We start from the raw sequence: 115,343 nt of genomic DNA, 5'->3' as shown, positions 1-115,343 counted from the left end.
GTGGTAAACCTCTATGCGCAAAGAGTTGCTTCATTACCAATTTATCCATTGAACTTGAGGCAGCTAAAACGCCATTACCAACATACGGTATATCTAAAACTTCAAATAAACCTTGGATTGTGCCATCTTCACCATTAGGCCCATGTAATAATGGAAATACTGCACTATATGCATTTCCTGTACTTCCTTGACTTAATAATTTTGAAATTTCACCCGCTTCAACATCTATTAAGCGTAATGAGTCGATATCGTTAATCGTATCTACAATGTTTTCTTTCTTTTTCCAAGCACCATCATTTGTTATGTAAATAATGTCAATTTGATACTGTTCCTTATCAATTGCGTTCAAGACATTTTGTGCTGTTAATATTGAAACATCGTGTTCTGCACTTTTTCCTCCGTATACGATACATACATTTTCTTTAGCCATTTTTTAGCCTCCATATACAATTCTCAAACTACATCATATCACGATTTAATATTTTTTTGCATTTGTTAAGTGGTATAAAAAGCATTTATTTTTTGTTCTCTTTTATCATTCGCAAAGACATATCATAAAACTTCATATTTATAATTTTTTAAATCGACACCCTACTTCTAGCAAAATATGTTAAAGTTCGGTAAAATCTATATATAATACTAAAGATAGAGAAATCTAGCTGTTTAAAGGAGTAAGAAATGAGTACTTCACGTCAATTAAAAAATAATCATTGGATACGGCGGATTGACTGGGTTTTAATAGGCATCCTCGTATTATTAGCATTCGTAAGCGTCACGATTATCAATTCAGCTATGGGTGGCGGCCAATATAGCGCTAACTTTAGCATCAGACAAATTTTATATTATGTTTTGGGCGGTGCCATTGCATTACTCATTATGCTGGTTTCACCTAAAAAGCTCATGAAATATACATATTTATTATATTTTATCTTATGTATTGGACTGTTCATATTAATTATTATCCCTGAAACACCAATCACACCAATTATTAATGGTGCTAAAAGCTGGTATAAACTAGGGCCTATCAGTGTACAGCCTTCAGAATTTATGAAGATTGTGTTGATACTAGCACTCGCAAAATTGATTTCTAGACATAATCAATTCACGTTCAATAAATCATTAGAAACCGATTTTAAATTATTACTAAAAATTGTAGGTATTTCGATTGTACCTATGGGATTAATTTTATTACAAAATGACCTTGGTACTACACTAGTTATTTGCGCTATTATTGCTGGTGTCATGATTGTTAGTGGTATTTCATGGAAAATATTAGCACCGCTTTTTATTGCGGGTATCGTAATAGGTTCAACTTTAATATTGTCTATTATTTATAAACCTTCACTTATAGAAAACACATTGGGAATTAAAACATATCAACTAGGTAGAATTAATTCTTGGTTAGATCCTTATACGTACAGTAGTGGTGATGGTTACCATTTAACAGAATCCCTTAAAGCAATCGGTTCTGGTCAGCTATTTGGTAAAGGATTTAATCACGGTGAAGTATACATCCCAGAAAATCATACCGATTTTATTTTTTCAGTTATTGGTGAAGAATTTGGTTTTATTGGCTCAGTAATTCTAATATTAATTTTCTTAGCCTTTATATTCCATCTCGTACGCTTAGCAACTAAAATTGAATTACCTTTTAGTAAATTATTCATAATTGGATATGCTTCACTCATTTTATTCCACGTATTACAAAATATTGGAATGACTGTCCAATTACTACCTATCACTGGTATTCCACTACCATTTATTAGTTATGGCGGTAGTTCATTATGGAGTCTCATGTGTGGTATTGGTGTACTTTTATCTATTTACTATCATCAGCCCAAACAATACTCTGGTGATAAACAACAATTACGTACAACAGAATAATGTATGATGACCTGTCATACTAAAAAAGCTGGGACATCGATGTCCCAGCTTTTTATATGTATACTATATAATTAAACAAATTAATCTATATCCTATGCGTTTTAAACATTTATAAAAGTTTATACTACACTTACACTAATATCTTACCCTTAAAAATTATTTTAATTTTTAAATGTGTATCATTATCTAATGTACCTTATACATTGGCTTTGACCTTTTTTATAAACTATTATAAGGCAAAATAAAAAGTGACCAGAACAATGGGCTCTAATCACTTGATTGGGTAACTTGACTATTTCAATTCGTTAGCGGCTTTCACAGTCGTTGGTAAAGTGTGCATAACTTCTAATCTTGATTTGGTTTTCTTTATGTTTACCCCTAATGATGATAATAGTTTAACTACATTTTGAATTTTTTCGTTATCCTTACTCATATCATCACTCCTAATCTATTGCTTCTATTACATATTACCCTATTTAAATGTAAAATACCACATTATATTCAATTTTTTTATTTTAATTCAAAAAAAACAGAGTTTTTAATGTGAAATTTCACTAATTATAAACTATCCTTTGTAATGTTATATATAAAGAATTAATTCATTACATTTTATATAGTCCTACAATATATATACCCTTTAGATAGATTAATAAATTATTTTATAACCTAAATCGTACACTTCTTTTTCTAAATTATTCAAATTTGCAGGCGTTTCAAAATCTACAAAGATTGCGCCTTCTTCTATATCTATACTAACTTTAAACACACCATAAAGTTTCATTAATCTTTCTTCAATTTGTAATTTTTGCTTCTCATTATAAAGTTCAGCAATATAAATAACTTTTGATTGCATATGTTTCACCTTACTTAATCCTTCATCAATTTTTGAAAAGTTACAAGTAGTTCTTCCATCGCTTCTTGTTCATGACCCTGTTCAACTTTATCCATAATACAACTTTTCATATGATGATCTAATAATTTAGTAGCGACACTATTTAATGCGGATCGCGTAGCTCTTATTTGTGTAAGCACATCGTCACAGTACACATCTTCCTCTACCATACGATTTATGGCTTTAACTTGACCTTCGATTCTATTAAGTCTTGATTTTAAATTTGCTTTTATTTCTTCTGAATGATGCGCTTTTTGTATTTCAGTCATTTCTCAAACGCCTCCTATTCTATACCCATCATATAATATACCCCTGTTAGGTATTAGTCAAGTGATAAAACATGTTCTCCATGTTACAATAGTGGAGACTTTTACATTATTTAATTACTGTGCTATTTGTTGGAGGTTTAATATGATAGATATCTTTTCAATTATGTTTAATCACACGAACGTCATCATTAATATTATATTAATTGGCGCGTTTATATTAAACCTAATCTTTGCTTTTACAATTATTTTTATGGAACGTAGATCTGCTGGTTCAATTTGGGCATGGCTACTAGTACTTGTGCTGATACCAATTTTAGGATTTATCATTTACTTATTCATTGGCAGACAAATTCAGCGGGACCATATATTTTCCTTAAATGATGAAGATAAAATTGGCATTGAAATGATTGTTAATGAGCAATTAGAAGCTTTAAAAAATGATGATTTTTCAAAAGGCAATCATCAAATTGTGAAATTTAAAGATATGGTACAAATGTTGTTATACAATAATGCTGCGTTCTTAACAACAGATAATGAAATTAGTATCTATACAGATGGCAAAGAAAAATTTGATGCACTGCTAAATGATATTAATAATGCAACAGACTATATTCATATCCAATATTATATATTTAGAAATGATAATCTCGGGAAAAAGATACTATCTGCACTTGAGCAGAAACTCGAAGAAGGCATTGAAGTGAAAATGCTATACGACGATATGGGGTCTAGGGGTTTATCTCTAAAACATTTTAAGAACTTTAGAAAAAAAGGTGGCCATGTTGAAGCATTTTTCCCTTCTAAATTGCCTTTAATTAATCTGAGAATGAATAATCGGAACCACCGTAAAATCGTGGTTATCGATGGTCATATTGGTTACGTAGGTGGATTCAATGTGGGTGATGAGTATTTAGGTCTTAAGAAAAAATTTGGTTACTGGAGAGACACACATCTAAGAATTGTTGGAGATGCTGTGAATGCCTTACAATTACGTTTTATGCTTGATTGGAATTCACAATCAACACGTGATCGCTTATCTTATGCTGAACGTTATTTCCCTGATGTTGATTCAGGTGGTACAACCGGTGTGCAAATCGCTTCAAGTGGTCCCGATGAAACCTGGGAACAAATTAAATACGGTTATTTAAAAATGATTGCTTCAGCAAAAAAATCTATTTATATTCAATCGCCCTATTTCATACCTGATCAAGCATTTCTTGATGCAGTCAAAATAGCTGCACTGGGTGGTGTTGACGTAAATATTATGATTCCAAACAAGCCTGATCACCCTTTTGTTTATTGGGCGACTTATAATAATGTAGCTTCCCTTTTAGATGCAGGTGTCAATATCTTCCATTATAACAATGGCTTCCTACATTCTAAGACACTCGTTATAGATGATGAAGTAGCAAGTGTAGGTACAACTAATATGGATCATCGTAGTTTCACATTAAATTTTGAAATTAATGCATTTATCTATGATACATACATCTCAAAAGCATTAAGATCCGCTTTTGAAAGTGATTTACATGTATCTTATCAATTAACAAAAGAAATTTATGAACAAAGAAGTTTATGGATTAAATTTAAAGAAGGTATTTCACGACTATTGTCACCGATTTTATAAAAAATCAGGTCTAACGTAACAATTTCCCTACTGTTGCTTAGACCTTTTATTTTATGAATTTATTTAATATGACTAAACTGAGAGGTGTAGCTAATTTGAAAGAAACTGAAATACTAAACCGTGCATATAATTACATGTGTACATATCATAAAGATGACGCGACTGGCCATGATATTGCACATATTAATCGTGTATTGCGTTTAGCAACTTATATAGCTGAACAAGAACAATCGCAACACATGTTAACAATTCAACTAGCAAGTTTATTACATGACACTGTAGATAGTAAATTAACCAATCATAAAAAAGCGTTAACTAAGTTAAAAAGCTTTTTGAAAGACTTACAATTACCTAAAGAACAGCAACAACATATATTACATATAATTAAACATATAAGTTATAGACATGGTCAAAATAATGAAGTTTCATTAACACTTGAAGGACAAATTGTACGTGATGCAGATAGACTAGACGCAATAGGAGCGATTGGTATTGCACGCACTTTCCAATTTGCGGGTCATTTTAATGAACCCATGTGGGTTGAGCATTCAACAAAGCATATAACAGAGACGGATGACGCACATTATGATCAATGGTCGCCATCAGCAATCAAACATTTTTATGAAAAGCTTTTGAAATTAAAGTCATTAATGCATACAGAAACAGCAAAACAATTAGCAGCGCAAAGACATCAATATATGGAAAATTTTATCAATCAATTTTTCGAAGAATGGTATTTTTAGATAAAACATTGTAATCATACAAAAAAGCACAACCTACTGAGTAGATTGTGCTTTTTTAGTTCTTAAAAATAGTTTAACTTATTATTTCTTTTTATTTTTCTTAGAAACAACTTGCGTATTTTTACCTTTACCTGATGCTTCAGCTTTATTTTTCTCCATAGCTTCAATCATCGGTGCAACTTCTCTTTGTGCAAGTTTAGAGTAGTACATATTCGCTACTTGCGTTTGTACAATCAAGAATGCGGCACTGACTGACCAATATAGACCTAATGCTGAAACAGATGAGAATGAAATCCACACAATCATAATTGGTGAAATGACCATCATCATGTAACCCATTTGACGTTGTTCTGCTGGCATACTCTTACTTGATACGTATGCTTGTAAGAAGTATAAGATACCTGCAATAATTGTAATCCAAATGTCTGGTTTCGCTAGGTTAAACCATAAGAAATAAGGATGTTCTGTAAATCCACCGCTTGATGGATATTTCAATACGAAGAATAGTCCCATAATGATTGGCATTTGAATAAGGATTGGTAAACATCCTAACATGCTCTTCATCGGATTCATATCGTATTTTTTATAAACTTCCATCATTTCTGAGTTTGCTGCCATTTTTTCTTCTTGTGTACGCGAACGCTTAACCTTCTCTTGAATTGCATCAATATCCGGTTTTGCAACTTTCATTTTTTCACGCATCATATGACTATTTTTATAGTTTGATAACATGAATGGTAACAATACGATACGTATTACTAACACAAGTACTACGATTGCTAAACCATAGTCATTATTAAAACTAGTTCCCAACCAATGTATTACATTATCCATTGGCACATAAAACGTATTATAGAAGAAACCGTCTCTATTTTCAGGTTTAGAATAGTCACAGCCTGCTAAAAAGACCATTACACCTAATAATAAAGGTAGTAGTGCTTTCTTTTTCATTTTTCCACCTCTAATGATATATTCACATAGAATTTATTTTATCATACTCAAAGGGAAGTAGAAAACAAAAAAAGAAATATTTATACTTTATTCAACATTTTGTAAGAATTGACTAATTGTATTTGAAATATTTTCACTCTTTGTAATAGCTGAAATAATGGATATACCGTCTGCACCAGCTTGCATAACTTCCCTCGTATTTTCAACATTTATACCACCGATTGCTACGATTGGAAAATGATTAACATGCGCTCTTAATTTCGTTATCATTTCTGGCCCTACTGGTAAATTTGCATCATCTTTAGATGTCGTTGCGTACATTGGCCCAACGCCAATATAGTCCACATGTGCTAAATTAGATGTTTTATATTCATCTATATTACTAATGCTTAAACCAATAATTTTTCCTTTAAATTGTTCAGCAAATACTTTAACATCCATATCATCCTGACCAACATGAATCCCATCCGCACCAATCTTATTGGCTAAGGCAACATCATCATTAACGATAAATGGTACTGCATAATCATGACACAAAGCTAATAATTTCCGTGCTAAGTCCTCTTTTTCATCTCCAATTAATGCACCGTTACCTTTTTCTCTAAATTGGAACATGGTTATTCCAGATTCAAGTGCTTCAGTCACAACATCTATAATAGTTGTCTTACTTTCAATATCTTGCGTGCCACAAATAAAATACAGTTTCAAATTATTTTTATCAAACATTACTGCACCTCTTGTATATCACTTTGATTTGAATAATCATCATAAGTCACTTGATATAGTGCATCTAATAATAACGTCATAAATGTACCAGGACCTTTGTCTTCCGCAAGTTGCTCTGCCTTTTCCGCAGCGATATTATAAATTGAAGTGGCTTCAACTAACTGGCTGATTGAAGTTGTTTCATCTGTCGGTAAAAAACTAGCTATGACAGCACCTAATAAACAGCCTGCACCCGTTACTTTGGCCAACAAAGCCGATCCATTATTCAGTTGATATATTTGATTGTCTTGAATCACAACATCCTCTTTGCCAGTGATGATTATCGCACTATTTAATCGTTTATGCGCTTCTTTGGCAATTTCTATCGCATTTAAATTATCATCACTGTCCGTTCCTTTCATCTTAGCATCATTATTTATCAACGCTAAAATTTCAGATGCATTCCCTTTTATAACTGCTACATCTACAGTATTTAAAAAAGTTTTACAAAAATCCTTGCGATATTGGGATGCACCGACAGCAACTGGATCAAATACAATTGGCGTGCCTACTTCATTAGCTGTTTTAGCAATTTCTAAAATGTCCTGCTCTCTATCTTTAGTTAAAGTACCAATATTAATGAGCAGTGCATTAGCAGGTGTTAACATATCTATCGCTTCTTCAGGTGCTTGACTCATTGCTGGGCTTGCACCCAAACTTAAAAGTCCGTTTGCCGTAAAGTTCTTTACGACATCGTTTGTGTAACAAATAACGAGTGGATTATTCGTTCTTAAATTATTTAAACTATTCATCATCTAGACCTACCTTTTTCATATATGCAAAGTGATTTACAGGTCCTCTACCTTGACCAATTTCTGGCGTATATTTAATGCTTAATGAAATAAATTTTTTAGCTTTTTTCACTGCGTCATAAATCGTTCTACCTTTTGCCAGTTCAGCTGTAATTACTGCTGAAAAAGTACAACCTGTACCATGGGTATGCTGCGTATCATAACGAGGTTCTTCAAACGTATAGACCTCATCTTTAGTAAATAAATAATCTTTAGCAGTTTCTAAATCTTCAGCATGTCCGCCTTTAATAACAACACCCTTACTCCCAATTTCATTAATAAATATGTTGCCTGCTTTATATATCGCTGCCTCATTATCAATCTTTAATCCAGTTATTTCTTCAGCTTCTGGTAAGTTTGGAGTCGCTACTGTTGCATAGGGTAACAATATATTTTGTAAATCTGCTTTCGCGTCATCATCCATCAATGAATCACCACTTTTAGCTAACATAACTGGATCAATAACATATGGTATCTCAGGATATTTCACTAAGTATTCTTGAATTAATTGCATCATTTCCTTTGAAGCAATCATACCAGTTTTAATGGCATGTGGTAATTCGTCATCAAACACACTTGCCAGTTGTTCAGATAACCACTGTGGCTCAAGATTGTGAATATGTTGTACACCTTTAGTGTTTTGCGCAACAATGCTTGTAACAGCCGCCATACCATATACGCCACAAGCATGAAAAGATTTCAAATCTGCCATTACACCAGCACCTCCTGTTGGATCAGTACCAGCAATTGTCAATGCAATATTGGGTTTATTCATTTTTCATACCTCCATATGACCATGATTCTTCATTAAATGACATATTAAAAAAGTTTCTTTCATGTACTGTACTTTGTAAAAAGCATTGTTTTATCTCATTTTTTTCTTTTTCACTACAATGCTTCGTCAATTTATCCATTAAATTATCAAATACAATAACTAATTCATCCATTTCAGTACTATAAAATTCAAACCATTTAGCTAAAATAGAATCTTTATTTAATTCTTTATCCCTTAATGCTTCTTGAGCAATGACTTGATAAACATAAGGACAAGGTGCCATTGCAGCAATCGTATAAGCAGCATTTTCTTTAGCATACGCATTGAAATACATATGTTTAATATAATGATCGCCACTCGGTGGCCAAACTTTCTCTTGTACGATTTCATTATAACTTTCTTGGACATAATCCGCTAAAATTTCATGTGCTTCCACTTCACCATCTACTATAAATTGAATTTGTTCAACCAAAAATCGAACATCATTTAAGTTCCCCATTTTTGGAATTAACAGTGCGTATATATTCGCAAATTCATTTAAATAAGAAGCATCTGCTCTTAAATAGAATTTGGTTGCTTCAGTCGGTAAATTCCCATGTAACATACCTTGTATAAATGGATCGTGGTAGATTTGATTAATAATTGGTTTAGCTTCTTTTTTTAACTGTTCTGAAAATAACACAAAAATCCTCCTATAAATAAAAAAACTACATTCCCGACAGAAACGTAGTTAATTAATAGCGAGGATTTATACCCCAACTTTAGATTAAACTACTTTCCTACGTTGGTATTAACCAAATCAGGTTGTAAGGGTCTGAATTTAATCATCTCAGCCAACTGGCTCCCCTAGTAGCGTTTTTATATTTTATTTAATTAAAAGATAACAAAATACTGACAAATTTGCAAAATAACTGACTATAAAAAAAGCTGAGACATATATGTCTCAGCTTTAAATATTTATCTTAAGTTCATTACTACACTTAATTTTTTATGCAGTAACCCATTGTGAAGCGCCTGCTGTGTTGTAAAGTTTAACAGCTGCTGCGTCTTGTACTGCTTCAGGTGCTTCTGTTGGTGATACACCTTGATATTCAGATGGTGCTACTGAATCCCATGTGCTTTGTAAGAATTGATATTTACCTGCTGCACCTGATGATGGGTTAACAGCTTTAAGGTCGCCGCCTGATTCACGTTGCGCGATTGCTTGTAAATGAGAGTTAACATTTACTGATGAACCTTCTGAAGCTTCACTTGAACTAGATTCATTTGAAGTTGATTCATTTGAGCTTGAAGTAGTTTGTGTAGTTGCTTCTTGTTGTGGTTGTTGTGTTTCTTCAGTTTGTGGTGCAGCTTCTTCTGCTGGTTGTTCAGTTGAAGCTTGCTCAGTTTGTTGTGGTTGTTCAACTTGTTGTGGTTGCTCAGCAGTTTCTTGTGCTGGTGCATTAGTTGAACCTTGTCCATAGCTCCAAGTCCAATATTGACCGTCTGATTGGAAGCTATAATCAGTATTATTGTAATTAAAGTTTATATTATAAGCACCGTCTTGTACTGACGCTTCATTTAATGATTCTGGATTAGTTTGAACTTGTTGAGCTAATTGGGCTTTGTCAACGCCTTGTTCTGAAGCGTCTGCTGAATTTCCTGCTGCGAATCCTGTTACGCCAAGTCCAACTGCTAATGTTGATGCTACTACTGTTTTTTTCATTGTAAAAAAGTCCTCCTATAAGGTAATTAAGTTTATTTTTATTTATGATTAATTTGCAAATACAACTATAACATTCAAAAAATCGTTGTAGGTTACAGTGAAATAAAAAAAATCGGCTTTTTTTACAATGAAATTACATTTAATTTATCTTTGAATATAATTTTTTATCCCCTTAAAAACTTCTGTGATAGTTTTTAAAAGCTATGAAAAGTAAAATTTCACGTAATATGATTGTAATATATCAGATTATTCAGTTTTATTTAAATTACTTATTAGCGATTTGATTGCTGATTCTATATTAAATAAGCTATCCCTCTTATAGGGATATTTTAAGAGGGATAGCCAATAGAAGTATAATTGATAGTAGGATTTAAATGTATATTAAAGTGGATGATTAGATTAGGGGTAGATTTAGGGTGGGTGGTTTATACAATTTCATATATATCATTATTTTGTACGTTAATGTCTTTAAATGCATTTTGGGAATGCTCTAGCGGGAATGGTTCAAAAAGTAAATCATTTTTATCTTTGTTTTGTGGAGACATGAATTTAATTGATTCAATAAGTATTTCTGATACAAAATGCGTCTGACCTTCTTTTTCATATTTATGTGATTGCATTTGGCCTGTTATACCTACAAGTGAGCCTTGCTTCGTATATTTCTCAATGTTTGTTGCCATTTTTCCAAATGCTTTACAAAATAAATAATCACATACCGGGGTTTGATTCTTATCTTTATAGTTCCTTGATACAGCTACACAAAATGTAGCTAATTTTTTCTCCTCCTTATCATATATTTTAGGGTCCTTAGTTAGTCGCCCTACGATAACAATGTTATTAATCATATGTCACCTCCTTTATAACTATATTCTATGAATTTTACACAATACCGTCAAAGTACAATAACACAGAATTCAAAAGATGTTTTAATACTAAATTCTACAAATTTTACCTTTCTCTTTTAAAATTACGTTATAATGATTGTATAATTCGAATAATTGTAGAAGTTAAATTTATTAATTGGATGTGAGGACGATGAAATCATTTAAAGCTGTTCGATTTCAAATCGTATCAGATAGTGGTGGCGTTACAGAATATGAAATAGAAGATGGCGTTATTATCAATAAAGAAAATAGTGGAACTGGTTGGTTATTAGAAATTGTTATTTCAGATTATCATTATGAAACAATGAAACAATATATGGATGATGAAACTTTATTAGATATACGCGTAGTGATTACACGTCCAGCAAATGATCCGGCTCTTTTTGATGCGACGATTAAAAACATAAAAAAACTGGAAAGTACAATCTCCATCGTTTTTGAATGTCATATTTATACATTAAGACAAGTATATGCAGAAAGTTTATTAGAACAACTTATTGATGAAGGTTTAACAGGAGACGAACTTAAAAAATCTTTCAATCGTATGATGCAATCTAAACCAAGATTAAAAGATGAAAAAATAGAAAAATAATTACTATAAAAAAGACCTCAAACCGTTGTATTTACAACTGAGCTTGAGGTCTTTTATTTACTTTGCTTGAATTGCAAACGTTAATTCACAACTACATGCTACTTCACCATCGACGGTAGCTTTTGCGTTACCTTTACCGATTGGCCCACGCATTTTTGTTATTTCAACTTCTAATTTTAAAGTATCTCCAGGAGTAACTTGTTTTTTGAAGCGACATTTATCAATTCCAGCAAAAAATGCAAGTTTCCCTTTATTTTCTTCACTATTTAAAATCGCTACTGCACCTGTTTGAGCAAGCGCTTCTGTAATTAAAACACCAGGCATAACTGCATATTCCGGAAAATGACCTTGGAAAAACGGTTCATTACCTGATACTTGTTTAATAGCCACACAACGTGTACCTACTTCATATTCAACAACACGATCAATTAATAAAAATGGTTGTCTATGCGGTATGATTTCTTTAATTTGGTTATAATCAAAAATTGTTTCCATTGTTTACTTCCTCCATCTTGTTCTTGAATCGCCACTTCAATTGCGAATCATGTATTAAGCTTGTGTTCGTTTTATATCTGCACCTAGTGCTTCTAATTTACCGTGTAAGTCAACATAACCTCTGTCTAAATGCTTTAATTCTGTTACTTGCGTCGTTCCATCAGCTACAAGTCCGGCTAATATAAGTGCTGCTGCTGCACGTAAGTCAGTAGCTTTTACTTGTGCACCTTGTAGTTCACTCTTACCTTCAATCTTAGCACTTCTGCCTTCGACAGAAATCTTAGCGTTCATACGTTTAAATTCAGCTACATGCATAAATCTATTTTCAAATACAGTTTCAGTTACTACTTTATGTCCTTCAGCTGTTAGTAATAATGCCATCATTTGTGATTGCATATCCGTAGGGAATCCTGGATGTGGTAATGTTTTAATATCTACGGGTTTTAATTCATCTTCTACTCTTACGCGAATTGCGTCATCTTGATAATCTAGATTCACACCCATTTCTTCCAATTTGTAAACAAGGCTTGTCATATGTTCTTTTATAGCACCATTTACAAGTACATCACCACGTGTAATCGCACCAGCAATCAGGAGTGTACCTGCTTCAATTCTATCAGGAATAATCGCGTGTTCCACACCGTGAAGTGTTTCTACACCATGGATAATGATCGTATCCGTGCCAGCTCCAGAAACGTTACCTCCCATTTCGTTAATATAATTTGCTAAATCAACGATTTCTGGTTCTCTTGCAACATTTTCTAATACTGTTTTACCTTCTGCTAGTGAAGCTGCCATGATAATATTTTGCGTTGCGCCAACACTTGGGAAGTCTAAATGAATGGTTGTACCTTTTAATCCATTTTCAGTACTTGCATAAATAAAACCACCATCCATATGAATATCAGCACCAAGTTCTTCGAAACCTTTGATGTGCTGTTCAATTGGTCTTGAACCAATTGCGCAACCACCTGGCAATGCGACTTTAGCATGACCTAAGCGGGCTAATAATGGACCCATAACAAGAATACTGGCTCTCATTTTACTTACATATTCATATGGTGCCTCTTCATTTAATTCTTTCGTTGCATCTACAGTTACTGATTCTTCGTCTTTATCGTATGAAACTTCTGCATTTAATGTTGAAATCACATTATTAATCGTTTCTACATCACTTAATGCAGGTACATTCATAAGTTTACTGACACCTTCTGATGCTAAAAGTGAAGCAGTTAATACTGGTAATACAGCATTCTTGGCACCTGACACTTTAACCTCACCAGTTAATCTATTTCCACCATTAATTTCTATCATATCCATCTTAAATCCTCCACTTTGCTACTTATATATTTCATTTTAATTAAACTATTTTATGTACTTCTAAATTATTATATCTATAACTCAAAAAGATATACAAGTATTTGAATTATTGTGCTAAATATTTTATTTGCGTTGAGTATTGTAACAAATCCACAATAAAATTACTAACAGCTGTTCCAAGTAATATTGCTAAAAAAATCATACAAATTTGAACTTGTAAGGGATACCCCTTTTTAAAAAACTGCTCTAATCTCACTGCATTTAATGCCCAATAAGCAATACAAATACAAACCACATGTAAGATAAGATGTACAATTGAAAATTGTCCTAGATACTCCATACAATAACTCCTCACTTTAGACTGTCAATTTATTTTACACGAAATAATCATTAAAAGATACTTAAGAACTGCAGAATTTAATTAACTATAATGCTTTTGTTGTTTGAGCACTTCACTTTTTATTTTTGTGTCTACTTTACTATACGAACTTACGTCTCTAAAAAAAGAGTCTAAGACATTTTTCATGTCTTAGACTCTTTTTGGAGTGAGTAGTAGATGCCTAAATGGAAAAAGTAACATCCCACTCACCAATGATATAATTTATTGTAAGTTCGCGACGCGAATGCGGTTATTCGCTCTTTCTAAAGCACGTTTAGCTCTATTAACGTCGCTGTTATCTTCTTCATTATTCAAATGAGATTCTGCTCTAGATTTTGCTAATTCAGCTCTAGCAACATCTATTTCATTCGCAGGTTCTGCAGTTTGTACAATAATTGATAATTTATCTTGTCTAACCTCAACAAAACCTTCACTCACTGCAATATATTCTGAACCACCGTCAAAATTTATTTTGACATAGCCAATTTCAAGTGCTGCAACTGTTGGAATATGTCCATACATAACACCGATTTCTCCTGCAGTAGTTTGTAATACTGCAAGATTAACATCTTCTCGGTCGTAAACAGAACCATTAGGAGTGACAATATTTAGGCTTAATGTGTTCATTATCTTTACCTCCTAATTTTTAAACTTCAACACCCATATCTTTAGCTTTTGCGATTACTTCTTCCATACTACCTACAAGACGGAATGCATCTTCAGGAATATGATCATATTCGCCATCTAAAATTGCTTTGAAGCCTTCTACCGTTTTTTGAACAGGTACATATGAACCTTTTTGACCAGTAAATTGTTCAGCTACGTGGAAGTTTTGTGATAAGAAGAACTGGATACGACGTGCACGTTCAACAGTTTGTTTATCTTCTTCTGATAATTCATCCATACCTAAAATAGCAATAATATCTTGTAATTCTCTATATTTTTGTAATGTAGATTGTACATCACGAGCTATTTCATAATGATCTTGACCAACGATTGTAGGGTCTAATGCCCTAGAAGTAGATGCAAGCGGATCAACGGCAGGATAAATACCCATTTCCGTTAATTTACGTTCAAGGTTAGTTGTAGCATCTAAGTGAGCAAAGACAGCTGCTGGTGCTGGGTCAGTATAATCATCGGCAGGTACGAAAACTGCTTGGATTGACGTTACAGATCCTTTAGTTGTTGATGTAATACGTTCTTGTAATTGACCCATTTCAGTAGCAAGGGTAGGTTGATAACCAACGGCTGATGGCATACGACCTAATAGTGCTGATACTTCTGAACCAGCTTGCGTAAATCTGAATATGTTATCAATAAATAGTAAAACATCTTGTCCTTGTACATCACGGAAGTGTTCAGCCATTGTTAAGCCTGATAAAGCAACACGCATACGCGCACCAGGTGGCTCATTCATTTGTCCGAAGACCATAGCTGTTTTCTTAATAACACCACTATCACTCATTTCGTAGTATAAGTCATTACCTTCACGCGTACGTTCACCTACGCCGGCAAATACTGAAATACCACCATGTTCTTGAGCTATATTATTAATTAATTCTTGAATTAATACTGTTTTACCTACACCAGCGCCACCGAATAAACCGATTTTACCACCTTTAATATATGGTGCAAGTAAATCAATTACTTTAATACCTGTTTCTAAGATTTCAACTTTTGTTGATAATTGATCGAATGCAGGTGCTTCTCTATGAATTGGATCACGTTTGACAGAAGTATCAAGCTTCTCGTCTAAGTCAATTGTATCACCAAGAACATTAAACACACGTCCTAACGTAGCATCACCAACTGGAACACTGATGCTATCTCCGCTATCTCGAACTTCTGTACCACGTTTAACACCATCAGTAGAATCCATTGCAATTGTACGTACGACATCATCGCCAAGTTGTAATGCCACTTCTAATGTAAGAGATACTGTACCTTCATCTCTTTCAACGTCTACGACTAAGGCATTGTTAATTTCTGGAACTTCATTGTGCTCAAAGCGAACATCAATTACTGGACCCATAACTTGAGTTACACGGCCTAATCCCATGTTTTTTTCCTCCTTTAATAATTATTCAAGCGCAACTGAGCCACCGACAATTTCAGTGATTTGTTGAGTAATTGCTGCTTGTCTTGCTCTGTTATATTGAATAGATAAGTCATCAATAATTTCTGACGCATTATCTGATGCATTTTTCATTGCAGTCATACGCGTAGCATGTTCACTTGCTTTTGCATCTAAAATCGTTCCATATATTAAACTTTCAACATATTGAGGTAAAATGACGCTCAATATTGCCTCTTTGTCTGGTTCGAACTCATATGATGACATTTGACCATGTCCTAAGCTAGAGTCCTCAGGAGACAATGGAAGCACAGTTTTGGTAGAAGGTGTATTTTCTAATACACTTACGAAATGACTAAAATAAATTTTCACCTCATCAACTTCTCCTTCACTATACAAACCTATAGCTTTTTTAGCTATTGCTTGTACTTCTTTAAAAGAAGGTTGATCTGGTACATCTATAAGTGAATCATGTATGTCATAACCTTTATTTTTAAGGAAATCCACACCAGTTTGACCTAATACTACAATTGAATAATCATCTTTACTTGCATGTTTTTCTTCAATATCTTTTATAAGGTGTTTTAATACGTTTGCATTGTAAGCACCTGCAAGACCTTTATCACTTGCAATCACTAGGTAGGCACTTTTCTTCACTTCCCGTTGTTGTAACATTGGGTGACGTGAATTTTTATCTGAACCTGCAACTGCAGTAATTGCATCTTGCATTTTTTCCATATATGGTCTGAACTGTTTCGCGTTGCTTTCCGCACGGCGCAATTTAGAACTTGATACCATGTTCATTGCTTTCGTAATTTGCTTCATTTTTTTGGTTGATTTTATACGTGTATCAATCTCTTTAAGAGATCCCATTATCTCACCACCTTTTATTTAAGATTAACTATTATGCTTCTGATTTGCTAAAGCTTTTTTTGAATTCTGTAATTGCTGATTCAAATGCTTCATCTTTTGGTAATGCACCTGAAGTTTTAATTTCATTTAATAGTTCAGTCGCATTAGACTTAGCCCAAAGATTTAATTCTTCCTCGAAACGAGTAATATCTTCTACTGGGATGTCATCTAAATAACCTTTAGTCAATGCATAAATAATTAATACTTGATTTTCGACAGGTAGTGGTTTGTTTTTATCTTGTTTTAAGATTTCAACCGTACGTTTACCACGTTCTAATTTTTTAGCTGTAAACTCATCTAAATCTGAACCAAATTGTGCAAATGACTCTAATTCACGATAAGAAGCTAAATCTAAACGTAACGTACCAGCAACTTTTTTCATTGCTTTTATCTGTGCAGAACCACCAACACGTGATACAGATTGACCAGCATTAATGGCAGGTCTTACACCTGAGAAGAATAAATCAGATTGTAAGAAGATTTGTCCATCTGTAATTGAAATAACGTTAGTTGGTACATAAGCTGCGATATCGCCTGCTTGTGTTTCTATAATTGGTAAGGCAGTAATAGAGCCTCCACCTAAATCATCATTTAACTTCGCTGCTCTTTCAAGTAATCTACTATGTAAGTAGAACACATCACCTGGGTATGCTTCACGGCCTGGTGGTCTACGTAATAATAGTGATAACTCACGGTAAGCTGCAGCTTGTTTCGTTAAATCATCATAAACAATTAAAACGTCTTTACCAGCAAACATGAATTCTTCAGCCATAGCTACACCTGAATATGGTGCAATATAAAGCATTGGAGCTGGGTCAGCTGCTGAAGCAGAAACAACAATTGTGTAATCTAACGCGCCTTCTTGGCGTAGCTTTTCAACATTAGCACGAACAGTTGAATCTTTTTGTCCAATAGCAACATAAATACAAATTGTATCTTGATCAGCTTGGTTTAAAATTGTATCAATAGCAACCGTAGTTTTACCTGTTTGACGGTCACCAATGATTAATTCACGTTGACCACGACCAATTGGTACAAGTGCATCAATGGCTTTAATACCAGTTTGTAATGGTTCATCAACTGATTTACGGTCCATTACACCTGTTGCTTTTTTCTCTACAGGTCTTGTGCTTGTTGTATTAACTGGACCTTGTCCATCAATAGGTTGTCCAAGTGGGTTCACAACACGACCAATAAGTTCGTTACCTACAGGAACTTCCATAATACGTCCAGTACGTTTTACTTCGTCCCCTTCTTTGATATCAGCGTATGGTCCTAAAATAACTACACCGACATTTGATTCTTCTAAGTTTTGTGCTAAGCCTAGAACGCCACTTTTGAATTCTATTAGCTCACCAGCCATAACATCGTTTAATCCGTGGATTAATGCGATACCGTCACCAATTTGTAGTACTGTACCTACATCAGTAACTGCCATTTCCGACTCATAATTTTCGATTTGTGAGCGAAGTAATGCACTGATTTCTTCAGCTTTAATGGCCATCTATGTCACTCCTTCAAATTTTATTTCACTCTAATAAATTGTCTTTCTAATTGCGCAAGATCATTTTTAATACTTGCGTCCATCACTTTCGTACCAACTTTAACTCTGATACCACCGATAAGTTCAGGATTGATTTTGTTAGTAATCATTATTTTAGAAAGTTTAGTTCGTGCTTTAATAATTTCTTCTATACTTGATAATTCTTCTTCTGACAATTGATATACGGATTCGATTACGGCATAGTCTTGATTATGCTCTTCATTATATAATGTTTCAAACGCGATATATATTTCATGAATGTGTCCTAAATGACGATTGCTAGCAAGTATTGTCAGCATATTCTGCAAGTATTGGTTCGTTTGTCCAAATACAATGCTTACGAAGCGACGACGTTGCTCAACATCTTTTTGTGGATCTGCATCCAATGCTTGTAGCTTTTTATTTTCAGATTGAACTGCTTCATTAATTGTTGAAAATTCATCGTACATGTCGTCAAGTATGTCTGCATCTTTAGCAGTATCAAATAATGCTTTGGCATATTTTTTTGCTATGTTTGCCATTACTTATCGCCTGCCTCTTTTATGTACTTTTCAACTAAAGCTTTTTGATCTTTATCTGAGATTTCTTTTTGCAGTACTTTAGAAGCGATTAAAACAGAAAGCTCAGAAACTTGGTTGTTAATATCTGCAATTGCACGTTCTTTTTCACTGTTGATTTCATTCTGTGCAGTTTCAATCATGCCATTAGCTCTGATATTTGCTTCATGAATAATTTCTTCATGTTGTTTTCGTGCTTGAACTTTAGATTCTTCTAAAATCTTTTGAACCTCATCTTGTGTTTCTTTTAGTGTTTGTTTATTTTGTTCTTCTAACTTTTGTGCATTTAATTTAGCTTGTTCAGCATCATCAATGTCTTTATTAATATCGTGTTCACGTTTATCCATTACATCTTTTAATGGACCCCATGCGAACTTTTTCAATAAAGCTAATAAGATAAGAAAAGTTACAAGCGTAACGATTATTGTCCCCCATTGAACGCCGCTAGTTCCAGCTGCACCAAGTACAAACATATTTGTCGTAGCAGTCACTTACATAGACACTCCTTTCATACATTATAATCATAAGACATTATTGATAAAAACGAACGGCGAAAGTCTTTCAGACTTCGCCATAATAATTAGTTGAATTATAGTGACATGAAAGCGATAACTACACCAATGATAGGTAATGCTTCAACTAAACCGATACCGATGAACATAATACCCATTAATTGTCCACGTGCTTCTGGTTGACGAGCGACACCTTCTACTGTTCTTGAAACGATAAGACCATTACCAATACCTGCACCTAATGCTGATAAGCCGATTGCGATTGCTGCTGCGATTAAATTCATTTATAAAATCCTCCTAGTTTTTCTTTAAAATTTAATTAATTAATGACTGTCCTGAACTTTATGGGACATGTAAACCATTGAAAGCATAACGAAAATATATGCTTGAATTGTACCGATGAAAATTGAAAACCCTTGCCAAACAACTAAACCAGGTAAACCGATTATCCAACCCCATGCTCTAGTTGAATCACCTGTTACTAATCCTGCCAATAATCCTAATAGCAATTCACCTGCGAAAATATTACCGTAGAGTCGAAGACCTAACGTTAAAGTTGAAGTGAATTCTTCAAAGATATTAATTGGTAATAAAAAGATTGGTTTTGTATAGTTTTGGAAATAACCTTTTGTACCTTTCATTCTAACACCATAAAAATGTGTTAATAGAATGATGAGTGTTGACAGTGTTAAAGTAACTGTCGCATCAGCTGTTGGTGATTTCCACCACAACGTATGCCCTGAAATTAATTGAAATGGAAGTCCTAGCATATTACTCACAAATATAAAGAATATAAGTGTTACTGCCAAGAAATGGAATTGCCCACCTTTTGACCATGCCATGTTACTTTCAATAATACCTCTTACAAAGTCAAAAACCCACTCTATGAAATTTTGTTTACCAGTTGGTCGTTTTTTGAGGTTGCGTGTACAAATAATAGCTATGACAAAAACAATAACTGCTGTAATAATCAACATCATAATTGATGAAAGATTAAACACGACGTCTAGACCAAATACATTCCAGCTGACTAGAGGGTCTTTATGATTCATGCTTTCTCACCTCTTTCGTTTTAAAATTTATTTCTTGTGTAAAAATGGTTTGAAAACAATTAAAACATATGAAATCATTAAACCAATAACCACACCAATGATATTAATTTCATCCTTATAAAAATACCAAATACAACATGCTAGAACCACTATTAAATATCTCCAAACGTTGCCCGTTGAAATATGTATGTTATCTTTTTCTTTTGCCTTTGCTAAATAATATTCGAAAGTAAAAGTATTAAAAAGTGATCCAATTGTACCTATTATAAGTCCTAATATAAATGGTGAGTATGTGAAAATAAACACAATTAATAGTACAACTATACCATATAAATAGTATTGAATGTATCTATTAAAAATGATGTTGAAACGTTCCATGACTATGCCTCGCTTCATCTTTTTCATGCAATAATGAGAACCATTTCAATCATACAGTTTTAATAATAATATAGGGGTAGTTAACGTGTCAATTCTATACAAAATGTAGTTTAATTTTTTCTCAAATTGTCACAGAACCGACACATTCCCCCTTTTTAATTATTTGAATGATTCTGGCTTTTTGGAAATTATATGAAAATAATATTTGATATTCTCACAAATTCGTAAAGCGGCATTTCCATCTCCATAAGGATTTCGTGCATGGCTCATTTTGTCATATAACATTTTGTCATCTAATAATTGTTTCGTAGAATCAAATATGTTTTTCTCGTGGGTGCCTACTATTTTAAGCGTACCAGCATTCACACCTTCGGGTCTTTCTGTAGCATCTCTTAACACAAGTACAGGTTTACCTAATGAAGGCGCTTCTTCTTGCACACCTCCAGAATCTGTTAATATCAAGTATGATTGATGGGCAAAATTATGAAAATCCACGACTTCCAATGGTTCCACCAATTCAATTCGCTCGTGATTTGATAAATAAGTTTCTGCAATTTCCCTAACTTTAGGATTTTTATGCACTGGGTAAACCACAACGACATCTTCAAATGCTTCGACAATATCTCTAACAGCTTTAAATATATGCACCATAGGTTCACCAATATTTTCACGTCGGTGCGCAGTTAACAAAATGATACGTTTATCTTTATGCTTTGCTATAATCTCAGAATGATAGTAATCATGTATTGTCGTCTTCATAGCATCTATAGCCGTATTACCTGTCACAACGATTGATTCCTCTGGTTTGTTTTCTGCTAAAAGATTGTGAGCAGCATTATTGGTAGGGGCAAAATTCAAATCTGCCATTACCCCTACCATTTGTCTATTCATTTCTTCAGGAAATGGAGCATATTTATCCCATGTTCTTAAGCCAGCCTCGACATGACCTATAGGAATCTGATTATATAATGCTGCTAAACTACCAGCAAACGTCGTCATTGTGTCACCATGAACGAGTATCATATCTGGTTGTTCTTTCTTTATAACATCCTCTAGTCTCGATAAAATACGTGACGTAATTTCAGACAGTGACTGGCCTTGTTTCATGATATCCAAATCATAATCTGGTGTGATGTGGAAGCTAGTCAGAACTGAATCAAGCATTTCTCTATGTTGAGCCGTAACAACTACGATAGGTTCTAGCGCATCGTCATGTTTCAACGCTTGAATTAGAGGTGCCATTTTTACTGCTTCTGGACGTGTGCCGAAGACAGTCATTATTTTTTTCATTTTACTCCACTCCTGGGCGAAACTATTTTGTACCGAATAAACGGTCACCTGCATCACCTAAACCTGGTGTGATATATGCATGATCATCAAGCTTTTCATCTAATGCAGCGATAAATATATCCACATCTTCATGAGCTGCTTGTAATTTTTCTACACCTTCAGGGGCAGCGATTAAACACATAAAACGAATATTTTTAGCACCACGTTTTTTTAATGAATTAATAGCTTCTATAGCTGAAGCACCTGTTGCTAACATTGGGTCTACAACTACAATTTCTCTTTCTTCAATATCTTGTGGTAATTTCACAAAATATTCAATGGCTTCTAGTGTTTCAGGATCTCTATAAAGACCCACATGACCTATTCTAGCTGCAGGTACTAATGTTAAAATACCTTGTGTCATCCCTAATCCTGCTCTTAAGATTGGTACAAACGCTAATTTTTTACCTGTTAATCTTTTAGCAATCATTTTTGTTACTGGTGTTTCTATTTCCACATCCTGTAATTCTAAATCTCTTGTAACTTCATATGCCATTAACATACCTACTTCATCTACTAGCTCTCTAAATTCTTTAGTCCCAGTATGTACGTCACGGATATAACTTAATTTGTGTTGAATAAGTGGGTGATCAAAAACATGTACTTTGCCCATAAATTTATTTCCTCCAATTTTTAATTATATAAAGGATGTTTTGAAGTTAAAGTATTAACTCTTTCTTTCCCTTCGGCTAATGCTTTTTCATTTTCTGGGTCTTTTAAAACTAAACTAATGATTTTCGCAACTTCTTCAAAAGCAGTTTCATCAAAACCACGTGTTGTTGCAGCTGGGGTACCTAAACGAATACCACTCGTTACGAAAGGTTTCTCTTGATCAAAAGGAATTGTATTTTTATTACAAGTTATTCCAATTGCATCTAGTGTTTCTTCAGCAACTTTACCTGTAATACCCACAGAACCTTTGACGTCTACTGCGACGAGGTGATTATCCGTGCCTCCAGATACAACTCTAAATCCTTCGTCAGTCAATGTGTTAGCCAATGTTTTAGCATTTTGAAGCACTTGTTGTTGATAAACTTTAAAGTCATCTTGTAATGCCTCACCAAATGCAACTGCTTTAGCAGCAATCACATGCTCTAATGGGCCACCTTGGATACCTGGGAATATCGTTTTATCAATTTGTTTTTTATATTCTTCTTTACATAAAATCATGCCACCACGAGGTCCGCGTAATGTTTTATGTGTAGTTGTCGTTACAAAATCTGCATATTCCACAGGATTTGGATGTAAACCAACTGCGACTAAACCAGCGATATGTGCCATATCAACCATTAATTTTGCGCCAACTTCATCAGCAATTTCTTTGAATCGTTTGAAATCGATTGTTCTTGAATAAGCTGATGCACCAGCAACAATTAATTTAGGTTTATGTTCTTTAGCAACTTTTAATACTTCATCATAATCAATTTGCTCATTTTCTTGGTCTACACCATATTCCACAAAGTTATAAAATTGACCACTAAAGTTCACAGGTGCACCATGTGTTAAATGGCCACCGTGGCTTAAATTCATACCTAATACAGTATCACCGTGTTCTAATGCTACGAGATAAACAGCCATATTGGCCTGAGATCCTGAGTGTGGTTGAACATTAACATGTTCTGCGCCAAATAATTTTTTAGCACGATCAATAGCTAATGTTTCTGACACATCTACGTATTCACAACCGCCATAATATCTTCTATTAGGATAGCCTTCAGCATACTTGTTCGTTAACACTGATCCTTGGGCTTCCATAACTGCTTCTGAAACAAAGTTCTCTGAAGCAATGAGCTCGATATTGTTATTTTGACGGTTAAATTCATTTTGAATCACTTCATATATTTCTTTATCTTGCTTTTGAATAAATGACATTGGTAATTCCCTCGTTTCTGTATTAGTTATATTTTGCTCTTTCGCCACCAATTTTCTTAGGTCTTGAAGAAGCGATGGTTACAATTGCTTCACCAATTTGCTTAACACTTGTACGTTCTGGAATAGCGACATGCTTGATGTGCATTCCAATAAGGGTTTGACCAATATCAATACCTTTAGGTACCGATATATGTTCAACAACTATTGGTTCATCCATATGCTTGTATGCATAAGTGGCAAGACTTCCGCCAGCATGAACATCTGGTACAACCGTAACTTCTTCCATCGTGAGGGGATTGAATTGTGCTCTTTCTATTGTTACCGCTCTGTTTATATGTTCACAACCTTGATATACAAAAGAAACGCCCGTTTCATTTTCGATTACTTTCAATGAATTAAATATTTCTTTAGCTACTTCCATAGAACCTACACTACCAATGCGTTCACCAATGACTTCTGATGTTGAACAACCGATAATGCATAATTCATTAGCCTTGAAAAAAGATTGTGATTTTAATTCATCTAACAATAACTTCAAATCTTCCATTCTTGCACCCCTTTTTATTAATGACATAAAAAGTAATTGAATCTCAAACCGCTTTAAAACATACAAAATTGACTGATAGCAAATTTGCTACACGTTTTTATTATAACGTATTTACTAACGTACTTATACTAATTTCACTAATTTATTAGTTTAATATTTTATTTTTTAAACTATCTATCAGTAAATTTAATTCATTATATATTTCAAGATATGCAGATTTACTCCCACCAAACGGATCGGAAACCTCTCCTATCTTGTCTACATACTCATTTAAAGTAAATACGTGATCGGTGTTATCATACAATTCCTTAATTATGCGCTTATGAGATGAACCCATCGTCAATATTAAATCTGCATTTATATCTGAAGCAGTAAAAGACTGGGCTTGGTATGGCACATTTAAATGACGCTCAAGTAAAATTTCCTTAGTATGATCTGATATCGGTTGACCATCTATAGCATACATACCACGTGACACAATTGTATGGTTAGGTAATTTGGACTGAGCGATACTTTCAGCCATAGGACTCCTACAAGTATTTCCTGTACAAACAAAAATGATTTTCATAAATCTGCTCCTTCAATAATAGATTGATTAGCCGCTTTCATCATTCTATTCATAATTGCCGTAGTGTTATCATTCAAATCAAATCCATAAATAAAGGCATGTTGAATTTGATCGTCTTGGTCTAACTGGTGCAATATTTGATAAAGATTATGATTAGCCCCTTTAATATCATTTTCATCTTCGCATAAAGGTATAAATTTCGCAGCTTCTGGTATTAACGCTTGTTTGCTACGAGGTACGATAAACGCTGTTTGTGTCCAATTTGAAGTCGATGTAGGTAACGCATTAAAAGACTTCAATATTTTTACTGGTGTATCAGGTGAATAATGTTTATATTTCATACCTGGAGCAATTGGTTTTTCAGAATCTAATGTACCTATTGTTGTCACACTGTCTGGAATAACCGCTTCTATCATAGATTTTGTGATAGAACCGGGTCTAGCGATTTTAAATGGAAATTGTGTACAATCGAGCACAGTACTTTCTAACCCCTCTTCACTTTGGTCTCCATTCACAATACCATCGATACGCCCGTCCAAATCACGATAAACATGTTCAAATGTAGTCGGTGAGGGTCTGCCACTCAAATTTGCACTGGGTGCCGCAATTGGCATATCAACATATTTTAGTATTTGTCTTCCGATTGGATGACTTGGCATACGCACTGCAATGGAATCTAACCCACCACTAACACTTTCACATAAATAGCCTTTTTTTAATGGAACAATAAATGAAATCGGTCCAGGCCAAAATTCATTCATTAACATTTCAACTTCTTTTGACAGCTTATCTGTAAAAGCTTGTATTTGTTCAACTTTATAGATATGAACAATTAAAGGATTGTCAGATGGTCTACCTTTCGCACTATAAATGTGTTTAATTGCTGCTTCATTACGTGCATCTGCACCCAATCCGTATACAGTTTCAGTTGGTATAGCAATTAAACCGCCATTTTCAAAAATTACTTTTATATCATTCAGTTCATTATCTGTATTCAATTGATTATTAGATTGGCGTAAATCCCATATTTTTGTATTCACTTAGACACACCCTTTCATCTTGTTATCTATTTTAAAACAAAATAAAAAGTTATGCACTCTCATGATTAATCATGTTTAGCACATAACTTATGATCACCAAACAAATGAAATTATTCGGTCGTTATTATTTATATCTTTAATGATTTGCACATCTAAACTTGGATATTTCTCAATAATACGTTGTTTCAATGTTTGTCCTTGATTAAATCCAATTTCAAACACAACTTTCGCATTTGGCAATAATACTTCGCGTAACTGATCTATAATTTTATCATAGATATCATAGCCATTGTTTTTTGCAAAAAGCGCAGTATGTGGTTCATAGTTTAACACTGTATTATCCATAATTAATGCATCATTATCATCAATATATGGCGGATTAGAAATAAGTCCATTTACTTTGATGCCGTGCTCAATCAGTGGCATTAATGTATCACCAAGTAGAAATCTAATTTCTACTTGGTGCATCTTAGCGTTAGCCTTAGCGACAGATAACGCTGAAGTATATAAATCTGTAGCATAAACTTCTAATGAAGGGTCCAATTTTTTTAATGAAATCGGTATATTCCCACTCCCCGTGCCTATATCTACAACACAATCTCCTGAATGAAGTTGATTATAAAAATGAAGCATTACTTCTTCTGTTTCAGGTCTTGGAATAAGACAATGCTTATTCACTTTAAAAACTTCACCATAGAATGTTTGTTTACCTAGGATATATTGTATTGGTTCATCATTTAGCATTCTTTGTGTTGCGTCATCAAATAAGTTTTTATGTTGAAGTGTTACTTCATCATCCATATGCATTAAGTAATTGGCTTTAGACCAATTAAACAAATCCAACATTAACCATTCGGCACGCGTTGATTCAATACCTTGTTCATTGCATTTCACTTTAGCTTGATTTAATAATGTTTTATAATTCACCATTATTTAATTCTTTCAATTTATCAGTTTGTTCCGCTAAAGTTAAAGCATCAATAATTTCATCCAACTTACCTTCCATAATTTGGTCTAATTTTTGTAAAGTTAAACCAATACGATGATCTGTTACACGGCTTTGCGGATAGTTATAGGTTCTGATACGTTCTGAACGATCTCCTGTACCCACTGCTGATTTACGTTGGGCAGCATATTTTTGTTGCTCTTCTTGTAATTTCATATCAAATAAGCGTGCTTTTAATACTTTTAGTGCTTTTTCACGGTTTTGGATTTGCGATTTTTCTGAAGAAGTCGCAATAACACCGGTTGGAATATGTGTAATACGCACAGCTGAATCTGTTGTATTAACGTGCTGACCACCTGCACCACTTGAACGGTATGTGTCAATTTTCAAATCTTCGTTGCGAACTTCTATTTCAACATCTTCTACCTCAGGAAGTACTGCAACTGTAGCTGTTGATGTATGGATACGTCCGCCTGATTCAGTTTCAGGTACACGCTGTACACGGTGTGCACCATTCTCATATTTTAATTTACTAAAAGCACCATTACCAGAAACAGAAAAACTTATTTCTTTATAACCACCATGATCACTTTCGGTAACTTCTACAATATCTGTCTTATAATTTAACGTTTCAGCATATTTGGAATACATTCTAAATAGATCACCAGCAAAAATTGCCGCCTCATCTCCACCTGCTGCTGCACGAATTTCTACAATAACGTCTTTGTCATCATTAGGATCTTTAGGGATCAATAAGAACTTAAGTTCTTCTTCTAACTTAGGTACTTTATTTTGAAGTGTTTGATGTTCCTCTTTCAACATTTCAATTTCATCATTATCTTTTGTATCACGTAACATTTCTTCTACTTCAGAAATATCTTCTTTTGTTTGTTTATAATCGCGATAAACGTCCACTGTTTTTTGTAATTCTGCCTGCTCTTTAGAATATTTACGTAAATTATCTGGATTATTTACGACATCAGGATCACTTAACATTTCATTTAATTGTTCATATCTTTCTTCTACTATGTCTAATTGATCAAACACTACATTTCCTCCTTCTCAGTATTGCTAGGCGCTACTATATGATGCGCTCTGCATCTGGGTTCATAGCTTTCATTAGCACCAACTAAAATGACTGGGTCGTCGATTTTTGCTGGGTTACCATCAATTAATCTTTGCGTACGACTTGACGATGCACCGCAAACCGCACAAACTGCTTGAAGTTTAGTTACATCCTCACTCACAGCCATCAATTGTGGCATTGGCTCGAAAGGTTGTGCTCTAAAGTCCATATCTAGACCAGCAGTAATGACTCTATGTCCTTTTTCAGCTAACTGTTCAGCTATATGTACAATACCATTTTCAAAAAATTGCACTTCGTCTATTCCAATTACATCTACTTCTGATAAATCGTGCTTTAATATCTCAGCTGCTGTCGAAATATTAATTGCTTCTATAGCATTGCCATTGTGAGAAACAATCTTATCTTTATGATAGCGGTCATCTATAGCTGGTTTAAATACAACTACTTTTTGTTTAGCATAAAGCCCTCGTCTTAATCGACGAATAAGCTCTTCAGATTTGCCACTAAACATACTTCCAGTAATACATTCAATCCACCCGGAATGATAAGTTTCATACATTATGCGTTCCACCTTTTTTCAAAACATAATCGATTCATTATATCATATTTTCCACTACAAAATAGGATATATTTTCAAGTTACTGCGTTAATTTTATGTAACAATTTGGGATATATAAATAGAACTATCGTTAAATTCTCATTGAACTGCCTACTAACAAAACTGATCCATTTTGTTTCAACATTGTATACAAACTTAAATTTAATGGTATACTTGCAGCCAGTATCGTTACTCATAAAATAAAGGAATTTCAACATTGTTTATGATATCTATTTGTGATTAGGAAGTGCTTTTTAACATAAAAAGGCATTCTCATAAAATGAGAATGCCTTATACCAACAATTATTCGTTGCTTGATTTGAATCCGAATTTTTTGTTGAAACGTTCCACACGACCATCCGCCGCAGCGAATTTTTGACGTCCTGTGTAGAATGGATGTGAATCAGATGAAATGTCTAAACGAATAACTGGGTATTCATTACCATCTTCCCATTCCATTGTCTCTGATGATGTTTTAGTTGAACCACTTAAGAATTTAAAATCTGTAGTAGTATCTAAAAAGATAACATTGTGATATTCAGGATGAATATTTTGTCTCATTATTTTCAGCTCCTTTGCCCTGAACCATCTGGAACAGAGTTTTTTGTGAGTTTTTTACCCAATACTTGATAATTATAATGTCTATAAATATAAAACGCAACCCTAAATCTCATATTGGTATTATATCTATGAATCATTTAGTAATTAAATGATTGGTTTACCCGTTTTTGTGCTTTCTTTAGCAGCTTTTTGTAACTGTTCAAAGAATTCTTGGTTATTGTCTGTTCGTTTGAGTTTACGAACAAATCTTTCTGTAAAGTCCGTTGAATCTGTAAACATATTGCGTAATTGCCATAATGAATCCAGTTCTTTGGGATCAATGAGCAATTCTTCTTTACGTGTTGAACTGCGTCCAATATCAATTGCTGGAAATACTCGACGTTCTGCTAATTTACGATCTAAATGTAACTCCATGTTTCCAGTACCTTTAAATTCTTCGTAAATCATGTCATCCATACGCGAACCAGTTTCAACTAAAGCTGTAGCTAATATAGTCATACTGCCACCCGCTTCAATATTTCTTGCTGCACCAAAGAATGCTTTTGGTTTGTGTAAAGATGCTGGATCTAACCCACCAGATAACGTACGACCACTTGGCGGAATAACAAGGTTATAAGCACGTGCCAATCTTGTTATAGAATCCATTAGTATAATGACATCCTTACCAATTTCAACTAAGCGTTTCGCACGTTCTAATAATAATTCTGCAACTTTGACATGGTGTTGAGGTGGCTCATCAAATGTAGAATGAACTACTTCTGCAGTTTCTACAGATCTTTCTATATCAGTAACCTCTTCTGGTCGTTCTCCTACTAATAATACAAATAATTCTGCATCAGGTTTATTCTTTGCAATTGCATTTGCAATTTCTTTTAATAAAGAGGTTTTCCCTGCTTTAGGCGGTGCAACGATAAGTCCACGTTGTCCTAATCCAATTGGCGTGATTAAATCCATGATTCGAGTTGAAAAATTCTGCTTTGTAGTTTCTAACACAATTCTTTCTTCTGGATATAACGGCGTTAACGCCTGGAAATGAGGACGTTTTTTTACTTCTTCTGCATTCTCATCATTAACAAAGTCAACCTGTAATAAACCATAATACTTTTCATTATCCTTTGGCTTTCTAACCTTACCAGTCACTTTATCTCCTCGTTTAATTTCAAAACGACGAATTTGACTAGCTGAGATATAGATATCTTTTTCTCCCTTAGAATAATTAACTGTTCTTAAAAAGCCATAACCATCTTGTTGGATATCATCTAGAATGCCTTCCATATAATAGTTACCATCTTTTTCCATTTGCGCTTCCATAATCGCGAGAACAAGTTCTTTTTTATTCAATTTACTATAGTTTGTTAGCTTAAGAGATTTTGCTTTTTGAGTGAGATCTTTTGTAGTGTAATTTTTGTATAACTCGTGGAACGATTCATACTGAGGTGATGTTCGTACTTTTTCAGGCATTATCTTGCACCCATTTCATAAATAAGTTTTTTAAATAACATAGTAACTACGCTACTACTTTTATAACTATAGCAAATTTCCTATTTAATTACAAAATGTATTTCGATATATAAATTATAAAAAGAGAGTAGAACAGAAATCTAATTTCTCTTAAAAAGATTTCATTGTTCTACTCTCATATAGATTCACATTACCTATTAAATTAACTTATTAATTGTAGTAACCTGCAATTGATTTAACTTCTAAGAATTCTTCGATTCCGTAGTCGCCCCATTCACGGCCTAAACCAGATTGTTTATAACCACCGAATGGTAAATCAGGTTTACGTCCAGCTTCGTTAATTTCAACTGTACCTGCTTCAATTGAACGTGCTACTTTATGAAGTGTATCTTTATCACTACCATAAACGTAACCAGCTAAACCATATTTTGTATCATTTGCAATTTTGATTGCTTCATCTAAATCATTATATGTGATCACAGACATTACTGGTCCAAATATTTCTTCTTGGGCAATTGTCATGCTGTTATCTACATTATTAAAAATAGTTGGTCTTGCAAAGTAACCTTTGTCTAATCCTTCAGGTTTACCAGGGCCACCATATAATAATTCGGCACCTTCTTCAATACCTTTGTCAATATAGGCTTGTACTTGGTCAAATTGTTTTTTGCTTATAATTGGTCCAACTTGTGTACCTTCTTCTCTAGGGTTACCTACTTTTACTTGACTGAATTTTTCTTTTACAGCTGTTAAAAAGTCTTCTTTTATACTTGCTGGAACGATTGTTCTTGTACCTGCAGTACAAACTTGCCCTGTGTTGAACACTACTTTATTAGCAGCTGCACTTGCTGCACCATCGATATCAGCATCATCTAAAATAATATAAGGTGATTTACCACCTAGTTCAAGTGATACTTTTTTGAAATCTTCTGCAGCTTTTTTCATAATACTTGAACCTGTTGGGCCAGAACCAGTAAATGACATCATTCTTACTTTTGGATGTTCACTTAATGGATTACCTACACCTTGTCCATCACCATTGACTAAGTTAAATACACCTTTAGGTACACCCACTTTATCAAAAATTTCTGCTAATATAATAGCTGCAAATGGTGTTTCTTCTGAAGGTTTAAATACTACCGGACTACCAGCAGCAAAAGCAGCAGCTAATTTCAATGACGTTTGATTTGTTGGGAAGTTCCATGGTGTAATAAGTCCTGAAACACCGATTGCTTCTTTGACAACTAAATCATCGCCTCGACGTTCTTCAAATTGGAAATCATTTAATGCATCACGTGCTGCTTCAAAATGATCTAAGCCCATTTGATAGTGTACATTTTCCGCTACAGATAGAGGTGCACCTAATTCGTCTGTAATTGCTTGAATTAAGTCTTCTTTTCTATTTTTATATTCTTGTACTATTTGATCTAATAAATCTTGTCTTTCTTTAACTGAAGTGTGTCTGAATTCTAAATATACGTTATCTGCTGCTTCTACAGCTTTTTCCACGTCTTCTTTATTACCTTTAGCAATCGTACCAGCAACTTCTTCTGTTGCAGGATTAATTACTTCAAGTGTTTCTCCACTTGTACTTTCAACCCATTCTCCGTTGATATATTGTTTAGTGAAATTTCTCATCAATAATTCACTCCTTAACTTTTGTTGATAATACCATTTTAACCGAGATTTCATTTTTTTAAACATAAGTGCTCACGCCAAATCGTAGCAAACGTTGTTATAAAGCGTTTTCCATTCATTTTACACAATTTTTTAACCCATTAAATTTCAGCGCCATTTTGTTATTCAGTGAATAACTACATGTACACTCCAATTCATATACAAAATGAGACCAAGACATCGATTTATGTCTTGGTCTCTTTAAAAATTCAGAGCAATCGAAAATGATTAAATTATACTTCCACTTTAATACGCTACTTTCCAATCACAACTAATAGAATTGATTGTCTTTAGAAATACCTAATTAAGACTGTGTGCTCCATTCTCTTTTAGTAATATTTTGAATTTCGCTTTTACTTTAGAATTTAATTACTATTTATTTTCGAGTTCAATATAATCTTGAGCCCATTTTTCCATTGGCACTAATGCTGCTGCTAAAGCATCACCTTTATCTGTCAGTTGGTAAAGAATATTCATTGGACTGGTAGAAACCACTTTCTTTTCAACTAGTCCCCATTCACTAAGATCCGTTAACTTTATGCTAAGTGCACGTGGTGTAATTGTCTTTAAATCACGTTTCATATCTGAAAAGTGTGCAGACTTTTCCGTACATCTAGATAAATAATTAATAATAAGACCATTCCAACTTCTACCTACTATTTTAAAGGTTTCTTCTAGATAAGGGCAAACCTTCATGGTCATCACCTCAATATCGATTTATTCTATTATCATTTAAACTAAGTACACTTTGGTTACTAAGTATATTTATTATACCACATTTTCTATACTTCTTCAGTCCAAATGTCTGCACCTAAAGATTTTAAAGTACTAACGATATTAGTATAACCACGATAAATATGCTTCACATTATAAATTGTTGTAACACCTTCAGCTAATAAACCAGCTACAATAAGGCAAGCACCTGCACGTAAATCACTAGCATAAACTTCTGCGCCAGTAAGTTTAGATGGCTTAATTGTTGCTGTACCATTATCTGCCGAAATATCTGCACCCATGTTTTTCAATTCATCTACATGTCTAAAACGTGCTGGATAAATCGTTTCGGTAACAAATGATACACCATCAGCCATAAACAATAATGGGGTAATAGGTTGTTGAAGATCGGTAGCAAATCCAGGATATACAAGTGTTTTAATATCAACACTAGCATATGGTGTACTACGTTGGATTACGGCGCTATCATCACCAACTTGAATATCAACACCAAGCTCTTTTAATTTCACTGTTAATGGTTCTACATGCGTTGGAATAATATTATTAATTGTTATATCTTCACCACATGCTGCGGCAATACACATATATGTACCAGCTTCAATTCTATCTGGAATGACCTGATGATGTGAACCGTGTAAATGTTCTACGCCATTAATCTTAATCGTACTTGTGCCAGCGCCTTTGATATCTGCACCTAAGCTTGTTAAGAAATTAGCTACGTCAACTACTTCTGGCTCTTTTGCAGCATTCTCAATGACAGTTTGACCTTCAGCACGAACTGCTGCAAGCATAATATTGATTGTTGCACCAACACTTACAATATCTAAAAAGATATTCGCACCTGTTAATTTGTCAGCCTCTATCTTCATTGATGTAGAACTTGATTCATCAATTTTAGCACCTAAAGCTTTGAAACCTTTAATGTGTTGATCAATGGGTCTCGGTCCTAAAGGACAACCACCTGGTAATCCAATCACACATTTTTTAAACCTACCTAACATAGCGCCCATCATATAATATGAAGCACGTAACGATTCTACTTTATTATTAGGTAATGGTGCATTTTCAATTTCATTTGGATCAACATTTAATGTCATACCATCTAATTCAGTCTTAATATTTAAATCTCCAAGTAAACTTACTAAAGTTTCTACATCAGAGATTTCTGGAAGGCCTTCAATTGTTACTTTGTCTTCAGCCAAAATTGCGGCTGGAATAATTGCTACTGCACTATTTTTAGCACCGTGGTTGTTCACTTCACCTTTTAGTGTTTGACCACCTCTAATTTTAATCACTTCTTGAGCCATTCGTATGTTCTCCTTTGCCTTTCAATCAATATTTCTCTTCCATAACATCATTTGCATTATAAATTAATTTATTACAGTTTGCAAAGCACATCAGTTTATTAAAATTTATTTCATATAAAATAAAGTGTTTTCTCTTGTATATAATTTTTTTTACTATTGTTTCAATTCCCATTATTTACCAATTCAAATCATAATTATAAGGATTTATTATTAAAATTTTATGTTATCCGTGCTTTCCTGATTGCTTTTTTACACAAACCTAACAAATTATAACATAAAAAAGAGAGCGAAGCAGAAATCAAAAAAATGAATTTGATTTCGACGTCTCGCCCTCATAAATCGATACAACATATATAAAGTATCAAAAGTTATTCGTTAACTTATTTTGCTTGGTTAGATGTACCAAACTCTTTAATTTTACCAATAACAGTAGCTTTAATCGCTTCACGTGCAGGTCCTAAATATTTACGAGGATCATACATTTCTTTATCATTGTCTAAAGCTTCACGAACAGCTTTAGCTGAAGCAATTTGGTTTTCTGTATTTACATTGATTTTAGCAGTACCAAAAGGAATTGCTTTTTGGATATCTTTCGTTGGGATCCCTGTACCACCGTGTAATACTAATGGTAATCCTGTAGAAGCACCAATTTCTTCCATTTCTTTAAATCCTAATTTTGGTTCACCTTTATAAGGTCCGTGTACTGAACCTAATGCTGGCGCTAATGTATCGATACCTGTTTTTTCAACAAGTTCTTGACATTCTTTAGGATCTGCATAGATTACGCCGTCAGCAACTACATCATCTTCTTGTCCACCAACAGTACCTAATTCTGCTTCAACTGAAACACCATGTTCATGAGCATATTCTACAACTTTTGAAGTGATTTCAACATTGTCTTCGAATGAACCATGTGAAGCATCAATCATTACTGATGTAAATCCAGCGTCAATTGCTTCTTTACATTTTTCAAAGCTTGAACCGTGGTCTAAGTGAATTGCAACTGGTACAGTAATTTCTTTGTCATGCATTAAACCTTCAACCATTTTAACAACTGTATAGAAACCACCCATGTAACGAGCAGCACCTTCAGATACACCTAAAATTACAGGAGCGTTCTCTTCTTGAGAAGCTTCTAAAATTGCTTGAGTGAATTCTAAGTTATTAAGGTTATATTGACCTACTGCGTAACCATTTTCTTTTGCATCTATTAACATTTCTTTCATTGAAACTAAAGGCATGAAAGTTCCTCCTTGGTGCTTTAAGCACATATTTTTACAATCTAATTATATCAAAGTCATATACCTTTTGCATTCTTCAATATATTTGTAAGCGTTTTTATTTTATATTTTTATTCTAGATGTATAAAAATCGCCTAAATTTCAAATTTTAATAATCGTTTATACCCCATTTTTATATACATACATTTGAACGAAGCACTAAATAAAAAAAGACACACATCTCGACGTAATAGTTCGAGTATGTGTGTCTTAACATATTATTTAGATTGCTGATGGTTCAATGATGCTTCTATAAATGCTTTGAAAATCGGTTGAGGGCGATTAGGTCTTGATAAAAATTCTGGATGGAATTGACATGCAACGAAAAAGTCATTGCTTGGAATTTCTACCATTTCTACTAAACGACCATCTGGACTTGTTCCAGAAAACACCATTCCGTTTGCTTCGAGTTGTTCTCTATATTCATTATTAAATTCATAACGATGACGGTGTCTTTCTTCAATTTCAGTTTCATTATAAATTGAATTTGCTAATGTACCTTCTTTGATATGACAAGGGTATAAACCTAAGCGTAGTGTACCGCCTAAATCTTCGATATCTTTCTGTTCTGGTAATAAGTCGATTATAGGATGTGGTGTATTAGGATCTAATTCTGCTGAATGCGCGTCATCTAGTCCAATGACATTTCGAGCAAACTCAACAGTTGCTAATTGCATACCTAAACAAATACCGAAATATGGCACATTATTTTCACGTGCATATTTAATAGCTGATATCTTACCTTCACTTGCACGGAATCCAAATCCACCAGGTACTAATATACCATCAACTTCTGCTAATATTTCAGCAACGTTTTCATCGGTAACTTCACTTGAATCAATCCATTTCACTTCGATATCTTTTTTGAATGGATAGCCAGCATGTTTTAATGACTCGACAACTGACAAATATGCATCTTGTAAGCTTACATATTTACCTACTAAACCAATTGTTATCTTGCCATCTAAACTGTTAACCGTATCTAATAAATATTGCCACTCATCTAATTGCGTTTCGTATTTTGGATTTAATTCTAAACGCTTAATCACAATATCGTCCATATCTTGTTTACTTAATTGTAAAGGTATCTCATATAATGAATCAGCATCACGACATTCTATAACGCTTGCTTTATCAATATCACAGAATAGCGCAATTTTATCTTTTAAATCTTGAGTAAGTTCATATTCTGTTCTAACAACAATTAAATCTGGTTGGATACCAAGACCTCTTAATTCTTTCACACTATGTTGTGTTGGTTTTGTCTTCATTTCTCCAGCAGCTTTGATATATGGTAACAAAGTACAGTGAACATACATTACATTTTCGCGTCCTAAATCACTACGGATTTGTCTAATTGCTTCAATAAATGGCAATGACTCTATATCCCCTGTTGTACCACCAATTTCAGTAATAACTACATCTGCATTTGTACTTTCCCCAGCTAATAATAAACGCTCTTTTATTTCATTCGTAATGTGCGGGATAACTTGAACTGTACCACCTAAATAATCACCACGACGCTCTTTTTTTAAGACATGAGAATAAACTTTCCCAGCCGTTACATTTGAATATTTATTTAAATTTATATCAATAAATCTCTCATAATGTCCTAAGTCTAAGTCAGTTTCAGCACCATCGTCTGTCACAAAAACTTCACCATGTTGATATGGACTCATTGTGCCTGGGTCAACATTTAAGTATGGATCAAATTTTTGAATCGTGACTTTTAATCCTCTATCTTTTAATAATCTTCCTAAAGATGCTGCCGTGATACCTTTACCCAATGAAGAAACAACTCCACCAGTTACAAAAATGAATTTTGTCATGTTCTGCCTCCTATGATTAAAACCGTATTTTCTTACAATACGTTTTGATTCGTATCAAATTTCCAAATTAGTTGCTAAATTTTGTGATACAACATTTACATATTTAAATGCTTCATCATTATATGTATTAATTGTCGTAACAAGTACTTTCAAAATATAAAATACTATAAAACTGATATATTATTTAAAACAAAAAAATCGCTCCCTCTCACATGGTTGTAAGGGGGAGCGTATAATATTTATACACGTCGTCCTAATTAAAGGAGCCCGAATAAAATTTTATCATGTTCACGAAAAAAGTCAATTAAATCTCAAAGAATTATTCTTCTGTTTCTTCTTCGTCTTCAAATTCTTCTTCTTCTTCATCTTCTTCGTCTAAATCTTCATCATCTTCATCGATAACGATATCTGTTTCATTAAGATCTTCATCAACATCGTCATCTTCTGGATCTTCTGGATCATTCAAAGTCTCTTGGTCATCTGTAACTGCTGGAATATCATCATCATCATCAGCCTCATCTTCACCAAGTAATTTTAAGTTTTTATCTTCTTCATCATCGTCGTCCAGAATATCAAATTTTTGAATCGTAGGCGCAATTTTTTCTTCAATATCTGCAACTGAATACCAATCACGTAATCCCCAAATATTTTCACCAACATTTAAAAAACGACCATCTGTGTTTAAATCTGTATAGAATTGAACAATTCTATTTTCGATTTCGTCGTCTTCATAATGTCCAAGTGCTTTAAATTCATCAATAATATCATATAAGTTCATTGTGTCATTTTTTTCATTTAATAACGTATATGCCATATCGATAAATGATTTCTCATCAACCATTTCTTTTGTGTAATCTTGAATTCTCATTATTTATTCTTCCTTTCAAAGGCGTTTATCCAAATCAGTACTAAGTTTAACATAAGTAATAATAACAAATGTAAATTATAAATGACAATTCCTGATTTCGCAATCGCATTTAGTAATTTATATATTTTTCAAAGACAATATAATCATCTGCGGCATCTATTTCAACAAAATTACTGTTTATACATAACGGTTTTAATTCATTATTTTCACCATACAAAGTGATTGTCAATAACTTTACATTATCAAAATGTTTACGTACATATGTAGATAATTGTCTCAATGCGCTTTCAGCAATACCATGGTGCCGTTCTTCTTTGTTAACTTCAACCGAAGAGATATTCATTCGATCTTCATGTCTTTCAATAGCAATAAATCCCACTTTATTATCATCTTTAATTAAATCAATGATATGAATATTGAATGGTTGTTCTTCTGTGTTCGGTTTTAATTTTAAAGAAGAGACATGTTTAGAATCTAGATCAAGGTAATATAACCTTTCTTTTCCAATAGGTCCTTCTTCTTTTGTAGCTGCATGCATAAAGCCCGCACGTTCATAAACATTCCAAGCGCCTTTATTTTCAGCGTCGACCACTAAATATAAATGGTTAAAATTTGGAAAAAGTGTCTGTACATACCTAGGCAGATACATCATCATTTTCGTACCATAGCCATAACCTTGAAAATCTTCATTGACTGATAAGGATCTCACATATATAACTTGATTTGGCGTGTCATATCCTTCATGTTGATAATACTGATGCAGTACAAAGAAGCCAACAACTTCACCTTCATCATTTAGTGCAATATTTGGAATTCTATCTTCATCATTGATCGCATCATCCAATACATCTTTAGGTAATGATGAATAAATTTGCTGTCTTTCACTTAATTTGAAATCATATAAAGATTGTCTATATTTTTCTTCATAAACTTGTACCGTAATATTTTCAAAATTTTCCTTTATAAACATGTTTTAATCCCCTATTAAAAACGTAGTCGTTATTTATTCATACCACTTCTGAATCAAATCAACCTATAAATTTACATATAATTTAGAAACATACCTAATTAATTAACAGCCTTAATTGTGAACTATTCTATCAATCCTATTAAATCCATATTTGATTTTCCTTCATTTTATTATACTATAAGTTATAATGGAAATTTTTATTAGGGGGAATACAGATGAAGATAGGTGTCGATGCTGGTGGCACGCTCATTAAAATTGTTCAAGAAAAAAACGGTGAACGAACATACAGCACAAGATTAACTACTGAAATTGAGGAAGTCATTCAATGGTTAAATCAACAAGATTGTAACAACATTAATCTGACGGGTGGGCAAGCTGCCATAATTAATGAACAACTCAATTGTGAATCTCGTGTATTTGTTGAATTTGATGCTGCAGCTAAAGGGCTAGAAATTCTATTAGAAGAACAAGGTCATTTCTTAGATGATTATATTTTCACTAATGTTGGTACTGGTACTTCACTTCATTTTTCAAATGGCAAAGCGCAAAAGCGTGTAGGCGGAATAGGCACCGGTGGCGGTATGATACAAGGCCTTGGATACCTACTCACAGGTATCAGTAACTATAAACAGTTAACTGATACAGCTCAAAATGGTAACCGTGATATTATAGATTTAAAGGTAAAACATATATATAAAGATAGTGAGCCTCCTATTTCTGGCGATTTAACTGCAGCTAACTTTGGTAATGTGCTACATCATTTAGATGAATCATTTACAGATGCAGATAAATTGGCTTCTGTAATTGCAGTCGTCGGTGAAGTCATTACGACAATGTCAATTACTGTCGCAAGAGAACATAATACAAAAAATGTTGCCTATATCGGTTCTTCCTTCCACAATAACGATTTATTAAAGGATGTCGTCAAAGACTATACTGTTTTACGTGGGTGTGAACCTTATTATATTGAGCATGGTGCATTTTCTGGTGCTCTAGGTTCTATACATTTATAATGCTTATATTCATTAAATTATATAATGTATAGACTGCTCATTAAGCACGTTTATCTGCCACAATATGACATATTAAAAACAGGACATTATATGAGTTATCTAAATGAAAAATGATTTTATAGGATTTTTACAATCATACTGAATGGGTATAAACAAAAAACTGTAATTTCTAGTTTAAAACACTAGAAATTACTGTTTTATTTATAAATATGAAATTGAATAATACAGATACTAATCATGTAACTGTTTAAAATAAGCAGTTGGACTTTACACCAATTGTTTAAATTGACAAAAAGCCTAGACGCCTAATTATGTTCCAGACTTTTTGACATTATCTATTTATGACTCAATCTCTTTATTTCAACTAGTTATTACTCCAAACAAATCTATAACTATTTCGATACGATAAAATTTGTGCTCTAAATTATAAATATTATAAATACATAACTCATAAACAGCTATATTGTTGATAACCTTTAATTAAAATGTTAACTGGTCAATTACTTTTTGAGCAGGCACAACTGTTCCGACTACGCCTGGCTTCAAGTCTATTGCAACTGCATGGTCATCATCACGTAACGTATCTAACCATTCAGCAAATACTTCCCCTTCAATCTCAATAATTTCACATTCTTCAAAATCTTGATTTCTCACCTTTTCAGCTCTGTTTTTAATACTCCATACAGGCATAATATGTGGTTTTTGGTGTGCTTCATCACTGATCATGATAAATTGTTTTTCATTCTTATTAGTTAATCCAAACACAGCATCTTCTTTAGCAACATCTTTAACAAATTCTTTCAATCTAATACTATCCAAATCAGACATCAATTCATTTGAAGCTGCAACGATACGAACGCGTTCACCATCTTTATGTGAAGTTGGGTTCATCAATACCTCATCATCTTCATCAAAAATATCGTCAATTTCATAAGTTACAAAACGATCAATATCAACCGTTTTTACTTTGTCATATTCAATTTGCTCTTTATTTAAATAACTTTCTGCTGTTGCTTTATCTGTCCAAGCACATACTACATTTTGTTCAGATATTTCTTGTCTAATCAAATGCTTTGATTTAGTTGCGACATAAAAAACTTCATTTATTAAAATATCTTGAAAAAATGAACTTTCTTTGTAAGACATATTTTCACCTTCAATTCATTTATAATAATTACTTATATTTAAAATATAAATGACTGTATGTTTCTAGTCAATCAACGAATGTTCCTTATAAATTTAGAAAGTATTAACAGGAATCAAATTTTTCAATAAAAATTAAAGAATAAAAGTCATTCTCTTCCTTGGCTAATATTCTAATCGTATACATAACCACTACGCATTCGCATAAAATATATCAATAGTACTTTGGATCGCTGGTAGTAGTTCACATCTATTGTCCAATTAAAAAATCTGAGACACCTATTTATGTCCCAGACACTTTACATTTTTAGCTTTTAAATTATTATCTACTGAGTAGAACCACTAATTTTAATTCCACATTTTATTTTTCTTGAATCTCTTTTAGAAATTGTTGCTCCAATGTATCAACCGTAGCTTTGTTTTCAGCATGCCATATACAACCAAATCTAGATTGCACCGTATCATTTTCAAACCATTCACCATCATAATAAGAAAGTGGAAATAATACGCCCAGTCGCACATATTTCAAAATTGTCGCAAAAAATTGTTCGTTATCACCAGGCGAAATATAACTATAAAATTTATGATAGCCTTGTTGAAGTAAAGGCTCTAACAACAACATACTTGTCGAACCATTTTGTCTAAAATTCAAATCAATCGCATATACATCATTTTTGTCGTCTAATAACAAGTCAAAGCCCGCTACGCCAAAGTAACCTTTAGATACCCCAATTTCCATGATTTCTCTACCAGCTTCTATCACGTGTTTAGGTACATCCGGCGCATTTTCATTTCCACTATAATAGCCGTAAGCATCTGTGAGTTGAGCTGAAGTACCTATATATCGTATGCCTCCATTTTCAGAATATGCAAATTGTACACAATAATTAGCAATCGCTTCTATCTTTTGCTCTATAATCATTGTGTCTGTTTCTGATTGAGCTTGAGCAATTCGTGTTTTTGCTTTTGTTAAATCTTCTTCTGAATAACAAATCATTACACCATACCCGCCAGCAGTTGGTAAGTCATCCCCAGGTTTTAATACAAATGGGAACGACCATTCAGACACCGCCGCCTCAAAATCTTCAATGTTTACAACTTCTCGACGGGGAAGGAATTGATTGTTCGTCCATTCAGGAATTCTTGCTTTATTATTTAATGCAACAAAGATATCTTTATCTAGTGCATAATGCGCTTTAGTTAATATATCTTCACCATGAATATATTGAAAATAAATTTTCTTATTCTCTTCTTGCGCTAACACTTTTAAAGTTTGTTCATAACTTTGTTGATCGTTGAATTGAATGATATTTGTAGGCATTGTTTTCCCTACCGCTTCAAATAACTGCTTTAATTTATCAGTGACGCTCGCTTCATGAACGATTACTGGCATATGATTAGCTATTATCAGCTCTCTACCTGTTAAAAAATTCGATTGGTGTTCTTCAGGTTCCAGCCATGGATTTGAAATATAAGACGGTCTAGAAGTATAGACAACGCTAGAATCGTAAAGGTCACTAAGTGTTAATTTGGGTCTATGAGAGCGTTCTTTAGTCATTTTTTATGCCCCTTTATAAATTGATGTTGTTCAATAATCTCATCAAACAACGCTTGATTCGTTAATAATTCTAATCCCATAAGCGAGAGAATCTTAGCACCTCTAATTAACGCTTGGTCCCCATGGGTACTTGCTGCAGCCTCTCTAAATCTATGCGTATGACCTACTAAATTACGTGATCCAATTTTAATATGTGGATGTATCGTTGGTACAACATGACTCACATTTCCCGTGTCAGTAGAGCCATAACCAAAATCATCATCAATGACAGCTTCACCCATTTCTGTTGCATATTTAGCAAATAAATCATCTAGTTTTGAAGATTTTATAAACTCGTTCACGCCATTTTGTATAGGTCCAAATTCATAATCACATCCAGTTTGCAATGCCGCACCTTTAGCTATTTGACCAACTCGTTCAGTTAAAATGTCTAACTCATGGCGACTTGTTGCTCTAGTATAGAATCTCGCATGTGTAAAATCAGGTATAATATTCGCTGCTTGTCCACCATCCAATATAACGCCATGGACACGTTGACTACTTTTTATATGCTGACGTAATTGCGCAACCCCATTAAAATATGAAATCATTGCATCAAGTGCATTTTTCGCTTCATCTGCATTTTCAGATGCATGCGCACTTTTACCAAAAAATTTAACATCTAGTACATCTACAGCCAAAGTATTGATTGTTCTGTATGTTTCATTACCAGGATGCACCATTAAGGCGATATCTAAATCATCAATAATACCTTCTTTAACATAAGTCGCTTTAGCACTACCGTTTTCTCCACCTTCTTCTGCAGGACAGCCTAATACAATTACTTTTCCGCCGACTTTATCAATCACTTGCTTTAAGGCTATACCCGCAAATGTACTAGCGGTACCAATAATATTATGACCACACGCGTGACCTAACCCTGGCAATGCATCATATTCGGCCAAGTAACCTATAGTTGGTCCCGTTTGTCCTGAATCATAACTTGCTATAAAGCCAGTCGCATGTCCTGCTATATTTGTTTCGACTTCAAAACCATGTTGCGTTAACGTTTCCGTTAACGTTCTAGATGCAAATATCTCCTCATTACCTAATTCAGGTCTTTGATGGATTTGATGGCTCATTTCTAAATATTTATACTTTTCATTTTCTATATAGTCCAATACAATTTGTTTATTTTCCATAATTCAACACTGCCTCCTAAATTACTTGGCATTATGTTTATACTCAATTTATAAAATAAATCAAATGCAATAAGTAATTTATTAAATAACACAACATATGATTCATAATGCACAAAACATGATTTAATTATTACTTATTCTATCGGGTTTATTGAATTCTGTCATTCATTTTCTGAAATTTATAAAAATAACTTTCATACCCCTTTATACCACATTTCAAAAATTGTAAATCCTCTTTTAACTTGTTACAATTAATTTAAGTTATATATGAGGAGGATACACCATGCCAAAAATGAACGTAGAAAGTTTTAATTTAGATCATACAATCGTTGTAGCACCTTTTGTGAGATTAGCAGGGAAAATGGAAGGCGCTAACGGTGATGTAATTCATAAATATGATATCCGCTTTAAACAACCAAACAAAGAGCATATGGATATGCCTGGATTACATTCATTAGAACATTTAATGGCAGAAAATATTAGAAATCATTCAGATAAAGTCGTTGATATTAGTCCAATGGGTTGCCAAACAGGATTTTACGTTTCATTTATCAATCATGATGACTATGAAGATGTGTTAAATATTATCGAAGCAACAATTAAAGATGTATTAAATGCTACAGAAGTGCCAGCATGTAATGAAGTTCAATGTGGTTGGGCTGCTAGCCATTCATTAGAAGGCGCCAAAGAAATAGCCCAAACATTCTTAGACAAAAAAGCTGAATGGCATGATATCTATGGTGAAGCACAATAATTTATAATGTGAGTTAGCATTTTATAAATATATAAAATAAGAGAGCACAGCGTCATTTCAAACGCATGTGCTCTCTTATTTTAGTTTAGTAAGTTATAATTTTTTGATTAATTTCATCATCACAAATTGCAATGGAATACGTCCGTATAAAGCCCATTTCGGAAGTTGTTGACCAGCAATTGGAATTTGTTTGCGCGCCATATAAATATTCGCTGGTAAGACCGCCCATAAAAACGCTATGAGTGCATTTTTTTGACCCTTAGTAGGTTGTTTCATTAATAATATGACACCAAACACGATTTCCATAATGCCTGTGATTAACACAGCTGCTTTTCGAAATGGTAAGTACGCTGGTACAATACATCTAAATTGTTCTTCATCTTTAAAATGGAGTACCCCTGCAACACTAAAGACAATTCCAAATAGCATTCTTAAAATATGCATTACTTTTCAACACCCATTTCTTTCAAATAGCTTTTGCCAAATTCAGGTAATTTCACACCAAAATTATCAGCAATCGTTGCACCTAAAGAACTAAATGTGCTGTCTATCGTTAGCTCATGATAGTCAGTCATTTTAGGACTAAACATAAGTACAGGAATGTATTCTCTAGTATGATCCGTACCATCTGCAGTTGGATCATTACCATGGTCTGCTGTAATAATAACTAAATCTTCTTCTTGTAAGTGATTCATAAGTTCAGGTAAACGTTCATCAAAATCTTTAATCGCTTGTGCATATCCAGGTTTATCACGACGATGGCCATAAAGGGCATCGAAATCAACAAGATTTAAAAAGCTTAACCCATTAAAGTCACGTTGCACAGTTTCAATTAATTTATCAATACCATCCATGTTATCTTTGGTACGTATCGATTCAGTCACACCTTCACCGTCAAATATATCATTAATTTTACCAAGGGCAATGACATCATAACCATTATCTTTTAATTCATTCATTACTGTTCTACCAAATGGTTTTAATGCATAGTCATGTCTATTAGAAGTTCGTTTAAATGAACCTGGCTCTCCAATATAAGGTCTAGCAATGATTCTGCCTATTAAATATTTAGGATCCTTGGTTAATTCTCTTACTTTTTCACAGATGTCATATAGTTCCTCTAAGGGAATAATATCTTCATGAGCTGCAATTTGAAGTACTGGGTCTGCAGAAGTATAGACAATTAGATCACCCGTCTTCATCTGATGTTCGCCCCATTCATCTATGATTTGCGTACCGGATGCAGGACGATTGGCTACAACTTTACGTCCTGTTAACGTTTCGATTTCATTAACCAGTTCTTCTGGAAATCCTTCTGGATAGACCTTAAATGGTTGCATGATATTTAGCCCCATAATCTCCCAATGGCCAGTCATGGTATCTTTGCCGACTGAAGCTTCACTCATTTTTGTGTAAAAAGCTTGTGGTTCCGCTTCTTTATCAATAACCGGAAGAGGTTCAATATTACCTAAACCTAATTTTTGTAAGTTAGGTAATGACTGTTCAAATCCTTCGAGCGTATGCTTTAAAGTGTGACTGCCTTCATCATCAAAAGCTTTTGCATCAGGTCCTTCTCCAATACCAACAGAGTCCATGACAATTAAATGAACTCGTTTAAATGGTGTAGTCATAATATTCCTCTCCTATTCAGTAATTATTTTATGAATCAATGTTGGTTCATTACCAGTGTCACTAATCGTAATACTTTGCAATAGTTTATCTTTTACGTTATCAATTTGTTCTTGATTGCTGTGGATTGTTAACAAAGCCTCTCCTTTGTTGACGCTATCTCCAACCTTTTTATGCAATACGAGACCCACACTTAAATCTATTTCGTCTTCTTTAGTTTGTCTGCCTGCACCTAACATCATAGAAGCTACACCGACTTCATTTGCAATAATTTCAGTTACAATGCCTTCACTTTGTGCGGGTAGTTCAATTTGATATTTGGCTTGTGGTAATTTTGATACATCGTCTACAACAGAACCATCGCCATCTTGGTTTTCTAAAAATGTTCTGAAACTTTCTAACGCTGAACCATCTTGAATTGCTTGTTCTAACATTTTACGTGCTTCATCAAGATTTTGAGCTTTTCCACCGACGACTACCATCTGTGAACCTAGCGTCATAACTAACTCTGTTAAGTCTTCTGGTCCATTACCTTGCAACGTTTCAATCGCTTCTTTAACTTCTAAAGCATTACCTATTGCATTGCCAAGTGGTTGGCCCATATCCGAAATAATTGCCATTGTATTTCTACCTACATTATTACCGATACGAACCATGGCATGCGCTAACGCTTCTGCATCTTCTAACGTTTTCATAAATGCGCCATTACCGGTTTTAACATCTAATACAATTGCATCCGCGCCAGCAGCAATTTTTTTACTCATTATAGACGATGCAATCAGTGGAATTGAATTCACCGTACCGGTAACATCACGAAGTCCATATAGTTTTTTATCAGCGGGTGTTAAATTCCCAGTTTGACCAATGACTGCAACTTTCGCCTCATTAACCAATTTAACAAATTGTTCTTCGCTAATTTCAACATGGAAACCTTCAACTGATTCTAATTTATCAATGGTACCACCAGTATGGCCTAGTCCGCGACCACTCATTTTCGCTACTGGCACACCTACCGCAGCCACTAATGGTGCAAGTACTAGTGTCGTCGTATCACCAACACCACCCGTTGAGTGCTTATCCACTTTAACCCCATTAATATTAGATAAATCAATGACATCACCTGAATTAACCATCGCCATCGTCAAGGCAGCTCGTTCATCATCATTCATATCTTGAAAATAAATCGCCATCGCTAAACTAGAAGCTTGATAGTCAGGAATATCTCCATTTGTATATCCATCAATAAAGTATTCAATTTCTTGTTTCGTTAGCGCTTGACCATCACGTTTTTTTTCAATAATATCTACCATTCTCATATGAGTTGGCCTCCCCTATTTTTCAAGTCAATACATAACTGTATTCAGACAAGATTTCAGTTATTTATTAATAATCTGAGTCACTTTCTAAACCTTGTACAATTTCAACGCCTGCACTAGCGCCAATACGTGTGGCACCTGCTTCAAGCATATGATTGAAGTCTTCAAGATTTCTAACGCCACCAGAAGCTTTTACTTCTAAATCATCGCCCACTGTATCTTTCATTAACTTAACATCTTCAGGTGTAGCACCACCACCAGCAAATCCTGTTGATGTTTTAACAAAATCAGCACCAGCTACCTTGCTTAATTCGCTTGCTTTGACTTTTTCCTCATCAGTTAATAAGCATGTTTCAATAATAACTTTAACTGTTTTACCGTTCGCTGCACCTACGACACCTTCGATATCTTTTTGAACGTCTTCAAAGCGTCCATCTTTTAAAGCACCAATATTAATTACCATATCTACTTCTGATGCACCTTTATTAATAGCATCTTCTGTTTCAAATATTTTTGTTTCAGTTGTTGATGCTCCTAATGGAAAACCTATAACTGTACATACTAATACATCTGAACCCTTAAGTTGTTCAGCAGCATATTTTACATGTGTTGGATTAATACAAATCGATTTAAAATTAAACGCTTTCGCTTCCTCGATAATTTTATCTATTTGATTTCTCGTAGATTCCGGTTTAAGTAATGTGTGGTCTATATATTTTGCGTAATTCATATTAAATCCTCCTATTATTTTGTTTATTAGCATATGGTGTTTTAACCCACTCATAATTATATAGTAAAATTAAACATATATGTTTATAAACATTCTCTCTTTACCTCTATACTACAAAAATTCGCAAAAATAATAAACAAATGTTATCTTTAATTTGATAAAGAATTTAAAGGAGAAGATGATTATGACAAAAGCAACACCTCATATTCAACCTAATGGGAAAAAAATAGCTAAAACCGTATTAATGCCAGGGGATCCACTTCGTGCAAAATATATTGCGGATAACTATTTAGAAAACGTTGAACAATTTAACGAAGTACGTAATATGTTTGGTTATACTGGTACATATAATGGTAAAGAAGTATCTGTAATGGGATCAGGTATGGGCGTTCCAAGTATTGGTATCTATTCGTATGAACTATACAATTTCTTTGATGTAGACACAATCATCCGTATCGGCTCATGCGGTGCTTTACAAGAAAACGTTAACTTATATGATGTGATTATTGCACAAGGTGCTTCTACGAATTCTAGTTATGTGGAGCAATACAACATTCCTGGTCATTTTGCACCATTAGCAGATTTTGAATTAATATTAAAAGCTAAACAAAAAGCAGATGATATCGGTGCTACGACACATGTTGGCAATATCTTATCTTCTGATACGTTCTATAATGCCGACCCTACATTCAATGAACAATGGCAACGCATGGGTGTCTTAGGTATTGAAATGGAGTCTGCAGCACTATATTTAAACGCTACTTATGCAAATAAAAAAGCTTTAGGCATATTTACAGTAAGCGATCATATCTTACGTGATGAAGCGACAACTGCTGAAGAACGCCAAAACTCTTTCACTCAAATGATGGAAATAGCATTAGAAATTGCTGAATAACATTTTCTTTAGGTTTCAGATTGATATGTAAATAAGTACATATAGAGCTAGTGTGCTAATTCATAACACTCAGCTAACATTTTTTATAAAGAAAGAGGCCCTGTCTATTTAAATAGACAGGGCCTCTTTTATACGTCTAAGCTATATGCCCAGACACTATTCTCTTTATCTTAAACTGAATGTATTATCTACCTAAATATGATTTTAACATCCAGTTATGTTTATCTATATTTGTTTGCATACCGATGAACATATCTTCAGTCACATCATCATCTGCATTTGAAGCAACTTCAATTGCTTCTTCTAATTGTTTAGATACATTATCGAAGTCTTGTGAAAGTTCTTCAACCATTTCTTCAGCTTTGTAACCTTTGCCTGCTTCTTTGATAATTGAAAGATCTAAACTTTCTTTTAATGTTGCAACTGGATTACCACCAGCAGCTAAAATACGCTCAGCTAAATCGTCAATGTATTGACTTGCTTCGTCATATAATTCTTCGAATTTTGTGTGTAGTGAGAAGAAATTAGGACCTTTTACATACCAATGAAAATTGTGTAATTTTGTGAATGCGACTGTCCAGTTTGCTACTTGTTGATTTAATACTTTTACTACTTCTTCATTACTTTTTGCCATGTAAAATCTCTCCTTTAAATTTCAATATTATCATTAAATGACAACACCGTTCTTGATTACAATAATTATTATATTATAATAATTCTAATCTGTAAAGAATATTCGTGCTCTAAATTAGAATCATTTTAATTTAGATGTCCATTTAATGACCTACACTTATTATAACAAATTGCGCACTACTTATTCCAAGTCTTTTCTATACGGCATTGCGCCTTGTGCACCTAAACCTGTCACTGAAAAACTACCAGCCAAATTAGCAAAATTCACAGCATCTTCCAATGACTTATTTTCAATTAATGCAACTGCTAGTGCACCATTAAAAGTATCTCCAGCTCCTGTTGTATCTATGACTTCCTTTTTATAACCTTCAATCAGTTGTTGCGTATCGCTATAAAACAATGCGCCTTTTGCGCCTTGCGTAATAATAAGTTTACGTGGATATGCTTTAAGTGCTTGTTCTACTTGATGGTCAAATAGTAATTCACTTTCTGATTCGTTCGGCGTTATCCATGTTACTTTTTCGATTACTTCTTTATCCAATTCACGATAAGGCGCAGGATTTAAAATAACTTTGATACCATGCTTTGCTGCATATGTGACAACTGATTGAACCGTTGCTTCAAGAATTTCATGTTGGAGCAAAATAATGTCATCTTCACCAAAGTTTTCCAACTTTGGCAAAACAATATCTGGTGTAATATAGTTATTGGCAGCCGGAACGACAATAATACGATTATCATCTTCAAATAATGTAATGTGTGCTGTACCTGACTTCTCATTGTCAATGATGTCCATGTAAGTGGTATCAACATGATTATCTTTCAAGTTTTCCAAAATTTGTTTGCCGTATGCATCATCGCCCACTGCACCTATCATATACACTTCATTACTTAAGCGTGCAGCCGCTACCGCTTGATTTGCGCCTTTGCCACCAGGATTAGTAAAAAATGAAGTGCCCATTACTGTTTCTCCTGCTTCGGGCAATATATCAGTTTTTACAACTAAATCTATTGATGCACTACCAATTACAATAATTTTTCCCATGTTTGTTTCCTCCGTATTTTCAGTAAAAAATAATCAGTCAATAAAAAATGATTTTTCATAATCATTAGGTTCATGCCAATGGGTTTTCCACATATGATTTCTATTATCAGCAAATAATTGATAACCAAAATCTCTGATTATATTTGGCACGAAACGCAACAAGATACCTAACCATTTGTAGTTAGTCAACGATGTGATTAAGGTTGTAATTGCATCAGATTTATATTTCAACTGGTCACCTTCTTGTAAAATCACACTATCGTATTGTTGCGCTTCTGGATAATTTTCTAATAAATTTTGTGCTACATCACCCTGTAATTTGGCAAATTGATAACGTGTAGAAAGTCCGTGTTGAATTAACCAGATCGCATAGTTATAACAATAAACACAGTTACCATCATAATAAATTATTGGCATATACAACGCTCCTAAAATGATATATTTAGTCTACCATTATCATTATATAATGGGACTTACTTTTATTATATCCTAATTTCCTTAAAATAAATCATAAGTGCTTATATCTGCCTATTCCTATCAGTGCTCGTCGATTAAAAACATTATGTCTTTTTTACGCTTCTGTTTTAAAAGTATCCACTATAATTTAAATAATTAATAGACATTTATATTGTCATACTTTGCATAAAAAAATGACCAATCCATTCTTGAAGGATTGATCATTTCATATGCTTTCATAATTACTTATGCTTCATCATAACGTATAAGTTCAATTATTCTAAACTCTTTTTAATCTTGGTTCACTTTAACAATTCTAGTATATTTTAGAAACTGTTCTGTGTATTTTTGTTTAATTTCATTTAAACTGTCATACGTGATAGCGACAATATGCCAATTCGGATTAAAATGATAAAACGAATCTTTTTTTCTAGACCATTTAACCATAGTACCATCTTTATTATAACGTGGTAACGTCATCTCATAGCCTTCCAACACATTGATATATGTTTGAAAAATATCAGGATCTATACGGTTAAAATTATCTATAACTAAATAACTTTTATCTTTTCGAGGCATGAGATTCGTTATAAAACCTTCTCTATAATATAAAGCGCCCGTCTCATTTGGTAAATATTTTCCATAAAGCATGTCTTCTGTGAAATCCGGGTGCCCAGAAGTAATAACTGGATTCGCATTTGTTTTTTGCAATAAGTCTTCTGCCGCTTTTAATCCTTCTCCTTTATCTACTACAAGCAGAATAAATGGTTTCAAATCTTCTGCTGGCTTATCTATCACATTATCGCTTTGCACGGCTTCAAATTGTGGTTTCAAACCATCATTCGCACTCATTTCAAGTATAGATTCAAATTGCGTTTGTGACATACTTGCAATCGCTTGTTTTGCATTTTCCTGTAAGTAGTAAAGATTTTTTAATTTAGGATGCTTATTCAAAGTACTTAATGAGACAGGTTCAATTTCTTTTTCAAAATATACTTCAATAGCCGTACTATTAGTTCTACCAGGAATAGGTGGCTTTTCATGTATATGTTTACTCACTTCACCAACGCCAATGACCGATTGCTCTCGTTTTTTATTATAAAAAACAAGTTGGTCCCCTATTTCTAACTGTGTATAAAAATGATAACCATTTCTTTTTATACCATTATACGTATGTGTAAATATCGTGTTATATGATTCTGGTTCAAATTCTTGTTCCTCAGATATAAAAAAGTATCTAGGTATTTTAGTTTGGCCTTTGCCTAAGCTAACGATTAGTTCATACTCTTCTTTAGTAATTTGATTAAATAATGTTTCTTTCATATTACCCATTCTAAATTCTAACTGTTCACTTCTTTTTAAATAATCAGCTGTTAACGGCTTTAATTGTTCTTGTAATTCAAAATGAACGCGAATTTTATTTTGAGCACCCGTTTGTACACTTGTGATTTCACCAAATCCTAATAAACCAGTGTCCATCTGCACTTGATAAAAGATGACCTGGTCACCAACTTTGGCCTGTTTAAATGAACGGAAACCTTGAGAGGGATTAAATTGTGCACCTGATTCAAATAATGTTGTTTGTCCAACCATTGGTTCATTATGGTTCCAGCGATTATAACCGCAGTTTAACCAAAAATAACTTGTTTCCTCTGCCATTTAGATACTCCTTATCTCATATAAAAATTCTATTTTTCCTATTATATGAAAAATCACCTTATAGAACAAACATTACAATAAGTTGATTAATTTCATAGTGATTAAACTTGTAATAATAACAACGATCCAAGTCACTAAACCAAGTAATATAGGTTTGATACCCGCTTGTCTAAATTGTTTGAAATCCACATTCAAACCAATACCAGCCATCGCTATTGTAATTAAAAATAACGATAATTGTTGAAACATATGAATCACTGATGGTGAAAAATTGAAAATTGTACTTATCAATGATGCTATGACAAACCAAACAATAAACCATGGGAAGATTTTAGCTATGGATGTGTGCGATTGCTTCTCTTTTTCTTTTTTAATAGTTCTATATGTAAAAAATAAAACGACTGGAATAATCATTAACGTACGTGTTAATTTAACAACGGCCCCTGTTTCCAATGCAGTTTTACCGTAATTAGAAGTTGCTGCAATGACACTTGACGTGTCGTTAATCGCCGTTCCTCCAAAATAACCAAAAGTCGCTTGTCCCATATGCATGATATGACCAATTGGTGGGAAGATGAACACTGCTATGAGATTAAATAAGAAAATCGTCGAAATAGCAAATGCAACTTCACTTTCCTTTGCTTTTATAACCGGACTCGTTGCGGCAATTGCTGAACCACCACATATGGAAGTCCCTACCCCAATTAATATACTTAAATGTTCATTAATATTAAACAGTTTCATTAATACATAAACAATTAATGCCGCTGCAAACAATGTAACAAAAATAATTGGTAAAGATCTCCAACCGATGGTGCCAATAGATTGGAAGCTTAATGTAAACCCTAACACGACTATACTATAGTGTAATATTTTTTTACTGCTGAATTTTATACCAGCATCATATTTTTTAGGGATTGTTATTATATTATTAATTAAAATACCTATTATGATTGCAAATATAGCACTCCCAATGATAGGGAATTTACTGCCCATAATTGTAGCGACCATTGCGATTACTAAAGTCATAATGAGGCCTCTTGCTTTATCCAATCTTGCCACCTCCAATTTAAATACTATTTTAACATATTTCAGCTTATCTAAACTGTAAATATTGAAATGTACACGGTGTTATAAAGAAAAATTAAACTTATGTTTAAGAACTTTATTGCTAATCACACATTGTCTCTCCATATTTTATAAAATTCATAAAAAAAGTATCATTCACGCAATCGCAAAGATACTCAATTTATACATTATTAAGTTAACGTTAAAGCGCCCAGAATTGGCATCGTATTAATTAACACACCACCGAATTTGAGCATACCATTTATTTCTTTATCCGGTATTGTAATCAATGCTGCAATAATTCCTATTACACCAAAAATCATTGGAACAGCCATCGAAGGAAATATATCCGTCTTTAAAAATATGCCTGCACCAGATAAAAGACCACATACAAGTGATACATATAAAAACTTAATCATTTTAATGCACTCCCACTTCTATCTCTATAAGTAACTTACAATCAATTCATACTGACCTTCAAATATTGTATCTAAATCATCAGACGTTAATATAAAATTCTGTCCTTGTACTAAATCGAATACTTCACCATCAATAATGACTTGACCTTCACCTTTGAGCACAGAAATCAATACAAACTCTCTTGGTTTCATATAATTTAATGTACCTGAAATGTTCCATTTTACAATTGTAAAAAAGTCATTAGAAACAAGTTGTGTACGTTTATGATTTTCAATGATTTCAGTATCTGTTGGTATATTAATACTTTCATTTGCGATTTCAATTACTTCTTTCGCTTTAACTTGATTTAATTCGCGTTTATCGCCTGAATCTTGTGCACGGTCATAGTCAAACACACGATAAGTCACATCAGATGATTGCATCGTTTCGTAAACAAGTACACCTGCGCCAATAGAATGAATCGTTCCAGCAGGTATAAAATAGAATTCTCCCGCTTTAACTTTCACTTTATTAAATAACGAATCGTAATCCGCTTCATCAATCTTGTCAATTGCTGTTTCTTTCGATTGGGTATTTAATCCATATATAATTTCAGCGTCTTCTTCAGCATCTATAATATACCAACATTCAGACTTACCATATTGTCCATTCTCATTTTCATATGCATACGCATCATCTGGATGTACGTGTACAGATAAAGATTCTCTGGCATCTACAATTTTAGTCATTAATGGAAATTCTTGGCTCGGAAAATCACCAAATAGTTCTCGATGTTCATCCCATACTTGATCTAGTGTTTGCCCACGATATGGTTCGTTTAATATTTCACATTTGCCATTTGGATGTGCTGAAATCCCCCAAACTTCTCCGATATAATCACTGGGTAAATCATATCCAAATTCTTTTAATCGACTGCCACCCCATATTTTTTCATGAAAAATTGGTTTTAAAAATAACGGCATTCATCGCACCTCCAAATTCTTAAGTTGTAATCATATTTAAAATTATATTTTTTAAGTGAATGTTCTCATTTAAATTCATCTTTTTTTACAGAACTAGTGTGATTGTATCACATAATTACTGAGAGTATAAATGACTATACGCGTATTTCAATATATTTAAAATCACTTATTATTATATCAACGACCCATTTAAATTGGTAGTTCATTCTATTTTGTACAATCACATGACGAATCATTTTAATGAACGATTATATTATCGCCGGAAATTTTTCTTGTTTGGACTTGCCAATACAATCTAATTGACTTTATAATTAGATATAGAGTTTTTACATATAAGGTATTGTATTAATTTATGATTATTTGGAAAAGCTGATTACTTTTTCAAATTATAAAATTTGCTATTAGGGGTCTGAGACATAAATAGGTGTCTTAGGCCCCTTTTCTATTTAGTAGTAGATGTAAAATACGCTGACTATTGGACACTATTTCATGTATGTATAAGTACCTTGCTCTAAAATTACTAAAATCCACACAACATGATAAAAGCACCTTTTCATATTATCATGTGAAATGGCGCTTTTTTTATTATGTTTCTTTGAAGTTAGCTAATATGGTTTGTTTTACTTCGAGTAAGTGAGATTGCATGGCTTTAACTGCTGTCTTATCATCCTGCTCTAAAATGGCATGATAAATCATCTCGTGTTCTTCGAGTAATTTAGTCATTGTTTTTTGTTTATCATAGATAAATATTTTTCTAGTTTCTTCCATTGAATTTTGCATAAGTTCTGATATGTTATTTAATAACTCTACTAATAATGAATTTTGAGCTGCATGTGCGATTGCAAGGTGGAATTCTAAATCTGCTTTTTCTCCTGAAGTGCCATCAATTACTGCTTCCCCCATCACAGACAATGCTGTCGCTAGCTTTTCTAAATCTGCTTTATTACGGTATCGTGCAGCATTTGCTACTGTTGCACTTTCAACAATTTCTCTGAGTTCTAATAATTCTTTTATTTGAACTAAAGAATTGAATTTGTCCCCAAATTCAAAAAAAGTAGGCTCAATTTGTTTGATAAAAGTACCATATCCTTGTTTCATTTCTATTACGCCTATCGTTCTCAGTGCATTCAACGCTTCCCTCACTGACGCTGTGCTTACTCCAAATTGCTTACTTAATTTTTGGATAGACGGTAATTTATCACCAACCTGATAATCCTCAGATTTAATATTTTCTAAAATGATATCTGCAACTTGTTCATATATTTTTGGGTTTGAAATATTCATATTAACCTCCAAGCGATATAATTTATTGTATCAAATTTTCGCTCGTAATTTGCTTAAAAAAGCAATTATTTCTAACAAAAAAGAACCAATTTACACCATCATGTAAATTGGTTCTTTATTTAATTATATTTTATTTATTTTTAAACTGGTCTAATGCGTCTTCGATTGATTGTTCACCGCTCACAACTTGAAATTCAGTATTTATATAATCATCCGTTGCAAGTACTTCTTTAATGACTGAAGCAACATCTTCGCGTGGAATTGAACCTTTATCTTCGAAAAATGCATCTGCTGCAAATTTGTTTATGCCAGAATCATTTAACAATATACCCGGATGCACAATTGTATAACCTACATCCGCTTGTTTAAGATATTCATCTGCATAATGTTTCGCGATCGTGTATGGTTTCAAATCACCACTTGCATCAAAAGCTTCTCTTCTAGAATCATAAGTAGACACCATGACATATTGTTTTACATGGTTTGCTTCACTGGCTTTAATTGATTTGATAGCGCCGTCTAAATCTACGCTAATTGTTTTATCTGCACCAGTGCTACCACCTGATCCTACTGAAAATACAATTTTATCGAATCCTTGTAACTTTTGAGTTAACGTTTCAATATCATCAGCTTCAACATCAATCAATGTCGCTTTCACACCATTGTCTTCTAAAGCTTGCACTTGTTCTTCTTTTCTAACACCTGCGACAAATGATTCGCCACTTTCTTTTAATTGATTTACTAAATATTGACCTACGCCACCGTTTGCACCTATAACTAATGTACTCATTATATAGCCTCCTTCAATAAAATCTTAAATTCATTTTAACACTTCTACATATTTTTAAAACTATTGTGCTTTGAACATTGACTATTCAACAAAATTATATTAATATATGAACAAATATTCATATATTAATGTGAAGAAATGAGGTTAGTAGATATGGCGGAATCAATTAATGAACAAACGGTAACATATGTCACCGATATTTTTAAAGCGTTAAGCGAAGGTAATCGCCTACGTATCATGCACCTTTTGATTCAAGGCGAATGTAGTGTAGGTCACATCGCACACACTTTAAATTTAAGCCAATCAAATGTTTCACATCAATTACGTATTCTTAAACAAGCACATTTAGTGAAATCGAATCGCCATGGGCAATCTATGATTTATCAAATAGATGATACGCATGTGACTACTTTAATAAAACAAGCAATTCATCATGCCTCACATAAACAATAATTGAAAGGTGGATATTCATATGTCAGAACATCACGAACATAATCATGCTCACGGTCATGTACACACTAATAATAAAAAAATATTGCTTATCAGCTTTTTAATTATTGGTAGTTTTATGATTGTCGAAATAATCGGTGGTTTTTTAGCAAATAGTTTGGCTTTACTTTCGGATGGTTTACACATGTTTAGTGATACAATTTCACTTGGTGTCGCACTCCTTGCTTTTATCTATGCCGAAAAATATGCAAATAAAAATAAAACTTTTGGGTATAAAAGGTTCGAAATTTTAGCTGCACTTTTTAATGGCGTAACACTTTTTGTCATTGGTATCATTATCATTATTGAAGCTATTGAAAGATTCTTTAATCCAGTAGAAGTACAATCGACTGAAATGTTTATCATCAGCGTTACTGGCCTGATAGTCAACATCATTGTTGCTTTATTAATGTTTAGAGGTGGCGATACATCGCATAACATTAATATGCGTGGTGCTTTCTTACATGTTATGGGAGACCTTTTAGGTTCTGTTGGAGCTATTATCGCTGCGATACTCATATGGACTTTAAATTTAACGATAGCTGACCCAATAGCTAGTATCATTGTGTCACTGCTAATTATTAAAAGTAGTTGGGGCATTACAAAGTCTTCATTAAACATTTTAATGGAAGGTACACCTATCGATATAAATATGTCTGAAGTCATTGCCACTATTAAGGAAGAGGATGCAATCCAAAGCGTACATGATTGTCACATTTGGACAATATCTAATGAATTAAATGCATTAAGTTGTCACGCTGTTGTCCCTCATGAGATGTCAGTAGCTCAAGGTGAGCAATTGTTAAATAAAATAGAACACAAACTACAACAATTGAATATTCAACATATGACGATTCAGTTAGAAACCAAAGATCACCAACATGACGATGAGACGTTATGTTCATCTATATATAAAACTACTGCACACAATCATGCACATGATCATTAAAAATCTTGACCAATTAAACAAATTAAAAAAAGCGAGTGTACGAAAGTCAAAGTCGATTTCGCATGCTCGCTTCTTTAGTATAATTTAGCATTTCTACTACTTCTAATATTAATCACTACTTGGGATTTCATTATTGATAGTCTACCCCTATATACAGCATATATAGGTTTAAATTACGTGTTTATAAAAATTTATCAAATATCAGCGCTTTAGCTGGTACTTGTTTCTCGTCAAATCCTCTTATAAATTCTTCATTGTCATATGGGACTTTAACACGTTCAATTGAAAATTCATTTTCATCAATCGTTACAATACCATAAACTGCATATGCACCATTATTAAGACCTACAGAGCCCGGATTAAAATAAACTGTAGATTTATCATCATATAAATGTACAGTGTGGTTGTGACCAAACACGATTAAATCTGCTTGTTTATCTTCAAACAAAGCTTTTATGTTTTCTTCACTAGGTTCCACAATTGGACTATATGGTTGACCATCAATCGGTGTAGTTAATTGTTCATTTGGTATTTCATAATGAATAAACAGCACTTTTTTTTGATTAAATGTTTTTTCAATCACACGTGGTAGTTCATTTAATCTGTCGTAATAATCTTCATCTAAATGACTTTCAATCCATTGGTGATGTTCGTAAAATTTGTCTTTTAAGTCTTCAGGATAAGGTGTGTCATTCACTATCGACATCACCGCTTCATCATGATTACCCGCGATGATTTCCATATCATCTCTGTCAAAAATTTCATCAAGTACTTTATTCGTTTCATGTCCAACCCCGATATTATCACCCAGGTTAAATATCTTATTGATATCTTCTCTTCTATCAATATCATCTAAAACAGTTTCTAATGCATCAAAATTTCCATGAACATCAGTAATTATTGCAAATTTCATGATGATATCTCCTTTCAACTTTTTCTCATTAGGACATTTTAACATTTTATTGCCAATTTGTTACCTATTAATTTTAAAATTATCAAATTTTTGATATCGTATGTTTATGACTAAAAAGGAGTGCTTAAAATTTGTTTAAATTTCATAAATTAGCATTACAAAATGCAAAACCCCAAAATGCTAAAATTTTAATGTTCACAATTGTAAGTTTTATAATATTGTTTGCTTTAACAGTCCTGACATTTATGCCAGTACAACCCGCTATTTATAAATTGTTAATGGCAATGGCTATGCAACAACCTATCGGTGGCGCCATATTTTCACTTGTACTTGCAATACTCATACCATTAATCGTATTTATATTTATTGGTTACCCATTAATAGCTGGAACTATCTACACTATAGACAAAGCTTTAAATAAAGACAAGGTAAATTTCAAAGATTTATTTTCAACATTTAAAAAAGGCAAATACTTAAAAGGATTAAAATTTTCTTTATTTACTTTAGTTTTTGTTATTATCGCATTGTTACTTAATTTACTAGTTTCAAAAGTACTAAATTTAGGAATCGTTCAACTATTTTCAGCATTACAAGGACCATTAAGTAGTTCTGATCATGCACTTGGATGGTCTCTTGCTTACCAAATTGTCGCAGCAACAATCGTATTATTTATTCAATCATTCATTTACTGGTTCTTAGCGATTATCGCAATCAATTATACTTTAGCTTTTGTTAAAGAACCTAGTAATGGTGCATGGTCATCAGTAAAAAGAGGATTTAAAGGCATTAAAAATGGTCAAAAAACTTGGTTCAAATTCTACCTTGGTTTATTATTACTAAATTTAATCGTCATCCTACTTGCTAATCCAATTAGTCAATTGGTTGCTATATTTACTGGTAGTATGTCTCAAACATTAGCAATGGTAATTATTTACATTGTTACAGTCATTGTGATTATCATTAGATTAATCGTTTACTATACAAATATATTAGCGATTATTCAGTACTATAATCGTAATGGTGAAAGCATTGAAACTACAAAAGTTAAGAAAAATAAAAAGTCAAAACAACCTATAGATAATGAACTAGAAAGTAAGCAATCTAAAACAAGCAACAGTGTAACGAATACAACTGAAAAGACAAAATCGAATGTTACTGAGCAATCTGAAAACATGCAAGACAAAGTCAAAGATGAAACATCAGATTTAAAAAACAATCTAAATAAAACTGACAAGTAATATCATTCGAAAAATAATCACGCAGATGCAAAAAGAGTCTGGGACAAAAATAGATGTCCCGGACTCTTTTTCATTTAGCCATTAGATGACTACCTTATTTTCTCTATGCCTATCATTTAATCTTGTAAAAAACGTGCTTTTAAATAACGTGCTGCACCATTATCTTCATTAGTATCATCAGTCACATCATCTGCTAGAGCTTGAATTTCAGGACGTGCATTTTTCATAGCGACAGTATAATGACCAAATACAAACATAGCTCTATCATTGTCACTATCTCCAATCACTAATGTTTCTTGTTGCGCGATGCCGAAATGCTCAATCATTTCTTTTATACCCGTCCCTTTATCAATACGATATGCCATCGTTTCAGCATTACAACGTGAAGAATTAGACACACTAATTTGTAACTTATCTTGATCTTTTAATAAGTTATTTCTAAAGTTTGTTATTTTTTCAATATCTGGTGAAAATAAATAAATTTTTGAAAATGATTTTTCAGGTATACTTGTTTCCCAATCCACCTTATCAACGAGCGAAGCTTTTCGAGAAGACCATTCGGAAACACCTACATCACCCGGTGGCGTTGCTGGTTCAAATAATGCATTTGCCCATGCTTTATCTTCCTGTAAAACAATACGATTACTGTCAAATGGGAATATTTCATAATAGATTGCCTCTTGTTGTGCGCGTTGTACAATGTCAATTACAGCGTTGTAAGACAAGCTGTGCTTAAATAAAACGCTATCCTTAACCATTCCTAAAGTACCATTTGAACTAATAATACCATCGACTGCAAATGATTCAGGAACAAGATAATGTATTTCATTATGTGCACGACCTGTTGCTAAAAAGACTTTATATCCCTTATCTCTTAATTGTTGAATAACTTCTGTTGTTTCTAAATCAACACGATTATCTTTATGTAAAATCGTGCCATCCATATCTAAAAATATTGCCTTAACATTATCCATTTTTATATAATCCTCCATCACATATGATCATCTTAAATTATGGCATTAACTATGCTAATGTGCAATCTACACATTATTCATAAATAGTGCGTAGCGTTGATTTTGATAGCGTACATTGACATTTCTATTAAAAAAGTTGCTCATAACATCACTATTTAAAATATCTTTAATATTACCTTGTTTATAATTCTTACCTTGCTTCAGTAAAAAGCCTTTTTGTATATCTTGTGTAATCTCTTCAATAAAATGCGTCACATATATAACAGCTAATTCAGGTTGTTGTTGGTACAATTTTTCGAGCGCTTGTAACAGATCTTCTCGTGCTATAAAATCTAAGCCAGATGCTGGTTCATCTAAAATAAGTAATTTGGGGTGACCCATCAGCGCACGAGCAATAAGTACCTTTTGACGTTCTCCTGTAGATAGATAACCATAGTATTTTGACTCAAAATCACGCATTCCCATTTGTTCTAAATATTGTTGTGCCAATTCAATATGATGTGGTTCTATAGTTTTAAATACACCTATGGAATTAAATATGCCACTAATTACAACATCTCGCACCAATTCGCCATCTTGAAAACGATCCATTAAACTATTTGAAACAAACCCTATGTAATCTCTGACTGTTTCAGCAGAATAGCCCACTTTTCCTGGTTGCATGCCAAATAAGTTTATCGTTCCAGCAGTATTTGGTTCGTAGGCGTTTAATATGTTTAGCAATGTTGTCTTACCAGCACCATTTAGGCCATAAAGCATCCATTTTTCACCTTCGTTAATTTGCCAGCTCACATTTTTAATGATTTCCTTACCTTGTTTTCTACGTGATATATTTTTCAAGTCAATTAACATGTTATACCCCTTTTCTCTTATGCAATTTCTAACATGACTTAACAAATCACCTTTATTCGATCATTTGTGTTGTCTAAATATTTTATCCAATGCCTTTCCTTTTGCCAGTTCATCTATCATTTTATCTAAATATCTAATTTCTTTCATAACGGAGGCTTCCATATTTTCTACACGTACACCACAAATGACACCCGTTATTTTTGTTCACTCTGGATTTAAGTTAGGCGCTTGATTTATAAATGTTTCATAATTTGTCCCATCCGCAACCAAGCGATCAATCTCTGATTGCGTGTAACCTGTCATCCATCTTATAATTTCATCCGCTTCTTGTTTGGTTCTATCCTTTTTCTCTACTTTTTTAATTAATAAATCGTATACTTTTCCAAAAGCCATAGAATAAATTTTAGGTTTTTCCACTATATTCAACTCACTTTTAAAGTTTATCTAGTTATGATGATAAGCATAATAAACATAATAACATTTTAAAAATATTTTGATTTATATAATAATTAAAGTTCAAATTTGATTGTAATCGTTATCGCTGATTTATATTAGTGCTACTCATTTAAAACAATACAATTCATGATTAATCCACAATAACTATCATTTAACTACATACCTCAAACATTTAGTTCTCAATATACTGCCTATTGCACTGTATATCACTGAAATATAAATCAAAGTCATATGTTTTTATTATAAAAAAAGAACAAGAATGAAATCAAAACTTTAAGTTTGATTTCATTCTTGCCCTATTTATACAATATATGATTTCATGCATTTAAATTAGATATTACAATAGCACTACTAATTAGCTGTTAATCATATGCTCTTTATTCAACTGTTACTGATTTAGCTAAGTTACGTGGTTTATCAACATCTAAATCTCTGTGTAATGCTGCATAGTATGAAATCAATTGTAATGCAACAACTGAAACTAATGGAGTTAATAGTTCGTGCACATGTGGAATAACATATGAATCGCCTTCTTTGTTCAAGCCATCCATTGAAATAATACATGGGTTTGCACCACGTGCAACTACTTCTTTAACGTTACCACGAATAGACAAGTTGACTCTTTCTTGTGTAGCAAGTGCAATAATTGGTGTACCTTCTTCAATTAAAGCAATCGTACCGTGTTTTAATTCACCACCAGCAAATCCTTCAGCTTGAATGTACGAAATTTCTTTTAATTTTAATGCGCCTTCTAAACTGACATTGTAGTCTCCAGTACGACCGATAAAGAACGCATTACGCGTTGTTTTTAAGAAATCTGTTGCAATTTGTTCCATAATATCTGCATCATCTACGATTGTTTCGATTGCAGTTGTTACTTTTGCTAATTCACGTAATAAACTTACATCAACATCTTTACCATGCTCTTTAGCAACGATTTGTGACAAGATAGATAATACTGCAATTTGTGCTGTATAAGCTTTAGTAGATGCTACTGCAATTTCAGGACCTGCATGTAACAATAATGTATGATTTGATTCACGTGATAATGTTGAACCAGCTACATTAGTGATTGTTAATGATTTATGACCTAAGCGGTTTGTTTCAACAAGCACGGCACGGCTATCTGCTGTTTCTCCTGATTGAGAAATGTAGATAAATAGTGGGTTCTCAGAAAGTAAAGGTGTATTATATACAAACTCAGAAGAAACATGCACTTCTGTAGGGACACCAGCCCATTTTTCAATAAATTCTTTACCTACTAAACCAGCATGATAGCTTGTTCCGGCAGCAATGATATAGATACGATCTGCTTCGGCAACATCTTTAATCACTTCTGGATCCATCTTCAAGTTACCCTCTTCATCTTGGTACTCTTGGATAATACGACGCATCACTGCAGGTTGTTCGTGAATTTCTTTTAACATATAGTGATCATAAACGCCTTTTTCTGCGTCTGCTGCATCTATTTGTGCAGTATATGCTTCTCTTTCTTGAACTTGACCCTTTTGATTTTTGATAATGACTTCGTCACGTTTAACAATAACGATTTCATGGTCATGAATTTCTTTATAACGATTTGTAACTTGTAACATAGCAATTGCATCTGATGCAATAACGTTAAAGTCATCACCTACACCGATTAATAATGGTGATTTATTTTTAGCTACATAAATTGTATCTTTATCTTCATTATCAATTAATCCTAAAGCGTATGAACCGTCTAATAGTGAAACAACTTTTGTAAATGCTGCTTCTGTATCAAGGCCACTATTTGAGAAATATTCTACAAGTTGAACAATGACTTCTGTATCTGTTTCAGAAATAAATGATACATCTGATAAGTATTCGTTTCTTAATTCTTCATAATTTTCAATTACACCATTATGAACTAATGTAAAACGTTCCGTCGTTGATTGATGCGGATGTGAATTTTCATAATTTGGCACACCATGTGTAGCCCAACGTGTATGACCAATACCTACATTACCGTCAGTAGCTTCACTATCTGCAACTTTTCTTAATTCTGCGATACGACCCTTTGCTTTGAATACTGAAGTACCTTCATCATTTACCACTGCTACACCAGCTGAGTCGTAACCTCTATATTCTAATTTTTCTAAACCTTTTAATAATAATTCTTTGGCATTATCTTGCCCAATATATCCAACAATTCCACACATTTTAAAATTTCCTCCAATTTAATGGTGAAGAGATAATTGAACTTCTAGCGAATTCGAACCTGTCCAATTTAATATAAACCATCGAAGGCAGACTTATCCCTATATTTATCATATAGAAATTGAAAATACCTTGATGGCAATGGTTATCTCATTCACCGTATATTTTTATATTTAATTTTTGGCTATCTTATTAACTTTGTGCACCAGGTTACCCTAATGTTTTCCTTAATAAGTTAACGAATGAGCCACATCCGGGATAGCATCCGCCGATGGTTCGATAACTACCCTCCTCGTCTACAAACTTCGATTATCGTGTCTATTAAGATTTCTGTTATAAACCTTAAATTACAAACACATAACCTCTTCACTTGTACAGGCGCTTTAATTGAACTAACGCTTAAACTGTCCTCCTTCCTATCAATATTATTAATTGTACAATGTTCTTATTACTTAATGCAAATAATTTATTAACAATTTATTTACAAAATAACTTTGTGCTTAATCTGTGACATTTAACATGTAATATCCATATTTATGAAGTGTCCAGTTATATTCACAAACTTGTCAAAGATACTGTGACAAATTTGAAATTACTTTCTATTGTTTATTCCCCTGTACCCCCATACAATAAAGTTATAAATAAAAAGAGAAAAAGAGGTGCAATTCTATGTCACAAACAGAGACGCAAGAAAACAAAGGTCTTGGACGTAAGGTACAGGCATTTGGTTCATTTTTAAGTAGTATGATTATGCCGAATATCGGTGCATTTATCGCATGGGGCTTTATCGCTGCAATCTTTATTGATGGTGGTTGGTGGCCTAATAAAGATTTAAGTGAATTAGCTGGACCTATGATTTCATATTTAATTCCCTTGCTTATTGCATATAGTGGTGGTCGTTTAATTCACGAAATGCGCGGTGGTATTATTGCTGCTGTTGCAACTATGGGTGTTATCGTAGCATTACCTGATACACCAATGTTACTTGGTGCTATGATTATGGGACCACTTGTAGGTTGGTTAATGAAGAAAACAGATGAGTTTATTCAACCTAGAACACCACAAGGTTTTGAGATGTTATTCAATAATTTCTCAGCTGGTATCTTAGGATTCATCATGACTATTGTTGGATTTAAAATATTAGCTCCAATTATGGAATTTATTATGCATATCTTGTCACTTGCTGTTGAAGCATTGGTACATGCACATTTACTTCCATTAGTAAGTATTATCGTTGAACCTGCTAAGATTGTCTTCTTGAACAATGCAATTAACCATGGGGTTTTCACACCACTTGGTGCAGATCAAGCAGCATCTGCTGGACAATCTATCTTATACACAATTGAATCTAACCCTGGACCTGGTCTTGGTATTTTAGTTGCTTATATGATTTTTGGTAAAGGTACAGCAAAAGCAACATCATATGGCGCAGGGATTATCCACTTCTTAGGTGGTATTCATGAAATTTACTTCCCATACGTATTAATGCGTCCTTTATTATTTATCGCTGTAATCTTAGGTGGTATGACTGGTGTGGCAACTTATTCATTACTTGATTTCGGCTTCAAGAGTCCTGCCTCACCTGGTTCATTCATCGTTTATATGTTGAACGCGCCTAAAGGTGAATTCTTACACATGGTGCTTGGTGTACTCTTAGCAGCAATCGTATCATTTATCGTGGCAGCACTTATTTTGAAATTCACAAAAGAGCCTGAAGAAGACTTAGAAGCAGCTACCGAAAAAATGGAAGCTTCAAAAGGGAAAAAATTAAGTGTATCTTCTAAGCTAAAAGGGAATGAAGATAATAATGCAACTTCAACTACCGCTTCTACTTCAACTTCAGAAAATAATGAAGAACAATCAGAAGAAGCATTGTTAGATAATTATGATACTGAAAATGTAGACGCACATGATTATAGTAAAGTGAATCATGTTATATTTGCTTGTGACGCTGGTATGGGATCAAGTGCTATGGGTGCAAGTATGTTACGTAATAAATTTAAAAAAGCAGGCATCCAAGATGTAAATGTTACAAATACTGCAATCAATCAATTGCCTAGCGATGCACAACTTGTTATCACTCAGAAGAAACTTACTGACAGAGCAATCAAACAAGTTCCAAATGCAATCCATATCTCTGTAGATAATTTCTTAAACTCTCCTAGATATGATGAATTACTTGAAAATCTTAAATAATAAATAATCACTATATAGAACAATACTGGAGGGTATGGCTATGTTTTTGAGTACACGTGAAAAAGAAATTATCGAAATGTTAATTAAATATCACGGTCAATATGTCACAATTTACGACATTGCTCAAAACTTAGCTGTATCCTCTCGTACTATTCATAGAGAATTAAAATCAATTGAATCGTTCCTATCTAATTTTGATATAGCATTAGAGCGCGTCACAAAAAAAGGCATACAACTCAATACAAGTGAAGGTGCTCTATCTTCACTGAAACATGCCTTATTGCATGAAAACACCATAGATTTATCACAAGAAGAACAAAAAGTAATCATTTTTATGCATTGATACAATCTGATACCCCTATTAAACAATATGGATTGGCACAAGAAATTGGTGTATCGAATCAAACACTAACGAAACTCTTAGATGAGCTCGATGTGGAACTTGATTTATATCAATTACGTTTACACAAAAAACGTGGAGAAGGTATTCAATTACATGGCGCAGAATCTAAAAAACGTGAATTATTAAGTCAATTAATGGTCAATAACCTAAATAGTACCAGTGTTTATTCCGTAATCGAAAATCACTTTGTTTATCAATCTATTAATCAATCCCAACTAGCTATGGTAGATATGGATAAGATTTTCCAAATTGAACGAATTCTTATGGACCATCTCGATCAATTGCCCTACTCATTGACTGAGTCTAGTTATTTAACCCTTACAGTGCATATCGTCTTAAGTATTGATCGGATGTTAAATGGTCAGTATGTTGCATTGAACGACGATATTTATCAAAGTGTTAAAGATTCATTTGAACATGAGGTGGCACAAGCGCTTGCACTACATCTTGAGCATATATACGGGGTTCAGTTTAATCAAGCCGAAGTGACTTTTATTACGATTCACCTCCGCGGCGCAAAACGAAAAGAATCTGCAGAAGTATTTAAAGACAGTAAAGATGAATCAAAAATCGAAAAATTCATACAGTCAGTCACGCATTTTTCACACCAAACATTTAAAGATACTGAAACTTTAAGCGAAGGTTTAAAATTGCATATCATTCCAGCTATTAATAGATTAAATGCCAATATTGAAACATATAATCCATTAACTGAAATGATTAAGCACAAATATCCGCGATTATTTGAAAGTGTACATCGCGCCTTATTACAAACTTGGCCAGATTTTACATTTCCAGATAGTGAAATTGCATTTATTGTTTTACATTTTGGCGGCGCTATTCAAAGCCAAGGTGCTCACTTATATAATGTGCTGGTCGTATGTAGTAGTGGTATAGGTACGAGTCGTTTACTTGCTACGCGTTTGCAACAAACCTTTAGCGAAATCCAAAAAACTACACAGGCTTCTGTGGGTGATTTAAAAAAAATGGATACATCACAATTTGATGCAATTATTTCTACTGTAGATATCGATATTACAACCCCTTATATTACAGTAAATCCCCTACTACCTGATGCAGATATCAATCATGTTGCAGCGTTCTTAAATACACAGCAACATCAATTTAAGCATCAAGCTATTGAACCGAAGCATCATAATATTTTAAATCCTGAAGACAAACTAAATTATATACGAAAAGGTTTAGAAATTATCGATTCGGTAAATATTGACTACACAATGGTATCAGATTGGAGTCAGTATTTAACATCAACATTATTATCACATCAAATTATTACGGATGGGCCGTCATTCGCTGAACTTATTAAGCAACATATGGACAGTCAAGGGTTTGTTTTAGAACCCTACCCTATCGCTATACCTCATTTAAAAAATGATATCATCAAAAAACCATTCATACTTATAACGATTTTAAATGAGCCTATTGTGCTTAAAAGTAATCAAAATGGCAATCAATCCGTGAGATATTTATTAAATATGTTTGTACCTCCCGATGACACCATGTCTCAATTGGTAAGTGAAATATCTGGAAAAATGGTAGGGCATCTTGATAATATCGATGGATTTATGGAAAGACCCGAACAACTTCAAGTTTTATTGAAGCAAAGTTATCTGATACAATTACAAAATTTATTAAATATGGAGTGAAGACAATGAGCGAATTATTTAGCAATGAAAACATTTTTATTAACCAAACAGTAAAGGATCAAAACGAAGCTATTGAAAAAGCAGGTCATGCCTTAGTATCTAGCGGTGCAGTGACTGAAGATTATATTCAAGCTATGAAAGATCGTGAACAAGTTGTATCTACATTTATGGGTAATGGTTTAGCCATTCCACACGGTACAGATGAAGCTAAAACAAGCGTATTAAAATCTGGTCTAACTTTAATTCAAATTCCTGAAGGTGTCGATTGGGAAGGTGAAGAAGTTAAAGTTGTCGTAGGTATTGCTGGTAAAGATGGCGAACATTTAGATTTACTTTCTAAAATTGCGATTACTTTTAGTGAAGAAGAAAACGTTGATCGTATTATTAATGCATCATCTGCTGAAGAAATCAAACAAGTCTTTGAGGAGGCTGAAGCATAATGAAAGCATTACACTTTGGTGCAGGTAATATTGGTCGTGGTTTTATTGGATATATTCTTGCGGATAACGATGTAAAAGTTACTTTTGCTGATGTGAACGAAGAAATTATAAATGCTTTAGATAAAGAACATCAATATGATGTCATCCTAGCAGATGAAGCAAAAACAACTACACGTGTGCATAATGTCGATGCAATTAATTCAGGTGGCCCTTCTGAAAGCCTAAAACAAGCCGTATTAGAAGCAGATTTAATTACTACTGCTGTAGGCGTTAATATCTTGCCTATTATTGCAAAATCATTTGCACCTTATTTAAAGGAAAAAGAGACGCCAGTTAATATTGTTGCTTGTGAAAATGCAATAATGGCCACAAATACATTAAAAGATGCCATTTTAGATATCACTGGTCCTTTAGGTGATCATATTCACTTTGCAAACTCTGCTGTCGATCGCATCGTTCCTTTACAAACAAATGACAATCTTTTAGATGTTATCGTTGAACCATTTTACGAATGGGTAATTGAAAAAGATGCTTGGTTTGGTCCAGAATTAGATCATATTAAATATGTAGACAATTTAACGCCATACATTGAACGTAAATTACTCACTGTTAACACTGGTCATGCTTATCTTGCTTATGCAGGTAGATTTTATGGCCAACCAACAATATTAGATGCTGTTAATGATGATAATATTAGACATGGTTTAGAAAATGTTCTAAAAGAAACAAGTCAATATATTACAACACAATTCAATTTTACAGAAAGTGAACAAGCTCAATACGTTGATAAAATCATTGGTCGTTTCAAAAACCCTAATTTATCAGACGAAGTAACACGTGTTGGACGAGGCACTATGCGTAAAATCGGACCACAAGATAGAATCATTAAACCACTATCTTATTTATACCAAAATAATTTGAAACATGATGCACTCATCAAAACAGCGGCATTATTATTAAAATATGATGATACCAATGATCAAGAAACAGTTGAAAAAAATGAGTACATTGATAAACATGGTGTAGAAGGCTTCTTGAAATCATTTGCTAAAACAGATGATCAATTAACTTCAGAAATAGTAAAAGAATATAATGTATTGTAAAATTAATCTATAATTAAAAAAGCACGGATAAGCTTAATTCAGCCTATTCGTGCTTTTTTATATCAAAATTATTTTTAGAGCCACTTTTTAGAACTACTTTCACATTTTATGTGAATTAGTAGTTCTTATGCATGAGCTTAGCTCGTGTAATCCTTAATCATTCTAGTAGTTCTTATGCATGAGCTTAGCTCATGTAATCATTAATCATTCTAGTAGTCTTATACATGTGCCTTAGCTTATATAATATTAAACTATTTTCAATACAATAACATCTACTACTCTATTAAGAAAGAGACTGAGGCATCTATTTATGTCTCAGTCTCTTTCCTTTAAAATATATTAATTGTCTAAGCCCATTTTATCTTGGACTACTTCAGCAATTGTATTGGCATAACGTTGCGCATCCTCATCTGTCGCAGCTTCAACCATTACACGAACAAGGGGTTCTGTACCTGATGGTCTTACTAAGATACGGCCTTCTCCATTCATTTCAACTTCAACCTTAGTCATTATTTCCTGTACATCTATATTCTCTTCAACACGATATTTATCAGTAACACGAACGTTGACTAATGATTGAGGATATTTCTTCATTTGACTTGTAAGTTGACTCAAGCTTTTACCAGTCATTTTAATGATACTTGCAAGTTGTACACCTGTTAACAAGCCATCACCCGTTGTATTATAATCCATTAATACAATATGACCTGATTGCTCTCCACCAAGATTATAGTTACCACGTCTCATCTCCTCAACAACATAACGATCTCCAACTTTTGTTTTATTTGATTGGATACCTTCATTCTCAAGTGCTTTATAGAAACCTAAGTTACTCATAACTGTAGAAACAATCATATTATTATTTAATTCCTGATTCTTACTCATAGCTTGACCAATAATAAACATAATTTGATCACCATCTACGATATTTCCCTTTTCATCGATAGCAATTAATCTATCACCATCACCATCAAAGGCTAATCCAAAATCACACTCAGATTCTACAACGACTTTAGCAAGTGATTCAGGATGTGTTGATCCTACTTCTTGATTAATATTATAACCGTTAGGATTACATCCAATTGTTACTGTATCAGCTTCTAAGTCACCAAATAGAAATGGTGCAAGTGATGAAGTGGAACCATGTGCACCATCTAGTGCAATTTTCATACCTGCTAAATCAACGTCTACAGTCGATTTTAAATAACTAATATATTTTTGCGCGCCCTCAAAGTAGTCTGAGTAATGTACGATGTCTTCGCCAACCGGTCTTGGTAAATCAGGGTTATCTTGATCTAATAAATGTTCGATTTCTTGTTCTTGATCATCTGATAATTTAAATCCATCAGAACCAAAGAATTTAATCCCATTGTCTGGTACTGGATTATGAGAAGCTGAAATCATTACACCAAGATCAGCCTCCATTTCACGTGTTAAATAAGCCACACCAGGTGTTGAAATAACACCTAAACGCATAACCTCTGCACCAATAGAAATCAATCCAGCAATTAAAGCAGATTCTAGCATTTCACCAGAAACACGTGTATCTCTACCTACTAGTACTTTAGGATGCTTTTCACCTTCATTATGTGCTAAAACATAGCCACCATAGCGTCCTAATTTAAACGCAAGTTCTGGCGTTAATTCTTTATTTGCAACGCCCCTTACGCCATCTGTACCAAAATATTTTGCCATTATATATATCTCCTTTATTTTAAAAATCTATTTAACTGTTATTTTTGCAGTGGTATCTTTCGGACTAACTTTTGTGACCTTATCTGGAACTTGGAAATCTACCTTTTTCTCAGTTGTATCTGAAACGCCATCCAAATTAATTCTTGCAGTAATTTCATCAATGTCATCTAAGTCGTCTTTGTTACCATAGATTTCAACTTCGTTATCATCTAATTTAATATCTTTAACTTCTTGTCCATTTGAAAGCGAACCAACAGATTTCATTTTCACTTTTACTTTTTTACTATACTCTTCTACTTTAACACTTAAATTGACTTCATTAGGGTCAATTGAAACATCAATTTTGTTTAAGTTTCTATCAAATGCTGTTATTTTCGCAACGTCTGTAGTGTCTTTTGAAACTTTACTTTTGTTTTTATAAGTAGCTTTTAAATAAGCGATTTTATCTAGTTGCTTTTGTCCACCTGTAACTTTAACTGTATCAGGTGAAACGCTTTGTTCACTTATTTTATAGTTAGAATTCAAATCATTATTACTTACATCTGGTTCAATTTTAAATGTTTTACTTACTTTTTCTTCCAGTGAAACAGTTGTTTCTTTTGGTTTCACTGTGTAATCAATATCTTTGTTTAATCCATTAATTTTAAATTGAGCTGTATGTTTACCAGCTTTTTCACCACTAAGATCTAAAATAGCTCTAATGTTTTCACCATTTTCTGCTTTTAAAACTTGTGATTGTGGTCCAGAAATTTCAACATCTACTTTATTTGGAACTTCACTTGCATAAAGTTCTTTATTATTGTATTTCACTTGAACTGGCACATCTTGAATAGTTTCAGATGATTTTTGACTTAAGTTATCTGCATCAAAAATATTTCCAAACATGTTATTAGCTGACAAGAAAAATAATACAGCTAACATCAATGCGATTAATCTTAAACCCCATTTACTTTCTAACATATTAGTTCACACCTTTCTCATGAAAGTGTGTGCCAAACCAATGTTCAGCTAGTAGTTCTTCAAAAGCTTCATTAGAAATATCTTTTCTCAATTTACCATCAAATGTAACAGAAATCGAACCCGTTTCTTCAGATACAACTACAGTAAATGCATCTGATACTTCTGAGATACCAACTGCTGCTCTGTGTCTTGTACCTAAACTTTTTGCTATTTTTGCGCTATCAGATAACGGTAAATAACTTGCTGCACTTGCAATTTTATTTGCTTGAATAATCATTGCACCATCGTGTAATGGCGTATTTGGTATAAACACATTCGTTAATAATTCTTGTGATATTTCTGAATTCATAGCAATACCAGTTTCAATATAATCCTGTAAACCTGTTTCCTTTTCAAAAACAATCAAAGCACCTATACGACGTTTAGCCATATATTGTACAGCTTTTGACACAGATGATATTAATTTATCTTCATCACTATTTAAATTCGTAGAATATCGTTTGAATAAACTGCCTCGACCAAGTTGTTCTAAGGCACGTCTGATTTCTGGCTGGAATATTACAATTAATGCTAATACACCCCATTGAATAACTAAATCAAATAAACGGGATGTTGCTGTTAAGTTAAGCATTTTACTCAATTGTTGGCCAATCACTATCACGACAATACCTTTTAATAGTTGAATGGCTTTGGTACCTTTAAAAACTGTAATGAGAAGATAAAGTACATACCATACGATGAGTAAATCGAGTACACTAGCAATAATTTTTACTGTACTCCAGTCGTCAAAAAAGTTGGATAAATCCATAACATCTCCTCCGGTTATCTGTTCCCATGTTACCTATTATACCAATCATAACACTAACTGTCATATTTAGTATTTATTTTTTATCTAAAATAAACGAAAACGGATGTAGAATGCATCTACATCAGTTTGCTTTATTATTTATAATAACGTTTCTCCAAAGAAACTGCCTACAAGCCCAACAGCTTGTTCAGCTGTATCATTATTATGATCTATTAATGGGTTAACTTCTACAAGATCCATTGAAGTTACTAAATTAGAATTATGTAGAAATTCTAGCGCAAAATGACTTTCACGATAAGTTAGTCCACCTAATACTCTAGTACCTGTACCAGGTGTTTCAACTGGATCTAAAGCATCAACATCCAGAGATAGATGAATGCCATCTGTTTTTTCTTTCAAGTAGTCTATTGTTTCTTTAATGACTTGTTTAATACCATATCTATCTACTTCAGCCATCGTATATGTTTTAATATTATTGTCTTTAATATATTGTCTTTCGCCTACATCCAAGTCTCTCATACCAATGAGAACGATATTCTCAGGTTTTACTTTGGGCGCATAATTAGCAATGTTGACTAACTTGTCATCCCCATCGCCAGCAAGTATTCTTAAAGGCATACCATGGATGTTTCCTGAAGGTGACTCTTCTGGTATATTTAAATCTCCATGCGCGTCATACCATATAACTCCTAAATTTTCATAATGCTTACTGACTCCAGAAATAGAACCAATCGCAATAGAATGGTCACCACCTAAAATTAATGGAAAATGGTTATTTGATATACTATTGGAAACAGACTGACTTAATGTTTCAGATGTTTCAATAATTTCCTCTAAATTTCGTAGTCCTTGTTGCTCTGAATTGAATTTATTTAAATTAAGTTCTGGTACATTTATATTGCCAGAATCTTTTACAGTTAATCCAATCGCTTCAATTCTTGCTACTATACCAGCATAGCGTATTGCATCTGGACCAAGGTTTACCCCTAATTTCCTTTGTCCAAATGTAGATGGTGCACCTATAATTTCTACTGTTTTGTTCATCTATAAAACCCCTTTGTTGTTATCTTGTTACTAGAATAATCTAAAGCGTTTGAGTTTTCAACCTTGGGTAATACAGTACATTTAGCTATTTCATTTCTTTTTACATATAAAACCACTTTAATGATTTATCATTCAATAAAATGATGATAAAAACACTGTTTTTACTATTTTCAATCATAATATTGTATAAAAAGAAAATGATAAATTTAATTTCAACAAAGCGATAATTAATTTAAAACATAAAAAAAGTACTTCTCATATGAGAAGTACTTAAGAGTGAGCCATAGTGGGCTCGAACCACTGACCCTCTGATTAAAAGTCAGATGCTCTACCAACTGAGCTAATGGCTCTAATGGCTGGGCTAGCTGGATTCGAACCAGCGCGTGATGGAGTCAAAGTCCATTGCCTTACCGCTTGGCTATAGCCCATTAATGGTGGAGGGGGGCAGATTCGAACTGCCGAACCCGAAGGAGCGGATTTACAGTCCGCCGCGTTTAGCCACTTCGCTACCCCTCCAAGCTGTTCAATTAAGAATGGTGGAGAATGACGGGTTCGAACCGCCGACCCTCTGCTTGTAAGGCAGATGCTCTCCCAGCTGAGCTAATTCTCCTAATATGTATGACCCCGACGGGACTCGAACCCGTGTTACCGCCGTGAAAGGGCGGTGTCTTAACCGCTTGACCACGGGGCCATAATGGCTCCACAGGTAGGACTCGAACCTACGACCGATCGGTTAACAGCCGATAGCTCTACCACTGAGCTACTGTGGAATAATCAAATTGCCTGGCAACGTCCTACTCTTGCGGAACGTAAGTCCGACTACCATCGGCGCTAAGGAGCTTAACTTCTGTGTTCGGCATGGGAACAGGTGTGACCTCCTTGCCATTGTCACCAGACAATGAAATGTATGAAATTATACATTCAAAACTAGATAGTAAGTAAAATATGATTCAACCAAACAAAACATTTAAAATTTGATTAAGTCTTCGATCGATTAGTATTCGTCAGCTGCACATATCGCTATGCTTCCACCTCGAACCTATTAACCTCATCATCTTTGAGGGATCTTATAACCGAAGTTGGGAAATCTCATCTTGAGGGGGGCTTCATGCTTAGATGCTTTCAGCACTTATCCCGTCCATACATAGCTACCCAGCGATGCCGTTGGCACGACAACTGGTACACCAGAGGTATGTCCATCCCGGTCCTCTCGTACTAAGGACAGCTCCTCTCAAATTTCCTACGCCCACGACGGATAGGGACCGAACTGTCTCACGACGTTCTGAACCCAGCTCGCGTACCGCTTTAATGGGCGAACAGCCCAACCCTTGGGACCGACTACAGCCCCAGGATGCGATGAGCCGACATCGAGGTGCCAAACCTCCCCGTCGATGTGAACTCTTGGGGGAGATAAGCCTGTTATCCCCGGGGTAGCTTTTATCCGTTGAGCGATGGCCCTTCCATGCGGAACCACCGGATCACTAAGTCCGTCTTTCGACCCTGCTCGACTTGTAAGTCTCGCAGTCAAGCTTCCTTATGCCTTTACACTCTATGAATGATTTCCAACCATTCTGAGGAAACCTTTGAGCGCCTCCGTTACTCTTTAGGAGGCGACCGCCCCAGTCAAACTGCCCATCTGACACTGTCTCCCACCATGATAAATGGTGCGGGTTAGAAATCCAACACAGCGAGGGTAGTATCCCACCAACGCCTCCACGTAAGCTAGCGCTCACGTATCTCAGGCTCCTACCTATCCTGTACAAGCTGTGCCGAATTTCAATATCAGACTACAGTAAAGCTCCACGGGGTCTTTCCGTCCTGTCGCGGGTAACCTGCATCTTCACAGGTACTATGATTTCACCGAGTCTCTCGTTGAGACAGTGCCCAAATCGTTACGCCTTTCGTGCGGGTCGGAACTTACCCGACAAGGAATTTCGCTACCTTAGGACCGTTATAGTTACGGCCGCCGTTTACTGGGGCTTCGATTCGTAGCTTCGCAGAAGCTAACCACTCCTCTTAACCTTCCAGCACCGGGCAGGCGTCAGCCCCTATACATCACCTTACGGTTTAGCAGAGACCTGTGTTTTTGATAAACAGTCGCTTGGGCCTATTCACTGCGGCTCTCCTGGGCGTTAACCCTAAAGAGCACCCCTTCTCCCGAAGTTACGGGGTCATTTTGCCGAGTTCCTTAACGAGAGTTCGCTCGCTCACCTTAGAATTCTCATCTTGACTACCTGTGTCGGTTTGCGGTACGGGCACCACAATTCTAGCTAGAGGCTTTTCTTGGCAGTGTGAAATCAACGACTCGAGGAAACAATTTCCTCTCCCCATCACAGCTCAATCTTAAGAGTGCCGGATTTGCCTAACACTCAATCTCACTGCTTGGACGTACAATCCAATCGTACGCTTCGCCTATCCTACTGCGTCCCCCCATCGCTTAAAACGAATAATGGTGGTACAGGAATATCAACCTGTTATCCATCGCCTACGCCTATCGGCCTCAGCTTAGGACCCGACTAACCCAGAGCGGACGAGCCTTCCTCTGGAAACCTTAGTCAATCGGTGGACGGGATTCTCACCCGTCTTTCGCTACTCACACCGGCATTCTCACTTCTAAGCGCTCCACATGTCCTTGCGATCATGCTTCAACGCCCTTAGAACGCTCTCCTACCATTGTCCTTACGGACAATCCACAGCTTCGGTAATATGTTTAGCCCCGGTACATTTTCGGCGCAGTGTCACTCGACTAGTGAGCTATTACGCACTCTTTAAATGATGGCTGCTTCTAAGCCAACATCCTAGTTGTCTGGGCAACGCCACATCCTTTTCCACTTAACATATATTTTGGGACCTTAGCTGGTGGTCTGGGCTGTTTCCCTTTCGAACACGGACCTTATCACCCGCGTTCTGACTCCCAAGTTAAATTGATTGGCATTCGGAGTTTGTCTGAATTCGGTAACCCGATAAGGGCCCCTCGTCCAAACAGTGCTCTACCTCCAATAATCATCACTTGAGGCTAGCCCTAAAGCTATTTCGGAGAGAACCAGCTATCTCCAGGTTCGATTGGAATTTCTCCGCTACCCACAACTCATCCGCTCACTTTTCAACGTAAGTCGGTTCGGTCCTCCATTCAGTGTTACCTGAACTTCAACCTGGTCATGGGTAGATCACCTGGTTTCGGGTCTACGACCAAATACTCAACGCCCTATTCAGACTCGCTTTCGCTACGGCTCCACATTCACTGCTTAACCTTGCATCAAATCGTAACTCGCCGGTTCATTCTACAAAAGGCACGCCATCACCCATTAACGGGCTCTGACTACTTGTAAGCACACGGTTTCAAGTTCTATTTCACTCCCCTTCCGGGGTACTTTTCACCTTTCCCTCACGGTACTGGTTCACTATCGGTCACTAGAGAGTATTTAGCCTTGGGAGATGGTCCTCCCAGATTCCGACGGAATTTCTCGTGTTCCGTCGTACTCAGGATCCACTCAAGAGTGAACAAACTTTCGACTACAGGATTATTACCTTCTTTGATTCATCTTTCCAGATGATTCGTCTAGTCTGTTCTTTTGTAACTCCGTATAGAGTGTCCTACAACCCCAACAAGCAAGCTCGTTGGTTTGGGCTCTTCCCGTTTCGCTCGCCGCTACTCAGGGAATCGATTTTTCTTTCTCTTCCTGCGGGTACTAAGATGTTTCAGTTCTCCGCGTCTGCCTTCAGATATGCTATGTATTCACATATCGATAACACGACATAACTCGTGCTGGGTTTCCCCATTCGGAAATCTCTGGATCAAAGCTTACTTACAGCTCCCCAAAGCATATCGTCGTTAGTAACGTCCTTCGTCGGCTTCTAGTGCCAAGGCATCCACCGTGCGCCCTTAATAACTTAATCTTTTTTGACTTTCAACACGAACAAGTCGGTTGAAAACCCAAAATGTTATTAATCTGTGAGTGTTCTTTCGAACACTAGCGATTATTTCTTTTTGAATTCAAAGCTTGTTAAAAAACTCTAATTCACTCGGTTTTGCTTGGTAAAATCATAAATTTTACTTACTTATCTAGTTTTCAATGTACAAAATTATGCAATGAATACTCCAATGAGCATTCAAAACTGAATACAATATGTCAATGTTATTCCTACATCTTCGTAAGAAGATGTTCCGAATATATCCTTAGAAAGGAGGTGATCCAGCCGCACCTTCCGATACGGCTACCTTGTTACGACTTCACCCCAATCATTTGTCCCACCTTCGACGGCTAGCTCCATAAATGGTTACTCCACCGGCTTCGGGTGTTACAAACTCTCGTGGTGTGACGGGCGGTGTGTACAAGACCCGGGAACGTATTCACCGTAGCATGCTGATCTACGATTACTAGCGATTCCAGCTTCATGTAGTCGAGTTGCAGACTACAATCCGAACTGAGAACAACTTTATGGGATTTGCATGACCTCGCGGTTTAGCTGCCCTTTGTATTGTCCATTGTAGCACGTGTGTAGCCCAAATCATAAGGGGCATGATGATTTGACGTCATCCCCACCTTCCTCCGGTTTGTCACCGGCAGTCAACCTAGAGTGCCCAACTTAATGATGGCAACTAAGCTTAAGGGTTGCGCTCGTTGCGGGACTTAACCCAACATCTCACGACACGAGCTGACGACAACCATGCACCACCTGTCACTTTGTCCCCCGAAGGGGAAGGCTCTATCTCTAGAGTTTTCAAAGGATGTCAAGATTTGGTAAGGTTCTTCGCGTTGCTTCGAATTAAACCACATGCTCCACCGCTTGTGCGGGTCCCCGTCAATTCCTTTGAGTTTCAACCTTGCGGTCGTACTCCCCAGGCGGAGTGCTTAATGCGTTAGCTGCAGCACTAAGGGGCGGAAACCCCCTAACACTTAGCACTCATCGTTTACGGCGTGGACTACCAGGGTATCTAATCCTGTTTGATCCCCACACTTTCGCACATCAGCGTCAGTTACAGACCAGAAAGTCGCCTTCGCCACTGGTGTTCCTCCATATCTCTGCGCATTTCACCGCTACACATGGAATTCCACTTTCCTCTTCTGCACTCAAGTTTCCCAGTTTCCAATGACCCTCCACGGTTGAGCCGTGGGCTTTCACATCAGACTTAAGAAACCGCCTACGCGCGCTTTACGCCCAATAATTCCGGATAACGCTTGCCACCTACGTATTACCGCGGCTGCTGGCACGTAGTTAGCCGTGGCTTTCTGATTAGGTACCGTCAAGACGTGCACAGTTACTTACACGTTTGTTCTTCCCTAATAACAGAGTTTTACGAGCCGAAACCCTTCATCACTCACGCGGCGTTGCTCCGTCAGGCTTTCGCCCATTGCGGAAGATTCCCTACTGCTGCCTCCCGTAGGAGTCTGGACCGTGTCTCAGTTCCAGTGTGGCCGATCACCCTCTCAGGTCGGCTACGTATCGTCGCCTTGGTAAGCCGTTACCTTACCAACTAGCTAATACGGCGCGGGTCCATCTATAAGTGATAGCAAAACCATCTTTCACTTTAGAACCATGCGGTTCCAAATGTTATCCGGTATTAGCTCCGGTTTCCCGAAGTTATCCCAGTCTTATAGGTAGGTTACCCACGTGTTACTCACCCGTCCGCCGCTAACGTCAAAGGAGCAAGCTCCTTATCTGTTCGCTCGACTTGCATGTATTAGGCACGCCGCCAGCGTTCATCCTGAGCCAGGATCAAACTCTCCATAAATGAATTATGATGTTTGATTAGCTCATAAAATACTAATTTGTGTTATCTCTAACACTTGTTTTGAACCAACAATTTAATGTTGTGTTCGGAATTAACGTTGACATATTGCAATTCAGTTTTCAATGTTCATTTAAATAGTTGTTTCATTACTATACCATTTTTGTTAACAACTTGTCAACAAAAAATAATATTTTTTAAATGAGTAATTAACATTACTTTAATAATATTAAATTATTATTAAGATTATTTCAAGTATATTTTTTACACTTTTTATAATTTCTTTAAATAATGTTATTGCCGTTTTTAACGACTTTTAAATAATATCAATTCCTCAATGGAAAGTCAATATTTAATTTAAGATTTTGTGATTTCTTTCGTTCACTTATTTAGTAGCAATTGTTTGCCACAAGAAACTATTCTACCACCATTTTAAAAAATTGCAATAAAAAAATGGATAGAAATTAAAATAATCTCTATCCATTACTGAAATGACTTATTTTGTCGTTTTATCAATGATTTGTTGTGCCATGGATTGATAGATTTCACCGAGTCGATCATCAGCTTGATAAATTGAAGGTGCAAAGTCTTTTGGATTCCAAGATGGTTGTTCTAACGGGAGGTGTCCTAGCAAGTCAGTTTGTAGTTCTTCTGCAAGTTTTTCTCCGCCACCAGTACCGAATACATATTCTTTATTCCCTGTTTCTTTACTTTGGAAATAAGACATATTTTCGATTACACCTAGAATAGAATGTTCTGTATGTTTAGCCATTGCGCCAGCACGGGCTGCGACAAATGCTGCTGTTGGATGTGGCGTTGTCACTATAATTTCCTTACTTGAAGGTAGCATCGTATGAACATCTAATGCAATATCTCCTGTGCCTGGAGGTAGATCTAAGATAAGGTAGTCTAAATCTCCCCATCTAACTTCTACAAAGAAATTAGTTAACATTTTACCTAGCATGGGTCCTCTCCAAATCACTGGTGCATTCTCTTCTACAAAGAATGCCATTGAGATCACTTTCACACCATGACGTTCTACGGGAATGATTTCTTTGCCTTGTACACCTGGTTTCTCATCAATTCCCATCATATCTGGAACACTAAAACCGTAGATATCAGCATCTACTAAGCCTACTTTTTTACCTTCACGCGCTAATGATACTGCTAGATTAACAGCGACTGTTGATTTACCAACGCCCCCTTTACCAGAAGCAATAGCGATAAATTCTACTGGATTATCTTTTGACAGTAATCCTTCAATGGTTTGATTTTCGTTTTCGCCAGAGCCACGATATTGCTCAACAACATCACTCGGCAATTCTTCAAATCTGATGCCAACCGTGTTTGCTCCATTTTCCTTTAATACTTCTACAATAGCCATTTGCAAATCTAATTGCAGTTGTCCACCTAATTGCGCCATTGCTACTTTAACACTAACGTGTTCTATCTCTTCTTTAATAGTAACTTCTACTATTCCATCTGTTTCTTTTAATGGTACATCTATTATTGGATCTTTTAATTCTCCAACAAGTTCTTTAACTTGCGCTATCGTTAACACAAAGCGTCCCCCTCTTATTTAAATATCAATTATATTTTAACAAACAAAACTAACATTTGCTTCAAATAGCTTAATTTAAGTATAAATATAATTTGTTCAATAAAAAAGCAGTTAGCTCAATCTATTCTTAATATTAGAATAATAAGCTAACTACTTTCACTTTAGATCAATGTATTTAAGTTGTTTGGAATTCAAAATATGCAAGATCTTCCTTATGTTTAAAAATATAATGTTCACTTACATTATTTATTTTTTTGATTTAAATTTTTACTATCAGGATAAAATATTTCTTTACAGATGAATAATACGCCAATAATTAATACAATTACCCAAAAGTCGATGTCGATATAGGTATAATGTATGTGCACTATAAAATAAAACAACAATGTAGTTACTGAAAACGTAATTAATTGAAAGGTAAGTCCTTGAAAGTAAAGATTTTCAGGTAATTTTTTTCTAAAATAATCCATTAAATTTTCTACAATGAATAAATTGAAATAGCCTAATACAATATAACTACCGTAATATATCAAGTTATCGTAAAAACTTTTATTATAACCAAAATATGCAAGATGAAAGTAGATTAAAATTCTACTTAATCCGTATAAACCAAATCCTAAAAAAGTTAAAAAAATCGCACCAGAAATAATAAATACAGAAAGCACAATAAGCGTTGTTAATAAATATCTTAAATATTTCATAGCTTACTGTCCTCCCTTTCTTAATCAATCATTGACTATATAAACATATATTTTCTTATATGTGATATGAATGCATTATATATCTTACCATTATAACTTTATATGACCAAACGACAAAAATTCAACCTACTATATTATCATTTGTTATTCATTTTAAACAAAAACACTTAGCAATGTTAAAACATGTTAAGTTAATGTATCTTGTTTTCGATATGTGATGGACCATAATATTATAAGTATAAACAAGATGACAAAGCTCAAAATTACAATGTTATGAATATGCAAACCAATAATTGGAATAGATAACGCATAGACATAGCCCATAATTGTCGATCCGACTGAATTACCCAGGCTCTTAGTCAAAGTGTATAATGACATCATACGCTTCATATTTTTAGGAGAGGTTTCTTCTTGTGTGATAACACTATCTTTAGTATAAACTGTACCAAAGCTTATACCTGCTAATAACAAACTACAAGCAATAAAAATTGGAGAGTTAGTTCCTATAAATACTAAAATGCCACAAAGCATTAAACATGTAAATGCAAATATATATAATGCCTTCCTAGTCATTTTTGCTTCTATTTTATCTAAATTAAAATTCAATACTAGCCACGCAAACGAAATTGGAAAAATAACAAACCCACTTTGTAATGGAGATAAGCCAAGATCTTCTTGTAAATAAATTGGCATATAGAGGTTATAACCCATAAGTATAATTGCATATGCAAAATCAGTAAAAAATATTAAAACAATTGTTTTATTAAATTCTTGCACTGGTATAAAAGGTGTTTTTATTGTCTTTTCATTTCTATATAACACAACACCGACAACCGTAGCTAATATGATTGAAATGATATTTAAATAAATATTGGCTGTATACATCACTGCAAATATTAAAAAGAATACAAAAGTATAAAATAACGATAAGCCTTTTACATCTAATTTAGCACTAGTTGATGTACTTTCATTCTCGAAATGAAATGTAATCACTACAAGTATGATTGCAATAATTGAAATTGGAATATTCACGAAGAATAGCCAATGCCATGTAGCAAACTCTAAAATACCGCCACCTAAAACAGGTCCTATAATACTGGATATCCCCCATACACTTCCAACGATTCCCATGATTTTATAGCGTAAAGGTATCTCAAATGCCAGTTTTGGGACAATTTGGCTTAATGCCATCATGACACCTGCACCCAATCCTTGAATAAAGCGAGAGATGATTAACATGGTAAATGTGTCACTTAGCCCTGAAAATAAACTTCCTATTGTAAATAACATAAGCCCTAATAATGTAATATATATAATTTTAGTACGATCTAACAATTCTCCAACAATCGGGTTTGCAATAACAATTGCAATAAAATACACAGCAAATATCAATGAAATAGATGACGTTACGTTTAAATCATTTTTTATAGTTGGCAATGCTAAGGAAACGATTGAAGTTTCTATTGCAGACATAAACATAATTAATATTAACGCAATAATAATGCCTAATGATTTTATATTCATATATAACTTCCTAACCCTTAAATTTTGTAACAATATCAATATCTACTTAACCATTATTTATTTATAAGTTCAACACATTTTTCAAAAACGCTCTTCAGTGCATACAACATTTAAACATGCCATAAAAAAAGCTGCTAACAATGTCAATGAACACTGTTAACAACTTTAATTATCTTACATAAAATACATGATAGCTACAAAGTGAAATACGGATGCAACTATAATGAAGAAATGCCATATCATATGAAAATACGGACGGTTTTTTTGAGCATAAAACCAAGCTCCTATTGTATAGGCAAGTCCACCAAACAATATAAATAACATAAATAGTAAAGATGAATCAAAAATAATTGTTGGCAAAAATAGTACACCAATCCATCCCATAACTAAATACATAATCAAACTTAACTTATGATTAACATTTTTTGCTAACGATTTGTAAAGAATGCCCCAGATTGTAATGCCCCACAAGACAACCATGCTAGACCAGCCAATCCAACCACCGACCAAAGTAAGACATATCGGTGTATAAGTACCTGCAATCGCGACATAAATCATACTATGATCGATTATTCTTAATATGAATTTATGTGATGATTGATTTGGCATGGCATGATATACCGTTGATGAGATAAACATTAAAAAAATACTTATTACATAAACAGAGACACTAAAGGCACCTAACACACCATATTCAAGAAAACTATGTATCGCTGCATAAGGCAATGCACATAATGCTATAAAAGCAGCCACTCCATGTGATACTGAGTTGCCAATTTCTTCCCCAAAAGTCAGGGGAATAATATCTTTAAATGTTTTAACCAGTTTATTATCTTCAGCTTCTACTGAATGAGACATGAGTGTAACCACCTTTTTATATCATATTCATGCGTTTTAAATCAGCCGTAGCCGTTTCAACACTATCTTTACCTTCTTTATTCTTAAGTGGAGAGAATTCTTCCTCTCTAGGTACCTGTAATGTTACAAAACTATGCGCATATTGGAAGATATCAAAATAAAATAGTTCAAACTTTAATGTCGGTAGTTCAATTACACCAAAGTCTTCATCTAATTGTTTTAAGTTTTTAATCGCTAAATGATATGGTAAGTCGTTATCAACAACATTATTGATAAACGCCAGTTTAAATGAGTGGATTCCAATATTAGCATTGTTAAACTCATTAGCTATTTCTGGATCTAATTCTGAATATTCTAGAACCGTGTCTTTTTGATTCGCATTGACTAACCTACCAACACTTTCCCCATCCTTGGGTTGTATGGACTTAGTAGTGATGTCCATACTTTTCTGAAATGTGTATCCTGCAAATAATGGATCTAATACTTTAACTAACACATTATCAATATTATTTAAGAAAATATATTCGACGCCATTTTCAGTCATTTCATCTAAATAACCTGATTTTGCTAATGATTTAAATACACCACCATTACCGTTTGGCGTTTCAAGAATATTACTATCCACATCCAATACCAGTTTACCCTCCTCTGACAAAGCGACAATATTATCTTGCATAAAGAAGTGTACATGATCTCTGTCGTAACCAAAATAATTTTTCGACTCGAAATATAGTTGTGTTTCTTTATCATTAATTTTACTTGTCATAATATACCAGTCGATATACTGACCTGTTTGTTCTTTTAATGCCAATAATTGTTTCGCTTGAATTTCAAACAAACTCGTATCTTCAATTTCAAATGAACCTTTTGGACCTTTGTAGCCTAACCTTGTCCCTTGACCACCAGCCATTAATAAAACTGCAAATTTGCCTTTTTTAATCGCATCAAGTCCAATTTTTTCATATTGTTCGATTTCATCAACTGTAAATTCGCTTTTCACGTCATATTTGACTTCATTAACAGAAGAAACATCATCAATTACCTTTTTATTCAAGTATAAATCATTATATAAATTTCTAATATCAGCTAAATTTAATGATTCAAGTTTTTCAGATAAGTGTTCTTTCTCATTTGAACTCATTAATTTTTCAAACTCAATGAGATGTTCTTGATTAAACTTTTCTAGTGTTTTCTTATCTAACATGCTCTCTCTCCTTAATATCCCTTTAATCAGATATAATTTATACCTTTTTTATAATATGGATATATCATTTCACTATATGTACTTTATATTATTATGATTCTTAGGACAACCATAATTATAACCAATTCAAGAATAGATTATTAAAAAATGGCTGAAAAATCACATAAATTGCGCCAATGGTCAATGCACTTGCCAATGAGATATCAACTAGCCCACCAGTTTTAAATACAACTAGGAATTTCACATTAATTGGTATCGGATAAAATAACTTAACACCTCTTGGCGTTAGCATATCTAGTATAACATGTGAAAGCAATCCTAGAATAATCGTAACTAAATAGTATGATGGCGTTTGTATGACATATAGTAAACAAACAATAATTGCGATGAATAACAATGAATGTGTGAATGTCCTGTGCCCAAATATCATTCTAATGAAAAAACTAATCAGTTTAAATCGTCTTCCTATCTTGCTTTGGGGATGACAAATATCAGGTAATAAACTTGATATGACTGCAAGCGTAATAACTGTGATCGAAGTAAACAAATCTGTATGAAAATATTCTATAGTTAAAGCCCCGACTAATAAGCCGCATGATGCATGTGTTTTACCTGTCATTTTCACTTCTCCTTATCATTAATATTTTAGCATAATCACACGATTAATGCGAACATACTTTCGTAAAAACATATGAGTATAACCTTTTTTGAAAAAGTATCACACAATCTCTTGAAAACGATTGCAATATATTGTATGATATATCTACAAATTATTTAAAGGATGTGTTCGAGTTATGGCAATGACAGTAAAAAAAGATAACAATGAAGTAAGAATTCAGTGGAGAGTTGCAGATATCAAAATTCCAACAAGTGAAATTAAGAACATTTCACAAGATCAAAATATCCATGAAGTACCAAAACTCGATAGAGATAAAGTTTCGAGAATCGGTTCTACATTTGGAAAAACGAACCGCGTTATCATCGATACTGATGACCATGAATACATTATTTATACGCAAAATGATCAAAAAGTTTATAATGAAGTTACCAAGTAATTCATACAATAACTTCACTTAAATAAAATTAATAAAAAGAGGTATAACGAGTAAATTTAAATTTTACTCGTTATACCTCTTTTCTTCTATAACAAATGACCTAATGAGATTTTCACTTTGCTATAAATAGCTTGAACCATTTACTGCCTTTCAATTGTAATCTGCTCGCTATTAATAAGCGTTCTCAATTACCTTCTTAAATCAACAATGCTATAATATATTTATATTAATGAAAGAAGGTGCGCAGCATGTACGTTGTAACAAATCGAATCGATGTTAAAAAAGGCTTCGCAGAAAAAATGGCACCAAAGTTTACTCAAGGTGGTAAAATCCAAGAATTAGAAGGTTTCCAAAAAGTTGAAGTTTGGCTTATTGATGATGAAGCAGATTACGATCAAATGTATATCAATACTTGGTGGGATTCTGAAGATGACTTTAAAGGTTGGTTGAAGAGCGATGCTTTCAAAGAAGCACATGAAGGTAAATCAAAAACTAAAAGTGACGATTCACCTATCCTAGGTAATAAAGTAGTTAAAGCAAATGTGATTTCAGAGCTCTCATAACTCTGACGTTATATTAGCGATACCAGTACCGGTAGTTTTTACAGTTCATACATTATATGACAAATTAAAAATAGCCATAAAGTATCTATATTGATAGATTGCTTTATGGCTTTTTGTATGACAATACTTTAGTAATACAATGTGATATTTAATCTGTAAAGGCGCCTATTAATTGAAATATAAATGTGCCATCAATGAAATAATAGGTAACGCAATGATCGTTCTAATTAAGAAAATAACGAAAAGCTTAAAAATACTCACAGGTATCTTTGATCCTAAGATCACACCGCCTACTTCTGATAAGTATATTAATTGAGTAATACTTAATGCACCAACTACAAATAAAGTAATATCATTACCTACACCTTCAATTAAAATAGATGGTAAAAACATATCGGCAAATCCAATTAATACAGTCTCTGAGGCTTGTACAGCTTCAGGAATTTGTAGTAATTCTAAAAATGGTACAAATGGTTTACCAATAATTGAAAATAAAGGCGTATATGTCGCGATAATTGTAGCTAATGTCCCTACACTCATGACTACTGGCAAAATAACGAACCACATATCAATCACTGTTTTAAAACCTGATTTGAAAAATAATCTAAAACCAGGTGCTTTAATACCAGTTTCTGTAGCCATGTCAAATCCATGTCTTAATGGCGTTTTGTTTTCTGGTAGCTGCTCAGTTCTCATTTCCTCAGAAACTTCTTTTGCATATTCATCTTTAATAGATTTTAAAGGCCAAATCCTTGGTAAAATAAATGCACACACTAAACAAGAAATAATAACCGTTAAATAAAAATAGAAGAAATGGTTTTGCATGTGCACAGTTTCTGCAACAACAATTGCAAAGGTAAGAGATACAACACTAAATGTAGTTGCAATCACTGTTGCTTCACGTCTTGAGTAGAATCCTTCTTCATATTGTCTACTTGTAATTAAGACACCTACCGTACCATCACCAATAAAAGATGCTAAATTATCTACTGTAGAACGACCCGGCAATGTGAATAACGGTCTCATAATAGGTCTAAATACTGGTCCTAGTAATTCCAATAATCCATATTCCATAAGCAATGGTAAGAATAGTGCAGCAAAGAAAAATACCGTAACCAACGTCGGTAGTAAACTTTCAAATACAAGACCACCTGTGTCTGCAGAATATATGACTTCAGTGCCGACTTTTAAATATGTAATCCATACAAATACAACTGCTAATATTCTCAAAATGAGCCATCCGATTTTAACATTAAATGCGTTGTACATTAATCCTTCCGGTGCTAATTTATTTTTCAGTACTATAGAACATAATACAGATAAAATGCCTGATAGTGTAATAATAATCACAATAATTAAAGGCATTGCACCTCCGATAGTGTCTTTCAAAAGTCCAGCTAAAAATGCAACAGGTAAAGTTGTTTGTTTTTCACCATCTTCAGTCACGCTTATTGGCATTAAGAATAAAATTATGCCAATTAAAGACATGATAATAAACTTAAGTCGACCACGTACAATCTGGGCTTTACTATATTGATTCACTCTATTCACCCCTTAGGTGTATTAATTTGATTTTATTTTTAAAAACAACAGCTATAATTATAACGTATAATGTATAAATATGTAAATCGGTAATTTTTGTCTATTTACTGTCATTTTAAAAAAGTAGAATCGATTTTATAAGCATAGAATTAATTCTACTTTAAATGAAAGCGATTACTTTTGCAATTTACATCCTATTTCTTTACTTAATTTAAATTAAATTTTTCTTAATAAAAATAAAAAGTATGGTACACCTACAATTGCCACAATCACCCCTACTGGAATATCAAGGGGCGGATGGACGCCTCTTGCAATGCAATCACTGATTGAAAGGAGTAAAGCCCCAATCAACCCTGACATTAGCGTAATATGAATGTGTTTATGACCTACAATTCTTCTTGCAATATGCGGCGCTATCAATCCTAGAAAACTCAATCCACCCACAATTGAAATAGATGCACCGGCTAAAATGACAGCTAATAATAGAAGAATCATTTTAATTTTTTTCACTTTTGTCCCTAATGCCGTTGCAATATCATCACCTAATGACAAAATATCGAGTTGATGACAATAATATAGAATAATCGGAAGTGCGATGATAAACCAAGGCAAAATAACCCAAACATTCATCATACTGTGACCATACAAACTACCTGTTAACCAAACTAATGCCGTATTTGCATCCATTGGATTTCGAATTAATAAATATTGCACAATTGCTGTACAAATCGCACCAATTGCTAAACCTATAAGTGCAAGTTTTGAGCCTTGAACATTAAACTTAGATATCAATACAGTTAATATGATACTAATACACAATGCTCCTGCAAACGAACCAAAAGGTAGTATAAACAACGGTGCAGAAGGAAACAACATAATAATTGTTACAGCAGATAAACTGGCACCTTTTGTAATACCAATAACATCTGGAGACGCTAGGGCATTTCTCACGACACCTTGTATCAATGAGCCAGATATTGCTAAACTACTACCAACAATTATTGCTAGAAACATTCGAGGTATTCTATATTCATTTAAAATAAAATTATCATGATTAAATAAACTTTTAACCGCTTCAATTGGATTCATAAATACAGCACCGATAGACAATGATGCGATTGCAGAAATTATTAACAAAACTGTTACGATGCTATAACGCAAAGTTAATTTACCCATCATAATCTATCGACTCCTTTAATTGTTATTAATAAGAAGTATAGTGCGCCTACAAATGAAGTCACGATACCAACTGGTGATTCAAATGGAAAAGCAATTAATCGACTTAAAACATCAGATAACAATAGTAAATCTGCACCAATCACCATTGTCAGTGGAACCATTAATCTATAATCTGCACGTATATAGTGTTTTACAATATGAGGTACAATTAATCCTACAAATCCAATTGGTCCTGCAATTGAAACGGATGCCCCTGCAAGTACAATGACCAATAAACCAGTGGCTATTCTTACTAATTTAACATTTTGTCCTAAAGACGTAGCTAAATCTTCACCAAGTTCCATGATTGTTAGTTGCTTAGCAATCGCAATGGCCCCTATAAATGCGAGCACAAACCATGGTATGACACCTATAATTTGTGGCCATTGTATTGTAGATAATGAACCCACAAGCCAAAACATTACCGTTGAAGTTGCATCTTCATTTAAAAGGATAATGCCTTGAGTCAAGCTAGAAAAAAATAGATGGATTGCCATACCAGCTAGTGCTAGTTTAACTGGCGTCATGCCCTTAGTGGATCCAGATAGAAAATATACTGTAAGTCCGCCTATAAATGCGCCTACAAATGCAAGTATGGTTGCGTATTCAGATAAAGCAGGTACAATCATAGTGATAAAGACGATAACAAATGAAGCACCGGCATTCACGCCAAAAATTTGAGGTGATGCCAATGGGTTTCTCGTCATTGCCTGCATTAACAGACCTGCTACACCCAGGGCAGCACCAATGAATAAGGCTGCCAACATGCGTGGCATACGCACATTATGTATTAAAAATGTTTGTTTCGTGTCGGTATGATGCCATATGTAATCCATGAAATCGTTAAACGTAATATGCGACGACCCTACACTTAAATTGAAGTATATAATGACAAAAAGCGCACACACACTCACAATAAATGTGAGTGCTGTGCGTTTTTTTGTTTTTTTCTCTATTAATTTGGTTGGGTCAATGCTATTTGATTTAGTCATTTACCTGTCACCCTACTTTTGTTGATTATCCTTTTTTTCCTCTTTAGAAATATCTACTAGTTGCTTAGCAATTTCCTCAGAAGAAATAATGCCACGTGCACGTGCCCATGTATTTCGATCTACTACAGAAACACGATTATTTTTCACTGCATCTAAATCTTGCCAAACTGGATTATTTTCTTGTTTTTTAAGATTTGGATCGTTTTCACCTTTGTCTGCCATAATAAACATACGTCCAGGATTAATATCTGACAATACTTCGGCATTTAATTGTAAGTAAGGTCCTTTTAAGTATTTAGATAAGTTATCTGTTTTTGTTTTATTTAATGCATTATTAAAGCCTAATTCTTTTAATAATTGACCTACGTATGTGTTTTCAGGATGTGCAAGTAATCCTGATTTCGCTACTACTGCAGGTAACACGGGTTGTTTTTTATCCATAGTAATTTCTTTACTATATTTATCCATTAATTCATCGTGTTCTTTAAGTCTTTCTTTACCTTTATCTTCTTTACCGACTGCTTTAGCAATTGTTTTAAAGGCTTCTATATTATCTTTATAATCACTATCAAAGCTTGGTAACATAATCGTTGGTGCAATTTTTTCTAAATCTTTTTGAATACCTTTATGTCTATTCGTATCTGCAATAATGACATCCGGTTTTTGGTTGCTGATTTCTTCTAAGTTCGGTTGTTTACGTGCGCCTACAGATGTATAATCACCAATTTCTTTTCGTATTGGTTCCAAAATTCTATTCTTGTCACCATCATCAGCTACGCCTACTGGTTTCACATTTAAAGCAGCTAATGCATCAACAAATGAGAATTCAAGTGCAACAACACGTTTAGGATCTTTGGCAACTTTAGTAGTACCTCCATCATGTTTAATCGTCACACCATCTTTATTGTCATCACCTTTATCCGATTTACTCGAATCATTATCACTGACACTACCACAGGCAGCCAGTATGACTAGTGTTAAAGTTAAAAACAGGATACCCATAATTTTATAACTATGTTTCATCGTTTTCCCTCCTTAGATATGTATAATTACATATTTAATTCTATTGATAATGATTATCGGTGTCAATAAAAACTTTTAGTCTTTTTATTAAAGCTTAAAAACGATTTGATTTTTCAACATTAAAATTGTTACACAAATTTTCTATGATCTCATCGTGATGATAAGCTTTTTTTAAATTAACCATATACATACTATGGGCTAATGCTTTATAACCTAAACTGAATTGTATTTTATCACCTACTTGATAGTAATCTTGATTCAATAAATCAAGCATGACATGATCACTCGTAGCACCTGCAATGCTTATATGGTGATGTAACGGTTGGATATCTTCAACAGCTGTATCTAAATTTCCTATATCCACAATCGCTTGTAAGTATTGATGTCCGGTAGCAATATTCATTCGAGGTTTAATTTCTACAATTTCCGCTTCTAAGGTTATTGCATTTTGATATAAAGAAGCTATGGATTGATTTGTTGTTGTTTCTACACCTCTAAATAAAGTTTCACCTATTCTTAACTCATTAATTCTGCCAAAATCTCTATAAAGCATTTGGGGAATCATACTCGAATTGCCACCTGAAATAATTGAAAATTTCATATTTGTCTCACGTTCCACTGAATCTACAAATTGATTGATTAAAGCCACATCTTCTTCTGTAGGTATGACTGATTGAAAACACATAAAATTAAACGCAAGACCAACGATGGACACATGGTGCATGTACAAGATTTCATTAATATAATCAATGATGTCATAAGTAAGAATGCCCTCTCGGCCGTCTTTCCAATCTACCATCAACAATATTTTATGTTTCGTACCTTTTTCCCTAGCGATATCATTTAATCGTCGAATCGTTGTTATTTCAGTTTGGATACTGATATCCGTTTGCTGCACGACATCGTTTAATTCGCTTCGACTTGGCGTCCTAATCATCATAAAAGATAGATCTTCATTTTTACTTTTAGTAATGTTCTCAATACGGGCATCTGCAAAGTGTGTCAATCCGATTTCTTTGAGTGTTTCTACAATTCTATTATCACCACCAACACACTTAATTACGGCTGTAAATCGTATATGATTTTGATTAAAAATAGACGATAGCACTTGAGCATTGTATTTTATTTTTGATAAATTTATTTTTACTTGCGCCATACGTTACACCTCTTTATATATCGGATTCCTCAAATCTATTGTTACATATTGTTTCACTTTGCTTTCCATTCTCATTCTTAATAAAGCTTTAACAGTAATTGTCGGCCCAAATAGCACATTTCTTAATTTTTGGGCATGTGGTTTATGGGGATCAATTGCTTGTTCTACAATTTCACTTACAATCTCAAATAGCTGTGTTTCTTCAACCCCATCATATTGAGAAAAATGATGAATCAGTTCCGCAATTTGATTTTGAATTACAGCATGTTGAAATTTAGCAATGACTGATTCTATATTTTCTGCTATTAAACTTTTATTTGTAAGCGTGATATTGGGCAATTTTTGTTGTAATGTTGATAAATCAATTCTTGAACCACCTAAATCTCTAATAATAAATTGCATTTGATAATTAGGACCTAAATTAACAATTGTATTTTGCATATGTGCTTCTAACGCAATACCATAATCTTGTATATAGGCTACTAAAGGATCAATCAATGTTTTGGTATAAACACTGAGAAATTTCTTAATCGTATCCTCTGTAATTTCATCATTAATCCAATTCAAATAACTATCTACTGTTATTTGGTTATCAACTGGATTTCTATTGACTAAACTCGCTGTCACTATAGTTGTACCATTATCAGCCAAATAGGGTTGATGTCTGACAATACAAGCCAAATGACGTGCAATATCAGGCTCCGTCTTAGCATGAATACCAAACGGCTCCATAGAAACATGCAGTTGAGGATATATATCTAGCATATCCTGTAATTCATAACTGAGTTTAGGCCCATCTACCGTTGTCACACTAGACACTGTACGTACTGCACTTGTGGCTTGTACATCAACTGGTAACTTGATATGGTAAGGTTTCCCTATTAATTGCATCGTTCTAAATGATAGTGTTGCTTTTGCTTCAACTTCAAAAGGTGTTGGTAATAAATACTTAGATTCAATCCATTCTGCAAATTGATGCGGAATAACCTTTTCATACTGCCAAGGGTGTACAAACATTAAACTATAATCATTTAATTCCAAGTCGTGAACATCCAAGAAGGCTTTTAATTTATAACGATATTCAGGAACAATCTCATCTAAAATGAAGTCCGTATCGTTTTCCATAGATGTTATGACACAATGTTGTTTATGTATAAGCATGATTGGCAAACCAATTATTTTTTCAAATTCTGGTGCATATTGTTTAATCTCTGCTTCTGATAAAGGTAACTTCGTCTTTGATAAAGGGTGTGTTGGATGACCTTCGATGACAAGACTTTCTGAATAACTTAAGTCATTAATTTGTTCAGTATCTGCCATATGTTGAAGCCATGAAAAGAAATTAATTGTTTCAGGCATTTTTGAAAATTTAAGTGTTGCATGAATTAGCGATTGTCTATGATTAAAGTGTTCATACGTTAATGCGAACCCTTCTCTACTGGATAGCAATTCTTCAGTTAATCTTTGACTAATTGGAATATCAAAATGAGTATCCAGTACAGTTAAAAGTTGTTCTAATGAAGCAATCTCAGTCTCTACTTTACCTTTGATATAGGAGATAGCACCATAAAATTCATATCTTTCCATAGCACTTTTTCTAGATTTTTGTAATTTCAACACTTGGCCATGAATTTGCAATTCAACAAAATGCTCATACTCGTTAAAAAACATGTTTTCAGGAAAAATTTGTTCTTTAATAATTGCATTAAAAATACGATATTGTACATTTCTATCTGCTAACTGCCACGTTTGATGCATCATACAATACTGCCTCCATTTTTTCTTTGTCTACTAATCACACTAAATACGAATGCGATGATAAATGTACTTATACCCATGATGACGAAAGTTTCAATAATCCCGATAAATTCTGCCAAGAAACTCATGACCATTGCGCCTAAAGGAATCATCCCTCTGTCCATCATTACGACGCTGAGTATTTTACCTCTATGTTCTGCTTTCACTCTATGTTGGAAGTAAATTCTATTTGTAGTGCGTGCCCATTGGCTAAAAAGACCTATAAAGAATATAGATGTAAATAACAACCAAATTTGACTGCTAATTGTACAAAGCAGTGATACTCCGAATAAAATCGAACTCACGTAATACATTTTCACCATTGATACTTTCTCTAAAATATTAGGTAAAATCATGGTTGCAATAATACCACCTATCGCACAACACGTCATAGCACTCCCAAAAATAGTCACTTGGTTGGGAAATGTTTTATCCGTTAATACTGGTAATAACGTTGTATAGGTAAATCCAGTTGCCATAATCAATAATGACGTCACAAAGATTCTAGATCCTTCTAAATTTTCTTTAAAATATGTCATCACATATTTTATGCTTACATCTGTATTTTCCTTAGCTATTATATGCTCACTAAAGTTCAATGGCAAACAAAGTATGAGTGATACAAGATAGCAAAACGCTTGAACGCCAAAACTTATTTCTGCATTGTAAGTAGCCATGATAAAACCTGCGATGGCGGGTCCAATCGATCTACAAATATTAATAATAAATGAGTGATAAGCAACAGCCTGAGTCGTCGTTAATCTTTGAGTTAAATCTGGTAGCACTGCTTGACGTACTGGTGTTTCTATAGCGCTCATTATTCCCCGCCCAAGCGCATAAATTAAAAATACAACAATAGGTAGTTTTGCATGTTGAAATGTTAAAATACATAGTATAGTAGTTAATATGCAAGACGCTGATACAGTTATTTTTAAAAGATTACCTTTTTCATATTTATCTGCCAAACTGCCCGCCCATACACTTATGAGCAAAATGGGTACGAGTCGGAAAAAATTAATTAATCCGAGATAAATTGCGTTATGATATAAAGTAAATACATACCAATTCAGCGTAATTTGTCCAATCCAGTTCCCTAAAAACAGTAAGAATGAACTTGGAAAAAAATACTTTGCCATGTAATTCCTCCTGTTTTTAATTGATAATAATTATCATTATCGATAATATGGATTATACAAATATCTTATACGTTTGTAAAATAATTTTTTTAGAGGTGCATTATGAATTCCAAAATAAACGACAACAATTTAATTAATAAACTTACTAATGATGAACAATATGCGCTGTCTTATATACAATCTGTAAACCCTACTTGGGCAGAGGCATTTAATTCTATATTAATAGAAAGTCGAGATAAAATTTCACAAAGATTGATAACTTCAATGCATCGGGAGAATTTAGTTAATTGCCGAGATTACAGTGAAATCATTGATACTAAACAGTTATCTTTCACAATAGCCACACCACATACGAAAGTATTAACAATTTCATTCCCACATGCACAAAGAAAGTTATATGCACCTATTTTAGGACAACATGCCTTCGACAGAATTAATGTGACAGGGCCATTTTATTTTGAACAAAATAATGAATATCATCGTATATTACATCCAAGTGAAATATTATCGTGTATTTTATTAGAAGCACCTCACTTAGATAATGAGGCAAGTATGCAGTTCAAAGAAGATATGGATAATAGCGTAGCTAATATGGCCATAGCATTAAGTTATCAGGCGTATACACTGACTGATGATAGCGAACCGTTGTGTGAACTCATTTACGCATCGGCCGATCCGTATTTAAGGTCTGAGCAAGCAGTTGTCGAAGGTCATCCATTACATCCAGGTGCCAAATTACGTAAAGGTATGACACCTGAAACTGCAATTGCTTATTCTTCTGAATTTGCAAATAACATCAAATTGCAATTTATATTAATTCATAAAAATATCGCTAAAACACATGCTTTAAATAATAATTATAATGACTTAGTCTACAATTGCTTTGATGGTTTACATGATTCAGCAGTTAAAATACTCGGTAATGACAAAGTTGATAATTACTACGCGATGGCTGTACATCCATGGCAATATGATGAAATTTTAAAACAAGATTATATTCAAGAACTTGAAAAAGGACTCATTATCCCTGTTGACTACGAATTAGATTATTTTGCAGGTTTATCATTTAGAACGCTGATGCCTGAATTACCAGAAACATTACCACATATCAAGTTATCCACTAATGTTCACATTACTGGTGAAATTCGTACTTTATCTGAACAGACAACAATTAATGGGCCACAAGTTACAAGAATATTAAATAATATTAAAAGCACAGATAGTCTCTTTAAAAATATTAAGGCAGATACGATTGATGAGCTCGCAGGTATACATTTTTATAATCCGCAAGACGCCGAATCGATACAAACCATTAAAAGTGAACAATTAGGTACACTATTTCGTGAAAACATTTATAAATCTATTCAAAGCAATACCATACCGATGATTCCATCAAGTCTTGTTGCTAACTATATCAATAATAGTGAAACACCTATATGGACATTAATTAAAAAATACAAAAAAGCACATCAATTCGAGAGTTATGATGAGGCGAGTATCCAATGGATGCAATCGTATGCTCAAGCATTAATAGATTTAGCATTACCGTTATATGTAAAATATGGCATCGCTTTAGAAGCTCACTTACAAAATTCAATTGCGACATTTAAACATGATGGTTCTATAGATAAGCTCTATATTAGGGATTTTGAGGGATTACGTATTGATGAGTACTATCTAAATAGCATGGGTTATTCTACCGATACATTTCATGAAAAGTCATTAATATTAACTGATCAATCTCAAACCGTATTTAACAAAGTCTTCTATTCAAGTATCCAAAATCATCTCGGTGAACTCATCGTATCCATAGCTCAGGCTAGTGAAAGTAAAGACTTGGAGACTTCAATTTGGTCTATGATTAGCAATATGCTTCATGAAAAACTTCAAGTAATCTCACAAACTATGGATAATACGACTAGAATCAAATCAATTGAATCCATTTTATTTGCTTCGAAAATTGATTATAAATGTGTAACGACAATGAGATTAGAAGATGAAGCAGACTATTATACGTACATCAAAGTCGATAACCCACTTTACCGTCCGCTAGATTAAAGTAAAAATAGATTGAATGAATGTGTTTATATTAATTTTAAATACGAAAAAAGTACCGATAAAGCCTAGGCTTTATCGGTACTTTTATTAGATTCTCAATTAATTATTGTAAACCTTTGTCCTCATTGTTTGAGCTTTGGCTTTTTTCATTTTTTTGAGACCATTCTTTTTTAGTCATTACATCTTCAACGCGCATGTTAACTTCAACTACGTCAAGACCAGTAATATATTTAACTTGTTCTTTAACTAAGTCAGTTACTTTACGGAAGATTTTTGGAGCTGATTCGCCATATTCTAAAACAACTTTTAAGTCAACAGCAGCTTGTTTTTCACCAACTTCAACACTAACGCCTTGTGATACATTGTTGTTGCTACCGAATGAGCTAGAAATGTTGTCGACAAATCCGCCTTTCATTTCTAAAATACCACTAACTTCACGTGCTGCAATACCAGCAATTTTTTCAATTACTTCATCAGAAAATGATAATTTATTAGTGAACTCAGGTTGTTGATTTTGTTGCTCTTGTCTTTGTTCTTGTTCTTTCTCATTTACACCTGTTTGGTTGTCATAAGCTTGTTTAGCTTTGTTGTTATCTACTGCCATAATACATTCTCCTTTGTTAAATAAAATTTATTTTATAAATACTTAATAATCACTACTACTTTGTTAAATAAAATTTATTTTATAAATACTTAATAATCACTACTACTTTGTTACATCATTTTAATCGATTAACTCCATCGATTAAGGAAATTTAAAAAGTCTTGCTTACGGTCTTTAGTATACCCGATTCCTATTCCAATCAAACATAATACTAAAATTAAAATTGTACTCCAAAAACCTAAAGTTAGGAATAAAATCGCAATGATTAAGAATGCCAAGAAGCCGATAATTCTCCATTTAAAAGTTTTGAAAAAATCAACCACTTCTTGTGTAGAATCTTGTCCATTTTGGTTATTATTGTTAGCCATGATAACCCTCCCTTACAACACACGTTTGCCTGAAGTTTTTTGATCTCTAACGTTAACCTCTAATTTAGAAACAGGTAGTTCTGTAAAATGCTCAACATTTTGCTTGATGTCATTTCTAATTTCTTCTGTTAAAGATTTAACCTGAACATCGCCAGGAACAAAGAAATCTGCTTTTAAAGCAATGTGAGATTTCTTCTTCTTGTTATAAAGTTTAGCAATGACGTTTGGTTGACGTATTTGATCATATTGTGTAAGTGTATCGTAAGCTGATTTTTCAACCGCTTTTCTAGACACATAAATATGACCATCTTCAAAATCTTTATAAAGTCCAGGTTTTCTATACGTAGGTTTAAACAAGCTGAATACTAAAATGAGACCAATAATAATAAGTAATGCGGCTAATCCAATAAGTGTTGGTTCAAACCAGTTAAACTGAGTAAAATAATCTTGATACTGAGTTATTCTGGAATCTTTAATATACATAAAGAGTAAAAAGCCAACAATTACTACGATTAAAAGGCCAAGGATAAAATTCTTAAGTCGTTTCACCTCGTATGACACCTCCTATGCTTTGATAATATGTACTTGTCATACAGAATAAATACCCTTAAAAAAATTCTTAGAAACATTTTTATTGAATTTTATTTTTAACAATTTTGGCAAAACAAATTGGGACTCACTATTAAATTTTGCTTATTTACTATTTTGTTCAAATTTATCTTCCTGATTTGCTTTACGATATTGTAAAAGCTTATCATCTGAAATCATTAATTTATTACTAGGCCTTGGTTTTTCAATAGATAATGATTTAAAAAGTGACCAAATCATAAATATAATAACAATCGAGAATGGCAAGGCTGCGATGATTAATAAGTTCTGAATAGATTGCGTGCCGCCAGTATAGATCATAATCATAGCGAATAATGCTAAAATAATGCCCCAACTTACTTTAACAAAACCTGAAGGATTGATACTGCCCTTCGAACTAAGCATACCTAAAACATACGTAGCTGAGTCAGCTGAAGTTACAAAGAAAATCATAATAATGACTAATGTCACTATACTGAGTACAAACCCTAATGGAAAATGTTCTAACGTCGCAAATGTCGCTGTTTCGGTTGCTTCTTTTGCAATATTGGCAATTCCATTTTGTTGTAAATAGATGGCAGACGCACCAAAGACTGCAAAAAATAAGAAACAAACAACTGCTGGTACAAATAGTACCCCCAGTATAAATTCTTTAATCGTTCTACCTCTAGAAACACGTGCAATAAATATACCTACAAATGGTGCCCATGAAATCCACCATGCCCAATAGAATATCGTCCATTGTTGTAGCCATTGGAATTTTTCTCCGCCTGCTTGTGGGATACGTAAACTCATATTAAAGAAATTCGCAATATAGTCTCCCAATGAATTGGTAAACGTATTTAAAATATTCAATGTTGGTCCGACACAAAATAGAACAAGTAATACAATAAAAGCTAAAATCATATTGATATTACTTAGATTTTTGATCCCTTTATCAATACCAGACCACGCTGACCATGTGAATAATACGGTTGCTATCACAATAATAATGACTTGTGTTACAAAATTCGACGGAATATCGAATAAGAAATGCAAGCCTTCATTGATTTGTAAAGCACCAAATCCCAATGTTGCTGCTACACCTGTAACTGTGGCAATGATAGCTAAGACATCTATCGAACCACCTATAGGTCCTCTCATCATTTTAGTTCCTAAAATAGGTGTTAGTGTAGCACTTACTAAACCTGGATAACCTTTATGAAAATTAAAATAAGCAAATACAAGTCCAACTATGCCATATACAGCCCAAGCATGAACGCCCCAATGGAAAAATGAGAATTGCATAGCTTCATTTATGGCGGTTTGTGTACCTGCCTTATGTAACGGTGTTAAAGTGAATGCATGGCTAATAGGTTCTGCAGTTGTCCAAAATACTAAACCGATACCCATACCCGCACTAAATAACATGGCAAACCATGATTTTAAAGAGAATTCAGGATCTTCTCCTTCTTCCCCTAAAGTAATAGATGAATACCTTGAAAATAATAAATAAACACAAACAATTAAAATAAATAATACAAGTAATAAATAATACCAGCCAAAATTGACTGCAATAAAATTCGTAATATTTTGCGTAACCATTTCAAGTTGCTTAGGTAAAACTGCACCATACACCACAAATAGCGTACAGATTAGTAATGCTACCCAAAATACCACTGTTAATTTATTTAGACGCATATCAAATTTACACACTCCCTATACTTTATGTATGATACATACCCTATCTTTTTGAATATATTCGTATACAGCGAACAGTGTTACAGATAATTAAATATTAATAATCACGCTTCGAAATTAAAAAAACATCTTTTAAATTAACCATTGCTAAGTGGCCTAATTTAAAAGATGTTTATAATACGTTTATATTGCATGTTTAAATAAAATGACTTTGTTTACACTTATAGTTTAATAACCAGTTTGCCTATCATTCCTTGGTTTTCAAGTTTAACATGCGCCTCGTATAAATGATCGACAGTTAAACCTTCAATCACTTCTGTAACAGTTGGTTTATAAATACCCGCTTCGATTTTTTCAGTTATATCTGTTAAATAATCACGATGTATTTGCATATCTTCTGTTTCATGAATTGGACGGGCTGACATGAATTCATGTGTGAATGTAATACTTTTAGGTTTGAGTAAGTTTAAATCTTGCTTATTGTTAAAGGCTACAATCGTAACTATCGTGCCTCTAGGTTTTACTAATTCAATCATCTTTTCATAGTACATATCCGTATCAAATGTACAGAAGATATAATCTACTTCACTTATTTCATATTTCTTGAATTCTTCAGCTAAATCATTTTTATGGTTAAGCACAATGTCTGCACCCATATCTTTGGACCAATTAATTGTTTCTTCACGTGATGCTGTTGTAATAACATTTAAACCGTAATGCTTTGCGATTTGCGTAGCGATACTTCCTACACCGCCTGCACCATTAATAATTAAGATAGATTTACCTTTGTTTTCTTCTGGATTAAATGAAATTTTAAAAGCATCAAATAATGTTTCATATGCTGTAAGTCCTGTTAAAGGCAAGCTTGCCGCTTCCACATTTGATATATTCTTTGGTTTTTTAGCTACTAATCGTTCATCTACTAATTGCAAAACTTGGTTAGACCCTTGATATTTTGGAGATCCAGAATAATATACCTCATCACCAACATTAAAATAGCTTACATCTGGTCCTACCGCCTCAACAATACCTACACCATCATAGCCCAATATGCGTGGTGCATGCTCTACTGGTGTTTTTCTTATTTTTGTATCTACCGGATTCACACTGATTGTTTTAACACGAACCAGTAATTCATATTGCTTTGGTTGTGGCGTTTCAGTATCAAACTCGTAAAATAAATTACCTTCATCTAAATTAAAATTTTTATCTGCACCAATCGCTTTCATAACATGCATCTCCTTAATAATTAGTTATTATCCGAAACTTGAACGACTTGTTTACCAAAGTTATCACCTGTAAATAAGTTTCTAAAGGCTTCTGGTACATTGTCGAATCCTTCCATTACTGAAGTTTTTGTTTTAATCTTATCTTGTTGTACCCATTGCGCAAGTTCTTTACTTGCATTAGCAAAATCATCGGCATAATTTGCCACGATAAAGCCTTGCATTAAGGCCTGTGATTTAATAATAATTGGCTGAATACGTGGGCCATATTCTATTTCTGTATTATTGTAACCTGAAATAGCACCGCACACAGGTATACGTGCAAATTGATTTAAGTGTTTCATTACTTCATCTCCGACAGTACCGCCAACATTTTCAAAGTAAACATCTACACCATTAGGTACTGCTTTGGACAGTGCTTCTGAAAAGTTATCTGCTTTATAGTCAACAGCCTCATCAAATCCTAAAGACTCAGTTAAGTAGTTCGTTTTTTCTTTGCCACCAGCAATCCCCACTACGTGTGCGCCTTTTAATTTAGCTATCTGACCCACTACTGAACCTACCGCACCTGAAGCGGCTGATACTACAACCGTTTCTCCTTCTTGGGGTTGTCCAATTTTTAATAAACCATGATATGCCGTTTGTCCCGTCATACCTAGTACACTTAGATATAAATATAAAGGGATATTCGTTTGCGTAACCTTAATGGCATGCTTTGCTTTTACATTCACAACTTTTTGCCAAGGGAAAGTACCTGTAACAATGTCACCTTTATTGAACCCATCCGCATTGGATTCAGTTACTTTACCAACGATGTGACCATTCATTGGTTCATTTAATTGGAATGGTGTAATATATGATTTACTATCATCCATTCGACCTCTCATGTATGGATCTACTGAAATATAGAGCGTCTCAATTTGTATTTCTTCACTATCTGGCATACCAACTTCAACTGTTTCATACTTGAATACATCATTAGAAGGAATACCTTCTGGTCTTTTGGCTAATACGATTCTTTCTGTTTTCATTATATTGCCTCCATTCACTCTTTTCTTATATTCTATAGAGATAGTTTTGTTCTATCAATCAAATCGCTTATTTAGACTTATCAGCTCATGTTATGATTTGGCTATATTATACAAATTAAACTTAATATTGAAGATTGGGGAAATCTATTGTGAAACTAAGTATATTAGATTATGTTCCAATATTTGAAGGACGTAGTGCAACAGACGCAATCAATCACGCTGTAGCTTTAGCACAATTATCCGAACAATTAGGTTATCAACGTTATTGGATTGCAGAACATCACCAAGTATTGTCTGTTGCTTCTAGCGCACCTGAAATGCTAATGATGTCTTTATTAGAAAATACGACATCGATTAAAATTGGCAGTGGCGGTATCATGTTGCCTCACTATAGTGCCTATAAAGTCGCTGAAATATTTAAAGTTATGGAAGCACGCCATCCTAACCGTGTAAACATAGGTACTGGTCATTCTCCAAGTTATAAAAATGTCAATCAAGCACTAAATGAATTTAAATCAGAGCAACCTGACTACTTAACGCAAATTAAAGATTTAATACATTATTTTAATGATGACACAGATAGTAACCACCGTTATAAGGATTTACGTGCCACACCGATAATAGAAACCAAACCGGATATGTTCATCTTAGGTACAAGTAAAACAAGCGCTACACTTGCGGCTAAACAAGGACTCTCTTTTGTCATTGCCAACATGGGGCAAAATAAAAATCAAATACAATCAGTGATTAATCATTATCGTTGGTTGTTCAAACAATATCACCCAGCAAAACAGTCATATGTAATTATGTCTTCTTTCGTCATAACAGCTACCGACGCAAGTCAGCGTGAGTCATTAGCACATGCTTTTCATCTATGGTTACTGCGAATTAACTACTTGGATCAACCTAAATTTTATCCGTCGACCTCTTATGCAGCACAACGAAAATATTCGTCCCGCGAATTAGAAAAAATAGAACAACATCAAAATAGAGTTATCGTAGGTTCTCCAGATGAAGTCATCTCAAAATTAAAATTAATGATGACAGATTTTGATATTGACGAAATCATGATTCAACCACACGTATTTGGTGAAGAAAATCGTAAATCATTATTAAATTTATTATCTAAAGCTAATGCTTAAATAAGCCAGTGCTACCAACATGATGATTGGGTAGACACTGGCTTATTTTGTTAATGCTTTTCATTTCCCCATAAAAATGTGTTGATTTTATCTATGACAGTTTGATTATCATGTAATTCACTATGCTCTGCTTGAGGGCCCGTCACTTTAAAGGTTTCATAACTTGCTATGTGATCTCCTAGTAAATATTCCAACGATTTTGAAGATACATTTGTTACACGTCCATCTGAATGTGTGCCATTGCCAATATCACCATAAATATTTAACACATGAGCATCTTTAGGATATTCATGCTTCATTGGTAATATATCTTTATAATCTTTTAACATTAAATTAGGTTTTCCTTGATTGTTCAATGTTATATTTAAATCTAAACCATTGATGTCTACTTCGCCGTTAAAATTTCCTGCTAAACTAACTTGTTTATTTAGTTTTGGTAAATGCAGATCATCACCATAATTCAACATATAATAACTGAAAGATTGATTACCCATGGAGTGTGCTACAAAATTAAATTTATTAAAATGATACTGTGTCATGGTCGCAATGATGACATTTCGAATCCACTGTGCATTTTTGTTTAAATCTTTATTTGTATTATCTTCTAAAATAATGTCAATGATTGGATTTTTCGCATTAAAATTTAAATCCCCTTCAAATGTCACCATTCCATTTCGAGATACCCTTGCCCTAACAACATCTTTTTCATTATCTGATTGGTGAGCAGCGTTCACTAATAACTTCATTGAGTTTCCTGTACCTGCATAACCATGTAAATAAAACGTGGGTATATGACTACGATCGTTATGACTAATTTTTCTATTGTCGTTAAATTTAAAAATTGAAATTGTAATGATGACAAATAAAATAATCATCATTACGATAGTTGTATATATCGCTGTTCTCTTTTTCATATTCGTACTCCAAATTAAAAAATTGTGTACTACTATTATAGATTAAATGACTCAAATAAGCATCATTTAGTAGTCATTGTGATATCTATAATAAATAAAAAAAGCTCCAGCTTATGCTGGAGCTTTAAAACGATGATTAATTTGAACACAAATTGCTGTTGCAACTCGTGTACCAAATCTGTAAGCGAACAATAGATTCGCAACAGTTTCGGTAATATTAACGTTTTGAGAATTGTGGTGAACGACGAGCTTTTTTAAGACCTGGTTTTTTACGTTCTTTCATACGTGGGTCACGAGTAAGTAATCCAGCGCGTTTTAAAGAACCTCTGTATTCAGGATCAGCTTCTAATAATGCACGAGAAATTCCGTGACGGATTGCTTGAGCTTGTCCAGTAAATCCTCCACCTTGAACGTTAACTAATACATCATAGTTACCTTTAGTTTCTGTTACATCGAATGCTTGGTTAATGTCTAAAATTAATGATTCGAATGGTAAATAGCTACGTACATCGCGACCGTTTACAGTAATATTACCTTCGCCTGGTACTAAACGTACACGTGCTACTGAGTTTTTACGACGGCCTGTGCCTCTATATTCAACTTGTGCCAATGTAATTTCCTCCTTTTAATTAACCACGTAACTCGTAGTTTTCTGGTTGTTGTGCAGCGTGTGGATGTTCAGCGCCACCATATACAAATAATTTTTTACCTTGTTTTTCACCTAAACGAGTGCTTGGTAGCATTCCTTTAATTGAATTTTCAAGTAAACGTTCTGGGTTATTCGCTTTTAACTCACCAGCTGAAATTGATTTAATTCCACCTGGGTGGTTAGAGTGACGATAGTACATTTTATCGCGCTCTTTATTACCAGTGAAATGGATTTTTGAAGCGTTGATGACGATTACGTAATCACCTGTATCAACGTGTGGTGTATAAGTTACTTTATTTTTACCGCGTAAAATAGCTGCTACTTCTGATGATAAACGACCAAGTGTTTTACCTTCAGCATCAATAACATACCATTTGCGCTCAATGTTTGATTCATTAGCCATAAATGTTTGACGCATATAATTGTCCTCCTAGAATGAATAAATGTTTCTCGTTTAATAGTTTATACTTTTTAAAACTTAGATTTCATTTATTTTATTAATTGTTTGTTTCTACGTGCTTCTATATCGTGTTACACAATAAGATTCCGGGGCTTATCGTGGGTGATATAAAACAATACCGTTAGTAATCGTATAATTTTTCTGTCGTTTTGTCAATCTAATTTAAAGATTTTGTGATGATTTTTTTTGATGTATTTTTATATTATTACCAAAGTCTTGAATTAATTCATTGGGTGTTAAATAAATCTTCTCTAAGTACAATCCTTCAGCCGGTGCGGTAAAGGGAACTTGATTACGATCTCTTGCTTCTAATAACTGTGGGACCTCTTGTGGTTCTCTCTTGCCTTTACCCACTTCTATTAAAAATGCAATTAACACACGTACCATATTATATAGGAATCCAGAGCCTGTGACAATATAGTCAAAGCCACTTTCTGTCTTTTCTATGCGACTTTCATATAATGTTCTTATCTTACTTTCAACCTCAGTCTTCTGAGAACAAAAGCCTGTGAAATCATGTGTGCCTATAAAATGTTGCGCTGCCATATTCATCTTTTCAATATCTAACTGTTCAGGCACATAAGTTTTTAATCCACAAAGAAATGGATCTTTATGGGCTGATTGATAAATCTTATAACGATAAGATTTTCCAACGCAATCATATCTACAATGAAAATCATCATTAACAAAAGAAACATCATTGACATAAATATCATCTGGTAGCGCACGGTTCATTGCATATTGCCATTGCTGTTCTGGAATATTTAATTCTGTATCAAAATGAAAATACTGTTCAATCGCATGTACGCCTCTGTCGGTTCTACTACTTGGATGTATTCTTACCTCATGCTTATGCATGCGTTTTAATATCTTTTCAAATTGCTGTTGAATGGTTCTTCCGTGTTGCTGAATTTGGAAACCAAGAAACTGGCTCCCTTGGTATGAAATATTAACTAAGACTCGCATCTGTTATTACACTCCTAAATATTTAAAACCAAATAATATAATGGCAATGGGTATAATCAAAATTAATGTAATTGTATCCTTAAACTGCCACTCTAATCTGCGATAGCTGGTACGTATTTTTTGAGTATCGTACCCTCTTACTTCCATGGCTATAGCTAAATCTTCTGCTCTTTGGAAAGCTGAAATAAATAATGGGATAAGTAAGGGTATAAATGCTTTGATTCTGTTAATAAGTCCACCTGAACTTATTTCTGAACCACGTGATTTTTGCGCTAAAATAATTTTATCTAATTCATTCATTAATGTTGGTATAAATCTAAGTGCAATGGACATCATCATACTCAATTGATGTACTGGTATTTTAACAATTTTAAGCGGTGATAATAATCGTTCGAACGCATCAGTCAAATCTATCGGACTTGTACTTAAGGTCATAATCGTTGATATCATGATAATAAACATCAGTCTAAGTACAATATAGATACCTTCTAGAATACCCTGTATATCTATAGAAATAAATCCTATTTCAAATATGCGTGAACCACCTTTAGTTAGAAATAAATGCATAAGAAAGGTAAATATTAAAAATATCCATATTGGTGTTAATCCCTTAATTAAGAACCAAAATTTTATATGTGCTAATTTCATAATGCTAATTATCAAAATAAATAACCATAAATATGTTCCAAATGAGTGTGCAAAAAATATTAACACAATAAATAAAAATACAAATATTAATTTAGCTCTAGGATCCAAATGATGGATAATTGTATTTAAAGGAAGATAGCGTCCAATTATAAACTTATCTTTCATCTTCTTGCCACTCCTTATACATATCAATAAATTCATCTTCTGTTAATGCTATTTTATTGAAATAATATTGATATTTATCCTCAATATCTCTTTGCAATTTTACAACATCTGGAACATCTAAATGCAATTGATTAACATAATTCGTATCACTAAACAACTTTCTAGGTGAGCATTCTTCGACGAGTTGACCTTGTTTCATTATTTTTATTTCATCCACATATTTTGCAACATCATTCATTTCGTGTGTCACAAGTATGATTGTTTTATTTTGTTCTACTTGCAGTTTTTTAATCATTTTCATTATTTGATCTCTACTTTTTGGATCAAGTCCAGCCGTAGGTTCATCTAATATAACGATATCTGGATCCATAGCCAATATAGATGTTATAGCAATTTTTCGCATCTGACCACCAGACATCTGAAAAGGTGATTGCTGCAATATATCTCTACTAAAACCAAAATCGATTAATAGCTTATATGCACGTGCTTTCACTTCATCTATAGGCATATTAAAGTTTTTTGGACCAAACAATATTTCTCTTTCTACTGAATCTTCAAAGAGTTGTGATTCAGGAAATTGGAACACAACACCGATACGCTTACGAATTTGTTTCAATACTTTATCCTTAGTTTTATGGGTAATGGTTATATCATCGATTTGCAATTTACCGGTAGAAGGTTTAAGTAAACCATTAAAATGCTGGATTAATGTCGATTTACCAGAACCAGTTTGACCTATGACTGCGTAATATTTCCCTTGTTGAAATGTAGTTTCAATATCCCTTAAAGCTACATGTTCAAATGGGGTACCCTTTTGATATACATAACTTACTTGACTAAATTTGACTGTCATATTTTTTTTACCAGCCCTTCATAAGTTATAAAATCCGTGCTCCCCAACAAAGTACGTGCCATGCGAATAGAAAAAGGTAAATCTAACCCAATTTCCGTCAAACCGTCTCCATCATTAAATACATCATGCGGCTTACCTGTTTGATATACTTCACCATCATTTAAGACAACTAAATAATCTGCTTCTGCAGCTTCAGTTAAGTCATGTGTAATAGAAATGATTGTAACCTCTTTTTCTTCTTTCAAGCGATGGATTAAACTAATAAGTTCTTTTCTTCCTGCAGGATCTAACATAGACGTTGCCTCATCCAATATAATTACATCTGTATTTAGTGCAAGAACACCAGCAATTGCAACCCGTTGTTTTTGACCACCAGAGAGTGACTGTGGCTCATAATCTGCTCTATCTAACATTTCAACGTCTTCCAACGCTTTGGGCACTATACGTTGCATATCGTCATATGAGACGCTATTATTTTCAAGTCCAAAAGCGACATCGAACGCTACTGTAGAACCCACAAACTGATTTTCTGGATTTTGAAAGACAATGCCTATATGCTGTCTCAAATCACTCAAATTTTGTTGGTTAATACATTGATTACGAAAATAAATATGCCCATCACTAGGTTTTTCAATACCGACCATTAATTTTGCAATCGTAGATTTACCAGAACCATTATGACCAACAATTGAAGTCCATTTCCCTTTTGGAATGCCAAAAGATACATCATTTAACGCAAGTGGCTCATCACTATTATATTTAAATCTAACATGGTTAAATGTAATAATATTGTCATGCGTATCCATATCTCTAGCCTCCCAATTAATCATAACGCTTTTTATATACCTTATCTATTTTACATGAAAAGGTAATCTAAAGAAAGTTTAGATAGTTAATCATTGTGACAAAATCAATCCGTATTCTAATTTAAAAACGTGTTTAAGTTGCAATAATTAATGTTTACTATTGCTCGCAATTGCATAAGATTCCCTAAATTACTTTGGAATTATGGTTCAGTCGATTACTATTGCTCCGCAATTGCATAAGACCCCCTAAATTCCTTTGGAATTAAGGTTCAGTGGTTTACTATTGCTCCGCAATTGCATAAGACCCCCTAAATTCCTTTGGAATTATGGTTCAGTGGTTTACTATTGCTCCGCAATTGCATAAGACCCCCTAAATTCCTTTGGAATTAAGGTTCAGTCGATTACTATTGCTCCGCAATTGCATAAGACCCCCTAAATTCCTTTGGAATTAAGGTTCAGTCGATTACTATTGCTCCGCAATTGCATTAGGCCCCCTAAATTCCTTTGGAATTAAGGTTCAGTCGATTACTATTGCTCCGCAATTGCATAAGACCCCCTAAATTCCTTTGGAATTAAGGTTCAGTCGATTACTATTGCTCCGCAATTGCATAAGACCCCCTAAATTCCTTTGGAATTAAGGGGGTCTAATAATATAAAAAAGCGCGCACCCCATCATAATTTTTGAGTTCACGCTTTAAAGTTTTATTTAGTTTTGATGGGGTACTCTGAGCTAGACAATATTTGTATGTGGCAAACATTATCGTTGCACTCATTTGCTTTATATATAGTAGTACATGTATTTAAATTAAACTAATTCAATAATTACTGATTCAGCACCATCGCCGCGACGAGGACCTACTTTAAGAATACGAGTGTAACCGCCTTGACGTTCTGTATAACGTTCAGCAACTTCACCGAATAATTTTTGTAATGCAGTTTGTACTGTTTCATCTTCGTTTAAGATTTCAACATTACGTAAAGTTTTAGCTGCTTGACGACGTGAAGCTAAATCGCCTTTTTTACCTAAAGTGATTAATTTTTCAACAACACTACGTAATTCTTTTGCACGCGCTTCTGTAGTTTCAACACGTTCACTAACGATAAGTGAAGTAGCTAAGTCACGTAACATCGCTTTACGTTGATCAGAAGTACGACCTAATTTTCTGTAACCCATGAGTTAACCTCCTTTATATTAATCTTCTTTTCTTAAACCTAAACCTAGGTCTTCAAGTTTATACTTAACTTCTTCTAAAGATTTACGACCTAAATTACGTACTTTCATCATATCTGCTTCAGATTTATCAGCTAATTCTTGAACAGAGTTGATACCTGCACGTTTTAAGCAATTGTATGAACGTACTGATAAGTCTAATTCTTCAATAGACATTTCAAGTACTTTTTCTTTTTGATCCTCTTCTTTTTCAATCATGATTTCAGCATTTTGTGCTTCATCAGTTAATCCAACGAAGATATTCAAGTGTTCAGTTAAGATTTTTGCAGCTAATGAAACTGACTCTTGTGGTGTAATTGAACCATTTGTCCAAACATCCAATGTCAATTTATCAAAATCACTACTTTGACCCACACGTGTGTTTTCTACAGTGTAGTTAACACGTTCAACTGGAGAATAAAGTGAGTCGACTGGAATTACACCAATTGGTAAATCACTAGTTTTGTTTTGTTCTGCTAATGCGTAACCTCTACCCTTGTTAGCAACTAGACGGATTTTTAAATGTCCACCTTTTGAAACTGTTGCAATTTTAATCTCAGGATTTAAAATTTCAACATCACTATCATGAGTAATGTCACTTGCAGTTACATCGCCTTCATCTTTAACATCAATTTCTAAAGTTTTATCTTCTTCAGAATAGATTTTCAATGCTAGTTTTTTGATGTTCATAATAATTGTAGATACATCTTCAACGACATTGTCTATTGCTGAGAATTCGTGTAATACGCCTTCGATCTCAATGTACTTAACGGCTGCACCTGGTAATGAAGATAGTAGGATACGACGTAAGGAGTTTCCTAGTGTAGTACCGTAGCCACGTTCTAGTGGTTCAACAACGAACTTACCGAATTTAGCATCTTCACTAATTTCAATTGTTTCAATTCTAGGTTTTTCGATTTCAATCATTTACAAATATCCTCCTTGTTTACGTCGATTGATTTTTACTGTATTTCTCAGTGACCTGCGACAATAACAATAAAATTATACGCGACGACGTTTTGGCGGACGACAACCATTATGTGGTACTGGAGTAACGTCACGGATTGCAGTTACTTCTAATCCAGCTGATTGTAACGCACGGATAGCTGATTCACGACCAGGACCTGGACCTTTTACAGTAACTTCAACAGATTTTAAACCATGTTCCATAGCTGTTTTTGAAGCAGTTTCTGATGCCATTTGAGCTGCAAATGGAGTTGATTTTTTTGAACCTT

Annotated in this window: 111 protein-coding genes, 6 tRNA genes, 3 rRNA genes, 2 pseudogenes and 1 riboswitch (2 of these 123 only partly in view); of the genes and pseudogenes, 18 read left to right on the top strand and 104 right to left on the bottom strand. The window is 33.9% G+C overall.

What is annotated here, in order from left to right; translation table 11 throughout:
* Positions 1-430, bottom strand: the 5' end (the start) of a protein-coding gene (locus ACM6UH_RS04990; RefSeq protein ID WP_061050523.1) for a D-alanine--D-alanine ligase. 641 nt of this gene lie to the left of the window's left edge; 430 of the gene's 1,071 nt are visible here — the first part of the coding sequence; its start codon is at positions 428-430; its stop codon lies off the left edge, out of view.
* Between the two features lie 248 nt (positions 431-678).
* Here ACM6UH_RS04990 and ACM6UH_RS04985 point away from each other — a divergent pair, with 248 nt between their 5' ends.
* Complete coding sequence (locus ACM6UH_RS04985; protein WP_011302694.1) at positions 679-1,884, top strand: FtsW/RodA/SpoVE family cell cycle protein; 1,206 nt, start codon at positions 679-681, stop codon at positions 1,882-1,884.
* 292 nt (positions 1,885-2,176) lie between these two features.
* Here the strand turns inward: ACM6UH_RS04985 and ACM6UH_RS04980 are convergent, their stop codons facing one another.
* The 3 genes from ACM6UH_RS04980 to csoR all read right to left on the bottom strand — a co-directional run bounded on the left by ACM6UH_RS04980 (position 2,177) and on the right by csoR (position 3,045).
* Positions 2,177-2,317 carry an Lmo0850 family protein gene (locus ACM6UH_RS04980; RefSeq protein WP_002482742.1) on the bottom strand — a complete coding sequence of 47 codons (141 nt, stop codon included), beginning with the start codon at positions 2,315-2,317 and terminating at the stop codon, positions 2,177-2,179.
* A 213-nt stretch (positions 2,318-2,530) separates the two neighbouring features.
* Positions 2,531-2,737 carry a putative copper chaperone CsoZ gene (gene csoZ / locus ACM6UH_RS04975; RefSeq protein ID WP_002482741.1) on the bottom strand — a complete coding sequence of 69 codons (207 nt, stop codon included), beginning with the start codon at positions 2,735-2,737 and terminating at the stop codon, positions 2,531-2,533.
* Between the two features lie 14 nt (positions 2,738-2,751).
* Positions 2,752-3,045 carry a copper-sensing transcriptional repressor CsoR gene (gene csoR / locus ACM6UH_RS04970; RefSeq protein WP_002482740.1) on the bottom strand — a complete coding sequence of 98 codons (294 nt, stop codon included), beginning with the start codon at positions 3,043-3,045 and terminating at the stop codon, positions 2,752-2,754.
* A 142-nt stretch (positions 3,046-3,187) separates the two neighbouring features.
* Between csoR and cls the strand changes: the two genes are divergently transcribed.
* Positions 3,188-4,672, top strand: a complete 1,485-nt coding sequence (gene cls / locus ACM6UH_RS04965) for a cardiolipin synthase (RefSeq protein WP_011302692.1) — start codon at positions 3,188-3,190, stop codon at positions 4,670-4,672.
* Positions 4,673-4,740: 68 nt separating this feature from the next.
* A complete protein-coding gene (locus ACM6UH_RS04960) occupies positions 4,741-5,415 on the top strand; it encodes an HD domain-containing protein (RefSeq protein WP_061050522.1) in 675 nt (224 codons plus the stop codon).
* 81 nt (positions 5,416-5,496) lie between these two features.
* Here the strand turns inward: ACM6UH_RS04960 and yidC are convergent, their stop codons facing one another.
* The 7 genes from yidC to ACM6UH_RS04925 all read right to left on the bottom strand — a co-directional run bounded on the left by yidC (position 5,497) and on the right by ACM6UH_RS04925 (position 11,247).
* Entirely contained in the window at positions 5,497-6,366 is an 870-nt protein-coding gene (yidC, locus tag ACM6UH_RS04955; protein ID WP_011302690.1) for a membrane protein insertase YidC, read from the bottom strand.
* A gap of 87 nt (positions 6,367-6,453) precedes the next feature.
* Positions 6,454-7,092 (bottom strand): thiamine phosphate synthase, encoded by a 639-nt coding sequence (gene thiE, locus ACM6UH_RS04950; RefSeq protein WP_011302689.1) that lies wholly within the window; start codon positions 7,090-7,092, stop codon positions 6,454-6,456.
* Positions 7,092-7,883 carry a hydroxyethylthiazole kinase gene (gene thiM, locus ACM6UH_RS04945; protein ID WP_047503196.1) on the bottom strand — a complete coding sequence of 264 codons (792 nt, stop codon included), beginning with the start codon at positions 7,881-7,883 and terminating at the stop codon, positions 7,092-7,094. Before thiM ends, thiE begins: the two co-directional genes overlap by 1 nt.
* Positions 7,876-8,697, bottom strand: a complete 822-nt coding sequence (gene thiD, locus ACM6UH_RS04940; RefSeq protein WP_047503192.1) for a bifunctional hydroxymethylpyrimidine kinase/phosphomethylpyrimidine kinase — start codon at positions 8,695-8,697, stop codon at positions 7,876-7,878. Before thiD ends, thiM begins: the two co-directional genes overlap by 8 nt.
* Positions 8,690-9,379, bottom strand: coding sequence for a thiaminase II (gene tenA, locus ACM6UH_RS04935; RefSeq protein ID WP_047503194.1), 690 nt, complete (start codon positions 9,377-9,379; stop codon positions 8,690-8,692). The genes thiD and tenA overlap by 8 nt, the downstream gene beginning before the upstream one ends.
* A gap of 77 nt (positions 9,380-9,456) precedes the next feature.
* Positions 9,457-9,555: riboswitch (TPP riboswitch) on the bottom strand.
* A gap of 130 nt (positions 9,556-9,685) precedes the next feature.
* Positions 9,686-10,402, bottom strand: a complete 717-nt coding sequence (locus ACM6UH_RS04930) for a transglycosylase family protein (protein ID WP_061050521.1) — start codon at positions 10,400-10,402, stop codon at positions 9,686-9,688.
* Between the two features lie 425 nt (positions 10,403-10,827).
* The gene (locus ACM6UH_RS04925) at positions 10,828-11,247 is read right to left on the bottom strand and encodes a single-stranded DNA-binding protein (protein ID WP_011302684.1); all 420 of its coding nucleotides are present in this window, start codon (positions 11,245-11,247) and stop codon (positions 10,828-10,830) included.
* A gap of 190 nt (positions 11,248-11,437) precedes the next feature.
* On the opposite strand from ACM6UH_RS04925, the gene ACM6UH_RS04920 reads away from it, so the two are divergent.
* Positions 11,438-11,878, top strand: a complete 441-nt coding sequence (locus ACM6UH_RS04920) for a YwpF-like family protein (protein ID WP_002482730.1) — start codon at positions 11,438-11,440, stop codon at positions 11,876-11,878.
* A 57-nt stretch (positions 11,879-11,935) separates the two neighbouring features.
* Here the strand turns inward: ACM6UH_RS04920 and fabZ are convergent, their stop codons facing one another.
* The 30 genes from fabZ to ACM6UH_RS04770 form a co-directional block, all read right to left on the bottom strand.
* The gene (fabZ, locus tag ACM6UH_RS04915) at positions 11,936-12,373 is read right to left on the bottom strand and encodes a 3-hydroxyacyl-ACP dehydratase FabZ (protein ID WP_002482729.1); all 438 of its coding nucleotides are present in this window, start codon (positions 12,371-12,373) and stop codon (positions 11,936-11,938) included.
* Between the two features lie 54 nt (positions 12,374-12,427).
* Entirely contained in the window at positions 12,428-13,693 is a 1,266-nt protein-coding gene (gene murA / locus ACM6UH_RS04910; RefSeq protein WP_011302683.1) for a UDP-N-acetylglucosamine 1-carboxyvinyltransferase, read from the bottom strand.
* Positions 13,694-13,799: 106 nt separating this feature from the next.
* Positions 13,800-14,033, bottom strand: coding sequence for a DUF1146 family protein (locus ACM6UH_RS04905; RefSeq protein WP_011302682.1), 234 nt, complete (start codon positions 14,031-14,033; stop codon positions 13,800-13,802).
* 261 nt (positions 14,034-14,294) lie between these two features.
* The gene (locus tag ACM6UH_RS04900) at positions 14,295-14,699 is read right to left on the bottom strand and encodes a F0F1 ATP synthase subunit epsilon (protein ID WP_002482727.1); all 405 of its coding nucleotides are present in this window, start codon (positions 14,697-14,699) and stop codon (positions 14,295-14,297) included.
* Positions 14,700-14,718: 19 nt separating this feature from the next.
* Positions 14,719-16,131 carry a F0F1 ATP synthase subunit beta gene (gene atpD / locus ACM6UH_RS04895; protein WP_002482726.1) on the bottom strand — a complete coding sequence of 471 codons (1,413 nt, stop codon included), beginning with the start codon at positions 16,129-16,131 and terminating at the stop codon, positions 14,719-14,721.
* Positions 16,132-16,152: 21 nt separating this feature from the next.
* Positions 16,153-17,019, bottom strand: a complete 867-nt coding sequence (atpG, locus tag ACM6UH_RS04890; protein WP_433912005.1) for an ATP synthase F1 subunit gamma — start codon at positions 17,017-17,019, stop codon at positions 16,153-16,155.
* A gap of 31 nt (positions 17,020-17,050) precedes the next feature.
* On the bottom strand, positions 17,051-18,562 hold the full coding sequence (gene atpA, locus ACM6UH_RS04885; protein WP_002482724.1) for a F0F1 ATP synthase subunit alpha: 1,512 nt from the start codon (positions 18,560-18,562) through the stop codon (positions 17,051-17,053).
* A 20-nt stretch (positions 18,563-18,582) separates the two neighbouring features.
* Positions 18,583-19,122 carry a F0F1 ATP synthase subunit delta gene (locus ACM6UH_RS04880; RefSeq protein WP_011302680.1) on the bottom strand — a complete coding sequence of 180 codons (540 nt, stop codon included), beginning with the start codon at positions 19,120-19,122 and terminating at the stop codon, positions 18,583-18,585.
* The gene (locus ACM6UH_RS04875; RefSeq protein WP_011302679.1) at positions 19,122-19,649 is read right to left on the bottom strand and encodes a F0F1 ATP synthase subunit B; all 528 of its coding nucleotides are present in this window, start codon (positions 19,647-19,649) and stop codon (positions 19,122-19,124) included. Before ACM6UH_RS04875 ends, ACM6UH_RS04880 begins: the two co-directional genes overlap by 1 nt.
* Before the next feature lie 98 nt (positions 19,650-19,747).
* Positions 19,748-19,954, bottom strand: coding sequence for a F0F1 ATP synthase subunit C (gene atpE, locus ACM6UH_RS04870; RefSeq protein ID WP_002482721.1), 207 nt, complete (start codon positions 19,952-19,954; stop codon positions 19,748-19,750).
* A gap of 39 nt (positions 19,955-19,993) precedes the next feature.
* Positions 19,994-20,722, bottom strand: coding sequence for a F0F1 ATP synthase subunit A (gene atpB / locus ACM6UH_RS04865; protein WP_011302678.1), 729 nt, complete (start codon positions 20,720-20,722; stop codon positions 19,994-19,996).
* Positions 20,723-20,749: 27 nt separating this feature from the next.
* A complete protein-coding gene (locus tag ACM6UH_RS04860; protein WP_011302677.1) occupies positions 20,750-21,100 on the bottom strand; it encodes an ATP synthase subunit I in 351 nt (116 codons plus the stop codon).
* A gap of 159 nt (positions 21,101-21,259) precedes the next feature.
* On the bottom strand, positions 21,260-22,390 hold the full coding sequence (gene wecB, locus ACM6UH_RS04855; RefSeq protein ID WP_061050520.1) for a non-hydrolyzing UDP-N-acetylglucosamine 2-epimerase: 1,131 nt from the start codon (positions 22,388-22,390) through the stop codon (positions 21,260-21,262).
* A 22-nt stretch (positions 22,391-22,412) separates the two neighbouring features.
* Complete coding sequence (upp, locus tag ACM6UH_RS04850) at positions 22,413-23,042, bottom strand: uracil phosphoribosyltransferase (RefSeq protein ID WP_048787211.1); 630 nt, start codon at positions 23,040-23,042, stop codon at positions 22,413-22,415.
* Positions 23,043-23,062: 20 nt separating this feature from the next.
* Complete coding sequence (glyA, locus tag ACM6UH_RS04845) at positions 23,063-24,301, bottom strand: serine hydroxymethyltransferase (RefSeq protein WP_061050519.1); 1,239 nt, start codon at positions 24,299-24,301, stop codon at positions 23,063-23,065.
* A 22-nt stretch (positions 24,302-24,323) separates the two neighbouring features.
* Positions 24,324-24,848, bottom strand: a complete 525-nt coding sequence (locus ACM6UH_RS04840; RefSeq protein ID WP_047503313.1) for a TIGR01440 family protein — start codon at positions 24,846-24,848, stop codon at positions 24,324-24,326.
* 145 nt (positions 24,849-24,993) lie between these two features.
* Positions 24,994-25,416, bottom strand: coding sequence for a low molecular weight protein arginine phosphatase (locus ACM6UH_RS04835; protein ID WP_011302672.1), 423 nt, complete (start codon positions 25,414-25,416; stop codon positions 24,994-24,996).
* Positions 25,413-26,456 (bottom strand): L-threonylcarbamoyladenylate synthase, encoded by a 1,044-nt coding sequence (locus tag ACM6UH_RS04830; RefSeq protein WP_047503316.1) that lies wholly within the window; start codon positions 26,454-26,456, stop codon positions 25,413-25,415. Before ACM6UH_RS04830 ends, ACM6UH_RS04835 begins: the two co-directional genes overlap by 4 nt.
* Positions 26,457-26,549: 93 nt before the next feature.
* On the bottom strand, positions 26,550-27,386 hold the full coding sequence (gene prmC / locus ACM6UH_RS04825) for a peptide chain release factor N(5)-glutamine methyltransferase (protein WP_011302670.1): 837 nt from the start codon (positions 27,384-27,386) through the stop codon (positions 26,550-26,552).
* The gene (gene prfA / locus ACM6UH_RS04820; RefSeq protein WP_002482713.1) at positions 27,373-28,449 is read right to left on the bottom strand and encodes a peptide chain release factor 1; all 1,077 of its coding nucleotides are present in this window, start codon (positions 28,447-28,449) and stop codon (positions 27,373-27,375) included. Before prfA ends, prmC begins: the two co-directional genes overlap by 14 nt.
* The gene (locus tag ACM6UH_RS04815) at positions 28,449-29,048 is read right to left on the bottom strand and encodes a thymidine kinase (RefSeq protein ID WP_011302669.1); all 600 of its coding nucleotides are present in this window, start codon (positions 29,046-29,048) and stop codon (positions 28,449-28,451) included. The genes prfA and ACM6UH_RS04815 overlap by 1 nt, the downstream gene beginning before the upstream one ends.
* Before the next feature lie 342 nt (positions 29,049-29,390).
* Positions 29,391-29,648 carry a type B 50S ribosomal protein L31 gene (locus ACM6UH_RS04810; RefSeq protein WP_002482711.1) on the bottom strand — a complete coding sequence of 86 codons (258 nt, stop codon included), beginning with the start codon at positions 29,646-29,648 and terminating at the stop codon, positions 29,391-29,393.
* 144 nt (positions 29,649-29,792) lie between these two features.
* On the bottom strand, positions 29,793-31,109 hold the full coding sequence (gene rho, locus ACM6UH_RS04805; protein WP_011302668.1) for a transcription termination factor Rho: 1,317 nt from the start codon (positions 31,107-31,109) through the stop codon (positions 29,793-29,795).
* A 210-nt stretch (positions 31,110-31,319) separates the two neighbouring features.
* Entirely contained in the window at positions 31,320-32,747 is a 1,428-nt protein-coding gene (locus ACM6UH_RS04800; protein ID WP_011302667.1) for an aldehyde dehydrogenase family protein, read from the bottom strand.
* 411 nt (positions 32,748-33,158) lie between these two features.
* Positions 33,159-33,482, bottom strand: coding sequence for a winged helix-turn-helix transcriptional regulator (locus tag ACM6UH_RS04795; protein WP_011302666.1), 324 nt, complete (start codon positions 33,480-33,482; stop codon positions 33,159-33,161).
* 86 nt (positions 33,483-33,568) lie between these two features.
* Positions 33,569-34,828: a UDP-N-acetylglucosamine 1-carboxyvinyltransferase gene (locus ACM6UH_RS04790; RefSeq protein ID WP_011302665.1), complete on the bottom strand. Its 1,260-nt coding sequence runs from the start codon at positions 34,826-34,828 to the stop codon at positions 33,569-33,571.
* Positions 34,829-35,208: 380 nt separating this feature from the next.
* On the bottom strand, positions 35,209-36,069 hold the full coding sequence (fdaB, locus tag ACM6UH_RS04785; RefSeq protein WP_011302664.1) for a class IIb fructose-bisphosphate aldolase FdaB: 861 nt from the start codon (positions 36,067-36,069) through the stop codon (positions 35,209-35,211).
* Positions 36,070-36,326: 257 nt separating this feature from the next.
* Positions 36,327-37,937: a CTP synthase gene (locus ACM6UH_RS04780; RefSeq protein WP_002482705.1), complete on the bottom strand. Its 1,611-nt coding sequence runs from the start codon at positions 37,935-37,937 to the stop codon at positions 36,327-36,329.
* Positions 37,938-38,256: 319 nt separating this feature from the next.
* Complete coding sequence (gene rpoE / locus ACM6UH_RS04775) at positions 38,257-38,805, bottom strand: DNA-directed RNA polymerase subunit delta (RefSeq protein WP_011302662.1); 549 nt, start codon at positions 38,803-38,805, stop codon at positions 38,257-38,259.
* Positions 38,806-38,914: 109 nt separating this feature from the next.
* Positions 38,915-39,775 carry a GNAT family N-acetyltransferase gene (locus ACM6UH_RS04770; protein ID WP_011302661.1) on the bottom strand — a complete coding sequence of 287 codons (861 nt, stop codon included), beginning with the start codon at positions 39,773-39,775 and terminating at the stop codon, positions 38,915-38,917.
* 215 nt (positions 39,776-39,990) lie between these two features.
* On the opposite strand from ACM6UH_RS04770, the gene coaW reads away from it, so the two are divergent.
* Positions 39,991-40,788 carry a type II pantothenate kinase gene (gene coaW, locus ACM6UH_RS04765; protein ID WP_047503324.1) on the top strand — a complete coding sequence of 266 codons (798 nt, stop codon included), beginning with the start codon at positions 39,991-39,993 and terminating at the stop codon, positions 40,786-40,788.
* A 480-nt stretch (positions 40,789-41,268) separates the two neighbouring features.
* On the opposite strand, the gene ACM6UH_RS04760 is transcribed toward coaW, so the two are convergent.
* The 3 genes from ACM6UH_RS04760 to ACM6UH_RS04750 form a co-directional block, all read right to left on the bottom strand.
* Entirely contained in the window at positions 41,269-41,934 is a 666-nt protein-coding gene (locus ACM6UH_RS04760) for a DUF2750 domain-containing protein (RefSeq protein ID WP_047503326.1), read from the bottom strand.
* A gap of 358 nt (positions 41,935-42,292) precedes the next feature.
* Positions 42,293-43,489: an L-aspartate--L-methionine ligase LdmS gene (gene ldmS / locus ACM6UH_RS04755; RefSeq protein ID WP_011302658.1), complete on the bottom strand. Its 1,197-nt coding sequence runs from the start codon at positions 43,487-43,489 to the stop codon at positions 42,293-42,295.
* A complete protein-coding gene (locus ACM6UH_RS04750; protein ID WP_041080792.1) occupies positions 43,486-44,670 on the bottom strand; it encodes a M20 family metallopeptidase in 1,185 nt (394 codons plus the stop codon). Before ACM6UH_RS04750 ends, ldmS begins: the two co-directional genes overlap by 4 nt.
* A gap of 283 nt (positions 44,671-44,953) precedes the next feature.
* On the opposite strand from ACM6UH_RS04750, the gene ACM6UH_RS04745 reads away from it, so the two are divergent.
* Complete coding sequence (locus tag ACM6UH_RS04745) at positions 44,954-45,424, top strand: S-ribosylhomocysteine lyase (RefSeq protein WP_002482698.1); 471 nt, start codon at positions 44,954-44,956, stop codon at positions 45,422-45,424.
* 93 nt (positions 45,425-45,517) lie between these two features.
* On the opposite strand, the gene ACM6UH_RS04740 is transcribed toward ACM6UH_RS04745, so the two are convergent.
* The 4 genes from ACM6UH_RS04740 to deoC all read right to left on the bottom strand — a co-directional run bounded on the left by ACM6UH_RS04740 (position 45,518) and on the right by deoC (position 49,099).
* Positions 45,518-45,868 (bottom strand): DoxX family protein, encoded by a 351-nt coding sequence (locus ACM6UH_RS04740; protein ID WP_061050517.1) that lies wholly within the window; start codon positions 45,866-45,868, stop codon positions 45,518-45,520.
* Positions 45,868-47,055, bottom strand: a complete 1,188-nt coding sequence (gene deoB, locus ACM6UH_RS04735; RefSeq protein WP_047503331.1) for a phosphopentomutase — start codon at positions 47,053-47,055, stop codon at positions 45,868-45,870. The genes ACM6UH_RS04740 and deoB overlap by 1 nt, the downstream gene beginning before the upstream one ends.
* A gap of 12 nt (positions 47,056-47,067) precedes the next feature.
* Positions 47,068-48,369, bottom strand: a complete 1,302-nt coding sequence (locus ACM6UH_RS04730; RefSeq protein ID WP_011302654.1) for a pyrimidine-nucleoside phosphorylase — start codon at positions 48,367-48,369, stop codon at positions 47,068-47,070.
* A gap of 67 nt (positions 48,370-48,436) precedes the next feature.
* Positions 48,437-49,099, bottom strand: a complete 663-nt coding sequence (gene deoC / locus ACM6UH_RS04725; RefSeq protein WP_002482694.1) for a deoxyribose-phosphate aldolase — start codon at positions 49,097-49,099, stop codon at positions 48,437-48,439.
* Positions 49,100-49,283: 184 nt separating this feature from the next.
* Here deoC and deoD point away from each other — a divergent pair, with 184 nt between their 5' ends.
* On the top strand, positions 49,284-49,994 hold the full coding sequence (deoD, locus tag ACM6UH_RS04720; RefSeq protein ID WP_011302652.1) for a purine-nucleoside phosphorylase: 711 nt from the start codon (positions 49,284-49,286) through the stop codon (positions 49,992-49,994).
* A gap of 184 nt (positions 49,995-50,178) precedes the next feature.
* On the opposite strand, the gene ACM6UH_RS04715 is transcribed toward deoD, so the two are convergent.
* From ACM6UH_RS04715 to ACM6UH_RS04675, 9 genes are all read right to left on the bottom strand, one after another.
* A complete protein-coding gene (locus ACM6UH_RS04715) occupies positions 50,179-50,628 on the bottom strand; it encodes a Dps family protein (protein WP_011302651.1) in 450 nt (149 codons plus the stop codon).
* Positions 50,629-50,808: 180 nt separating this feature from the next.
* Positions 50,809-51,672 carry a ribokinase gene (gene rbsK / locus ACM6UH_RS04710; RefSeq protein WP_011302650.1) on the bottom strand — a complete coding sequence of 288 codons (864 nt, stop codon included), beginning with the start codon at positions 51,670-51,672 and terminating at the stop codon, positions 50,809-50,811.
* A 33-nt stretch (positions 51,673-51,705) separates the two neighbouring features.
* Positions 51,706-52,089, bottom strand: a complete 384-nt coding sequence (locus ACM6UH_RS04705; protein ID WP_002482690.1) for a thiol-disulfide oxidoreductase DCC family protein — start codon at positions 52,087-52,089, stop codon at positions 51,706-51,708.
* A gap of 330 nt (positions 52,090-52,419) precedes the next feature.
* Positions 52,420-53,787: an EVE domain-containing protein gene (locus tag ACM6UH_RS04700; RefSeq protein ID WP_011302649.1), complete on the bottom strand. Its 1,368-nt coding sequence runs from the start codon at positions 53,785-53,787 to the stop codon at positions 52,420-52,422.
* Between the two features lie 72 nt (positions 53,788-53,859).
* Positions 53,860-54,840, bottom strand: coding sequence for a YeiH family protein (locus ACM6UH_RS04695; protein ID WP_011302648.1), 981 nt, complete (start codon positions 54,838-54,840; stop codon positions 53,860-53,862).
* Between the two features lie 206 nt (positions 54,841-55,046).
* Positions 55,047-55,274 (bottom strand): hypothetical protein, encoded by a 228-nt coding sequence (locus ACM6UH_RS04690; protein ID WP_011302647.1) that lies wholly within the window; start codon positions 55,272-55,274, stop codon positions 55,047-55,049.
* Positions 55,275-55,298: 24 nt separating this feature from the next.
* The gene (locus tag ACM6UH_RS04685) at positions 55,299-56,237 is read right to left on the bottom strand and encodes a type I phosphomannose isomerase catalytic subunit (protein ID WP_002482686.1); all 939 of its coding nucleotides are present in this window, start codon (positions 56,235-56,237) and stop codon (positions 55,299-55,301) included.
* A 585-nt stretch (positions 56,238-56,822) separates the two neighbouring features.
* A complete protein-coding gene (locus tag ACM6UH_RS04680; RefSeq protein WP_002482685.1) occupies positions 56,823-57,521 on the bottom strand; it encodes a FadR/GntR family transcriptional regulator in 699 nt (232 codons plus the stop codon).
* A 130-nt stretch (positions 57,522-57,651) separates the two neighbouring features.
* Complete coding sequence (locus ACM6UH_RS04675) at positions 57,652-58,311, bottom strand: NAD(P)-binding oxidoreductase (RefSeq protein ID WP_011302646.1); 660 nt, start codon at positions 58,309-58,311, stop codon at positions 57,652-57,654.
* 153 nt (positions 58,312-58,464) lie between these two features.
* Between ACM6UH_RS04675 and ACM6UH_RS04670 the strand changes: the two genes are divergently transcribed.
* Positions 58,465-58,764, top strand: coding sequence for an ArsR/SmtB family transcription factor (locus tag ACM6UH_RS04670; protein WP_011302645.1), 300 nt, complete (start codon positions 58,465-58,467; stop codon positions 58,762-58,764).
* Positions 58,765-58,783: 19 nt separating this feature from the next.
* The gene (gene czrB, locus ACM6UH_RS04665) at positions 58,784-59,749 is read left to right on the top strand and encodes a CDF family zinc efflux transporter CzrB (RefSeq protein ID WP_047503333.1); all 966 of its coding nucleotides are present in this window, start codon (positions 58,784-58,786) and stop codon (positions 59,747-59,749) included.
* 181 nt (positions 59,750-59,930) lie between these two features.
* Here czrB and ACM6UH_RS04660 read toward each other — a convergent pair whose 3' ends face one another.
* Positions 59,931-60,662 (bottom strand): metallophosphoesterase family protein, encoded by a 732-nt coding sequence (locus tag ACM6UH_RS04660; protein WP_011302643.1) that lies wholly within the window; start codon positions 60,660-60,662, stop codon positions 59,931-59,933.
* A 131-nt stretch (positions 60,663-60,793) separates the two neighbouring features.
* On the opposite strand from ACM6UH_RS04660, the gene ACM6UH_RS04655 reads away from it, so the two are divergent.
* Entirely contained in the window at positions 60,794-61,900 is a 1,107-nt protein-coding gene (locus ACM6UH_RS04655) for a hypothetical protein (RefSeq protein WP_061050515.1), read from the top strand.
* Between the two features lie 116 nt (positions 61,901-62,016).
* On the opposite strand, the gene ACM6UH_RS04650 is transcribed toward ACM6UH_RS04655, so the two are convergent.
* The 4 genes and pseudogenes from ACM6UH_RS04650 to glmS form a co-directional block, all read right to left on the bottom strand.
* Positions 62,017-62,874, bottom strand: a complete 858-nt coding sequence (locus ACM6UH_RS04650; protein ID WP_061050514.1) for an HAD family hydrolase — start codon at positions 62,872-62,874, stop codon at positions 62,017-62,019.
* Between the two features lie 66 nt (positions 62,875-62,940).
* On the bottom strand, positions 62,941-63,726 hold the full coding sequence (locus tag ACM6UH_RS04645) for an ABC transporter ATP-binding protein (RefSeq protein WP_011302641.1): 786 nt from the start codon (positions 63,724-63,726) through the stop codon (positions 62,941-62,943).
* 60 nt (positions 63,727-63,786) lie between these two features.
* Positions 63,787-64,143, bottom strand: a pseudogene (locus tag ACM6UH_RS04640) (DUF2200 domain-containing protein).
* Positions 64,144-64,559: 416 nt separating this feature from the next.
* Positions 64,560-66,365, bottom strand: a complete 1,806-nt coding sequence (glmS, locus tag ACM6UH_RS04635) for a glutamine--fructose-6-phosphate transaminase (isomerizing) (RefSeq protein ID WP_061050513.1) — start codon at positions 66,363-66,365, stop codon at positions 64,560-64,562.
* A 667-nt stretch (positions 66,366-67,032) separates the two neighbouring features.
* Between glmS and ACM6UH_RS04630 the strand changes: the two genes are divergently transcribed.
* The 4 genes and pseudogenes from ACM6UH_RS04630 to ACM6UH_RS04615 all read left to right on the top strand — a co-directional run bounded on the left by ACM6UH_RS04630 (position 67,033) and on the right by ACM6UH_RS04615 (position 72,172).
* Positions 67,033-68,559, top strand: coding sequence for a PTS mannitol transporter subunit IICB (locus ACM6UH_RS04630; protein ID WP_433912004.1), 1,527 nt, complete (start codon positions 67,033-67,035; stop codon positions 68,557-68,559).
* A 40-nt stretch (positions 68,560-68,599) separates the two neighbouring features.
* A pseudogene (locus ACM6UH_RS04625) lies at positions 68,600-70,629 on the top strand (BglG family transcription antiterminator).
* A 5-nt stretch (positions 70,630-70,634) separates the two neighbouring features.
* A complete protein-coding gene (locus ACM6UH_RS04620; protein WP_002482673.1) occupies positions 70,635-71,069 on the top strand; it encodes a PTS sugar transporter subunit IIA in 435 nt (144 codons plus the stop codon).
* A complete protein-coding gene (locus tag ACM6UH_RS04615; RefSeq protein ID WP_011302636.1) occupies positions 71,069-72,172 on the top strand; it encodes a mannitol-1-phosphate 5-dehydrogenase in 1,104 nt (367 codons plus the stop codon). Before ACM6UH_RS04620 ends, ACM6UH_RS04615 begins: the two co-directional genes overlap by 1 nt.
* A 339-nt stretch (positions 72,173-72,511) precedes the next feature.
* Here the strand turns inward: ACM6UH_RS04615 and glmM are convergent, their stop codons facing one another.
* From glmM to ACM6UH_RS04520, 19 genes are all read right to left on the bottom strand, one after another.
* The gene (gene glmM, locus ACM6UH_RS04610; RefSeq protein ID WP_002482671.1) at positions 72,512-73,867 is read right to left on the bottom strand and encodes a phosphoglucosamine mutase; all 1,356 of its coding nucleotides are present in this window, start codon (positions 73,865-73,867) and stop codon (positions 72,512-72,514) included.
* A 27-nt stretch (positions 73,868-73,894) separates the two neighbouring features.
* A complete protein-coding gene (locus ACM6UH_RS04605) occupies positions 73,895-74,827 on the bottom strand; it encodes a CdaR family protein (RefSeq protein ID WP_069793518.1) in 933 nt (310 codons plus the stop codon).
* A gap of 1 nt (position 74,828) precedes the next feature.
* A complete protein-coding gene (cdaA, locus tag ACM6UH_RS04600; protein WP_011302634.1) occupies positions 74,829-75,635 on the bottom strand; it encodes a diadenylate cyclase CdaA in 807 nt (268 codons plus the stop codon).
* Positions 75,636-75,773: 138 nt separating this feature from the next.
* On the bottom strand, positions 75,774-76,679 hold the full coding sequence (gene rocF / locus ACM6UH_RS04595; RefSeq protein WP_047503353.1) for an arginase: 906 nt from the start codon (positions 76,677-76,679) through the stop codon (positions 75,774-75,776).
* Positions 76,680-76,956: 277 nt separating this feature from the next.
* Positions 76,957-77,029, bottom strand: a tRNA-Lys gene (locus tag ACM6UH_RS04590).
* A 3-nt stretch (positions 77,030-77,032) separates the two neighbouring features.
* Positions 77,033-77,107, bottom strand: a tRNA-Gln gene (locus ACM6UH_RS04585).
* Between the two features lie 4 nt (positions 77,108-77,111).
* Positions 77,112-77,195 (bottom strand) — tRNA-Tyr (locus ACM6UH_RS04580).
* An 18-nt stretch (positions 77,196-77,213) separates the two neighbouring features.
* A tRNA-Val gene (locus ACM6UH_RS04575) sits at positions 77,214-77,289 on the bottom strand.
* A gap of 9 nt (positions 77,290-77,298) precedes the next feature.
* Positions 77,299-77,370: transfer RNA gene (locus ACM6UH_RS04570), tRNA-Glu, on the bottom strand.
* A 4-nt stretch (positions 77,371-77,374) separates the two neighbouring features.
* Positions 77,375-77,449 (bottom strand) — tRNA-Asn (locus ACM6UH_RS04565).
* A gap of 11 nt (positions 77,450-77,460) precedes the next feature.
* A 5S ribosomal RNA gene (rrf, locus tag ACM6UH_RS04560) occupies positions 77,461-77,575 on the bottom strand.
* Positions 77,576-77,653: 78 nt separating this feature from the next.
* Positions 77,654-80,576 (bottom strand): 23S ribosomal RNA (locus tag ACM6UH_RS04555).
* A 284-nt stretch (positions 80,577-80,860) separates the two neighbouring features.
* A 16S ribosomal RNA gene (locus ACM6UH_RS04550) occupies positions 80,861-82,413 on the bottom strand.
* The 16S, 23S and 5S rRNA genes sit together here with 6 tRNA genes alongside, the layout of an rRNA operon.
* A 493-nt stretch (positions 82,414-82,906) precedes the next feature.
* Complete coding sequence (locus tag ACM6UH_RS04545; protein WP_061050511.1) at positions 82,907-83,971, bottom strand: P-loop NTPase; 1,065 nt, start codon at positions 83,969-83,971, stop codon at positions 82,907-82,909.
* 242 nt (positions 83,972-84,213) lie between these two features.
* Positions 84,214-84,672 (bottom strand): SepA family multidrug efflux transporter, encoded by a 459-nt coding sequence (locus tag ACM6UH_RS04540; protein WP_011302632.1) that lies wholly within the window; start codon positions 84,670-84,672, stop codon positions 84,214-84,216.
* Positions 84,673-84,858: 186 nt separating this feature from the next.
* Complete coding sequence (gene sdrM, locus ACM6UH_RS04535; RefSeq protein WP_002482666.1) at positions 84,859-86,196, bottom strand: multidrug efflux MFS transporter SdrM; 1,338 nt, start codon at positions 86,194-86,196, stop codon at positions 84,859-84,861.
* A gap of 174 nt (positions 86,197-86,370) precedes the next feature.
* On the bottom strand, positions 86,371-87,054 hold the full coding sequence (trhA, locus tag ACM6UH_RS04530; protein ID WP_011302631.1) for a PAQR family membrane homeostasis protein TrhA: 684 nt from the start codon (positions 87,052-87,054) through the stop codon (positions 86,371-86,373).
* A 16-nt stretch (positions 87,055-87,070) separates the two neighbouring features.
* A complete protein-coding gene (locus ACM6UH_RS04525) occupies positions 87,071-88,258 on the bottom strand; it encodes a UTP--glucose-1-phosphate uridylyltransferase (RefSeq protein WP_011302630.1) in 1,188 nt (395 codons plus the stop codon).
* 115 nt (positions 88,259-88,373) lie between these two features.
* Positions 88,374-88,877 (bottom strand): metal-dependent hydrolase, encoded by a 504-nt coding sequence (locus ACM6UH_RS04520; protein ID WP_061050510.1) that lies wholly within the window; start codon positions 88,875-88,877, stop codon positions 88,374-88,376.
* 175 nt (positions 88,878-89,052) lie between these two features.
* Between ACM6UH_RS04520 and ACM6UH_RS04515 the strand changes: the two genes are divergently transcribed.
* Positions 89,053-89,313 carry a SunI/YnzG family protein gene (locus ACM6UH_RS04515; RefSeq protein ID WP_002482662.1) on the top strand — a complete coding sequence of 87 codons (261 nt, stop codon included), beginning with the start codon at positions 89,053-89,055 and terminating at the stop codon, positions 89,311-89,313.
* A gap of 248 nt (positions 89,314-89,561) precedes the next feature.
* Positions 89,562-89,876 carry a heme oxygenase gene (locus ACM6UH_RS04510; RefSeq protein WP_011302628.1) on the top strand — a complete coding sequence of 105 codons (315 nt, stop codon included), beginning with the start codon at positions 89,562-89,564 and terminating at the stop codon, positions 89,874-89,876.
* 168 nt (positions 89,877-90,044) lie between these two features.
* On the opposite strand, the gene ACM6UH_RS04505 is transcribed toward ACM6UH_RS04510, so the two are convergent.
* The 7 genes from ACM6UH_RS04505 to ACM6UH_RS04475 all read right to left on the bottom strand — a co-directional run bounded on the left by ACM6UH_RS04505 (position 90,045) and on the right by ACM6UH_RS04475 (position 98,740).
* A complete protein-coding gene (locus ACM6UH_RS04505) occupies positions 90,045-91,418 on the bottom strand; it encodes a YjiH family protein (RefSeq protein WP_011302627.1) in 1,374 nt (457 codons plus the stop codon).
* Positions 91,419-91,634: 216 nt separating this feature from the next.
* On the bottom strand, positions 91,635-92,597 hold the full coding sequence (locus ACM6UH_RS04500) for a FecCD family ABC transporter permease (RefSeq protein WP_011302626.1): 963 nt from the start codon (positions 92,595-92,597) through the stop codon (positions 91,635-91,637).
* Positions 92,594-93,628, bottom strand: a complete 1,035-nt coding sequence (locus ACM6UH_RS04495) for a FecCD family ABC transporter permease (RefSeq protein ID WP_011302625.1) — start codon at positions 93,626-93,628, stop codon at positions 92,594-92,596. Before ACM6UH_RS04495 ends, ACM6UH_RS04500 begins: the two co-directional genes overlap by 4 nt.
* A gap of 12 nt (positions 93,629-93,640) precedes the next feature.
* Positions 93,641-94,651, bottom strand: a complete 1,011-nt coding sequence (locus tag ACM6UH_RS04490) for an ABC transporter substrate-binding protein (RefSeq protein WP_011302624.1) — start codon at positions 94,649-94,651, stop codon at positions 93,641-93,643.
* Positions 94,652-94,745: 94 nt separating this feature from the next.
* Positions 94,746-95,807 carry an alanine/ornithine racemase family PLP-dependent enzyme gene (locus tag ACM6UH_RS04485; RefSeq protein WP_011302623.1) on the bottom strand — a complete coding sequence of 354 codons (1,062 nt, stop codon included), beginning with the start codon at positions 95,805-95,807 and terminating at the stop codon, positions 94,746-94,748.
* Positions 95,808-95,810: 3 nt separating this feature from the next.
* Positions 95,811-97,568: an IucA/IucC family protein gene (locus ACM6UH_RS04480; protein WP_047504354.1), complete on the bottom strand. Its 1,758-nt coding sequence runs from the start codon at positions 97,566-97,568 to the stop codon at positions 95,811-95,813.
* Positions 97,565-98,740, bottom strand: coding sequence for an MFS transporter (locus ACM6UH_RS04475; protein WP_011302621.1), 1,176 nt, complete (start codon positions 98,738-98,740; stop codon positions 97,565-97,567). Before ACM6UH_RS04475 ends, ACM6UH_RS04480 begins: the two co-directional genes overlap by 4 nt.
* Positions 98,741-98,842: 102 nt before the next feature.
* Between ACM6UH_RS04475 and ACM6UH_RS04470 the strand changes: the two genes are divergently transcribed.
* Positions 98,843-100,798 (top strand): IucA/IucC family protein, encoded by a 1,956-nt coding sequence (locus tag ACM6UH_RS04470; RefSeq protein WP_047504360.1) that lies wholly within the window; start codon positions 98,843-98,845, stop codon positions 100,796-100,798.
* 103 nt (positions 100,799-100,901) lie between these two features.
* Here the strand turns inward: ACM6UH_RS04470 and ACM6UH_RS04465 are convergent, their stop codons facing one another.
* The 6 genes from ACM6UH_RS04465 to ACM6UH_RS04440 all read right to left on the bottom strand — a co-directional run bounded on the left by ACM6UH_RS04465 (position 100,902) and on the right by ACM6UH_RS04440 (position 106,295).
* Positions 100,902-101,402, bottom strand: a complete 501-nt coding sequence (locus tag ACM6UH_RS04465; RefSeq protein ID WP_011302619.1) for an Asp23/Gls24 family envelope stress response protein — start codon at positions 101,400-101,402, stop codon at positions 100,902-100,904.
* 128 nt (positions 101,403-101,530) lie between these two features.
* Positions 101,531-101,770, bottom strand: a complete 240-nt coding sequence (locus ACM6UH_RS04460) for a DUF2273 domain-containing protein (RefSeq protein WP_011302618.1) — start codon at positions 101,768-101,770, stop codon at positions 101,531-101,533.
* Positions 101,771-101,782: 12 nt separating this feature from the next.
* The gene (gene amaP / locus ACM6UH_RS04455; RefSeq protein WP_011302617.1) at positions 101,783-102,319 is read right to left on the bottom strand and encodes an alkaline shock response membrane anchor protein AmaP; all 537 of its coding nucleotides are present in this window, start codon (positions 102,317-102,319) and stop codon (positions 101,783-101,785) included.
* A 144-nt stretch (positions 102,320-102,463) separates the two neighbouring features.
* The gene (locus ACM6UH_RS04450) at positions 102,464-104,038 is read right to left on the bottom strand and encodes a BCCT family transporter (protein WP_011302616.1); all 1,575 of its coding nucleotides are present in this window, start codon (positions 104,036-104,038) and stop codon (positions 102,464-102,466) included.
* A gap of 221 nt (positions 104,039-104,259) precedes the next feature.
* A complete protein-coding gene (locus ACM6UH_RS04445; protein WP_061050508.1) occupies positions 104,260-105,267 on the bottom strand; it encodes a zinc-binding alcohol dehydrogenase family protein in 1,008 nt (335 codons plus the stop codon).
* A 20-nt stretch (positions 105,268-105,287) separates the two neighbouring features.
* On the bottom strand, positions 105,288-106,295 hold the full coding sequence (locus tag ACM6UH_RS04440) for an NADP-dependent oxidoreductase (protein ID WP_061050507.1): 1,008 nt from the start codon (positions 106,293-106,295) through the stop codon (positions 105,288-105,290).
* A 149-nt stretch (positions 106,296-106,444) separates the two neighbouring features.
* Between ACM6UH_RS04440 and ACM6UH_RS04435 the strand changes: the two genes are divergently transcribed.
* A complete protein-coding gene (locus tag ACM6UH_RS04435) occupies positions 106,445-107,437 on the top strand; it encodes an LLM class flavin-dependent oxidoreductase (RefSeq protein WP_011302613.1) in 993 nt (330 codons plus the stop codon).
* 50 nt (positions 107,438-107,487) lie between these two features.
* Here the strand turns inward: ACM6UH_RS04435 and ACM6UH_RS04430 are convergent, their stop codons facing one another.
* The 10 genes from ACM6UH_RS04430 to rpsK form a co-directional block, all read right to left on the bottom strand.
* Complete coding sequence (locus ACM6UH_RS04430; RefSeq protein WP_011302612.1) at positions 107,488-108,351, bottom strand: alpha/beta hydrolase; 864 nt, start codon at positions 108,349-108,351, stop codon at positions 107,488-107,490.
* Positions 108,352-108,568: 217 nt separating this feature from the next.
* The gene (gene rpsI, locus ACM6UH_RS04425; protein WP_002482644.1) at positions 108,569-108,961 is read right to left on the bottom strand and encodes a 30S ribosomal protein S9; all 393 of its coding nucleotides are present in this window, start codon (positions 108,959-108,961) and stop codon (positions 108,569-108,571) included.
* 19 nt (positions 108,962-108,980) lie between these two features.
* Positions 108,981-109,418, bottom strand: coding sequence for a 50S ribosomal protein L13 (gene rplM, locus ACM6UH_RS04420; protein ID WP_047504367.1), 438 nt, complete (start codon positions 109,416-109,418; stop codon positions 108,981-108,983).
* 204 nt (positions 109,419-109,622) lie between these two features.
* Positions 109,623-110,426, bottom strand: coding sequence for a tRNA pseudouridine(38-40) synthase TruA (truA, locus tag ACM6UH_RS04415; protein ID WP_011302610.1), 804 nt, complete (start codon positions 110,424-110,426; stop codon positions 109,623-109,625).
* Positions 110,427-110,432: 6 nt separating this feature from the next.
* Positions 110,433-111,239 (bottom strand): energy-coupling factor transporter transmembrane component T family protein, encoded by an 807-nt coding sequence (locus ACM6UH_RS04410; RefSeq protein WP_069793701.1) that lies wholly within the window; start codon positions 111,237-111,239, stop codon positions 110,433-110,435.
* Positions 111,229-112,092, bottom strand: coding sequence for an energy-coupling factor transporter ATPase (locus ACM6UH_RS04405; protein ID WP_011302608.1), 864 nt, complete (start codon positions 112,090-112,092; stop codon positions 111,229-111,231). Before ACM6UH_RS04405 ends, ACM6UH_RS04410 begins: the two co-directional genes overlap by 11 nt.
* The gene (locus ACM6UH_RS04400) at positions 112,089-112,898 is read right to left on the bottom strand and encodes an energy-coupling factor transporter ATPase (RefSeq protein ID WP_011302607.1); all 810 of its coding nucleotides are present in this window, start codon (positions 112,896-112,898) and stop codon (positions 112,089-112,091) included. Before ACM6UH_RS04400 ends, ACM6UH_RS04405 begins: the two co-directional genes overlap by 4 nt.
* 805 nt (positions 112,899-113,703) lie before the next feature.
* Positions 113,704-114,072: a 50S ribosomal protein L17 gene (gene rplQ, locus ACM6UH_RS04395; RefSeq protein ID WP_002482638.1), complete on the bottom strand. Its 369-nt coding sequence runs from the start codon at positions 114,070-114,072 to the stop codon at positions 113,704-113,706.
* 18 nt (positions 114,073-114,090) lie between these two features.
* The gene (locus tag ACM6UH_RS04390) at positions 114,091-115,035 is read right to left on the bottom strand and encodes a DNA-directed RNA polymerase subunit alpha (protein WP_011302606.1); all 945 of its coding nucleotides are present in this window, start codon (positions 115,033-115,035) and stop codon (positions 114,091-114,093) included.
* Positions 115,036-115,110: 75 nt separating this feature from the next.
* A protein-coding gene (gene rpsK / locus ACM6UH_RS04385; protein ID WP_002482636.1) for a 30S ribosomal protein S11 crosses the window boundary here: on the bottom strand, positions 115,111-115,343 show its 3' portion. 157 nt of this gene lie beyond the right edge of the window; 233 of the gene's 390 nt are visible here — the last part of the coding sequence; its start codon lies beyond the right edge, outside the window; its stop codon occupies positions 115,111-115,113.

This window comes from Staphylococcus sp. LKG4-2 (assembly GCF_050955665.1).
Lineage (GTDB): Bacteria > Bacillota > Bacilli > Staphylococcales > Staphylococcaceae > Staphylococcus > Staphylococcus saprophyticus.
The sequence above is the reverse complement of the archived record's forward strand: the minus strand, read 5'-3'. Positions and strand labels throughout refer to the sequence as shown.

Coding starts and splice junctions, on each gene's coding strand:
- ACM6UH_RS04985 (WP_011302694.1), top strand. CDS start 679: ATGAGTACTTCACGTCAATTAAAAAATAATCATTGGATACGGCGGATT.
- ACM6UH_RS04980 (WP_002482742.1), bottom strand. CDS start 2,317: ATGAGTAAGGATAACGAAAAAATTCAAAATGTAGTTAAACTATTATCA.
- csoZ (WP_002482741.1), bottom strand. CDS start 2,737: ATGCAATCAAAAGTTATTTATATTGCTGAACTTTATAATGAGAAGCAA.
- csoR (WP_002482740.1), bottom strand. CDS start 3,045: ATGACTGAAATACAAAAAGCGCATCATTCAGAAGAAATAAAAGCAAAT.
- cls (WP_011302692.1), top strand. CDS start 3,188: ATGATAGATATCTTTTCAATTATGTTTAATCACACGAACGTCATCATT.
- ACM6UH_RS04960 (WP_061050522.1), top strand. CDS start 4,741: ATGACTAAACTGAGAGGTGTAGCTAATTTGAAAGAAACTGAAATACTA.
- yidC (WP_011302690.1), bottom strand. CDS start 6,366: ATGAAAAAGAAAGCACTACTACCTTTATTATTAGGTGTAATGGTCTTT.
- thiE (WP_011302689.1), bottom strand. CDS start 7,092: ATGTTTGATAAAAATAATTTGAAACTGTATTTTATTTGTGGCACGCAA.
- thiM (WP_047503196.1), bottom strand. CDS start 7,883: ATGAATAGTTTAAATAATTTAAGAACGAATAATCCACTCGTTATTTGT.
- thiD (WP_047503192.1), bottom strand. CDS start 8,697: ATGAATAAACCCAATATTGCATTGACAATTGCTGGTACTGATCCAACA.
- ACM6UH_RS04930 (WP_061050521.1), bottom strand. CDS start 10,402: ATGAAAAAAACAGTAGTAGCATCAACATTAGCAGTTGGACTTGGCGTA.
- ACM6UH_RS04925 (WP_011302684.1), bottom strand. CDS start 11,247: ATGATTAATAACATTGTTATCGTAGGGCGACTAACTAAGGACCCTAAA.
- ACM6UH_RS04920 (WP_002482730.1), top strand. CDS start 11,438: ATGAAATCATTTAAAGCTGTTCGATTTCAAATCGTATCAGATAGTGGT.
- fabZ (WP_002482729.1), bottom strand. CDS start 12,373: ATGGAAACAATTTTTGATTATAACCAAATTAAAGAAATCATACCGCAT.
- murA (WP_011302683.1), bottom strand. CDS start 13,693: ATGGATATGATAGAAATTAATGGTGGAAATAGATTAACTGGTGAGGTT.
- ACM6UH_RS04905 (WP_011302682.1), bottom strand. CDS start 14,033: ATGGAGTATCTAGGACAATTTTCAATTGTACATCTTATCTTACATGTG.
- ACM6UH_RS04900 (WP_002482727.1), bottom strand. CDS start 14,699: ATGAACACATTAAGCCTAAATATTGTCACTCCTAATGGTTCTGTTTAC.
- atpD (WP_002482726.1), bottom strand. CDS start 16,131: ATGGGATTAGGCCGTGTAACTCAAGTTATGGGTCCAGTAATTGATGTT.
- atpG (WP_433912005.1), bottom strand. CDS start 17,019: ATGGGATCTCTTAAAGAGATTGATACACGTATAAAATCAACCAAAAAA.
- atpA (WP_002482724.1), bottom strand. CDS start 18,562: ATGGCCATTAAAGCTGAAGAAATCAGTGCATTACTTCGCTCACAAATC.
- ACM6UH_RS04880 (WP_011302680.1), bottom strand. CDS start 19,122: ATGGCAAACATAGCAAAAAAATATGCCAAAGCATTATTTGATACTGCT.
- atpE (WP_002482721.1), bottom strand. CDS start 19,954: ATGAATTTAATCGCAGCAGCAATCGCAATCGGCTTATCAGCATTAGGT.
- atpB (WP_011302678.1), bottom strand. CDS start 20,722: ATGAATCATAAAGACCCTCTAGTCAGCTGGAATGTATTTGGTCTAGAC.
- ACM6UH_RS04860 (WP_011302677.1), bottom strand. CDS start 21,100: ATGGAACGTTTCAACATCATTTTTAATAGATACATTCAATACTATTTA.
- wecB (WP_061050520.1), bottom strand. CDS start 22,390: ATGAAAAAAATAATGACTGTCTTCGGCACACGTCCAGAAGCAGTAAAA.
- upp (WP_048787211.1), bottom strand. CDS start 23,042: ATGGGCAAAGTACATGTTTTTGATCACCCACTTATTCAACACAAATTA.
- glyA (WP_061050519.1), bottom strand. CDS start 24,301: ATGTCATTTATTCAAAAGCAAGATAAAGAAATATATGAAGTGATTCAA.
- ACM6UH_RS04840 (WP_047503313.1), bottom strand. CDS start 24,848: ATGGAAGATTTGAAGTTATTGTTAGATGAATTAAAATCACAATCTTTT.
- ACM6UH_RS04835 (WP_011302672.1), bottom strand. CDS start 25,416: ATGAAAATCATTTTTGTTTGTACAGGAAATACTTGTAGGAGTCCTATG.
- prmC (WP_011302670.1), bottom strand. CDS start 27,386: ATGGTGAATTATAAAACATTATTAAATCAAGCTAAAGTGAAATGCAAT.
- ACM6UH_RS04815 (WP_011302669.1), bottom strand. CDS start 29,048: ATGTATGAAACTTATCATTCCGGGTGGATTGAATGTATTACTGGAAGT.
- ACM6UH_RS04810 (WP_002482711.1), bottom strand. CDS start 29,648: ATGAGACAAAATATTCATCCTGAATATCACAATGTTATCTTTTTAGAT.
- rho (WP_011302668.1), bottom strand. CDS start 31,109: ATGCCTGAAAAAGTACGAACATCACCTCAGTATGAATCGTTCCACGAG.
- ACM6UH_RS04800 (WP_011302667.1), bottom strand. CDS start 32,747: ATGAGAAATTTCACTAAACAATATATCAACGGAGAATGGGTTGAAAGT.
- ACM6UH_RS04795 (WP_011302666.1), bottom strand. CDS start 33,482: ATGAAGGTTTGCCCTTATCTAGAAGAAACCTTTAAAATAGTAGGTAGA.
- ACM6UH_RS04790 (WP_011302665.1), bottom strand. CDS start 34,828: ATGGCTCAAGAAGTGATTAAAATTAGAGGTGGTCAAACACTAAAAGGT.
- fdaB (WP_011302664.1), bottom strand. CDS start 36,069: ATGCCTTTAGTTTCAATGAAAGAAATGTTAATAGATGCAAAAGAAAAT.
- ACM6UH_RS04780 (WP_002482705.1), bottom strand. CDS start 37,937: ATGACAAAATTCATTTTTGTAACTGGTGGAGTTGTTTCTTCATTGGGT.
- rpoE (WP_011302662.1), bottom strand. CDS start 38,805: ATGAGAATTCAAGATTACACAAAAGAAATGGTTGATGAGAAATCATTT.
- ACM6UH_RS04770 (WP_011302661.1), bottom strand. CDS start 39,775: ATGTTTATAAAGGAAAATTTTGAAAATATTACGGTACAAGTTTATGAA.
- coaW (WP_047503324.1), top strand. CDS start 39,991: ATGAAGATAGGTGTCGATGCTGGTGGCACGCTCATTAAAATTGTTCAA.
- ACM6UH_RS04760 (WP_047503326.1), bottom strand. CDS start 41,934: ATGTCTTACAAAGAAAGTTCATTTTTTCAAGATATTTTAATAAATGAA.
- ldmS (WP_011302658.1), bottom strand. CDS start 43,489: ATGACTAAAGAACGCTCTCATAGACCCAAATTAACACTTAGTGACCTT.
- ACM6UH_RS04750 (WP_041080792.1), bottom strand. CDS start 44,670: ATGGAAAATAAACAAATTGTATTGGACTATATAGAAAATGAAAAGTAT.
- ACM6UH_RS04745 (WP_002482698.1), top strand. CDS start 44,954: ATGCCAAAAATGAACGTAGAAAGTTTTAATTTAGATCATACAATCGTT.
- ACM6UH_RS04740 (WP_061050517.1), bottom strand. CDS start 45,868: ATGCATATTTTAAGAATGCTATTTGGAATTGTCTTTAGTGTTGCAGGG.
- deoB (WP_047503331.1), bottom strand. CDS start 47,055: ATGACTACACCATTTAAACGAGTTCATTTAATTGTCATGGACTCTGTT.
- ACM6UH_RS04730 (WP_011302654.1), bottom strand. CDS start 48,369: ATGAGAATGGTAGATATTATTGAAAAAAAACGTGATGGTCAAGCGCTA.
- deoC (WP_002482694.1), bottom strand. CDS start 49,099: ATGAATTACGCAAAATATATAGACCACACATTACTTAAACCGGAATCT.
- deoD (WP_011302652.1), top strand. CDS start 49,284: ATGACAAAAGCAACACCTCATATTCAACCTAATGGGAAAAAAATAGCT.
- ACM6UH_RS04715 (WP_011302651.1), bottom strand. CDS start 50,628: ATGGCAAAAAGTAATGAAGAAGTAGTAAAAGTATTAAATCAACAAGTA.
- rbsK (WP_011302650.1), bottom strand. CDS start 51,672: ATGGGAAAAATTATTGTAATTGGTAGTGCATCAATAGATTTAGTTGTA.
- ACM6UH_RS04705 (WP_002482690.1), bottom strand. CDS start 52,089: ATGCCAATAATTTATTATGATGGTAACTGTGTTTATTGTTATAACTAT.
- ACM6UH_RS04700 (WP_011302649.1), bottom strand. CDS start 53,787: ATGGCAGAGGAAACAAGTTATTTTTGGTTAAACTGCGGTTATAATCGC.
- ACM6UH_RS04690 (WP_011302647.1), bottom strand. CDS start 55,274: ATGATTAAGTTTTTATATGTATCACTTGTATGTGGTCTTTTATCTGGT.
- ACM6UH_RS04685 (WP_002482686.1), bottom strand. CDS start 56,237: ATGCCGTTATTTTTAAAACCAATTTTTCATGAAAAAATATGGGGTGGC.
- ACM6UH_RS04680 (WP_002482685.1), bottom strand. CDS start 57,521: ATGAATATTTCAAACCCAAAAATATATGAACAAGTTGCAGATATCATT.
- ACM6UH_RS04675 (WP_011302646.1), bottom strand. CDS start 58,311: ATGAGTACATTAGTTATAGGTGCAAACGGTGGCGTAGGTCAATATTTA.
- ACM6UH_RS04670 (WP_011302645.1), top strand. CDS start 58,465: ATGGCGGAATCAATTAATGAACAAACGGTAACATATGTCACCGATATT.
- czrB (WP_047503333.1), top strand. CDS start 58,784: ATGTCAGAACATCACGAACATAATCATGCTCACGGTCATGTACACACT.
- ACM6UH_RS04660 (WP_011302643.1), bottom strand. CDS start 60,662: ATGAAATTTGCAATAATTACTGATGTTCATGGAAATTTTGATGCATTA.
- ACM6UH_RS04650 (WP_061050514.1), bottom strand. CDS start 62,874: ATGGATAATGTTAAGGCAATATTTTTAGATATGGATGGCACGATTTTA.
- ACM6UH_RS04645 (WP_011302641.1), bottom strand. CDS start 63,726: ATGTTAATTGACTTGAAAAATATATCACGTAGAAAACAAGGTAAGGAA.
- glmS (WP_061050513.1), bottom strand. CDS start 66,365: ATGTGTGGAATTGTTGGATATATTGGGCAAGATAATGCCAAAGAATTA.
- ACM6UH_RS04630 (WP_433912004.1), top strand. CDS start 67,033: ATGTCACAAACAGAGACGCAAGAAAACAAAGGTCTTGGACGTAAGGTA.
- ACM6UH_RS04620 (WP_002482673.1), top strand. CDS start 70,635: ATGAGCGAATTATTTAGCAATGAAAACATTTTTATTAACCAAACAGTA.
- ACM6UH_RS04615 (WP_011302636.1), top strand. CDS start 71,069: ATGAAAGCATTACACTTTGGTGCAGGTAATATTGGTCGTGGTTTTATT.
- glmM (WP_002482671.1), bottom strand. CDS start 73,867: ATGGCAAAATATTTTGGTACAGATGGCGTAAGGGGCGTTGCAAATAAA.
- ACM6UH_RS04605 (WP_069793518.1), bottom strand. CDS start 74,827: ATGTTAGAAAGTAAATGGGGTTTAAGATTAATCGCATTGATGTTAGCT.
- cdaA (WP_011302634.1), bottom strand. CDS start 75,635: ATGGATTTATCCAACTTTTTTGACGACTGGAGTACAGTAAAAATTATT.
- rocF (WP_047503353.1), bottom strand. CDS start 76,679: ATGAACAAAACAGTAGAAATTATAGGTGCACCATCTACATTTGGACAA.
- ACM6UH_RS04540 (WP_011302632.1), bottom strand. CDS start 84,672: ATGAAATATTTAAGATATTTATTAACAACGCTTATTGTGCTTTCTGTA.
- sdrM (WP_002482666.1), bottom strand. CDS start 86,196: ATGAATATAAAATCATTAGGCATTATTATTGCGTTAATATTAATTATG.
- trhA (WP_011302631.1), bottom strand. CDS start 87,054: ATGTCTCATTCAGTAGAAGCTGAAGATAATAAACTGGTTAAAACATTT.
- ACM6UH_RS04525 (WP_011302630.1), bottom strand. CDS start 88,258: ATGTTAGATAAGAAAACACTAGAAAAGTTTAATCAAGAACATCTCATT.
- ACM6UH_RS04520 (WP_061050510.1), bottom strand. CDS start 88,877: ATGACAGGTAAAACACATGCATCATGCGGCTTATTAGTCGGGGCTTTA.
- ACM6UH_RS04515 (WP_002482662.1), top strand. CDS start 89,053: ATGGCAATGACAGTAAAAAAAGATAACAATGAAGTAAGAATTCAGTGG.
- ACM6UH_RS04510 (WP_011302628.1), top strand. CDS start 89,562: ATGTACGTTGTAACAAATCGAATCGATGTTAAAAAAGGCTTCGCAGAA.
- ACM6UH_RS04500 (WP_011302626.1), bottom strand. CDS start 92,597: ATGATGGGTAAATTAACTTTGCGTTATAGCATCGTAACAGTTTTGTTA.
- ACM6UH_RS04495 (WP_011302625.1), bottom strand. CDS start 93,628: ATGACTAAATCAAATAGCATTGACCCAACCAAATTAATAGAGAAAAAA.
- ACM6UH_RS04490 (WP_011302624.1), bottom strand. CDS start 94,651: ATGAAACATAGTTATAAAATTATGGGTATCCTGTTTTTAACTTTAACA.
- ACM6UH_RS04485 (WP_011302623.1), bottom strand. CDS start 95,807: ATGGCGCAAGTAAAAATAAATTTATCAAAAATAAAATACAATGCTCAA.
- ACM6UH_RS04480 (WP_047504354.1), bottom strand. CDS start 97,568: ATGATGCATCAAACGTGGCAGTTAGCAGATAGAAATGTACAATATCGT.
- ACM6UH_RS04475 (WP_011302621.1), bottom strand. CDS start 98,740: ATGGCAAAGTATTTTTTTCCAAGTTCATTCTTACTGTTTTTAGGGAAC.
- ACM6UH_RS04470 (WP_047504360.1), top strand. CDS start 98,843: ATGAATTCCAAAATAAACGACAACAATTTAATTAATAAACTTACTAAT.
- ACM6UH_RS04465 (WP_011302619.1), bottom strand. CDS start 101,402: ATGGCAGTAGATAACAACAAAGCTAAACAAGCTTATGACAACCAAACA.
- ACM6UH_RS04460 (WP_011302618.1), bottom strand. CDS start 101,770: ATGGCTAACAATAATAACCAAAATGGACAAGATTCTACACAAGAAGTG.
- ACM6UH_RS04450 (WP_011302616.1), bottom strand. CDS start 104,038: ATGCGTCTAAATAAATTAACAGTGGTATTTTGGGTAGCATTACTAATC.
- ACM6UH_RS04445 (WP_061050508.1), bottom strand. CDS start 105,267: ATGAAAGCGATTGGTGCAGATAAAAATTTTAATTTAGATGAAGGTAAT.
- ACM6UH_RS04440 (WP_061050507.1), bottom strand. CDS start 106,295: ATGAAAACAGAAAGAATCGTATTAGCCAAAAGACCAGAAGGTATTCCT.
- ACM6UH_RS04430 (WP_011302612.1), bottom strand. CDS start 108,351: ATGAAAAAGAGAACAGCGATATATACAACTATCGTAATGATGATTATT.
- rplM (WP_047504367.1), bottom strand. CDS start 109,418: ATGCGTCAAACATTTATGGCTAATGAATCAAACATTGAGCGCAAATGG.
- truA (WP_011302610.1), bottom strand. CDS start 110,426: ATGCGAGTCTTAGTTAATATTTCATACCAAGGGAGCCAGTTTCTTGGT.
- ACM6UH_RS04410 (WP_069793701.1), bottom strand. CDS start 111,239: ATGAAAGATAAGTTTATAATTGGACGCTATCTTCCTTTAAATACAATT.
- ACM6UH_RS04405 (WP_011302608.1), bottom strand. CDS start 112,092: ATGACAGTCAAATTTAGTCAAGTAAGTTATGTATATCAAAAGGGTACC.
- ACM6UH_RS04400 (WP_011302607.1), bottom strand. CDS start 112,898: ATGGATACGCATGACAATATTATTACATTTAACCATGTTAGATTTAAA.
- rplQ (WP_002482638.1), bottom strand. CDS start 114,072: ATGGGTTACAGAAAATTAGGTCGTACTTCTGATCAACGTAAAGCGATG.
- ACM6UH_RS04390 (WP_011302606.1), bottom strand. CDS start 115,035: ATGATTGAAATCGAAAAACCTAGAATTGAAACAATTGAAATTAGTGAA.